Annotated in this window: 110 protein-coding genes and 2 riboswitches (2 of these 112 running past the window's edge); of the genes, 18 read left to right on the top strand and 92 right to left on the bottom strand. The window is 40.2% G+C overall.

The features are described from left to right. Positions 1–604 carry the 5' portion of a type I methionyl aminopeptidase gene (gene map / locus BANVL01_RS07620; RefSeq protein WP_066083640.1) on the bottom strand. The gene continues 146 nt to the left of window position 1, outside the view, so 604 of the gene's 750 nt are visible here — the first part of the coding sequence; the start codon lies at positions 602–604; its stop codon lies off the left edge, out of view. A gap of 289 nt (positions 605–893) precedes the next feature. Here map and BANVL01_RS07615 point away from each other — a divergent pair, with 289 nt between their 5' ends. Then, on the top strand, positions 894–1,223 hold the full coding sequence (locus BANVL01_RS07615) for a helix-turn-helix domain-containing protein (RefSeq protein ID WP_066083638.1): 330 nt from the start codon (positions 894–896) through the stop codon (positions 1,221–1,223). A 63-nt stretch (positions 1,224–1,286) separates the two neighbouring features. Here the strand turns inward: BANVL01_RS07615 and BANVL01_RS26625 are convergent, their stop codons facing one another. Beyond that, positions 1,287–1,436, bottom strand: a complete 150-nt coding sequence (locus BANVL01_RS26625) for an anti-repressor SinI family protein (RefSeq protein ID WP_082804901.1) — start codon at positions 1,434–1,436, stop codon at positions 1,287–1,289. A 30-nt stretch (positions 1,437–1,466) separates the two neighbouring features. Next, positions 1,467–1,558: riboswitch (cyclic di-GMP riboswitch) on the bottom strand. 255 nt (positions 1,559–1,813) lie between these two features. After that, positions 1,814–2,791, bottom strand: coding sequence for a carbohydrate kinase family protein (locus BANVL01_RS07610; RefSeq protein WP_066083636.1), 978 nt, complete (start codon positions 2,789–2,791; stop codon positions 1,814–1,816). A 511-nt stretch (positions 2,792–3,302) separates the two neighbouring features. On the opposite strand from BANVL01_RS07610, the gene BANVL01_RS07605 reads away from it, so the two are divergent. After that, complete coding sequence (locus BANVL01_RS07605; protein WP_066083634.1) at positions 3,303–3,503, top strand: hypothetical protein; 201 nt, start codon at positions 3,303–3,305, stop codon at positions 3,501–3,503. Positions 3,504–3,543: 40 nt separating this feature from the next. Here the strand turns inward: BANVL01_RS07605 and hutH are convergent, their stop codons facing one another. Both hutH and BANVL01_RS07595 read right to left on the bottom strand, forming a co-directional pair. Then, complete coding sequence (gene hutH, locus BANVL01_RS07600) at positions 3,544–5,067, bottom strand: histidine ammonia-lyase (protein WP_066083633.1); 1,524 nt, start codon at positions 5,065–5,067, stop codon at positions 3,544–3,546. A 566-nt stretch (positions 5,068–5,633) separates the two neighbouring features. Then, entirely contained in the window at positions 5,634–7,823 is a 2,190-nt protein-coding gene (locus tag BANVL01_RS07595; protein ID WP_066083631.1) for a DNA topoisomerase III, read from the bottom strand. Between the two features lie 127 nt (positions 7,824–7,950). Here BANVL01_RS07595 and BANVL01_RS07590 point away from each other — a divergent pair, with 127 nt between their 5' ends. The 4 genes from BANVL01_RS07590 to BANVL01_RS07575 all read left to right on the top strand — a co-directional run bounded on the left by BANVL01_RS07590 (position 7,951) and on the right by BANVL01_RS07575 (position 12,174). Further along, entirely contained in the window at positions 7,951–9,222 is a 1,272-nt protein-coding gene (locus tag BANVL01_RS07590) for an MDR family MFS transporter (RefSeq protein WP_066083630.1), read from the top strand. 383 nt (positions 9,223–9,605) lie between these two features. Next, positions 9,606–10,838, top strand: a complete 1,233-nt coding sequence (locus BANVL01_RS07585; RefSeq protein ID WP_066083628.1) for an aminopeptidase — start codon at positions 9,606–9,608, stop codon at positions 10,836–10,838. Positions 10,839–10,972: 134 nt separating this feature from the next. Beyond that, complete coding sequence (mscL, locus tag BANVL01_RS07580) at positions 10,973–11,362, top strand: large-conductance mechanosensitive channel protein MscL (RefSeq protein ID WP_066083626.1); 390 nt, start codon at positions 10,973–10,975, stop codon at positions 11,360–11,362. 173 nt (positions 11,363–11,535) lie between these two features. Continuing rightward, a complete protein-coding gene (locus BANVL01_RS07575) occupies positions 11,536–12,174 on the top strand; it encodes a Bax inhibitor-1/YccA family protein (protein ID WP_066083624.1) in 639 nt (212 codons plus the stop codon). Positions 12,175–12,277: 103 nt separating this feature from the next. On the opposite strand, the gene BANVL01_RS07570 is transcribed toward BANVL01_RS07575, so the two are convergent. From BANVL01_RS07570 to safA, 13 genes are all read right to left on the bottom strand, one after another. Next, on the bottom strand, positions 12,278–13,306 hold the full coding sequence (locus BANVL01_RS07570) for a serine hydrolase domain-containing protein (protein ID WP_066083623.1): 1,029 nt from the start codon (positions 13,304–13,306) through the stop codon (positions 12,278–12,280). A 155-nt stretch (positions 13,307–13,461) separates the two neighbouring features. Beyond that, positions 13,462–15,201 carry an aromatic amino acid hydroxylase gene (locus tag BANVL01_RS07565; protein ID WP_066083621.1) on the bottom strand — a complete coding sequence of 580 codons (1,740 nt, stop codon included), beginning with the start codon at positions 15,199–15,201 and terminating at the stop codon, positions 13,462–13,464. 39 nt (positions 15,202–15,240) lie between these two features. Then, the gene (locus tag BANVL01_RS07560; protein WP_066147766.1) at positions 15,241–15,765 is read right to left on the bottom strand and encodes an RNA polymerase sigma factor; all 525 of its coding nucleotides are present in this window, start codon (positions 15,763–15,765) and stop codon (positions 15,241–15,243) included. An 84-nt stretch (positions 15,766–15,849) separates the two neighbouring features. After that, positions 15,850–17,184 (bottom strand): polysaccharide biosynthesis protein, encoded by a 1,335-nt coding sequence (locus BANVL01_RS07555; RefSeq protein ID WP_066083619.1) that lies wholly within the window; start codon positions 17,182–17,184, stop codon positions 15,850–15,852. A gap of 146 nt (positions 17,185–17,330) precedes the next feature. Next, complete coding sequence (locus BANVL01_RS07550) at positions 17,331–19,097, bottom strand: FTR1 family iron permease (protein WP_066083617.1); 1,767 nt, start codon at positions 19,095–19,097, stop codon at positions 17,331–17,333. Positions 19,098–19,124: 27 nt separating this feature from the next. After that, a complete protein-coding gene (gene efeB, locus BANVL01_RS07545) occupies positions 19,125–20,417 on the bottom strand; it encodes an iron uptake transporter deferrochelatase/peroxidase subunit (protein WP_066083614.1) in 1,293 nt (430 codons plus the stop codon). Further along, positions 20,418–21,266 carry an iron uptake system protein EfeO gene (efeO, locus tag BANVL01_RS07540; protein ID WP_066083613.1) on the bottom strand — a complete coding sequence of 283 codons (849 nt, stop codon included), beginning with the start codon at positions 21,264–21,266 and terminating at the stop codon, positions 20,418–20,420. Positions 21,267–21,811: 545 nt separating this feature from the next. Then, a complete protein-coding gene (locus BANVL01_RS07535; protein ID WP_066083610.1) occupies positions 21,812–22,444 on the bottom strand; it encodes a response regulator transcription factor in 633 nt (210 codons plus the stop codon). Next, positions 22,437–23,483 (bottom strand): sensor histidine kinase, encoded by a 1,047-nt coding sequence (locus BANVL01_RS07530; protein ID WP_066083608.1) that lies wholly within the window; start codon positions 23,481–23,483, stop codon positions 22,437–22,439. Before BANVL01_RS07530 ends, BANVL01_RS07535 begins: the two co-directional genes overlap by 8 nt. Beyond that, positions 23,480–24,214: a cell wall-active antibiotics response protein LiaF gene (gene liaF / locus BANVL01_RS07525; protein ID WP_066083607.1), complete on the bottom strand. Its 735-nt coding sequence runs from the start codon at positions 24,212–24,214 to the stop codon at positions 23,480–23,482. The genes BANVL01_RS07530 and liaF overlap by 4 nt, the downstream gene beginning before the upstream one ends. Positions 24,215–24,374: 160 nt before the next feature. Continuing rightward, positions 24,375–25,019, bottom strand: coding sequence for a PspA/IM30 family protein (locus BANVL01_RS07520; RefSeq protein ID WP_066083605.1), 645 nt, complete (start codon positions 25,017–25,019; stop codon positions 24,375–24,377). A 20-nt stretch (positions 25,020–25,039) separates the two neighbouring features. Further along, positions 25,040–25,387 (bottom strand): lmo0954 family membrane protein, encoded by a 348-nt coding sequence (locus BANVL01_RS07515; protein WP_066083603.1) that lies wholly within the window; start codon positions 25,385–25,387, stop codon positions 25,040–25,042. A 237-nt stretch (positions 25,388–25,624) separates the two neighbouring features. After that, positions 25,625–26,239, bottom strand: a complete 615-nt coding sequence (safA, locus tag BANVL01_RS07510; protein ID WP_066083602.1) for a SafA/ExsA family spore coat assembly protein — start codon at positions 26,237–26,239, stop codon at positions 25,625–25,627. A gap of 107 nt (positions 26,240–26,346) precedes the next feature. On the opposite strand from safA, the gene BANVL01_RS07505 reads away from it, so the two are divergent. The 3 genes from BANVL01_RS07505 (at position 26,347) to BANVL01_RS07500 (ending at position 28,699) form a co-directional block, all read left to right on the top strand. Beyond that, positions 26,347–26,721 (top strand): DUF1360 domain-containing protein, encoded by a 375-nt coding sequence (locus BANVL01_RS07505; protein ID WP_066083600.1) that lies wholly within the window; start codon positions 26,347–26,349, stop codon positions 26,719–26,721. Positions 26,722–26,804: 83 nt separating this feature from the next. Then, entirely contained in the window at positions 26,805–26,951 is a 147-nt protein-coding gene (locus tag BANVL01_RS27195) for a hypothetical protein (RefSeq protein ID WP_156482211.1), read from the top strand. A 218-nt stretch (positions 26,952–27,169) separates the two neighbouring features. Continuing rightward, positions 27,170–28,699, top strand: a complete 1,530-nt coding sequence (locus BANVL01_RS07500) for an FAD-dependent oxidoreductase (RefSeq protein ID WP_066083599.1) — start codon at positions 27,170–27,172, stop codon at positions 28,697–28,699. A gap of 68 nt (positions 28,700–28,767) precedes the next feature. On the opposite strand, the gene ypzF is transcribed toward BANVL01_RS07500, so the two are convergent. The 6 genes from ypzF to BANVL01_RS07475 form a co-directional block, all read right to left on the bottom strand. After that, positions 28,768–28,902, bottom strand: coding sequence for a protein YpzF (gene ypzF / locus BANVL01_RS28550; protein ID WP_268874914.1), 135 nt, complete (start codon positions 28,900–28,902; stop codon positions 28,768–28,770). A 58-nt stretch (positions 28,903–28,960) separates the two neighbouring features. Continuing rightward, entirely contained in the window at positions 28,961–30,424 is a 1,464-nt protein-coding gene (locus BANVL01_RS07495) for an amidase family protein (protein WP_066083596.1), read from the bottom strand. Positions 30,425–30,524: 100 nt separating this feature from the next. Further along, positions 30,525–31,670 (bottom strand): DEAD/DEAH box helicase, encoded by a 1,146-nt coding sequence (locus BANVL01_RS07490; protein WP_066083594.1) that lies wholly within the window; start codon positions 31,668–31,670, stop codon positions 30,525–30,527. Between the two features lie 110 nt (positions 31,671–31,780). After that, the gene (locus BANVL01_RS07485) at positions 31,781–32,080 is read right to left on the bottom strand and encodes a DUF5658 family protein (protein WP_066083591.1); all 300 of its coding nucleotides are present in this window, start codon (positions 32,078–32,080) and stop codon (positions 31,781–31,783) included. A 423-nt stretch (positions 32,081–32,503) separates the two neighbouring features. Further along, on the bottom strand, positions 32,504–32,971 hold the full coding sequence (locus BANVL01_RS07480; protein ID WP_066096180.1) for a flavodoxin: 468 nt from the start codon (positions 32,969–32,971) through the stop codon (positions 32,504–32,506). A 108-nt stretch (positions 32,972–33,079) separates the two neighbouring features. Beyond that, on the bottom strand, positions 33,080–33,328 hold the full coding sequence (locus tag BANVL01_RS07475) for a DUF2249 domain-containing protein (protein WP_066083589.1): 249 nt from the start codon (positions 33,326–33,328) through the stop codon (positions 33,080–33,082). Positions 33,329–33,600: 272 nt separating this feature from the next. On the opposite strand from BANVL01_RS07475, the gene BANVL01_RS07470 reads away from it, so the two are divergent. Beyond that, complete coding sequence (locus BANVL01_RS07470; protein WP_066083587.1) at positions 33,601–33,831, top strand: hypothetical protein; 231 nt, start codon at positions 33,601–33,603, stop codon at positions 33,829–33,831. Positions 33,832–33,967: 136 nt separating this feature from the next. Here BANVL01_RS07470 and kynB read toward each other — a convergent pair whose 3' ends face one another. The 9 genes from kynB to BANVL01_RS07425 form a co-directional block, all read right to left on the bottom strand. Then, on the bottom strand, positions 33,968–34,591 hold the full coding sequence (gene kynB / locus BANVL01_RS07465; protein ID WP_066083585.1) for an arylformamidase: 624 nt from the start codon (positions 34,589–34,591) through the stop codon (positions 33,968–33,970). 86 nt (positions 34,592–34,677) lie between these two features. Then, a complete protein-coding gene (locus BANVL01_RS07460; protein WP_066083584.1) occupies positions 34,678–35,643 on the bottom strand; it encodes an ABC transporter ATP-binding protein in 966 nt (321 codons plus the stop codon). Then, positions 35,640–36,620, bottom strand: coding sequence for an ABC transporter ATP-binding protein (locus BANVL01_RS07455; protein ID WP_066083582.1), 981 nt, complete (start codon positions 36,618–36,620; stop codon positions 35,640–35,642). The genes BANVL01_RS07460 and BANVL01_RS07455 overlap by 4 nt, the downstream gene beginning before the upstream one ends. A gap of 9 nt (positions 36,621–36,629) precedes the next feature. Further along, the gene (opp4C, locus tag BANVL01_RS07450) at positions 36,630–37,550 is read right to left on the bottom strand and encodes an oligopeptide ABC transporter permease (protein WP_066083580.1); all 921 of its coding nucleotides are present in this window, start codon (positions 37,548–37,550) and stop codon (positions 36,630–36,632) included. A 13-nt stretch (positions 37,551–37,563) separates the two neighbouring features. Further along, a complete protein-coding gene (locus tag BANVL01_RS07445) occupies positions 37,564–38,520 on the bottom strand; it encodes an ABC transporter permease (RefSeq protein WP_066083579.1) in 957 nt (318 codons plus the stop codon). Between the two features lie 58 nt (positions 38,521–38,578). Continuing rightward, positions 38,579–40,258 carry an ABC transporter substrate-binding protein gene (locus tag BANVL01_RS07440; RefSeq protein ID WP_066096177.1) on the bottom strand — a complete coding sequence of 560 codons (1,680 nt, stop codon included), beginning with the start codon at positions 40,256–40,258 and terminating at the stop codon, positions 38,579–38,581. Positions 40,259–40,553: 295 nt separating this feature from the next. Next, positions 40,554–40,919, bottom strand: a complete 366-nt coding sequence (locus BANVL01_RS07435; RefSeq protein ID WP_066083577.1) for an SCP2 sterol-binding domain-containing protein — start codon at positions 40,917–40,919, stop codon at positions 40,554–40,556. Positions 40,920–41,065: 146 nt separating this feature from the next. Then, positions 41,066–42,082, bottom strand: a complete 1,017-nt coding sequence (locus BANVL01_RS07430) for a 4Fe-4S binding protein (RefSeq protein WP_066083575.1) — start codon at positions 42,080–42,082, stop codon at positions 41,066–41,068. 134 nt (positions 42,083–42,216) lie between these two features. Further along, positions 42,217–43,203 (bottom strand): Gfo/Idh/MocA family protein, encoded by a 987-nt coding sequence (locus BANVL01_RS07425; protein WP_066083572.1) that lies wholly within the window; start codon positions 43,201–43,203, stop codon positions 42,217–42,219. Positions 43,204–43,831: 628 nt separating this feature from the next. Between BANVL01_RS07425 and BANVL01_RS07420 the strand changes: the two genes are divergently transcribed. Further along, a complete protein-coding gene (locus tag BANVL01_RS07420; RefSeq protein ID WP_066083570.1) occupies positions 43,832–45,487 on the top strand; it encodes a glutamine--tRNA ligase/YqeY domain fusion protein in 1,656 nt (551 codons plus the stop codon). Between the two features lie 49 nt (positions 45,488–45,536). Here BANVL01_RS07420 and BANVL01_RS07415 read toward each other — a convergent pair whose 3' ends face one another. The 25 genes from BANVL01_RS07415 to BANVL01_RS07300 all read right to left on the bottom strand — a co-directional run bounded on the left by BANVL01_RS07415 (position 45,537) and on the right by BANVL01_RS07300 (position 68,396). Further along, the gene (locus BANVL01_RS07415; RefSeq protein ID WP_066083565.1) at positions 45,537–46,604 is read right to left on the bottom strand and encodes a PAS domain-containing sensor histidine kinase; all 1,068 of its coding nucleotides are present in this window, start codon (positions 46,602–46,604) and stop codon (positions 45,537–45,539) included. A gap of 24 nt (positions 46,605–46,628) precedes the next feature. Further along, entirely contained in the window at positions 46,629–47,075 is a 447-nt protein-coding gene (locus BANVL01_RS07410) for a GAF domain-containing protein (RefSeq protein WP_066083563.1), read from the bottom strand. A gap of 15 nt (positions 47,076–47,090) precedes the next feature. Next, complete coding sequence (locus tag BANVL01_RS07405) at positions 47,091–47,744, bottom strand: response regulator (protein WP_066083560.1); 654 nt, start codon at positions 47,742–47,744, stop codon at positions 47,091–47,093. 13 nt (positions 47,745–47,757) lie between these two features. Next, positions 47,758–48,414, bottom strand: a complete 657-nt coding sequence (locus BANVL01_RS07400; protein WP_066083556.1) for a sensor histidine kinase — start codon at positions 48,412–48,414, stop codon at positions 47,758–47,760. A gap of 37 nt (positions 48,415–48,451) precedes the next feature. After that, positions 48,452–48,733 carry a hypothetical protein gene (locus BANVL01_RS07395; protein WP_066083554.1) on the bottom strand — a complete coding sequence of 94 codons (282 nt, stop codon included), beginning with the start codon at positions 48,731–48,733 and terminating at the stop codon, positions 48,452–48,454. Further along, positions 48,720–49,031, bottom strand: coding sequence for a hypothetical protein (locus BANVL01_RS07390; RefSeq protein WP_066083552.1), 312 nt, complete (start codon positions 49,029–49,031; stop codon positions 48,720–48,722). Before BANVL01_RS07390 ends, BANVL01_RS07395 begins: the two co-directional genes overlap by 14 nt. Further along, positions 49,024–49,215, bottom strand: a complete 192-nt coding sequence (locus tag BANVL01_RS07385; protein WP_066083550.1) for a hypothetical protein — start codon at positions 49,213–49,215, stop codon at positions 49,024–49,026. The genes BANVL01_RS07390 and BANVL01_RS07385 overlap by 8 nt, the downstream gene beginning before the upstream one ends. Then, positions 49,205–49,729 carry a Rieske (2Fe-2S) protein gene (locus tag BANVL01_RS07380; RefSeq protein ID WP_066083546.1) on the bottom strand — a complete coding sequence of 175 codons (525 nt, stop codon included), beginning with the start codon at positions 49,727–49,729 and terminating at the stop codon, positions 49,205–49,207. The genes BANVL01_RS07385 and BANVL01_RS07380 overlap by 11 nt, the downstream gene beginning before the upstream one ends. Positions 49,730–49,740: 11 nt before the next feature. Beyond that, on the bottom strand, positions 49,741–50,301 hold the full coding sequence (locus BANVL01_RS07375) for a 4Fe-4S dicluster domain-containing protein (RefSeq protein WP_024026506.1): 561 nt from the start codon (positions 50,299–50,301) through the stop codon (positions 49,741–49,743). After that, entirely contained in the window at positions 50,302–52,491 is a 2,190-nt protein-coding gene (locus BANVL01_RS07370) for a molybdopterin oxidoreductase family protein (RefSeq protein WP_172800852.1), read from the bottom strand. Beyond that, on the bottom strand, positions 52,478–53,560 hold the full coding sequence (locus BANVL01_RS07365) for a hypothetical protein (protein ID WP_066083544.1): 1,083 nt from the start codon (positions 53,558–53,560) through the stop codon (positions 52,478–52,480). The genes BANVL01_RS07370 and BANVL01_RS07365 overlap by 14 nt, the downstream gene beginning before the upstream one ends. Positions 53,561–53,801: 241 nt before the next feature. Next, a complete protein-coding gene (locus BANVL01_RS07360; RefSeq protein ID WP_235845500.1) occupies positions 53,802–54,956 on the bottom strand; it encodes a hypothetical protein in 1,155 nt (384 codons plus the stop codon). A 168-nt stretch (positions 54,957–55,124) separates the two neighbouring features. Further along, positions 55,125–56,288 (bottom strand): HD-GYP domain-containing protein, encoded by a 1,164-nt coding sequence (locus BANVL01_RS07355; protein WP_066083541.1) that lies wholly within the window; start codon positions 56,286–56,288, stop codon positions 55,125–55,127. Between the two features lie 217 nt (positions 56,289–56,505). Further along, complete coding sequence (locus BANVL01_RS07350) at positions 56,506–57,750, bottom strand: ATP-binding protein (protein ID WP_066083540.1); 1,245 nt, start codon at positions 57,748–57,750, stop codon at positions 56,506–56,508. 232 nt (positions 57,751–57,982) lie between these two features. Beyond that, on the bottom strand, positions 57,983–58,801 hold the full coding sequence (locus tag BANVL01_RS07345) for a DODA-type extradiol aromatic ring-opening family dioxygenase (RefSeq protein ID WP_066083538.1): 819 nt from the start codon (positions 58,799–58,801) through the stop codon (positions 57,983–57,985). Between the two features lie 473 nt (positions 58,802–59,274). Next, positions 59,275–60,036 (bottom strand): C39 family peptidase, encoded by a 762-nt coding sequence (locus tag BANVL01_RS07340; protein ID WP_066083536.1) that lies wholly within the window; start codon positions 60,034–60,036, stop codon positions 59,275–59,277. A gap of 190 nt (positions 60,037–60,226) precedes the next feature. After that, positions 60,227–60,694, bottom strand: a complete 468-nt coding sequence (locus BANVL01_RS07335) for a threonine/serine exporter family protein (protein ID WP_235845499.1) — start codon at positions 60,692–60,694, stop codon at positions 60,227–60,229. Further along, positions 60,691–61,452 carry a threonine/serine exporter family protein gene (locus tag BANVL01_RS07330; protein WP_066083534.1) on the bottom strand — a complete coding sequence of 254 codons (762 nt, stop codon included), beginning with the start codon at positions 61,450–61,452 and terminating at the stop codon, positions 60,691–60,693. The genes BANVL01_RS07335 and BANVL01_RS07330 overlap by 4 nt, the downstream gene beginning before the upstream one ends. Before the next feature lie 149 nt (positions 61,453–61,601). After that, on the bottom strand, positions 61,602–61,940 hold the full coding sequence (locus BANVL01_RS07325) for a YrdB family protein (protein WP_066083532.1): 339 nt from the start codon (positions 61,938–61,940) through the stop codon (positions 61,602–61,604). Between the two features lie 43 nt (positions 61,941–61,983). After that, the gene (locus tag BANVL01_RS07320; protein WP_066083530.1) at positions 61,984–63,714 is read right to left on the bottom strand and encodes an MFS transporter; all 1,731 of its coding nucleotides are present in this window, start codon (positions 63,712–63,714) and stop codon (positions 61,984–61,986) included. A gap of 4 nt (positions 63,715–63,718) precedes the next feature. Beyond that, a complete protein-coding gene (locus BANVL01_RS07315) occupies positions 63,719–64,243 on the bottom strand; it encodes a PadR family transcriptional regulator (protein ID WP_066083526.1) in 525 nt (174 codons plus the stop codon). Between the two features lie 110 nt (positions 64,244–64,353). Beyond that, positions 64,354–64,491: a hypothetical protein gene (locus tag BANVL01_RS27680; RefSeq protein ID WP_156487424.1), complete on the bottom strand. Its 138-nt coding sequence runs from the start codon at positions 64,489–64,491 to the stop codon at positions 64,354–64,356. A 214-nt stretch (positions 64,492–64,705) separates the two neighbouring features. Continuing rightward, positions 64,706–65,710: an ABC transporter permease gene (locus BANVL01_RS07310; RefSeq protein ID WP_156482208.1), complete on the bottom strand. Its 1,005-nt coding sequence runs from the start codon at positions 65,708–65,710 to the stop codon at positions 64,706–64,708. A 1-nt stretch (position 65,711) separates the two neighbouring features. After that, entirely contained in the window at positions 65,712–67,196 is a 1,485-nt protein-coding gene (locus BANVL01_RS07305; RefSeq protein WP_066096166.1) for a sugar ABC transporter ATP-binding protein, read from the bottom strand. An 84-nt stretch (positions 67,197–67,280) separates the two neighbouring features. Next, positions 67,281–68,396: a sugar ABC transporter substrate-binding protein gene (locus BANVL01_RS07300; RefSeq protein ID WP_066083524.1), complete on the bottom strand. Its 1,116-nt coding sequence runs from the start codon at positions 68,394–68,396 to the stop codon at positions 67,281–67,283. A gap of 127 nt (positions 68,397–68,523) precedes the next feature. After that, positions 68,524–68,632, bottom strand: a riboswitch (SAM riboswitch). Between the two features lie 261 nt (positions 68,633–68,893). On the opposite strand from BANVL01_RS07300, the gene BANVL01_RS07295 reads away from it, so the two are divergent. Beyond that, entirely contained in the window at positions 68,894–70,069 is a 1,176-nt protein-coding gene (locus BANVL01_RS07295) for an MFS transporter (RefSeq protein ID WP_066096163.1), read from the top strand. Positions 70,070–70,281: 212 nt separating this feature from the next. Here the strand turns inward: BANVL01_RS07295 and BANVL01_RS07290 are convergent, their stop codons facing one another. The 3 genes from BANVL01_RS07290 to recQ all read right to left on the bottom strand — a co-directional run bounded on the left by BANVL01_RS07290 (position 70,282) and on the right by recQ (position 74,936). After that, positions 70,282–71,916, bottom strand: a complete 1,635-nt coding sequence (locus BANVL01_RS07290) for a hypothetical protein (RefSeq protein WP_066083523.1) — start codon at positions 71,914–71,916, stop codon at positions 70,282–70,284. 4 nt (positions 71,917–71,920) lie between these two features. Then, entirely contained in the window at positions 71,921–72,706 is a 786-nt protein-coding gene (locus tag BANVL01_RS07285; RefSeq protein WP_172800893.1) for an ABC transporter ATP-binding protein, read from the bottom strand. 103 nt (positions 72,707–72,809) lie between these two features. Then, positions 72,810–74,936, bottom strand: coding sequence for a DNA helicase RecQ (gene recQ, locus BANVL01_RS07280; RefSeq protein ID WP_066083522.1), 2,127 nt, complete (start codon positions 74,934–74,936; stop codon positions 72,810–72,812). 153 nt (positions 74,937–75,089) lie between these two features. On the opposite strand from recQ, the gene BANVL01_RS07275 reads away from it, so the two are divergent. Continuing rightward, positions 75,090–75,980 carry a TraB/GumN family protein gene (locus BANVL01_RS07275; protein WP_066083520.1) on the top strand — a complete coding sequence of 297 codons (891 nt, stop codon included), beginning with the start codon at positions 75,090–75,092 and terminating at the stop codon, positions 75,978–75,980. A gap of 31 nt (positions 75,981–76,011) precedes the next feature. On the opposite strand, the gene BANVL01_RS07270 is transcribed toward BANVL01_RS07275, so the two are convergent. The 9 genes from BANVL01_RS07270 to BANVL01_RS07230 all read right to left on the bottom strand — a co-directional run bounded on the left by BANVL01_RS07270 (position 76,012) and on the right by BANVL01_RS07230 (position 85,770). Further along, the gene (locus BANVL01_RS07270; protein WP_066083518.1) at positions 76,012–76,929 is read right to left on the bottom strand and encodes a DMT family transporter; all 918 of its coding nucleotides are present in this window, start codon (positions 76,927–76,929) and stop codon (positions 76,012–76,014) included. Continuing rightward, complete coding sequence (locus BANVL01_RS07265; RefSeq protein ID WP_066083517.1) at positions 76,916–77,317, bottom strand: MerR family transcriptional regulator; 402 nt, start codon at positions 77,315–77,317, stop codon at positions 76,916–76,918. Before BANVL01_RS07265 ends, BANVL01_RS07270 begins: the two co-directional genes overlap by 14 nt. A gap of 113 nt (positions 77,318–77,430) precedes the next feature. Further along, positions 77,431–79,164, bottom strand: coding sequence for a sigma 54-interacting transcriptional regulator (locus BANVL01_RS07260; protein WP_066083515.1), 1,734 nt, complete (start codon positions 79,162–79,164; stop codon positions 77,431–77,433). 40 nt (positions 79,165–79,204) lie between these two features. After that, positions 79,205–80,167: an ABC transporter ATP-binding protein gene (locus BANVL01_RS07255; protein ID WP_066083514.1), complete on the bottom strand. Its 963-nt coding sequence runs from the start codon at positions 80,165–80,167 to the stop codon at positions 79,205–79,207. 4 nt (positions 80,168–80,171) lie between these two features. Continuing rightward, positions 80,172–81,161, bottom strand: coding sequence for an ABC transporter ATP-binding protein (locus BANVL01_RS07250; protein ID WP_066083512.1), 990 nt, complete (start codon positions 81,159–81,161; stop codon positions 80,172–80,174). 21 nt (positions 81,162–81,182) lie between these two features. Continuing rightward, positions 81,183–82,079 carry an ABC transporter permease subunit gene (locus BANVL01_RS07245; RefSeq protein ID WP_066096157.1) on the bottom strand — a complete coding sequence of 299 codons (897 nt, stop codon included), beginning with the start codon at positions 82,077–82,079 and terminating at the stop codon, positions 81,183–81,185. A gap of 35 nt (positions 82,080–82,114) precedes the next feature. Further along, positions 82,115–83,035, bottom strand: coding sequence for a glutathione ABC transporter permease GsiC (gene gsiC, locus BANVL01_RS07240; RefSeq protein WP_066083510.1), 921 nt, complete (start codon positions 83,033–83,035; stop codon positions 82,115–82,117). Positions 83,036–83,095: 60 nt separating this feature from the next. Next, a complete protein-coding gene (locus BANVL01_RS07235) occupies positions 83,096–84,718 on the bottom strand; it encodes a glutathione ABC transporter substrate-binding protein (RefSeq protein WP_235845498.1) in 1,623 nt (540 codons plus the stop codon). A gap of 26 nt (positions 84,719–84,744) precedes the next feature. Then, on the bottom strand, positions 84,745–85,770 hold the full coding sequence (locus BANVL01_RS07230; protein ID WP_066083509.1) for an asparaginase: 1,026 nt from the start codon (positions 85,768–85,770) through the stop codon (positions 84,745–84,747). A 211-nt stretch (positions 85,771–85,981) separates the two neighbouring features. On the opposite strand from BANVL01_RS07230, the gene BANVL01_RS07225 reads away from it, so the two are divergent. Next, positions 85,982–87,133, top strand: coding sequence for a M20 peptidase aminoacylase family protein (locus tag BANVL01_RS07225; RefSeq protein ID WP_066083507.1), 1,152 nt, complete (start codon positions 85,982–85,984; stop codon positions 87,131–87,133). Positions 87,134–87,218: 85 nt separating this feature from the next. Here BANVL01_RS07225 and BANVL01_RS07220 read toward each other — a convergent pair whose 3' ends face one another. The 6 genes from BANVL01_RS07220 to BANVL01_RS07195 form a co-directional block, all read right to left on the bottom strand. Continuing rightward, positions 87,219–88,319, bottom strand: coding sequence for a CaiB/BaiF CoA transferase family protein (locus BANVL01_RS07220; RefSeq protein WP_066083505.1), 1,101 nt, complete (start codon positions 88,317–88,319; stop codon positions 87,219–87,221). A gap of 15 nt (positions 88,320–88,334) precedes the next feature. Then, positions 88,335–89,909 carry a fatty acid--CoA ligase gene (locus tag BANVL01_RS07215; RefSeq protein ID WP_066083503.1) on the bottom strand — a complete coding sequence of 525 codons (1,575 nt, stop codon included), beginning with the start codon at positions 89,907–89,909 and terminating at the stop codon, positions 88,335–88,337. A 344-nt stretch (positions 89,910–90,253) separates the two neighbouring features. Next, positions 90,254–91,411 (bottom strand): thiolase family protein, encoded by a 1,158-nt coding sequence (locus BANVL01_RS07210; protein WP_066083500.1) that lies wholly within the window; start codon positions 91,409–91,411, stop codon positions 90,254–90,256. Positions 91,412–91,429: 18 nt separating this feature from the next. Further along, positions 91,430–92,575, bottom strand: coding sequence for an acyl-CoA dehydrogenase family protein (locus BANVL01_RS07205; RefSeq protein WP_066083498.1), 1,146 nt, complete (start codon positions 92,573–92,575; stop codon positions 91,430–91,432). A 321-nt stretch (positions 92,576–92,896) separates the two neighbouring features. Beyond that, complete coding sequence (locus BANVL01_RS07200) at positions 92,897–94,420, bottom strand: long-chain-fatty-acid--CoA ligase (RefSeq protein WP_066083497.1); 1,524 nt, start codon at positions 94,418–94,420, stop codon at positions 92,897–92,899. Between the two features lie 185 nt (positions 94,421–94,605). Continuing rightward, a complete protein-coding gene (locus BANVL01_RS07195) occupies positions 94,606–96,348 on the bottom strand; it encodes a sigma-54-dependent Fis family transcriptional regulator (RefSeq protein ID WP_066083496.1) in 1,743 nt (580 codons plus the stop codon). 577 nt (positions 96,349–96,925) lie between these two features. On the opposite strand from BANVL01_RS07195, the gene BANVL01_RS07185 reads away from it, so the two are divergent. Both BANVL01_RS07185 and BANVL01_RS07180 read left to right on the top strand, forming a co-directional pair. Beyond that, entirely contained in the window at positions 96,926–98,266 is a 1,341-nt protein-coding gene (locus BANVL01_RS07185) for an SGNH/GDSL hydrolase family protein (RefSeq protein WP_066083492.1), read from the top strand. Positions 98,267–98,471: 205 nt separating this feature from the next. Next, a complete protein-coding gene (locus BANVL01_RS07180; protein WP_066083490.1) occupies positions 98,472–98,678 on the top strand; it encodes a zinc ribbon domain-containing protein in 207 nt (68 codons plus the stop codon). A gap of 264 nt (positions 98,679–98,942) precedes the next feature. On the opposite strand, the gene BANVL01_RS07175 is transcribed toward BANVL01_RS07180, so the two are convergent. From BANVL01_RS07175 to BANVL01_RS07165, 3 genes are all read right to left on the bottom strand, one after another. Continuing rightward, positions 98,943–99,635, bottom strand: a complete 693-nt coding sequence (locus BANVL01_RS07175) for a Type 1 glutamine amidotransferase-like domain-containing protein (RefSeq protein WP_066083488.1) — start codon at positions 99,633–99,635, stop codon at positions 98,943–98,945. 71 nt (positions 99,636–99,706) lie between these two features. Beyond that, entirely contained in the window at positions 99,707–100,426 is a 720-nt protein-coding gene (locus BANVL01_RS07170; RefSeq protein ID WP_066083486.1) for a nucleotidyltransferase domain-containing protein, read from the bottom strand. 287 nt (positions 100,427–100,713) lie between these two features. Beyond that, positions 100,714–101,283, bottom strand: coding sequence for a nucleotidyltransferase family protein (locus tag BANVL01_RS07165; RefSeq protein ID WP_066083484.1), 570 nt, complete (start codon positions 101,281–101,283; stop codon positions 100,714–100,716). 245 nt (positions 101,284–101,528) lie between these two features. Here BANVL01_RS07165 and BANVL01_RS07160 point away from each other — a divergent pair, with 245 nt between their 5' ends. Further along, a complete protein-coding gene (locus BANVL01_RS07160) occupies positions 101,529–102,521 on the top strand; it encodes a Gfo/Idh/MocA family protein (protein WP_066083482.1) in 993 nt (330 codons plus the stop codon). A gap of 603 nt (positions 102,522–103,124) precedes the next feature. On the opposite strand, the gene BANVL01_RS07155 is transcribed toward BANVL01_RS07160, so the two are convergent. After that, positions 103,125–103,892 carry a 3-hydroxyacyl-CoA dehydrogenase gene (locus BANVL01_RS07155; RefSeq protein WP_066083480.1) on the bottom strand — a complete coding sequence of 256 codons (768 nt, stop codon included), beginning with the start codon at positions 103,890–103,892 and terminating at the stop codon, positions 103,125–103,127. Positions 103,893–104,079: 187 nt separating this feature from the next. After that, positions 104,080–105,291, bottom strand: coding sequence for an MFS transporter (locus BANVL01_RS07150; RefSeq protein ID WP_082804900.1), 1,212 nt, complete (start codon positions 105,289–105,291; stop codon positions 104,080–104,082). Positions 105,292–105,481: 190 nt separating this feature from the next. On the opposite strand from BANVL01_RS07150, the gene BANVL01_RS07145 reads away from it, so the two are divergent. After that, a complete protein-coding gene (locus tag BANVL01_RS07145) occupies positions 105,482–106,444 on the top strand; it encodes a D-2-hydroxyacid dehydrogenase (protein ID WP_066083478.1) in 963 nt (320 codons plus the stop codon). Positions 106,445–106,485: 41 nt separating this feature from the next. Here BANVL01_RS07145 and BANVL01_RS07140 read toward each other — a convergent pair whose 3' ends face one another. The 11 genes from BANVL01_RS07140 to BANVL01_RS07085 form a co-directional block, all read right to left on the bottom strand. Next, positions 106,486–107,178 (bottom strand): ABC transporter permease, encoded by a 693-nt coding sequence (locus BANVL01_RS07140; RefSeq protein ID WP_082804899.1) that lies wholly within the window; start codon positions 107,176–107,178, stop codon positions 106,486–106,488. After that, positions 107,171–108,094 carry an ABC transporter ATP-binding protein gene (locus BANVL01_RS07135; RefSeq protein ID WP_066083473.1) on the bottom strand — a complete coding sequence of 308 codons (924 nt, stop codon included), beginning with the start codon at positions 108,092–108,094 and terminating at the stop codon, positions 107,171–107,173. The genes BANVL01_RS07140 and BANVL01_RS07135 overlap by 8 nt, the downstream gene beginning before the upstream one ends. 131 nt (positions 108,095–108,225) lie before the next feature. Continuing rightward, positions 108,226–109,161, bottom strand: coding sequence for a sensor histidine kinase (locus BANVL01_RS07130; RefSeq protein WP_066083471.1), 936 nt, complete (start codon positions 109,159–109,161; stop codon positions 108,226–108,228). Beyond that, a complete protein-coding gene (locus tag BANVL01_RS07125) occupies positions 109,161–109,862 on the bottom strand; it encodes a response regulator transcription factor (protein ID WP_066096147.1) in 702 nt (233 codons plus the stop codon). Before BANVL01_RS07125 ends, BANVL01_RS07130 begins: the two co-directional genes overlap by 1 nt. 299 nt (positions 109,863–110,161) lie before the next feature. Next, entirely contained in the window at positions 110,162–110,392 is a 231-nt protein-coding gene (locus tag BANVL01_RS07120; RefSeq protein WP_066083469.1) for a hypothetical protein, read from the bottom strand. 148 nt (positions 110,393–110,540) lie between these two features. Beyond that, positions 110,541–110,957: a hypothetical protein gene (locus BANVL01_RS07115; protein WP_066083467.1), complete on the bottom strand. Its 417-nt coding sequence runs from the start codon at positions 110,955–110,957 to the stop codon at positions 110,541–110,543. A gap of 813 nt (positions 110,958–111,770) precedes the next feature. After that, entirely contained in the window at positions 111,771–113,000 is a 1,230-nt protein-coding gene (locus tag BANVL01_RS07105) for an RtcB family protein (protein ID WP_066083462.1), read from the bottom strand. Between the two features lie 230 nt (positions 113,001–113,230). Beyond that, complete coding sequence (locus BANVL01_RS07100) at positions 113,231–113,680, bottom strand: hypothetical protein (protein WP_066083460.1); 450 nt, start codon at positions 113,678–113,680, stop codon at positions 113,231–113,233. Between the two features lie 96 nt (positions 113,681–113,776). After that, positions 113,777–114,346, bottom strand: a complete 570-nt coding sequence (locus BANVL01_RS07095) for a histidine phosphatase family protein (protein WP_066083457.1) — start codon at positions 114,344–114,346, stop codon at positions 113,777–113,779. A gap of 38 nt (positions 114,347–114,384) precedes the next feature. Next, on the bottom strand, positions 114,385–114,789 hold the full coding sequence (locus BANVL01_RS07090; RefSeq protein ID WP_066083455.1) for an NUDIX hydrolase: 405 nt from the start codon (positions 114,787–114,789) through the stop codon (positions 114,385–114,387). Between the two features lie 146 nt (positions 114,790–114,935). Continuing rightward, on the bottom strand, positions 114,936–115,343 hold the 3' portion of the coding sequence (locus BANVL01_RS07085) for an NUDIX hydrolase (protein ID WP_066096144.1). It continues 63 nt past the right edge of the window; the window shows 408 of its 471 coding nt (coding positions 64–471); its start codon lies beyond the right edge, outside the window — the gene reads right to left on this strand; the stop codon is at positions 114,936–114,938.

Genomic DNA, 115,343 nt, shown 5'->3' with positions numbered 1-115,343 from the left:
GTTCAATCGTAAAAACCATTCCTTCCTTAATTCTTGCCCCTTTACCAGGCAGCCCATAATGCGGAACATCCGGTTTCTCGTGAATTACGGCGCCAATCCCATGGCCGATAAAGTCTCTTACAACTGATAGTCCTTCACTTTCAACATATTTTTGAATCGCATGGCCAATATCACCTATGCGATTTCCCACTACCGCTTGTTCAATTCCCTTGTAAAGTGCTTCCTTTGTCACTTTTAATAAATGGTCTGTTTCCTCTGAGACCTTGCCAACCGGATATGACCAAGCAGAATCAGCTAAGGCTCCATTGTATTTGACCACCATATCAATCGTTACAATGTCGCCCTCTTTTAACGGCTCCTTCCTCGGAAAGCCATGGCAAATTTCATCATTAATGCTTGCACACGTTGCATACTCGTAGCCTCTATAGCCTTTCTGCTCCGGCGTTGCTCCTTTTTGTTTTAGAAATTCATCAACAAACTCTTCAATCTCCCACGTTGTAACACCTGGTTTAATTAATTTTGCAATTTCTTTATGACAGGCTGCCAGAATTTCTCCTGCCTTTTGCATGGCTTCAATTTCTCGTTGTGATTTAAGAACAATCATGTTATTCCCTGCCTTTTTGAATTATTTTTATGTATGGTGAACAATATTGTTCATCTTAGAACATTTCCCATATAAAACTTTAGGACACCTATGGCAACACTTTTAATAGTAACTCTAACCCATGATTTTTTCAAAAATTCTATCCTGCTTGAAAAGCTCTGGAACAATATTTTTCAATGTTCAACATTTTGTAATATTCCGTCGTTCATTATATGGTACTTTCTCATTCTTTTTGGTAGAATTAATATAACAACAATAACAATAATAATAATTAGGTGTGTGAGAATCAATGATTGGTGACCGCGTAAAAAAATTCCGCTCAGAAAAGAAAATGTCACTATCCGAACTTGCTGAACAGGCGGGCGTTGCTAAATCTTATTTAAGTTCACTTGAGAGAAACCTGCAAAAGAATCCTTCGATTCAATTTCTTGAAAAAATTGCAGCAGTCTTAAATCTTCCCGTTGAACATTTAATCCATGAACAAATTGATAAGGACCAATTAGACAGCGATTGGATGAACCTAGTCAAAGAGGCCATGAATTCTGGTGTTTCAAAAGAACAATTTCGTGATTACCTTGAATTTAATAAATGGCGGATTAAGCAAAATAATGACCAATAGTACACAAGAAAAAAAGCATTCTACAATTATTTTGCAGGATGCTTTTCTTTTTTATGTAATTGCTCAGTTGTTATTCGTGATTAGCTTTAATCCTCCCTGTTGATTAAAGAAGTCACGAACCTCTTCTATGGATAGTCCAAGTTCCTTCGCTTCTAATATAAGGGTCATCCATTCCTGATCGATAACATCAACCTCTTTTTCTGTAATTACCAATATCCTCACCCCTAAAATACCATTCGTATTTCAGGCATCCCGGCCATCATAGCAAGCGTATTGCCCGCCTTAGATCCTTGGCTTTGCGTCCCTGCTTTTCAACAGGTTTGCCTTTTTCTGATCCTATTCTCCCCAGTGCATCCCCGATTACCTATCTCCCAAACAAATAACTAGGTCTTTATTCACAATCGTAATTGTTATCTTCATTATATCTAGTTCTTTTCTAATGGGGTGTTATATTTTGTCATTTTCATTGAATTTTCACACTTCTTTTTACTACAAATTATGGCAAGTTTCGACAAAAATACCCTTTTCTTTTAAAATTTATGTAAAAAAAAGGAGGTGAATTTTAGGACAAATTCCCTCCGCTTTTCTTATCACCGATGGCTTAGCCCCTTGCTGAAGTATTTCTGAAATGTTTCAAGTAATTTTTGCTGGTTCAAATCGGGGTGGACTGTTTCGCTCGTTTGGACTGTAATCATTGAACAAGAAACGCCAATTTTGCAGGAGTCTTCCGTGTTAAGACCTTTTAAATAGCCAAATAGGATTCCGGAAATAAGAGCATCCCCTGCTCCTGTTACATCTACAATCGGAACACTTGGAGGTACGATTGCTCCTGCTTCACCATTGTTTGTAAAATAAATTAAGCCTTTTTCTTTCCTAGTAATAACTACTTTCTCGACACCACTTTTTAAAATTATTTCTGCTGCACGATAGAAGTCGCCTTCAGAGATAATTTCTAATTTTGAAAGAGCTTCTGCTTCTTTTTGATTGGCAATCAGCCAGGTTACACCATCCAAGGAGACCGGCAATTTAGCAGTTTTAGCTGCTGACACTGTGGCAATACATATAGGTATTCCTACTTCGTTACTGCAATTAATCACTTCATTGATTACTTCAGCGGGAAAATTCGTATCTAATAGAATCATTTTTGCGTTTTGAATATGGGGCCAATTTTTTTCAAAAAAGGAGTCTTCAACCTCATCATAAATAGCCATGTCTGCAAAGGCGACGGCCATTTCACCCTCTTCATCTAGCACTGCTGTATAAGTTCCCGTGGATTCCCCATCGATTATTTCTGTTAGATTTATATCTGCGAAATGATTTGTGTTTTGCAACAGCCATTCCCCATCAGCATCGGATCCAATAAATGCTAATAAGGAAGCATTAAGGCCTAGGCGCCCAGAGTTTTCCGCGACATTACGTGCAACACCGCCTCTGGATTTCGTGCTAATCGCAGGATTCGAAGTCCCATACTCTAATTGTTTCAGTGCTTGTATTTTCCGATCCACATTGGCACCGCCAATACAAAGAACTTTCTTTTCTTCCAAAATTATTGCATTCTGTTTAATCATTGTCAGTACTCACTCCTCTATAACCTTATTGAGTTATGTCAGAAACGCAATAATATACTCTACTTATAACTATTAGATACAAATCCTTGAAATCCTCTTGTATATTAATGGAAAATAAGGGGATGAAAGTCGATAAAACCGCTAGGTATGCAGTAGTCGAACTTATTTTCATTGTTTATGACAAAAAAATTTGTTTAAAATGTGACAATTAGAATATAATGTAAACAACATGTAAATATACCTAATATTCAGAATAATCGAGGTGAAGCAATGCTATGACACTTATCCATGTGTTAAACTTTTCAATCCCGATTGCGTTTATTGTATTTGCTGGTTTTCTGCTTGATCGAATGTGTAAACCTGATAAACCAATTAAAAAAGCTGGTGAAGACTGAATCTTTTTTAAATAGTCTTTTTCACACAGCTTTTTCTTTTTGGAGGTCTAAACAAAAAGTAATTTTTTCACGTCTCTTAGGGAACGCTATTTGGGTAGATGAAAGGAGTGCTTAATATGTCACGTGGAGAACATTTTGAACACAAAAAGAAAAACCATCCTGGTAATTTCCCTAAGGACAGTCTAACGGAGAAACATGTAAAGGAAGCAATTGGGGATGAAGAATTCATTGTAACCCAGGAAGCTTTTAAAAATAGAGTCGAAGAAGAGGATGCGCGGGGAGATACCGCCCGCTTGCTGCCGGATCAAACAGAGTAAAGGCGTGTTATTATCACGCCTTTTTTGTGTCAAAGGATTCTTAGTATTGACCTTCTATACTTAAACTTCTAATAAATTGCGAAAACTCAATGGTCTTTAACCACTCTGCCGCTTTTTCTATATCTTTCGAGAATACACGGTCTTTTTTAATCGAAGGAACCTGCTCGCGTCCTTTTTCATAGAACAGCTTCGTATGGCTGGCCATTTTTTCGACACCGCGGATTTCCACTGCCTGCATCGCACAAATCAACTCAATCGCCAGCACTCTTCTGGCATTCTGGATAATTTGATAAGCATGTCTTGAGGCAATCGTTCCCATGCTGACATGATCCTCTTGATTGGCCGAAGACGGAATCGAGTCAACGCTGGCTGGATGTGCCAGTGTTTTATTTTCCGATACAAGAGCAGCTGCTGCATATTGCATAATCATTGCCCCGGATTGCAGGCCTGGTTCCGGACTTAGGAATGGTGGCAGGTCATTTAACTGCGGATTCACCAATCGCTCAATCCGTCTTTCTGATATATTCGCCAGCTCCGCGACTGCAATTTTCATAAAGTCCATTGCGAAGGCAATCGGCTGACCATGAAAATTTCCCCCGGAAATGACTTTGTCACCATCATCAAAAATTAATGGATTGTCAGTAGCAGCGTTTATTTCAATTTCTAGTTTTTCTTTTACATAATCAAGAACCTGCCAAGAAGCCCCATGAACTTGTGGGATACAGCGGAGCGAATAGGCATCCTGAACCCTAAGTTCCCCTTGCTGTGTTGTTAACAAACTATCGCTTAAATACTGACGGATTCTTGCCGCGGTATCAATCTGCTGTTTATAGCCTCTTGCAATATGCACTTCTTCTGCAAAAGCGTCAATAATCCCATTTAATCCCTCCATCGTCATCGATGCGATAAGTTCACTCTCGTGCGCCAATTGTTCTGCTTCAAGGTAGCCGACAACCCCCATTGCCGTCATTGCTTGGGTACCATTAATGAGTGCCAGACCTTCCTTTGCCTCCAATGTTACCGGTAAAATCCCCTCTTGCTTTAATGCGTCAATTGACTCCATCCGCTGTCCTTTGTAAAATACTTCACCTTCGCCGATTAAAACTAAAGCTAAGTGGGATAGCGGTGCCAAATCCCCGCTCGCCCCGAGTGAGCCTTGCTGTGGAATAACAGGGATTATCTCGTGATTTACTAAGTCCAATAGTTTTTCAATAACAAGCGGTCTTATCCCGGAAAAGCCTTTTAACAAGGCGTTGGCACGAAGGAGGACCATTGCTTTTGCCACATTCTCAGGAAACGGGTCGCCAACTCCGCAAGCATGGGAACGAATTAAGTTAAGCTGCAGGTCCTGCACATGATTCTTATCAATGAGAACATCACTAAATTTTCCAAAGCCCGTGGTAATTCCGTAAACTACTTTTGATTCTGAAACAATTCTTTCGACTGCTTCGCGGCTCTTTGCAACAGCTTCCATGCTTCTTTCGGATGCGCTGACCTTTTGACTGTGATATAAAACAGCTTTTATTTGCTCTAAAGTTAAACTTTCACCTGTAAGTGTAATCATTTCTATCCCGCTCCTCTACCACTTTATCACAATAAAGAAAGAGGCTGGAGTCCATATCAGATTAGATTTGGAGTCCAGCCTCTTTTATAAAAATTACCGCATATTGATCTGTCTTTTGGAGATGCCTCATTGGTTATCATTCCAATCGATTAACTTTCATTCTAATAATTATTGTATGGGAAGAAAAGCGTAGCTGTCAATTAAATTTTCTGAATTTTAACGCGATAATACTTTAGCAGGATAGTTTGTAAAAGGAAATTGGTGCGTTTGTAATTGAATTTCTGAGGTTATACAAAATTGAGGGATGATTCTACAAATTCTAGGGCTGATTCTACAAATTTAAGTGCTCTTTCTACAATTTTCTGCACTTATTCTACAAATTTAAATACTCATTCTACAAATTCAAGCTTCCTCGCTAAATAGTGTTTGTTTTAAGCTTCCTAGTCCTGACTTCTTTGTGAATACCGGGCTCTTAAGTTGAAGAAACAAAAAAAGGACTGTATCAAGTCCTTTTCTTTGAGAAAACATTAATTTTTTAAACTAACCAAACCCTTTTTTATGAAGATTTACTTCAATTTTAGCTTTTTTAAAGCATCTGCCAAAGCAGTATTAATTGGCTCTTCTTCCTTGTTTTGGTTTTTCAAATATTTTTGTACAGTCCGTTTATCCACTTTACCGCCAGATTCTTTTTGGCGGCGTGCTTGGAAAGCGGACAGTTTTTCACGATGTCCACATTTACATACAAAGACTTGACCTTCACCTTCACCACGTAACTCAAGTTGTTTATGACATTTTGGGCAGCGTGCGTTTGTGACGCGGGAAACATTTTTACGATGTCCACATTCCCGATCTTGGCACACGAGCATTTTGCCCTTTTTACCATTCACTTCAAGCATTGGTTTACCACAGTCTGGACAATTTTTTGTAGAAATATTGTCGTGCTTGTATTTTTTATCACTTGCTTTAATTTCAGCAACAATTTCTTTTGTGTAGTTTTTCATTTCGCTGATAAACACTTCTTTTTTCAACTTGCCATGTGCAATTTGATCTAGCTTTTGTTCCCACTCAGCTGTTAGAGTTGGAGATTTAAGCTCCTCCGGCACTAAATCCAGCAATTGACGACCTTTAGAAGTCATATGAATGTCTTTGCCACGATGCTCGATTAAGAATGAATTGAATAGCTTATCAATGATATCCGCGCGTGTAGCAACAGTACCAAGCCCACCCGTGGATTTTAAGGTGTCAGCCAATTGTTTATTTTTCGTATCCATATACTTCGTTGGATTTTCCATTGCCGACAGTAATGTCGCCTCATTAAAGCGGGCAGGCGGCTTCGTTTGACCTGATGTTTGGGCAATTAGTTTTACGTTTAGGGTGTCGCCTTTTTCAATCCGAGGTAAAATCTGTTCTTTCAGATCATCACCTTCATCGTCTTCGTCGAGTCGATTATTGTAAACTTCTTTCCAACCAAGTGATAAAATAGTTTTTCCTCTAGCAACGAAGTTTTCCTCGTCGATTTTTGCACGAAGCGTTAATTGCTCGTACTCAAATGCCGGGAATAATACGGCTAAGAAGCGTTTAACAACCAAGTCATAAATTTTCCGCTCTTTATCTGTAAAGGCTGAAAAGTTCACAAATCCTTCTGTAGGAATAATCGCATGGTGATCGGATACCTTGCTGTCATCAACAAAAGCTTTAGATGCCTTAATTGGCTTTTTTAAGATTTTGCTTGTTAATAAGCGGTATTCACCTATTCCACACGCCTTCAGACGCTCGGGTATGGTTGGAACAATATCTGATGAGATAAACCTCGAGTCCGTCCTTGGGTACGTTAAAACTTTATGCTGCTCATACAGCTTTTGCATAATGTTTAACGTTTCCTTTGCAGAGTAACCAAAGATTTTGTTCGCATCGCGCTGTAGTTCTGTTAAATCATATAGACCTGGAGAAAAAGACTTCTTAGGTTTCTTTTCAATTTCCGTTACCCTGGCATTTTGCTTGCCCAGTTTTTTTACAATTGCATCAAGTTTCTCTTTGTCAAAGCTGCGGCTGTTGCCTTTTACATCCTGCCATGTCAGCTTTAATTGGTCAGCTGTTTGGGCTTCAATGCCGTAATAGGTTTGTGCTTTGAAGTTTCTAATTTCGTCCTCACGAGCTGCAATCATCGCAACAGTAGGTGTTTGAACACGGCCGCAGTTTAGCTGTGCGTTGAACCTAGTTGTTAATGCGCGTGTTGCATTAAGACCGATATACCAGTCAGCTTCTGAACGTGCGACAGCTGATGCATATAAATTTTCATACGATGCGCCTGGCTTCAAGTTTGCAAAGCCGTCTTTAATCGCTTTATCCGTAACAGATGAGATCCATAGACGTTTAATTGGTTTATTGACTTTTGCTTTATCAATAATCCAACGTGCGACTAATTCTCCCTCTCTCCCTGCGTCTGTAGCCACGATTATTTCATTGACATCATTTCTAATCAGTTGACTTTTAACAGCATTAAACTGTTTTCCAGTCTGCTTAATGACGGTCAATTTTAAACGCTCCGGCAGCATAGGCAAATCTTCTAAATTCCAAGTTTTATATTTCACATCATAACTTTCTGGGTCAGCGAGTGTAACTAGGTGTCCTAGAGCCCACGTAACGATATATTTATTTCCTTCAAGATACCCATTTCCTTTTTTATTACAATTAAGCACATGCGCAATATCACGTGCCACAGAAGGTTTTTCAGCAATGACAATACTTTTTACCATAGTTAAACATCCTTTCGAATTTCCATAAGTTAAATATAGCATACGTGCCTGCTTTTTTTCTTGTACTAATTTCTGGCTGGATAGTATGATAAAAAGGCATGAAAATAGAGAAACGGGGATTTTTTACATGAGGATAAGGGATTGGGATTCTAATTTAAAGGTTCGCTTGTTTGGGGAAGCATTGATGAACATTACCTTTTGGATGTTCTTTCCATTCTTAACGATTTATTTTGCGGAAGAGTTCGGTAAAAATAAAGCAGGTTTATTATTAGTTTTTTCACAGGTTTTTTCCGTGATTGCTAACTTAATGGGTGGATATTGTGCCGACCGTTTTGGGAGAAAACGAATGATGGTTCTTTCTGCCATCGGGCAAGGACTTTCTTTCTTAGCCTTTGCCATCGCCAGTTCACCATGGCTTCAATCCCCTTGGATGGGCTTTGTTTCGTTTGCATTTGCCGGTGTGTTCGGTTCTTTTTACTGGCCTGCGAGCCAAGCGATGGTAGCCGATGTCGTGGCCGAAAAGGACCGAAGCAATGTATTTGCCATTTTTTATACGTCCATTAATATTGCGGTGGTAGTCGGTCCAATATTGGGAGCTATTTTTTATGTTCAATATCGCTTTCAGCTGTTGCTTGTAGCAGGAGCAGTGTGTATGTTCCTGGGGCTAATCCTGGCGAAATGGACGAGGGAAACCGCACCGATTCAAAAAAAAGTCGCTATTTCCAGCGATGGGAAATGGTACTACTTTTTACTTAACCAACTGCGGGATTATCGGCTCATTATTAAGGATAAAACCTTTCTATTATTTATCCTGGCGGGGGTTTTAGCCGGACAGACATTTATGCAATTGGACTTATTAATTCCAGTGTATATTAAAGATTTCGTAAAAAATCAAACTCTCTTTTCCATTGGCAATTGGTCGTTCGCTGTGAAAGGTGAGCAGGCGTTTGGAATTGTCCTGGCTGAAAATGGCTTCCTTGTTGCCCTTTTTACTGTTTTTGTAACGAAGTGGATGGGAAAATATTATGAGAGAAACGTGTTTGTCCTCTCCTCGGTCGTTTATGCGATTTCGATTGTTCTTTTCAGTCAAACGCATTGGATTTGGGGATTAATTTTTGCAATGGCTGTTTTCACGTTTGCTGAATTAATGGGGGCGGGGATACAGCAAAGCTTCGTTTCCAGGCTTGCTCCTGAGCATATGAGGGGACAATATTTTGCCGCCGCAAGCTTGCGCTACACACTTGGCCGCACAATTGCACCGCTTTCCATCCCGATGACGGTTTGGATTGGCTATGGCTGGACATTTTTCGTCCTCTCCATCCTTGCCCTGGTCAGTGCGGGCTTGTATTGGGTGATGTTTTATTCATTTGAAAAACAAAAAGTAGGAACGCACATGTAAAAAAGCACTTATGTGCTTTTTTATTTTTACCCGTTTCTAATATATTTCTAACGTTCATAAATTTGCCTAAAAATTGTACTTAATTGTTCACATTTACCTCTTTTAATATTATAATTAACATGTATACGGTTTCTATTTTAAGGACGGTGGAATTAATGGAATTATCACAGTTCATGGCTCCAACTTCATTGTCAGGCATTATTACCTTTTTAGTCCTATTTTCAGCAGGTGTTTATTTTAATATAAAAGTATATGGAAGCAAGCTGCGGTAGAGATGAAAATCTTTACTTTTTTTTTGGGTTTTTAGACTAGAAACTCGCGGTTTCTTTTTCCAATTAAAAACGCTACAATATAGGAAGATTCTGAAAAAGGAGATTATACATATGACTGAATTTCAAAAAAACCTTGAGAAATATGCTGAGCTGGCCGTTAAGGTAGGCGTTAATGTTCAGCCAGGTCAAACGTTGGCCGTCAATGCCTCCATCGATGCTGCTGAATTTGTCCGTTTAATTGTAAAAAAGGCCTATGAAACTGGGGCGAGGAATGTCGTTGTCAACTGGAACGATGATACTGTTACAAGAACAAAATATGATTTAGCACCAGATGAGGCTTTCCAAGAGTACCCAGTTTGGCGTGCAAAAGAAATAGAAGAGCTCGCTGACAAAGGAGCAGCCTTTATGTCAGTCGTATCTTCGAGCCCTGATTTATTAAAAGGCGTCGATCCTGAACGTATTTCAAACTTCAATAAAGCCGCTGGCACGGCGTTAAAAAATTACCGAAAAGCAATGATGTCAGACAAAGTCAGCTGGACCGTCATTGCCGCAGCATCACCGGCATGGGCCGCTAAAGTATTCCCGGATGAACCTGCTGAAACCCAAGTAAGCAAGCTTTGGGATGCGATTATCAAAGCTACTCGTGTCGACGTTGAAAATCCAGTAGAGGCATGGAAAGAACACGACGAAACCCTCCATGCTAAGGTTGACTATTTAAATGAAAAACGATATCAGAAGCTTCATTATACAGCACCTGGCACTGACTTAACGATTGAGCTTCCGGAAAAACATCTTTGGGTTGGGGCCGGCAGCGTAAATGAAAAAGGTTTTGAATTTATGGCCAACATGCCAACTGAAGAAGTCTTCACCGTTCCATTGAAAACAGGTGTAAACGGTACGGTAGCAAGTACAAAGCCGTTAAGTTATGGCGGCAATATCATTGACCGCTTTTCGATTACCTTTGAAAATGGAAAAATTGTTGGCGTAAAAGCAGAGGAAGGCGAAGAGATTTTGAAGCGGCTTGTGGACACGGACGAAGGCTCACATTATCTTGGTGAAGTCGCGCTTGTCCCTTACGACTCACCTATTTCACAGTCCAATGTTCTTTTCTTCAATACCTTGTTTGATGAAAACGCCTCTAACCATTTAGCAATCGGAAGTGCCTATTCCTTCTGTATTGAGGGCGGGAAGACAATGTCAGCTGAAGAATTGGAGAAAAATGGCCTTAACGAAAGTCTCACCCACGTCGATTTCATGATTGGATCAGCGGAAATGGACATCGACGGAATTACTACTGATGGGAAAACTGAACCGGTATTTAGAGCAGGTAATTGGGCGTTTTAGTTTACAGCCTAATAAAAGAGCAGGAATTCTGCTCTTTTTTCTATTGTTGGAAAAACATAGCGCTTGTATTTTTATCTAGGTTAAGGCTACAATATACTTTTAAAAAAATAAGAACAATTCTGGAGGAACCCTTCATGTGGAATGAATTTAAACAGTTTGCCATGAAAGGCAATGTCATCGATTTAGCGGTCGGGGTCATCATCGGTGGAGCGTTTGGCAAAATCGTTTCTTCCCTTGTCGCCGATGTTATTATGCCGTTAGTTGGAATGATTATCGGGGTCGTAGATTTTAGTGATCTAGCCTATGGAAAATTAAAATATGGCCAATTTATTCAAACGGTTGTTGATTTCTTAATTATTTCTTTCTCCATTTTTCTTTTTATAAAATTTCTTAATCGTTTTAAAAAGAAAGAGGAACCAGCTCCGGTCGCTGCGAAAGTGGATCGAAGTGAAGAACTTTTAGCCGAAATTCGTGATTTATTAAAAGAAGATAGAGATATTTTAAGAAAAAATGAAACATCTTGACCATTTTATCGTATAACTTAAATAAGAAAAGCGAAAGCGCCTTGGTCAGCCCCGACAAGCGCTGGAGGGCCTGACGGTGAAGTCGTTCTTTGACTTCATTGGCAGGACCGAAGCGACTCGAGGGGCTAGGCGCTGTAGCTAGACAATAAGAAATATTTTTTGAGGTGAATAAATTGTATACACAAACAACATCGACTCAATTTTTACCTTCTGTTTTACGGACGTTTGCTCTTTCCCTAGCGATTGCCTTCTTAGGCACAATGGCAGGTGTATTTGTTCCACCAGCTTTATTTATACCATTAGCTATCCTAGAATTTGTCATGCTGCTAACTGCTTTTTTCTTTAGACGTAAAAAAGCAATGTCCTATACATTCCTTTACATTTTCACGTTTATCTCTGGGATTACCTTGTATCCCCTTGTTTCTTATTACTTAGCTACTGCAGGTGCCAACATAGTGGTCATGGCCTTTGCCAGTACGACGGTTGTCTTTACGGGTATTGCCATTTACGCAACAAAATCAAAACATAACTTCTCGTTTTTAGGTGGATTCCTGCTTGCAGCACTGCTTGCCTTAGTGGCAATTTCGATTTTCAACATGTTCTCTCCACTAGGTTCCACAGCCATGCTTGCTTACTCCTTTATCGGTGTATTAGTTTTTAGCGGCTATGTTCTTTTCGATTTTAGCCGAATGAAACACTATGGAGTTAGAGCAGAAGATGTGCCATTAATGGCATTAAACTTATATTTAGATTTTATTAATCTATTCATCAGCATCCTGCGTATTTTAGGGATTCTAAATAGCAGAGATTAATTAATAAATAGGAGCTTGAATATTTCTTAAGACATTCCCTTTAGAATCACAAAAATTGAATTAGCAACACATATAGGGTATAGAATCGCATTGGTTCTATACCTTATTCATCTTTTGATTTCTGTAGACTTTCTAATAAAGAAAATCCTATATTTTCATCGTCATTCATACCTAATCTATAATTAGCCAAAACTACGGAGGCGACTTTTTTTTCTTTATCAATTCCTAAAAATGAACTAAAGCATCCTGTACCACCGCTATGCAAAATAACATTATTGTTTTTCTTTAAAAGCAACCATCCAAGACCCATATCATACTTCTTTTTTCCATTTCCATGTTTTTTATGACAAAGAGACAAATATGGTTTATCTTCGTAAATATTTTTTTTTGCATATTTAAGTAAATCATCAGCAGTTGAACTTATTGCACCCGCAGGTGATATAAGATTTTCTTTGTTCCATTTCCAGTTTCCGCAATCATTATTTTTTCTGTCATAACCATGTAAGTTATTAGTTGATGTTCCTAAATAAGTATCTTTTAATTCCAATTCATTTTGCAGAAAGTCATTCATCGTGTCCCAATATCCCCTGTCTGATACAATTCCCAACCCATACCCAATAAGTGCTATACCAAAATTTGAATATTTCCATGAATAATCCACATCTTTTAATTTATTTTTTTCCATAAGTATTTTCATTTTGTTTAAATCCATATTTAACGGATTTTTCTTACTCAAATCACCACCGCCTCTTATCAAACCTAAAATTAGGTTGAAATATTCCCGTTTATTTAATGGCAGTCTTGCTGAATATCCAGAAGAGTGAGTAGCAAGGCGGAGCAATGTAGGGTAATACTCGTCTTCCCTAAGTTCTTCAATATATTTTTGTATTGGATCGTTAATTGACAACTTGTTTTCAAATACATATTTTGATAGCAAAGATAGAGTAAAGGTCTTTGTAATAGAGCCAATTTCATAATGATATTTTTTTGATGAATCAAGTTCGCTGTTTTCATTATAAATTTTGATTACAGAATGATTGCCTGTTAAATAGCCAACAGTTAACTTTAAATGTTTTTTTCCTTTAGAGGTCTTTTTAATTAATCGTAATGTTTCATCACTGATTTCAAACATAATTATTCTCTCCCTTTGATAATATAGCAAATGGAAAAAGCATGTATCATTCCATAAGTGAATGATCATGCTTTTTCTTGTGTTAATTGATACGTTTTTTTACATTATGTGATTCAAAAAAGAACGTCTTGAAAATTCCCCAAGCTCCTTTATTTTTAGCTGTAATAAAATAAGGTTAATCCGCGCTGAATCATTTGTTGGACTGAAGGGTCCCAGTCCATGTTCTCGAGCTTTTCTACTAACTGAGTAATAGAAGGATGACTTGGATTATGCTTTTGATAAATTTCTAGCAGTTCCAGCCGCAATAGCCATTCGCGTTGATATTTGTCCTCGAGGACGGCGAAAGTTCTATCAACCTGGGATAAACTTTGTTCATTCCAATTCGATCCCTCACGTATGTTGCGTACTTCTTCATACAACTTCTCTAATTCATTCCAACTTCGTTGAACCGCACTTTCTTCAATTTCTTCAGCAGGCTCGAACTGATAATATGCGTCAGGATCTGCCGCGCCTGCGAATACAGATGGAATGCCGGCACCAACAGCCATATCAAACGTCCCCCAATCAGGTTCAAAAAGCACTTGATCCTTATAGGTCACTGTACAATCCTTAAATGAAATTAAGATTGGCTTCGCTGCTGAGGACAAAATGCTAGTGACTGTGCCCTCAACCATGACACCGCTTTCAAAATGAAGCAATGCTGCCTTTCCTTTGCTAATTCCTAAATCTCTTAATTGATCCTCCGTGCAATCTTCAAGTGCAATACCAGCCTCTAAACGGCCAATCGGTGTTCCAAAGCCTTTACGATGGGTTTCGATGCCATGCCCCGTCAATTGCTTATTCTCGAAAGATAATGCGGTCGGTCCTTTTGTCCGCAAATAAACAGCTTCCCCGTCATCATCCTTCAAAATTGTCGCTACCGTGCCAGTTACCTGCAAGCCAGAAGAAAAAGAAATCGTAGCGACACTATCGGACTGCAGTGCTTTCTCCAGACTTTCTGTTCCACCTTTGCGAAATGCCATCGTGGCGGCAAATTGATCAATAGCCGAAACTAGCTCATCAAAGGTTTTACAAACAAATAATTGCGGCTGTGGTTTGGTGACATCATATGGGGTCCTCACGCACTCTTCTACGGTAAATGGAATTTTTCGGACATCGTCCGCTAAACAGCTTTGGCTCTCGCCTACCGATGAAAGTAAACCCGCCCCGTAAATTTTCGGATCGCTGAGCTCGCCAATTAAGCCGTATTCCACTGTCCACCAAAACAGCCGTGATACTTGATCAGCTTCAGATAAACCTTTTACCTTTGCGCGTGCCACGGCTACCAGACGTTCTGCCTCTTTCACCTGCTCTTCGGTAGAATGAGGATCCTCAGCGACTATCGTTAAATGGCGAACCGCTTTAAATACCCCTAGCTTTTCTTTACTAGAAATAGCTTTGGAACCCATTTCACCAATTTTTTGTACAAACGCACGGTAGGATTCATCTAATAAAATCGGAGCGTGACCGGCTGCTTCATGAATCATATCCGGTGCCGGTGTATAGGCAATGTTTTCTATCTTTCGTATTTCTGTCGCAATCGGTAAAATGCCATTTGCCAAAAAGCCATAAAAAGCGGAGCCGGGAATTAATCCATCGATTGTCACAGCCCCCCAGCCCACTTTTGCCAGACTCGTATTCATGTCATCTACCTTTGGGATTGATTCCGTTTTGATGCCCGAATCCTTTAACCCATTTACATAATAGGGATGAGCAATCCCCTTTAAAAAATAATGATTTTGCTTCATTACAAATCGCCAAACCGCATGATCAATCGGAGAATAGCTATCATAATATTGTTTAGAAATAAATTGCTTTAGTTGCACAGGAATCTTTTTTGTATCCTTGTCAATCATCGTAAACCTTCCCCTTTGCAAAGAATATTTTGGAAACCATTAAGCAAGTGACAGCATTTTCGGCCGCAGCCGGTCCTTCGCCCTCTTCATTCTTGTCTTTACAGTCGACATGGGCAGATTGCTTTTCCTGGCTATCTCTACTAAAGTTAAATCTTGATAGTAATAAAGATAAATAGGATTGCGATAAATTTCGGGCAATAGGTTGATCTTTTCAGCCATTTGTTCCGCTGAAAATTTATGTAAGACTTCCTCTTCCGGAATAAACGCAGGTTCGAATGTAACGGAATAGGAATATACTTCTTCCCTCCAAAAATGCTTTGACTTATTTTCTTTCCGCCAATAATCACGGCACTTATTAATTGCGATGGTAAAAAGCCAGCTTTTGTATTTACTTTTCTCCTTAATCGAGGGGTAGGCCAAATAGGCAGAAAGTAAAACCTCCTGATAAAGATCCTCGGCAAGTTCTTTATGTTTTACTAACGAAAAAATATAGTTAAAAATGGCTTTTCCATGTCCCTTTACTAATTCTTCAAAAGATTGTGAAAATCCTTCCAGCATTTTCATCCTACCTTTCCTTCTGTAAAATGTTGTTCATTTTATTAGACGGAAAGGACCTTGCTTACCCCTACACATGAATAGGAGAAATTTTTATCGATTCGCTGCCTTTTGAACCAATCCTTTCATAAATATCGAAACACCAATCTTCTTACAAATCGTTAAATAATGCATTAGCGCTAATAAAACAGACCCTGTATTCATCCCAATAATAACCCCATCCATTCTCCAGTCCAATGATGAACCAAGCCAGAGAATAAGTGCAAAGGAAATGACAGTCGACCAAACGATATGAATAAACGCCTCTTTTATCATGTCGAGACCAATCATGAAGGCTTGCAACGGCATGATAAAGAAATGAAATAAGAAAAACGGCCATAGCAATTGTAGAAACACAGCAGATGTTGCCGATTTAAAGAACAAGGACGTTAATTCTGGAGCAAAAAAATAGAAAAGGGTCACAGCTGCGACTCCGTATACTAACGTGAGTTTCATAACCTGTTGAAGCATTTTTTGCAAGGTTGGGTAATCCTTTTGAGAATGAGTCTTCGAAACGGCCGGTATGAGGACAATCAATAACGAATGGGCAATAAACGCCGGGAAGAATCCAATGGACATGGCCACCCCCATCAGCATCCCAAATTGCTCTGTAGCCAATATATCGGTCATGCCTGAGCGTACCAATGCCGCCTTAATGATAAAGGGCTGAATCGCACCCGTGAAGGCTGAAAATAAACGCAAGCCTGTTGTTGGAATCGAAACTGCCATTAAATTTTTCCGAACCACTTTCCTGTTTAAATTGGAAAAAGGCTGCCGTTTAAGCTGTTGAAATTGTGCAATAAACAGGTAAATTAAATAAAGAAACACAATAATTTCACTGCCAATCAGTGTGCCAATAGCGACCAGCAGTGCTGCTTCTGGATCGAAAGCAAAGAAGCGAAACAAAACAAACAGACCTCCGAGTTGAATGATTTTCCTTAGAAAGTTGGAGACTGCGATTTTTCCCATTTGCTGCTTGCCCATGAAATAGCCTCTGGCAACAGAGGTGAACGAAATGACGGGGATGAGAATCATCACAAGCCATCTGACATAGGGGTGATAGGTATTAAATACCGGAATAAACGGCAGAATCGCCGCCGTCACTAAAAAGAGAATACTGGTAAAGATAATGGTAATCGTAAGCGCGTGATAAAGAATATTTCGATGGAACCGTTCCTCCCGTTCGGCAACGAATTTAGAAATTGACACCTGCAGCTCAAAGCTCGATAGCAGGACAATCAAAAATATGGTAGGCAGAATCGACATATACAACCCTAACCCGTGTGATCCCAACTCACGGGCAAGAATCATATTCACCAAGACTTCAATGCCTTCTCCTAAAAAAGCAGATGCCGCTAAGAAAAATAGCCCTCTGTAATAAATAGCCACTTTCAAATTCCCTCTTTCCTATCTCACTTTTATAAACTTATGAGACAAGTACACTGAATAGTAGGGAATTTTTTCTTCCATGCAAAAAAGGGCAATTTATATGCCCTTTTTAAACATTATATTAATGGGTTATTTACCATCATTTTTTAAACATTTGTCGTAATGATTGATTTACTATCATTTTTTTTAACCAAGAAGGTCATGAACATAATCACGGCCAATAAGAGGATTTGTGTTATTGTTGTTTCCCAAGTCGGGTACAGTCCTAACCAATCAATAAATGGCAATCTTTCTACCGTTGTCGTCGAAACTACCTTGGAAATCTGCAAGGCATGAATGCTGATGCCAAGAATTTTAAATGCCAAGAAATAAATAAGAATCGTTGCCGCTTTAAAAAATAAGCGAATTGGAATTTTTACACTGTAATTAATAATAGCAAAGCCAACGATGGCTAAAATGACTACCGCTAGAATCACTCCTGTGACAAGCTGCGCCAAGTCAATATAAGGGGTAATCCCAGCATAGAAAATAATCGTCTCTGCCCCTTCGCGAAAGACCGAAAGAAAACTAATAAATGTAAACGAAATAAGGCTTCCTTTTGCAATGGCTTGCTGCATTTGCTGATTAATATATTTATTCCACTGACCGATACTCGACTTATTATGTAGCCAAGCCCCGATCGTCAACATCATCACAACTGCGACAACACCGGTTAGCCCCTCAATATATTCCCGGCTTGAAGCGGCAATAATTTGTGAAAAAACAATGTTGATGATAATCGCCAGAATCGCACTAGCGAAAATACCCGCGGCAACACCGGACCAGACCCACTTTTGTTTGGAGGATTGACCCATCTTTTTCAAAAAGGCCAATAATGTTGCCACAATTAATAAAGCCTCTAAACCTTCACGTAACAAAATCAGGGCAGCATCCCAAATAGAATAATTCGTTTTGCTCATTAATGGAGCTAACCGTGTATTTAATTCACTCACGATTTTGGAGGCCTTTTCACCATTCACCACTTTTGAATTAAGGATACTAATCGCAGTAGGAATTTTCGTTTCTATATCACTGTATAAATTACCATCCCTTGTCTGAACGTCACCCTCCACCATCGGCCAAATGGTCAGGGTTTCATTTAAATTAGCGCTTGCATCTTTGTAATCATTTTGTGCAATCTGTTTTTCCGCTTTCGATAATAACGTGGAGAAATCTGAAAGCGTATAATTTCCCTCAAACTGTTTCGAGCCATTTCCAGCTAAGTAGTTTTCCACCTCGCTTGTCAATTGGTCAATATTCGTTTGTGCCTTTTTCCAATCGGCAGGTTCCTGTGTGATGGCAATTCGAATAAGGGCCATGTATTTTTCAATGTTCCCGTAGGAGGCTATACTCTCATCATGTACAGCTATTTCTGAAGCCGTCCACTGGTTCAGCAGCGCTTGATACTTTGCTGTTATCCCAGTTAGATTCTCATCCAGGATGGCGCCTTTAAGATTATTTATCAGTGGCAGCACCTGTTTTACTTGCTCTTTTCCTTTTACCTTATCCTTAGGATTCTGTTCTTGATCATACAGAACAACAGCACTCGATAAAGATGAAAGGCTTTCTGACAGCGGCATTGTTTCTTCCTTACTATCAGCTAGTAATCTTTGAACCTTTTTTAGCTCTTGGTCTACCTTTTTTGCCTGTTTACTATCATCACGCTTCATTGCTTCCCATTCATTTGCAAACAGTTCCATATTTTTCGTAACGGCCGTAAGATCCCCGTCCTTTGCTTTCATTAAGCTATCGCCAATCAGCACAAAAAGCTCATCATGATTACCGGCCGCTTCGACTGGATGGCTCGTTTGAATAGAAACAAAAAGGATGATGAATAAAAGTGTAGCTTTCCATATCGTCGTAAATCGTTGCATTACTCTCTCTCCTTACAAAGGAAAACATTAGCTAAAAATTGTCTCCCCTAGATAACCGCCCTGTTTGACTCCAGGCAAACAAGCAAAAATGGCACTGCCACGGTGGGAAATATATTCGTTCAATTTATCCATTGTTGCTAAACGCTCTTGTATAGGTATGAATTGTTTACTTGGTTGACGCTGGAAACATAAGAATAGCAGACCTGCATCAAAGCTCCCTGTCTTAGCATCCATACCATCTGAGTAGGAGTACGCTCGGCGAAGGATTGGCTGTGACCCATCCCCATGTGATAGCCTTGTGTGTGAATCAACCGGTATGTGAAATTCTCCCTGATCATTCTTCTGCGCCAAGTTTAGTGATTCAAATTCATCTTTTTGTCCAAGTGGTGCTCCACTGTCACGAAAGCGACCAAACGTTTTCTCCTGCTCTTTTAATGTAGTCCGATCCCACACTTCTATAAACATTTGAATGCGGCGGACAACGAGATAACTGCCATTTACGAGCCAATTCGGACCATCTCCAGGTTGAACCCATACATGTTCATTCAACTGCTTTTCGCTTTTTACATCTGGATTGATCGTCCCGTCCTTAAAGCCAAATAAATTCCTCGGTGTTTCTTGGCCTGGGTCAGCTTGCTTCGTGCGTTGAAAGCCCGTCTGTGCCCAGCGTAATATCGCTTTACCCCGTGCAATCCGAATCAAGTTCCTTACAGCGTGGAAGGCCACCTGCAAATCATCAGCACAAGCTTGGATACAAAGGTCACCGCCAGTCCATGCCTCTTCCAACGCATCCAGCGGGAATTTGGGGAGATCGACTAATTCTTTGGGCTGCTTTTGTTTTAATCCAAATCGGTCCTGATTGTCTCTCACAAATAGACTTGGTCCGACTCCAAAGGTGATGGTTAAATTTGAAGCTGATAACCCTTCTGCTTCCCCAGTATCCTTTGGCGGAAGAAATTCATTACTTGAAAGATCTCCGACTGGCTTCCCCTCTGACAATAAAGCAGCTGCTGTCGTCCAATCCTTGAATAACTTAACCAATTCTTCTTTATTCGCAGTGGTTACATCTAAGGAAACGAAATACACATGGTTTTGTGTTTTTGTGATGATTCCTCCCTGGTGATTACCGTAAAACGGGATGATTTCCTTTTTATCTGTGCTGCTCGCTTTCCCTTCTTTTATCGTGAGCAAGCCACCTAGTCCTGTTGCACCAAGGATGACTCCAACACCACCCACACCCGCTGTTTTAAGCATATCTCTTCGTGAAATCTTTGTTTGATTGTGTACAGATTCATCTTGACTGTTTGTATTCTTTGTCAATTAAGACGCCTCCGTAACAATTCCTATTTGTGATAGCGGTTCCGCAAGTGCATCAACGGCCTGACTTAGTTCTTTCACTTGTGCCTCTGTCAATTCTGTATAAAGCTTATAGCCATTACCATTTTTTTGTTGGTTCAGTAAACGATAGACCTCATCAAAACGAGTCTGAATTTCGTTTGAAAGTTCTTTATCTTTTTTCTTTAATGCCGGATTGAGGAGATGATAAATCTTTTCCGCTCCTTGTACATTCGCCGCAAAATCATATAAATCGGTATGGGAATAACGATCCTCTTCCCCTGTTACCTTTGAGGTTGATACTTCATTTAACAAGTCGACAGCCCCTGTAATTAATATATCTGGTGTGACTTCAACGGTTTCTACCTTAGCACGGAGCAGGTTCACATCTTTCATTAGCTGCTCTGCGAACTGTTCATAGCCTTTTGTTGTGTTTTCCATCCATAATCCTTTTTCAATTCGGTGGTAACCGGTCCATTCTGCCTCCGGGACATCGCCTTCACGTGCATCGATTTTTGGGTCAAGGTCGCCAAACACTTCAGCAATCGGTTCAGCGCGTTCATAATACATCCGCGCTGGCCCATAAAGTTCCTTTGCTTTAACTAATTCACCGTTTTTGACTGCAGTTGTAAAAGCTTCCGTTGCCTTAACAAAATCTTCAATTTCCCCTATGGCATACTTACGGTATTCATCAGTTACTCCCTTTAGAGCTTCTGATGCCGTATTCTTTGTTTCTTTCACCTTATCAGTGGATGTAGATTTGTCCATAGTTGCACACCCAAATAGCAGACTGCTAGATAGCAATAATATTCCTGACACTTTTAATAATTTCATATGTAATAAGTCCCCCCCAATTCCGTTAATAATGATAATCATTTTCATTAACTATAATAATAACAGTAATTGAGAAGTATTTTCAATTGTTTTTTTATTATTGATTATGCAAAAGGTGGGGAGTGAATATCCAAAATGGGGATTTTTTGACCGCGGCTGCTCTTTTTTTCCTTCCACGGGCACAATGAACCCGTCACAGTGCCCGTCTCCTTCTTTTTATTACTCCCATGGGCACTCTAAACCCATCACAGTGCCCGTCACCCTCTTTTTTAAGCTCCCACGGGCACTATGAACCTATCACAGTGCCCGTCCCCTTCTTTTTATTGCTTCCGTGGGCACTCTAAACCCATCACGGTGCCCGTCTCCCACTTTTTTAAGCTCCCACGGGCACTCTGGATCCACCACAGTGCCGGCCCTCTCCTTTTTTCCGCTTCCATCGGCACTCTGATTCCGCTAAACGGTGCCCATTCCCTCGAAAATATTAAATATAGTAATATATGCACCACGAAAAAAAGGCTATTTCCAGATAGCCTTGGTTTTCGGGTTTATTTTATTAATGAATGCTTAAACGCATAGATGACTGCCTGGGTGCGGTCTTGGACGCTTAATTTGCTTAAAATATTGCTAACATGGGTTTTGACGGTCTTCAGGGCGATAAATAATTCATCGGCAATGTCCTGATTGGCTTTGCCTTCTGCCATCAGCAGTAATATTTCCAATTCTCGGCTGGTGAGGTCTTCGTGTGGCAGGTGTGTGTTCTTTTGGCGCATTTTCACCATCATTTTCCCAGTTACTTCCGGTTCAAGTACCGACTGCCCATGATAGGTTGCCCGCACGGCATTTGCGATTTCGCCTGCCTTCGAGGTCTTCAGCATATAGCTGGTTGCTCCGGCTTCAAGTGCAGGGTAGACCTTTTCATCATCCAAAAAGCTTGTCACGATAATCACCTTTGCTTCAGGCCAATGTTCAATAATTTGTCTAGTAGCTTCTATCCCGTCCATTTCTTTCATCACTAAATCCATTAAGATGATATCAGGGCGGAGTTCAAGTACCAGTTCTACCCCTTTTTTCCCATCGGCCGCTTCCCCTACAACCTCAATATCCGGCTGTGCCGATAAATAAGAGGAAACTCCAATTCTCACCATTTCATGGTCATCAACAAAAACGACTCTAATCATTCACACCACCTCCATTAATCATCACCGGAACCTTCACTTCCAGCCTTGTTCCTTTATTTTTCACACTAATCACCTTTAACGTGCCGCCGACTTCAACGGCTCGCTCATGCATGTTTTGCATTCCGTAAGACCCTGCTTTCATTTCGTTTACTTCAAAACCAATTCCGTCATCAACAATCCTTAAGATAACAAGGTCATCCCGTTTAATCATCAGAACCTCAAGCTTGTTTGCTTTCGAATGCCTAAGGGTGTTTGATACAGATTCTTGAAGGATACGGAAAAGATGATCCTCTACACCTTTGTCTAATGGAAAAGCTTCCACTTTCCAGTTAATATCCATAGTTACCTTTTGAGATAATTCGATTAACAGCTCTTCAATTCCTTCTTGGAGCGTTTTATTCTTTAATGCCACAGGACGCAAGTGTAAAAGCAGGGCACGCATCTCGAGTTGCGATTGGTGAATCATTTCTTCCACAAGTTTCAATTGTTTCGCTTCGCGGGTCTCTTCTGTCTGCACCTTTGTTTCATTAATGGCCGACATCATCATCGATGCGGCAAACAATTGCTGGCTGACGGAATCATGCAATTCACGGGCTAGACGGTTCCGTTCTTGTTCAATGATCTCCTGAATTCTTGCTTCCTGGTCTTCTACTTTTTCGGTCGCTAATCGCTGCGAAAGTTTAGCCTGTTCTGTCATTTGTTTGCCGATTTTCTCAATCCGCTCAGCAATGGATTGCATTTCCGTGATGGGAGGCTTCCCTTTCTCCTCCATCTGTCTGCCTTCCTCCAAATGGTGCAGGGAGTGTTCAATCGCAAGAAACTGCTTTCGCCAAAAAAGGCCTGAAGCTCCGCCTAGCAGAATCCCAACGGCAATACTAAAGGCAGGAACAAAAATAACAATAGGAATATCCATAAAGTGACGATCCCATAATTCGGACCATCCTATCGGGAAAACAAGAAAGAAAACAGCCCCGACAATGATGGCGATAAGGAAGGAGAATCCGACACTCCAGACAATTTGGCGCTGGGTTGTACTCATATCCGGCTCACCTCTAAATTCCCAACAACGAGCGTGGTAACTATTTTTACCTTGTGCTCCGACTTTTCATAGCCCGGTGTTTTAAGCTGAAAAACTTGATTGAAAATTTTCGAGTGATGATTCCCGAATACCGTTGCCGACCCTGCCACACATGAATGGTGGATACTAACATCAATTTCATAGGGTACAAGGATTTGAATATTCCCAATGATATTGCGAATAAATATGACCGTTTCTCCTTTTGGAAGCATTGTGTAACTAAGGTCGATAGTGGTATCGCCAATGCCTGTCTGGATGTTTACATCATTCCACTCATAAACACCAAAAGGAGTTTTTTGCTGCCCAAAAAAGATATTTTCAAACAGCGGCTTCGATCTAACCATTGTTTCCTCTTGCTGAGGTTGTTCATCTTTTATGATATCTGGTGTAATTTTGTTAGGATTCTTTTTAGAATTTAAAAATTGAATAAAAAAGTGCAGTAAAATCGCTAACAATAAAAACTTGAACGTCATCATATTGACGATACTTAGGACAAAGAAGATAATACCACCGATAAAAAGGAATTTTCCCAGCTTTTTTCCGGCTTTTTTACGGCCTAGATAGATCATCCCGCCAGAAATGAAAAGGGAGAAAATAAGTCCTCTGTTGAAAAATAAAATCTCCAATAGCAGGATCACAATGCCGATTAAGACGAGCCATCCAATATAATCATTTTTTGCATTTTTAAACATTGGCTCAACCTCCCTTTTTTCTTATTTGCGAAAATGACAGTTTTATTTGCGAATTAGGCCGGTTTATTTGCGAATCGAGCCATGTTATTTGCGAATCCGTTTTTTTATATGGGTAAAAGGCGCAGAGACTCTACGCCTTTTTAGAATACCATATTTGTTCTTAAATGGACTTGCTTTCTTCCAATTTCGCTTCTTTTTCTAGTTGAGCAATTCTTGCATCGATTGTATTCCGGTAAAAGGAACTGTTCACTTGATGCTCTAGGCGGTCTAAATAGTTTTCAATGTCTTTAAACTTCGAGTAAGATTTATCCGAGTACGTATTGGAATCAAGCACCTGGTTGATTCGGACGTTGGCGCGTGTTACATTTTCGCGGCCCATTAATTCCATTCGGCGAAGATTCATATCCTTTAGCTTGTGCTTCATTTCTTCATATTTTCGCTCTAAATCACCAAGCTGGCCTTTGACCTGTTCAAGTGAAGCACTGAGACGCTGGGCGCGGTCTGCATATTGCTGATGTTCAGCAGCAGCAAATTGATACAGCTCTGTTTCCCCTGCTTTCGAAGCAATTTCCGCTTGGTATTTTCTTTTTTCTGCTAACTCGGCTGCCTGATGAAATTCTCTCGTAAACTCATCCTTCAACGTATATTGACGTTCTAACAGCTTTCTAACCTTTTCTGTTTCCTGCTCACACTGGCGAAGATATTGATTGAGCAAGACAATTGGGTTTTGTTTTTCTTTTTGATCAAGAACCTCGTGTAAATCCGCAGTAATGGTGTTTTTAATTCTCGTAAATAAGTTTGTCATGATTATTCTCTCCTTTATGCTTAATAATGTTTGATGTCATTCCATTGTTTTTCAAAATTGGCAAATGGGTCAGAGTCCTCTTTGATCTTCGTTTGCTTGTTCTCGTTCCATTTTTTATAAACGAGGTAAAGCACGTATGCTGCTGCGACACCAATGATGGCTGGTGCATTGTGGATAGAGGCCATCAGGACGATGAAGCCGATGATTCCTAGACCAATCTTTGCCCCAGTTGATTCAGTCTTTAAAAATTGCTTGAAGATGAAGTATAGAACAACCACGCTTACGGCTAACCCCACCATCGGACCAATTGTTGAAAGCAAGATGAGAGCGGCAATCCCGCCCGCTACCAGTAAACCAAATTTTTTCATTTGTCATTCACTCCTTTCTTTTCTTGGCCTGATAGGAAAGTAAAACTTTCCTATCAGGCATAAGAGCAACTAAGCCTCTGTCTTCGCCCTTACGGGCTCGCCAATCGGCAAGTTGTTCTGTAATTTCATCTTACCTTTTTCCAATGCTTTTCATAATTGCGCTAGAGCTTGATTTTTATATCGGTCCAGAGACGTAGAAAGGGTCAGCCTCCTAATGGAAACTGACCCGTTGTAACATCATTTTGATATAAACATCTGTACCCAGTAGTATCTTTGGGAGCCGCCTTTTGCATAACCGACACCAATGTAGGTAGACTGAGAACTTAAAATATTGGCGCGATGACCGGAACTATTCATCCAAGCCTGAACAACCGATGCTGCTGTCGTTTGACCGGCGGCAATATTTTCTGCTGCTGAACGATAGGTAATCCCAAAATTCTTCATCATATCAAAGGGACTGCCGTAGGTTGGGCTCGTATGACTAAAATAGTTCTTGTCGCGCATATCCATTGCCTTATAGCGCGCCACCCTTGAGAGTTCCCAATCTGCCTTCAATGGCTTGAGACCATTCTTCGCCCGTTCTTGGTTGGTTAACTGAATGACTTGACTTTCAATTGATTTAACACCGCCTAAATCGGGGATGTTTACCTTTTGACCCGGGTAGATCAAATTAGGATTTTTAAATTGCGGGTTTGCTTGAATAATCTCCGTAATTCCGACCTGATACCTGACAGCAATTTTCCAAAGTGAGTCCCCCGGCTGAACGATGTATATTTGCTGGGCAAACGAGACGCTTGGAATGCAGAAAAGAGATAGTAAAAACAGAAAACTAAGCCAAAAAGATTTTTTCATTATTTCGCCTCCTCCGAATATATATTTTTGATTTCAGGCTCAAAATATACAAGGAACTGAAAAATATATTTAGCTGGCCATTATCGGAGCTTTCGGAGGAGCAAAATGTGAGCAATATTTCATGGATGACCTATATTATGTTAATTTTAGCAAGCTACCGTTTAACCCATTTAATTGTTTTTGATAAAATAACCGAATTTATCCGCAAGCCGTTTGTGAAAAAAGTAAAGGTAGTAACGGATACTGGCACTGAAACAAAGGAAGTCCCGACATCGATGTTTGGTTATCTCTTGAAATGTTATTGGTGTGCCGGTATTTGGAGTGCCGTTTTACTTGGGGGAGCCTATTTACTTTTCCCGAGGGTTACTTTTATATTTATTTTAATTTTTTCAATTGCGGGTGGTCAGTCAATCATTGAAACCTTTGTCGGCGTCAATATTAAAAAGGTGGATTATTATTCGGAACTAAAGAAAAAAGATTGACAAAACCCGATAATAAAGCAAGATACGTCCCTTCTCTGCATATATCTTTAGAAGAGCTTAAGCAGGAAGAAGGGGGAACTTGAATGACTGCTTTATGGTTGACTACAACCATCGGTTTTGTCCTTTGCCTTGGTTTAGTGGGCGGAATGGTCTTTCATTTTTTAGGCAGAGCTCTTAATTCAGAAGATGCTGTTCGAATTGACAAAATAGACAGCGATGAAGAAGATTAAAATTTTTCTAACAAAAAAGGATGAACCCATAATAATCAGGGTTCATCCTTTTTTTGCCGATCGGAAAGTATAACTTTCCGATCAGGCATAAGTGCAACTACACCTCTGTCATCGCCTAACGGCTCGCCAATCGGAGAGTTTTCTTTAACTTTTTCACATTATTTTCTCATTTTAGGAAAAATTAAACATGAGTTCATTATGAAGCTGGAGGAGTATGTATGAGTTCTTCTGAAAAAATCCCACAATTCCCAAAAACATATTGGCGTGAAATCGAATTGCCTTCTTTTCGGAAATTAACTGAAGATTTAACAGTGGAAGTAGCCATTGTTGGCGCCGGAATAACTGGTATTACTGCTGCCTATTTACTTTCAAAAGAAGGAAAAAAGGTTGCATTACTTGATGCGGGCAGCGTTTTAAATGGGACTACCGGACATACAACGGCAAAAGTAACGGCGCAGCATGGCTTAGTTTATGATGAATTTATCAATCATTTTGGTGAAGAAAAGGCTCGTCTCTATTTCGAATCCCATATGAATGCCATCCAATTCGTCGAAAGTAATGTAAAGGAAAAAGGAATTGATTGTGATTTCAGCAATGAAGACGCCTATATGTATGCAACGACCGAGGAATATGCTGAAAAGCTTAAAACGGAATGGGAAGCCTATAAAACGCTTGGAATCGATGGTGCCATAAAGGATACCATCCCGTTTAATATCCCTGTTACAGCTGCCTTACTAATGCGGAATCAAGGCCAGTTTCATCCACTTAAATTTTTGAAGTTTCTTTTGGATGAGGCTGTTAAGAGTGGCTGCGCTGTATTTGAAAATACAGTGGCGAACGACATTGAGGACGATAAGACCCAGCCAAAGGTGGTGACAAAGTCCGGTCAAAAAGTCACCTGTAATCAGGTGATTATCGCCTCACACTTTCCATTTTACGATTTACCTGGCCTTTATTTTGCAAGGATGCATGTGGATAGATCTTACGCAATCGGAATAAAAACGGATAAAGACTATCCTGGAGGCATGTATATCAGCGCTGATAGCCCAACTCGTTCAATTCGCTATACACCGATTGACGGCGAAAAGTTGATTATCATTGGCGGAGAAAATCACAAAACGGGACAAGGCATTGATACAATGAAGCATTATGAAGCACTCGAAGACTTTGCGGAGGATGTTTTTGGCATAAAGGAATACGAATACCGCTGGTCGGCGCAGGATTTAGTTACCCTTGATAAGCTTCCCTATATCGGTTCAATAACGGCAGAGCGTGAGCATATTTTGTTGGCAACGGGCTATAAAAAGTGGGGCATGACCACAGGCATCCTTGCCGGACACTTATTGACCGATTATGTCCTCGGCCGGGATAACCCTTACAAGGAGCTATATTCACCATCTCGATTTCAGGCTGATCCGGATTTAAAAAGCGTGGTAACAACCAATGCCGATGTCGCTAAGCACCTCATTAAAGGGAAACTTGAGTATACTGACAAGGCCGCGGAGGATTTGCAGGTTGGCGAAGGTTCAGTTGTCATGTTTAACGGAAAAAGAGCAGGTGCTTACAAGGATGAAAATGGTAAGCTATATGTTGTCGACACCACTTGTCAGCATCTTGGCTGTGAATGTGAATGGAATCGGGCTGAAAAAACATGGGATTGCCCATGCCATGGTTCTCGGTATGCCTATTCCGGTGACGTCATCGAAGGGCCAACAAAAAAACCGCTGCCATTGCTTTCCGAAGAGTAGGGTTGCCAGTGGTATATATGGATTTAACACAATGAAACGCCTCCCAACTCGCAGGAGGCGTTTCATTGTTATTTACTGTTTGGCCGGTTTCGTTTTAGATCTTCCCCAGTTGTAAATTCGACCAGCTCAGAACTTGTTTTCATTGGCTTTTTCGTGTTGTTGTTACGCTGGGCATTGGCATTGCCTAGTTTCGTTCTTCCCATAGCTCCCCATCTCCTTTCCTAAGAAATTCATTGATAGTATGCTTGAATTCAGGCCAGCCTATTCGAGGACGGGGGCTTTCCGAAAGGCTGTCATTTGCTCAAACGCATAGGCCGTTTGAATTAACAGCGGTTCACTAAATGCAGTTCCAGCGAAGGTAATTCCAACTGGCTCCCCTCCCGCGGTGAAACCTGCAGGGACAGCTACTGTCGGATAGCCTGCTTTAGCACTGATATGCGAGCCTTCATCACTAGGAAAAACAATCACATCCAGATTATATTTTTCTAGAGCAAAATCGATCCCTTGCTCGGTTGCATGATAGAGATCAAATTCCAATGCTTTCATATAGGCTGCTTCAGTTAATGCTCCGCTCGTCTTTTCTGATCTAAGGAGCACTGCCTGCCCGTACTTTAGCATTTTTTCTTCATCCCTATTATTAAACTCAATCAAATCCGCTAAAGTTCTTACAGGTATAGACGAGTGCAATTGACTTAAATAGGCATTTAAGTCTGGTTTAAATTCATACGTTAGAACATCATATTTCCAGGCTGCCTTAGCCGAAGGGATAACAATATTTTCGATAACTTCGGCACCTGAGGTTTTTAATACTTCCAATGCCGCAGCCACCACTGTTTGTTTTTCCTTACTTAATAGCTCGATAAATCCTTCTGCAGCGATTCCGATTCGTTTTCCTTTAAGACCATCTTTTAAAAGAAATTCAGTAAAGTCGAATCCATCGAACGGATTTGTATTGGTGATAGGGTCGCGCCTGTCTTTTCCACACAGAACATTCAAAAGTATTGCGGCATCTTCAACGGTTCTAGTCATCGGCCCTGCGGTATCCTGAGTATGGGCGATCGGAATGATTCCTCGTCTACTAATCAGGCCCACTGTTGGCTTGATTCCGACCAACGAATTCTGGCAGGATGGATTTAATATCGATCCAGATGTTTCCGTTCCAACTGCGGCTGCTGCAAAATTAGCGGCAATCGCAGCGGCGGAGCCTGAGCTTGAGCCGCCGACATCAAACGTACCAGGTCCATACGGATTTAATACCTGTCCGCCGCGTGAACTATAGCCGCTTTTCATTCCAATGGCCATGAAATTTGCCCACTCGGTCATATTTGTTTTTCCCAGAATAACAGCCCCAGCCTTGCGTAATTGCTCGGCTACAAACGAATCCTGGAGCGCAATTGAATCTTTTAAGGCAAGGGAGCCGGCACTTGTATGCATTTTGTCACGGGTATCAATATTATCTTTTATTAAAATTGGAATCCCGTGGACCCGACTTCGTGGTCCTGATTCTTTCCGTTCAGCATCAAGTGCCTCAGCAATCTGCAGAGCGTCCGGATTCACTTCTAGGACGGAATGAAGACCGCTGTCGTAGGCGGAAATTCTATGTAGATACATCAGGACCAGTTCTTTCGCGGTAAGTTCCCCGCGCTCCATTTTTTCTTGAAGCCCGCTGATTGTTGCTTCCTCAAGCCACTCATCATGCCATTTTTTTAATTTTGGATTTTCCATTGTTTCCCCTCCATTTCTTACTTAACTATTCAAGGAAAACGGGAGAAATCCTTTTTATTCATGAAAAAAGGCCGTGGAAATATCTCCACAGCTCTCAGTGTTATCGTCGCAGATTTTTACTTCTTTGTTGTTCATCCGCAATTTTCCCTTGATAAAAAACTCTTTTATGAAGCGGGATCTTTAACTCGCGGCAATAGGTCTTCAGTTCTCTTTCTTCCCTTTCGGTCACAAGCGAGATGACGATTCCATCTGCCCCCATCCGTCCTGTTCTGCCGGCACGGTGGACATATTGCGAAATATCCTTCGGAAGATCAATCTGAACCACATGGGTGACCCCTTGAATATCAAGTCCTCTGGCGGCGACATCTGTAGCAATAAGCATGTTCATTTTTCCCTCACGGAAAGCCTTTAATGCAGCCTGACGCTCTAACTTTTTCATATCGCTATGGAGGATTCCTGTCGAAAGCTCTTTAAAACGAAACTTTTCTTTAAAAACTTCGATTTCACCAATATCATTAATAAAGGCAAGCGATTTACTATCATCTAGACGGGTAATTTTTTCTAAAAGCTTGATTTTATCTCTTGGTTCGCACAGGAAATAGATATGTTCTACATCTCCGGAAGAGGCTGCCTCATCCCTTTCAATGCGGATAATCTCTGGAGACTTTGTGATGGCGATTGCTTGCTGCTCAATCCCTGGTTTCATTGTTGCCGAAAATAACACGACTTGACGGTCATTCATCGTAGATTTTACAATGCTTTGGACCGTGTTAAGGTGTTCAGAAATCAGGAGCTGGTCTCCCTCATCCAAAACAATCATTTTTACTTCGTGCATTTTTACCTTTTTCTGTTTGATTAACTCAATCAGCCTGCCCGGTGTAGCAAAAATGACCTGGGGACGTTTTTTTAATTTTTCCAACTGCCGTTTGACGTTGGCGCCGCCAATAATCGAAGTGCCTCTGATGCTGCTTCCCTCTGACCATTTTTGGAATTCTTGATACACCTGCATGATTAGCTCTTGTGAAGAGGCGAGGACCACTGCTTGTAAGGATGGCAGATTGGCATCGATCGAATTTAACAATGGAAGTAAATAAGCGAGCGTCTTTCCGGTGCCTGTCGGTGACTCGGCAATCAGGTCTTTTCCGTCAAGAATCATCGGGACTGCAGCTGCTTGAATCGAAGTAGGCTGCTCGAATCCTGACTTTTGCCATGCTTCCTGTAAAAAAGGCTTTAAATTATCTAACATAATGTACTCCTTTATGTATAGTCATTTTACTTATTATTTGTATATTCATATCTTATTGATACTAACTTAATAACCGTGGAGTGTCTAGTTATCAACGAAAGATTGGTGGATCATGATGAGGTATTTAAATAGAGAACCATCCAGACCATATGATACACTAGGACAGAGAAATAAAGGACACAGGTAGAAATCAAAAGCGCTCTAATCCACCCTTTTAATGGTCGAAGGTAAAATAAACCTAGCAGCGTTAGCGGTAAAATGATTTTTATCAGGTAGAAATAGGACCAGCTTTTAGCAATGAAAAACTTCATTACTGGGTTCCCCTCCTCTACAAAACCTGAAACAATCCCAAGATGGGTCATGACCGCATCCACCACCCCGGCAATAAGCAGGAATAAACAAAGTCTCATCGTTCAACCTCCATTAGAATTATCAGTATCCATTATTTCTATCCTAAAGCACATTTATTCGTTCATTATTGAGAACACTAAGAGTATATAAAGGCTGACTTTGAGAATAGTTCATTGTTTTATTATATATATATTTTACATTAAAATGCATATATTTGTTCTTAATTGAGGTGTTTTTTCATAAAAAAAACTGCCCATTACGAGCAGCTCTTGTTAATCAAAGGTTCGTAACGCTAATTTATAAAGGTTGCAATTTATTTCCTCTGATTGAATGATATTTTCATTAAAATTAATTTGTATTTTTCCACTTCCAGATAGGATCTTTACTTTTTCAACCCCGTTATACTTTTGCATCCTGCGTTTGATTTTTCCGATACAACCCGGCAGGCAACCTCGTTTAAGGCTAATTCCATCACGCTCATATTACAAAATTCCCCTCTCAGTTAGAAATGATTTTTCCACAAAAGTTTGACCGAAGCTGATACATTGTTCTATTTCGGCTTCTGTTGGAGCCAGATCAATTTTTAATCCGGCCAGAACGACTTCTGCACCTAATTCCGCTAATTTCTCAGTTAAAATATCTACAGCACCGCCGCGATGTTCATAAGATGAGTCACAGGATCCGAAGGCCGCAGCCGTTTTTCCTGTTAAATTCAATCGGCCCATTTCATCATAGAAATCGAGATATTCATCCGGTAAATCTCCATCCCCCCACGTATAAGCTCCTAAAATAATCCCATCATATTCCTGAAGGTCAAGCACATCTACCTCAAGGATATCCTTAATCGCGACAGTAGCACCGGCTGCTTGGATGCCGTCTCCGATGAAGCTGGCCAGCTCTTCCGTATTGCCCGTCATGCTTGCATATACAATTAAACAAGTAGCATTCATCAGCAAATCACCTCTTGTTTTTCTTTCATCATAATGGGAATCGTCCTCAAAAACCTTGACCTGCATCAAGAAATAAAAAAACCCGCCGATTGGCGAGCTGTTTATAAATTAAAGTTCATTTAGTTTTACTGCCATAAGCCGAAAATGCATTGGTTCTAGTTCGTTAACAACGACATTCATTCCGAGTGCTTGTAAATTGGCGATAAGCGGCTCTCCTCGATGCGGCAAATGGAGTTCAAAAATGGTGCCAACAGGTGCTGCTTTTATAAAATTTAATATTTCCCGGCGCGGATGCTCACCCTTCGCAACAAGCTCACGGATATCCATGACGGCTTTTTTATCAACAATCTCAAACATAATTACAGAACCCCTTTGATTAGAATTTACGCTCATTTTAACACCTTTTTCTCCGAAAAGAATTGATTTATATCAAGTCAGCTGTTTAGATACAATCCCCGTAAAAGCGGCGCCAACCGTTGGCTTTCCTGGCTTTACATTAAAAGACCGGTAATATTTTTGAAAAATAAATTTCGAAAGATTTGTGAACATTAATGTCAAAATGATTTTAGCTTGCGGAAATGGTGATAAAATGAACAAAAATAAGATAACAATATAACGGGGTTGAAAATATGTTTAAGAAGATTTCTCTTATCGCTTCGCTGTTGTTTTTTCTACTAGGGACGAATGTTTTCGCAACTGAACAGTCAGATAAGGGGATAAACAATGCATCCTCGCTAACAAAAAAGGCCGTCCCGGAAGAGCCCTCATTTAAAGCTTTTGTTGTTCCAGGTACAGTTGGTTTATTGATAGTCGTCGGCTTCGGAAGCTATTGGCTAATTTACAGAAGAAAACGAGCCTAACCCCTGGCATTTATTTACCTTGTTTAGCCTGCTGATTATCCCAGCGGGCTATTTTGCCTCTAAATTTATAAAGGTGTCAGGCACCATTTTACTTTATTTGTAAAATGGTGCCTGACACCCATTTTTTTCACCATTTCTACCACTGACGGAGGATGGCGCGGACGGGGCTGCCGTCTCCATCGACTAGTGGGAGGGGCAAGGCGATTAGTTCGTATTCTCCTGGGGCAATCTCATCTAGGATTAGTGATTCTAATATGTGTATCCCGTTTGCATTCAAACTGTGATGGGCAGGGAGCTCTTTGCTGTCAATCGGGTCAACGGAAGGAACATCTAATCCGATTAATCGGATGCCCTTCTTAGCTAAATATGGAGCTAGTTCTGGTTCAATATGAGGAATTTTCTCTGGAAAGACGGTACCGTTTTTCCAAGCAAGCGTTCGAAACAAAACTCTTGTGACCCCATCCAAGTCAATATCTTTTAACTCCTTTACGCCGATGCTTTCTATTTCCGGCGGCAAATCAATAACTCTTGCCGGGCCGATGTAAAGATTAAGGTCCAGCTCATAGATTCTTTTTCCGCCGTTATCAAAGTGAAATGGGGCGTCAACATGTGTGCCCGTGTGGGTACTTAATTCCAGTCTGCCTACATTAACCGAGCCGCTTTCCTCCATTGGCCATGAGACCTCGTATTGAAAAGCGGTATCTCCCGGCCAAACGGGCATCCCATTGACCAGCTTTCTTGAGATATCGAAAATCCTCATTTTTTTCACTCCCCTTCCAATCCTATTGAACTTCTCCACATATTATTTCATATTGTCCTTATCCTTTTCCATTATTTATTTTGAAACTATACATAATGACAGGCAACAAAATGACCACCGCCCGCGTCACGGTAATCAGGCGCTTTTTCGGCACAAAGGTCTGTAGCCATCGGACATCTGGTCCGGAACTTACAGCCTGAAGGCGGATTGATTGGGCTTGGAATATCACCTGTTAATATAATTCGTTCTCTTTTAGCCGTTGGATCTGGAATCGGAATTGCTGAAAGAAGCGCTTTTGTATATGGGTGCAAGGGATGATCAAATAACTCTTCCTTTGGAGCTAATTCCACGATATTCCCCAAATACATAATCGCAATTTTCGTGCAAAGGTGCTCGACAACACTTAAGTCATGCGAAATAAACAAATAGGATAATCCGTTTTCCCGCTGCAGGTCACTAAATAGATTAATAATTTGTGCCTGTATCGATACATCAAGAGCGGCTACAGGTTCATCCATAACGATAAACTCCGGATTAAGAGCCATTGCACGGGCAATGACGATCCGCTGGCGCTGGCCTCCGGAAAATTCATGCGGATAGCGGTCAATATGAAACGGGGACAGACCGCATTTTTCCATTACCTCTAGCACCCGCTCACGGACTTCCTTTTTAGAAACAAGACCGTGTTCTACCATCGCTTCGCCGATTGCATCACCAACCCTCAGTCGTGGATTTAACGAACTAAATGGATCTTGAAAAACAAGCTGCGTTTGGACACGAAGCTGACGAAGTTCCTTTTTGGACAATGAAAAGACGTCTTTTCCCTTAAACTTCACATCACCGTCTGTCTTCTCATGGAGGCGTAAGATTGTTTTACCAATCGTCGATTTGCCGCTGCCTGATTCACCGACAAGCCCAAATACTTCGCCCTTTTCAATTGTAAAACTAACCCCGTCAACTGCTTTAACAGAATCGCCAAATTTCTTAAACATTCCTTTAGAGGCAGAATAATATTTTTTTAGATTTTGAACTTCTAAAAGTGCTTCGCTCATTGATTTTCACCGTCCTCGTATAACCAGCATGCTGTTTTTTGTCCTTTAGCCATTTCCGTTAAAACAGGCTGCTTCACCCGGCAAATATCCATTGCATGCTCACAGCGGTCTGCGAAATAACAAGCCTCGCTCAAATCTACTAAATTAGGAACCTGTCCAGCGATTGTATAGAGCCGGTCCTTACGCTCACCAATAACTGGTTTAGCCTTTAACAACCCTTTTGTATACGGATGCTGCGGATTCTTAAACAGCTCAAGTACCGGACCTTCTTCGACCACTTTCCCCGCATACATGACGACCACGTAATCAGCCATTTCAGCTACGACACCGAGATCATGTGTGATCAGCAACATGGAAGTGTTAAATTCCTTTTTGATATCACGTAACAGATCCAAAATTTGTGCCTGAATGGTCACATCAAGAGCAGTTGTCGGCTCATCGGCAATGATGAGCTTCGGATTACAGCTAAGGGCAATCGCAATCATAATCCGTTGCAGCATCCCGCCGCTTAATTCATGGGGATAAAGATTGACAATTTTTTCAGCATTAGGAATTCCCAGCATCGTAATCAGTTCCATTGCCTTTTTATAAGCAGCCTTTTTACTCAATAATAAATGCTCTTGTATGGGTTCAATCATTTGTTCTCCAATGGTAAACACCGGATTTAAAGAAGTCATTGGCTCTTGAAAGATCATGCCAATCTCATTACCCCTTAATCGGCGGATATCCTTTTTAGATAAATCCAACAGATTTTTTCCGGCAAAGTTAATTTCGCCGCCTTCCACCTTGCCGTTTTCCGGAATTAACTGCATTAAAGATAAAGCAGTAATACTTTTTCCACAGCCAGACTCGCCGACAATACAAACAGTTTCCCCTTCACGGATTGCAAAGCTGACGTCATTTACTGCCTTAACGACGCCGCTTTCCGTGTAAAAGTTTGTCTGCAGGTGATTTACTTGGAGCAGCATCTCATTCATTCGATATCCCTACCTTCTCATTTTCGGATCAAGCGCGTCCCTCAGTCCGTCTCCTAGTAAATTAATCGAAACAACCGTTAGAAAAATAGCTGTTCCCGGTGGAATCCACAGCCATGGCCGTTTCCTAAAATCCATGAAGTTATTGGCCGCATCCATCATATTCCCCCATGATGGTGTTGGCGGAACTACGCCAAGCCCGAGAAAGCTAAGGGCGGACTCGCTCAAAATGGAGCCCGCAACGTTCAAGGTTGCCACAACCAAGAGAAGCGGAACCGTGTTTGGAATTAGATGATGTAAAATTTTCCGGCGATCACTTAAACCAAGCACTTCTGTTGCCTGCATAAAAGGCTGTTCTTTCAATGATAAAATCTGGCCTCGAACTAACCGTGCAAGTCCCGGCCAGCCAACAAAGCTAAGCATAATCATAATAATATAAAGACGGTATTCAGCCGGAACTTTCCATTCTGATAAAATGGCTGCTAATATCAAGAGCAGCGGCAAGCCAGGAATGGACATAAGAATATCAGCTATCCGCATAATGACCATATCAACAACACCACGGTAAAAACCTGAAATCGCCCCTAACAAGGAACCGATCATAACCGATAATACCATTGCGGCAATCCCGATGGTTAACGAGATTTGCCCCGCCATCATGAGTCGAGTTAGTACATCCCGCCCGTAATTATCTGTCCCAAGCCAATGCGCTGCACTTGGAGGCTGATTCATATTCGCTACATTCGTCCTGTCGAGAATGTACGGGGAAAAATACGGCCCGATGAAGCTAAGCAAAAACATAAATAGTAAAAAGAACAAGCTGATCATCGCTAATTTATTCTTTTTTAAGCGGCGAAAGGTTTGCTTCCAGATCGAAGGTGATTTCACAACTGTCTTCACCTGTTTATTTACAATCGGATTTGGAGTGTCCATTCTGCTTCCCTCCTTATTTCAATCTAATTCTTGGATCTACAGCAGCGTAGGTTACATCCGCTAAAAAGTTCCCGATAATCGTGAGACACGACAAAAACATCGTAAAGGCCATTAAGACAGGATAGTCCCGGAAACTAACTGATTCCAGCTGAATTCGGCCGACACCAGGCCAATTAAAGATTTGCTCCATAATAATCGCCCCGGAAAACAGACCTGGCAATTCAAAGGCAAGCAGCGTGATTGCTGGTAGAATCGCATTCTTCAATGCATGTTTAAAAATAACCACACGTTCCTTCAAGCCTTTCGCTCGTGCCGTTCGAATATAGTCCTGGCGAATAACCTCGAGCATCCCTGTTCGAAAATAACGCGTTAATGAGCCAATGCTAAGCAGGGTTAATATGGTCACTGGCAGAATCATATGCTTGCCTACTTCAAGAAGATGGGCCAGCCCCGTACTATCACTTCCCGTATCGATCATCCCTCCGATTGGCAGGATCTGCAGGTCCACACCGAACCATTTGATAAAAAGTAAACTAATAAAAAACGACGGGAATGACATAGCTGCAAACACAAAAAATGTCACGAAACCATCAAACCAAGAGTACTGCTTGATGGCAGAGATAACACCCGATACTAGAGCAATGGACCACGTTAAAAACAGAGCCAAAATCGCAACAAAAAAGGAATTCCAGACATACTTATTTAATAGCGATAACACGTTTTCCTGATGCTTTAATGAGTAGCCAAAATCACCGTGCAAAGCATTTCCAAGCCATTTAAAGTACCTTTGTAACACTGGTTGGTCTAACCCATAAAGGGCCTTTAATTCTTGCGCTCTTTGCGGTGTTAAAGATATGTTTGAATCAATATAATCCCCTGGCAGCATCGCAAACAAGAAGAAAATGATAAATGAGGTCCCGAATAAAATGACAATCATTTGTAAAAATCGTTGTAATACATACTGTTTCATATACTCTCCACCTCCACAGAACAAAGTGCCTAGCTTCATCCGCTAGGCACTTTATTGGTTACTTTTTAATCGAAATGTTTGGCAAGCTAGCGCTAATGCCTGTAAAGTTGTCAGGATGTAAGCCTTCGATTTGGCCGCTGATTGCTTTTGCACTTTGACGATAGTGAATCAGAATGACAGGTGGGTCATCATTTAATTCTTTATAGAGATCATGGTAAATAACTTTACGTTTTTCAAGATCCAGCGTATTTAACCCCTTTTTAATTAATTCATCTACTTTAGGGTTAGAATAGCCTGCCGCATTATTTGCGTTACCTGTTGCAAACTCCTCAACCGGGTCACTTGGATCTAAAATTTGTGAAGTGGACACGGCTGCAAAATCATAATCCTTTGTGCCTAATTTGGCAACAATCGCATTAAAGTCCATAATTTCTGGTTCAAATTTTATTCCGATATCCTGATAGTTTTCTTTTGCAATCGGGATGATTGGATCATCAGCCGTCCTCGTTAAGTAACGAATCACGAATTTTTTGCCATCCTTTTCACGAATACCGTCAGAACCAACCTTCCAGCCGGCTTGATCAAGTAATTCCTTCGCTTTTTTAGCATTAAATTCATACTTGTTAATACCTTCATCATTATAGGCCCATGAAACTTTAGAAACTGGGACATTCGCAACAGATCCATAGCCTTTAAATTTCACATCAACAATTTTTTGGCGGTCCAATCCATAGACTAGAGCTTGCCTTACTGTTTTATCCTTGAACTGTGGACGTGAATTGTTGACATAAATAAAACCATAGTCATTAACCGGACCAACTTCAAGATTCGCAAATCCTAAACTTTTCAATTGTTCTACTGTATCATCATCTGCAGAGAAACCGGCATAATCAAGTTCACCTGTTTCAAACAATTGAAGAGAAGTTGAAGTATCAATTACTTTAAAGATTAAATTCTTCGTTTTTGGCGTGCCAGCATAGTAATGTTCATTGGCAACATAACGAATTTCTTGGCCTGGCACATACTTAACAAATTTGTATGGCCCAGCACCAAGCGGCTTCGGATAAAGTTCTTTTAAATAATCCAGTTTACCAAATTGATAGTCTTTTCCATAATAAGCTTTCGATAATACCTGTCCGCCTAAAATCAGAAGAGATTTTGCATTCACTTCTTCAGTTGTAATAGTAATTGTCTCTTTATCTACTACTTTAATTCCTTCAATCGATTTCGCTTTGCCTTCTTTATATTCCTTACCGCCTTTAATAGCAGTAAGTGAAATATCTTGTTCCCCAGCATAAGCCGGGTCATGTAATAACGTTAAGGTAAATGCGACATCATCAGCTGTTAATGGCGAACCATCACTGAATTTCAAGCCTTTTCTCAAATGGAATGTATATGTAAGCTTATCATCTGAGACATCCCATTTCTCTGCTAAAATCCCCACAGGTTTCCCAGTAGGATCTAAGTTTACCAACGGCGCAAACATTGGGTCGGTGGCGTTTCCATCCCAGCCATTTTCATAGAAATACGGCAAAAACACTCCACCTGGAGCGGATATGCCCGCGATGAATGTATCTTTTCTTGCCTTTGTTTTATTTGGAAGTGCATCCAAGTTTGTTGCTTTGTATTCTTTTACTTCAGTGCTCGTTGCACTGGAGCTTTCCGTGTTCCCTTTCTTTTCCGGTGCTGATGATTCTTTTTGGCTTGAACTATCCAATGCACAAGCAGATAGAATCATAGAAAGGATGATGACACTAAATAAACCTTTCAAACTCTTTTTCACTTTATTCCCCCCCAGTTTACTTGGTTTTATATTTAAAATGTAAAACCAACCGCTTGACCATCAGCAAATTTTCAAAAGCCGACAAATCCGATTGGTTTTGTTAACTCAAATTAAAGATTACTTTTTAAAAACAAAATTGTCAATTATTATTTTACTATTTCATTTTAAATCCCCAAAAATAGTTCATTATCTCCAGGTATTTAAAAAATAAAAATAGCACACTCGTATGAATGTGCTATTTTTATAAAGATTAGAATGGTTCTTTTATATTATATTTCCGAAGAATCGTTTCGATTTTCATTCCCTTGCCAATATCGCCTTTTGCTTTTACCTTCCCTGTCAATAACGCCATCGTGCCGCTTTGCTTTCCTAGGAGGAATTTTTTAAAGTTATCATAGGATAATGCCATTGTTACGCTTGGAGTTGCTTCTACTCCTTCTTTAATCGTCAGCTTTCCATCATGGAAAAAATGCTGATAGGTTGCTTCTGCCTCACCGTGAATGTCATATTGAACAATTGCTTCGAAGCCTTGAATCGGTCCTGGATTCTCATTAAAAATTTCTTCAATTCTTACCATCAGCTCTGCTAAAGAATAGTCATCAACTTTTTTCGCCACGTGTCAATTCCCCCTCAAAGGTAAAAATACCAAAATATTCCCTATATAATCATAATACTAAGACCTATCTATCGCGACAATGGATATTTTTTGAACGTTCATAAAATATAGCAGTCCAACAAGGCTGCTATTTTAATTATGAGGTTCTAATGACCGATATAGCGTGCATCTGGAATCAATTCTTTCCATTCTGTATAAGAAACGATTGTATCCCAGTGACCGGTTATTTTTGCAATCCCGATGATCACGAAGAACAGAACGAAGAAGGCAACTGGAATAAACCATTTGTTTACCTTTTTATTTGCCACCGTCATATTAAGTGTATCCTTCACTGGGCAGGCTTCCACACAGGACATACAGGCGGAACAATTAAGTGAATTTACTTTTTCAATCTTATGAACTTGTAATCTTTGAGGACAAACCTTTGTGCACATTTCGCAGTTTGTACAGGTGTCTTCATTCCGTTGTATTTTTGTAATTCTAAAGATGGAACCAAGACCAATCAATGCACCGTACGGGCAGAGGAACCGGCACCAAAAGTTTCTGAAGAATAACGAGAGAATAAAGACGACAATGACAAATTTCAAAGTAAATCCGCCAATATTAAGGAATAACAATAGCATTTTTACGTCGGAAACCTTATTATACGGATCCAAAAGAAAACTTTTGGCGCTGAAGGTATCCATTTGTATAACCATTGCCACAAAGAATAACAGCAGAACATATTTTATTGGCGTTAAAAACCAAACTAGCCATTGCGGCATATCAAAGTTCCTTCTAAAAATTTTCCTGCCAATCCACGCGATTAGTTCATTCGCCGTACCAACAGGACAAATCCAGCTGCAGAATGACTTCCGAAAAATAATGCCTGCGCCGACAAAAAATGCGAGCAGGGTGAGACCTGCCGGGTGGATTACATCGAAGTCACCACTTGTCAGCCAAACCTTAAGGGCAACCAAGGCGCTGATTGGCAAAAACCCTTCCACTGCAGACGGCCTTTCAACAAAAGGTGTTTTACCGAGTGTTTCAAAATGCTGATAAAATTGATAAAACTGCAAGCCAACATATAGTAAAAACAATAAAAACACGGCCTGAACAGCATATCTAGTGATTTGAACCGGCTTGCGCTTCAATTGTTTCCTGTACCACGCTTTTGACTTCATCACGATTCCTCCATTCTTCCTTACTATAAATATAAGGAAGCTAAAAAACAGGGGATGTGATAAAAGTCATTGCTTAGATTCAATTCAAAAAAATGTCATATTGGCGACTTAAATCTGTCAAATCTTTTTTATTATTATTTATCTGATGCAAAAATAATGTTATTCTGCTTTCTAGCCTCTTCAGTAATGCGAAGGACAATTTGGCTCCATTTTTTTAAGCGCTCGTATTCCTGAACATTTTTCATTTCAATGATTTTGGCGAAATTGATACATTCATAAACCATGTCTTGTTCTACCTGCTCGACACTCAAGATTTGACTTTCTTTCGTATGGCTGTCTATGAATTTTATTTCTGAAATAGGGGCTGCATCCTCAAGGACAAATGTCCCGGCCTCGCCGTGTATTTCACATGGAAGTTCGGAATGAGCTATCTTTGAACAAAGAATGGTACAGACGAATTCTTCATATTCCAACACAAGTGTGCCGCTGCCATCCACACCGCTTGTTAAAATCACAGGATGATAGGTAACCTTCTTCGGCTCACCAAACAAGCCAACAGCCAAATACAGCGGATAGACGCCTAAATCAACAAGTGCCCCTCCTGAGTATTTGGCAGAGAAGATATTCGGCTCCTCCCCTTGTAAAAATAAATCATAACGGGAGGAATATTGAATATACGGCAGCACCGTGCTTCTCAATTTGCCTGCTAAATGGAGCTTTTCCTTTAATATATTGAAATTAGGTGAATGGATATTGCGAATCGCTTCAAATAAATAGACGCCATTCTCCTCCGCTGTCCGGTAAGCTTCTGTTAATTCAGCTGTATTTGAAAAAATTGGTTTTTCACAGATGACATGTTTTTTATTTTTCAAAAAGGTTAGTGCTTGTTCGAAATGAACAGAGTTGGGCGAAGCAATATAGACTGCCTCGAAGTCCGGGCTTTTCGCCATTTTCTCTAAGTCAGTCCAAAAATAAGGAGCGTTATATGTATTTGCATTCCGTTTCGCCTTCTCCTCTGTGCGGGAATAAACTCCGGTTAACTGCAGCTGTTTGCTTGCGATTGCTGCCTTAATAAAGCTTTCTGAAATCCAACTTGTTCCAACTGTCGCAAATTTAAGCATTGAACTTCCCCTCCTATTTATATTTACATCCCATTTTACCTATATGGATCGGAACATGCCAATTATAGGTGACCTATTTTCTCGGAATCCAGAATAATTTCCAGTTATTTACCGGCAAATGTCGATAATTCTTTGATATATGTAGTTAAAGTCTGAATTTATGTAGATAAACTCTAAAATTGTGTAGATAAATAACTGGATAACGAAGGAAATCCCAATAATCGCCAACGAATGTCGATAATTTTTAAATATATGTAGTTAAAGTCTGAATTTGTGTAGATAAACTCTAAAATTGTGTAGATAGATAACTGGATAACGAAAGGGATTCCATTAATTACCATCTAATGGTGTAGTAATTTCCTAAAAATAGGTAGTAAATCTCAAATAATATATCGTGAGAACCGACTTTAGTCTGTATTCCCCCAAAAATATGTACTTAGTCCCTTCACCAGTCTCTCTATCCTCATATACTTATAAAAAATTCCTCTAAAATTGCTGTGTTTCCTGATGAATTGTTGGGAACAATGGAAAAAAATCAATATTTATGGTATTTATAAATAGTAGGATAAGTTGAAAGGCGAAGATCCGGCAACGCCAGGAGCTAGTCAAATGAAAGAGGTTGAAAAGTGTGGACAATCAAACATCAAACTTTATTAAAGATATTATGATAAAAGATTTAGAATCAGGCAAGCATCAGAAAATCGTGACACGCTTTCCGCCAGAGCCAAATGGTTATTTACATATTGGCCACGCTAAATCGATTATCATCAACTTTGGCTTGGCAGATGAATTTAAGGGGCAAACCAATTTACGCTTTGACGATACCAATCCTTTAAAGGAAGATATCGAATATGTTAATTCGATTAAGGAAGATGTCAAATGGCTTGGATTCGAATGGGATAACTTATTATTTGCCTCCGATTATTTTGAAGAAATGTACAAAAGAGCTGTACTGTTAATTAATAAAGGACTTGCCTTTGTTGATGACCTTTCGGCTGATGAAATTCGTGAATACCGCGGCACGCTGACAGCGCCTGGCAAGAATAGCCCTTACCGTGAGCGTACCATCGAAGAAAACCTTGATTTATTTGCACGGATGCGTGCCGGTGAATTCGACAATGGTCAAAAGGTACTCCGGGCAAAAATTGATATGTCCTCGCCAAATATTAATTTGCGTGACCCTGTTATTTACCGGATATCCCATGCCACACATCATAACACCGGCGATAAGTGGTGCATTTATCCAATGTATGCCTTTGCCCATCCGCTTGAAGATGCGATTGAAGGTGTCACACATTCCATCTGTACCATTGAATTCGAGGATCAGCGTCCTCTTTATAATTGGGTGGTGGAACAATGTGAAATGGAGAACACGCCGCAGCAAATTGAGTTTGGCCGCTTGAATGTGACGAATACAGTTATGAGTAAACGGAAGCTTAAGCAGCTCGTCGAGGAAGGGTTCGTGGATGGCTGGGATGACCCGCGGATGCCGACGATTTCTGGGATGAGAAGAAAAGGGTTTACCCCTGAATCGATTCGTACCTTTGTAAGCGAAACGGCTATTTCAAAGAACAACAGTATGGTTGATTCACAAATGCTTGAACACTTTGTCCGTGAGGATTTAAAATTGAAAGCGCCGCGGACCATGGGTGTGATTAATCCCTTAAAAGTGGTCATTACGAATTATCCGGAAGGCCAAATCGAATTGCTGGATGCGGAAATAAATCCGGAAAACCCCGAAATGGGTTCACGGAAAATTCCGTTCTCTCGCGAAATCTATATCGAACAGGACGATTTCATGGAAGAACCGCCAAAGAAATATTTCCGTCTGTTCCCTGGAAATGAAGTCCGCCTAAAGAACGCCTATTTCATTAAATGTGAAGAAATCGTCAAGGATGCGAGCGGTAAAGTTGTTGAGTTACGCTGCACTTACGATCCTGAAACCAAGAGTGGTACTGGCTTCACAGGAAGGAAAGTAAAAGGAACGATTCATTGGGTAGAAGCAGCCCATGCCGTTCCAGCTGAATTCCGTCTTTACGAACCGCTTATTTTGGACGCGGAAGAGAACGCTAGTGACGAGGGGAAAACATTCCTTGATAACGTTAATCCTCATTCACTTGAAGTCTTACAGGGCTTTGTCGAGCCAAACATGAAAGAAAGCCGGCCGCAGGAAAAATTCCAATTCTTTAGACACGGTTATTTCAACGTCGACCCGAAAGATACAACAGTCGACAAGCTGGTCTTTAACAGAATCGTTTCATTGAAGAGCTCATTTAAAATATAAAAATAGAGGGTGTCTGGCACCGTAATAGTGCCTGACACCCTCTATTTTTTTAATCGTCTTCAGCTGTGGAAATCGGTACTTCTAAAATGATTTTCGTTCCCATTCCCGGTGTTGAGTAGATTGAAAATCCGCCATCAACGGAACGGGCGCGTTCATCCATGCTGAACAGTCCGACTCCTGGAGTTTGTTTTCTGATGTCAAAGCCGTTTCCCTTATCTTCAATCATTACTCGCACAACATCATCCATTTCTCTGATGGTAACCATGGCCTCTGTAACAGCTGCATATTTGCGAATATTCGTTAACGCCTCCTGAATTATCCGGTAAATGGTCAATTCGATACTAATATCAAGGCGCTGGTTTAAGACGCAATCAAAGTATACATCGATATTGTAATGCTCTGAATAACGTGCTAAAAAGGAACGAATGGCTGGAACTAAACCAAGGTCATCCAAGACCGATGGCCGTAATTCCCATGAGATTTCTCGAATCTCCTCGATTAATTGGGTTGCTTCTTTCTGCATCTGCTGTAGTAACGGATGATCCATCTCTGAAAGCAAACGATTGATGGTTATCAAATGGCTATAAAGATTTTGACCAATTCCATCATGGAGGTTGCGTGACAAGCGCTTTCGTTCCTCTTCCTGCACACCGATGATGGAAGACATCATTTTTTTTAATTCCTGTTCGACACGCTTTCTCTCGGTAATTTCATAGCGAATGGCCAGATACTGATAAGGCTTCCCCTTTTCGTTTAAAAACGGAACAATCGTGGTATCCATCCAATAGAGCGAACCGTCCTTGGCCCTGTTGCGGATTTCACCCTTCCAAACCTCGCCTGAGCCAATTTTCCGCCACATTTCTTTAAAAAAGTCTTTAGAATGATATCCAGAATTGACAATCCGATGATCGTGGCCCAGCAATTCTTCCTGCGAGTATTTAGAGATACGACAAAATTGATCATTTACATATGTAATAATCCCCCGGGAATCTGTGAAGACGACAATCGAAGATTCATCGAGAGCAAACTTAATATCCACTAATTCCTGCATCGACTTTTTTAATTCAAGTTCAAGGTCTGCCAGCTCGTTCAAAGGCCCGCGGATTTCCTTGTCCATTTCCATCCCCCCTGCCCCGAATCGTTATAAATGCTCATTTAATAACTGCTCCAATGTTTCGGCTGCGTCCTTTACAAGTTGCTGAACATGCTCTGGAAAAGTAAAGCTTTCTCTTTTGCCAATAAGCAATACTCCTTTTGGAACAGCATTAAAAAATAATGGGACCGCATAGCAGGATGCAAGTTTTTCAGCAAGCATTATCGGATAGTCTGTCACTTTTCCAAAAATATCATTTGGAAAGTCGGCCAACATCATCGCACTTCCACTTGAAATAATTTTTCCAGCGATTCCTTTTCCGAAACGGACAGTTATTCTCTCGTATTTATCATTTAAATTTCCGGCGGCATAGTGCCACCTGACATCAGGGCCAACAGTATTTTGGATGGCAAGCCCGACAAAATCACAACCTGCCTCCTCCATTAGCCTGTCGCACACTTCAAGAACCGGTCGCAATTCCCTTATCTCTGTCATCTCAGATGATTTCCCTTAAATGTCATAACCTAATAACCCCTTTTTAACGGCATATTCCACGAGCTCAGGCCGGGTTTTCATTTGTAATTTTTCCATCAAGTTCCCTTTATGGGTCTCGACTGTTTTCACACTAATGACAAGCTGCTCCGCAATTTCTTTGTTGGCGTAACCTTTTGCGATAAGGGTTAAGACTTCCTTTTCCCGTTCAGATAATAGATTGTACGTATCATTGCCATCCTGCTTCACACCGGACAAATATTCCTCCATTAAACGCTTCTGTGCAGAGGGATGAAGATAGGCATCACCGGCAGCAACCGATTCAATCGCAGACATTAATTCATCGTGCGGGGCGCTCTTTAGAATACAGCCGGATGCCCCTCCTTGAATCGACCGGAAGAGGTATTCCTCATCATCGTGCATGGTTAGAATCAGGATATTAATCTCAGGCATCAGCTTTTTCAATTCTGTTGTCGCCGACAAGCCGTCTTTACCATGGGGCATACTTAAATCCATAACCACGACATTCGGCTTTAATTTTAACGCTTTCTTGATACCTTCATTTCCTTCTGAGGCTTCCCCGATTACTTCTATTTCAGGGTTTGTATTTAACAGCATTTTCAAGCCGCTTCTCACAACAGCATGATCATCAACCAAGAGGATTTTTATCATTCTTAACTCTCCTTTAATCCTTTAACGGCAGGGATAGTTCAATAGATGTTCCTTCTCCTATTTTAGAGGATATCGTGCACTGTCCGCCAGTTAGAAGCATTCTCTCTTTCATTGCGGCAATTCCCGATGATTGATTGTTGCCTCCATGTTCCGCTTGATGAAATCCTTTACCAAAATCATTAATCGTAACTTTCAGCTCATCCTCAGTCCAAATAACATTTATTTTCACATTGGACGTGTCAGCATACTTCACTATATTTGTTAGTGCCTCTTGACAAACCCGAAACACCGCAATCCTGCTTTTCTCCGGGAGCCACTTTTGCGTGCCCGCAGTGTCTAAATCAACAAGAATTCCAAATGTCGAAGTATACAGCTTAATATAGCTTTTCATGGCCGGCAATAAACCAAGAGTTGTTAGGACAGGAGGATACAATTCGACAGAGAGCAGCCTAATTTCTTGAATCGTTTTTTCGATTAACTGCGACATTTCACGGAGATGATTTTTCATATGAGGCTCTTTTGTCCCTGAGTCAATAAATTGTAAGCCTGTTAAAATACTATAAAGATTTTGACCGACACCCTCGTGAAGTTCGATGGAAATCCGCTTGATTTCTTCTTCCTGTGACTGGATAATGTAAGAGCTAATCTGCTGCTTTGGTTTTAACTCCATTAACAATTCTCCTTTTTAAAAAAAGCCAGGCTCTTAATTAAAAGACCTGAACTTTTTTTACTGTATAGGTTAAGCCGCTTTCTGGGTCGAAAGCTGACCATTGTTCATCCGACTCACTTACGCTACTGGAAAGCGGAACGGCAAGAAAATAAAAATCATCAAAATAGAAACGAATATGGGTGTTGTCGGGACAAAGCTGGACTTTTTTCACTGTTTTCTTCACTGCTGGCGCCTGGTCACCACCATCTTCATCATGAATGATAATTTCTACCGGCCCACCAACAAAACGTTTCACAGCTTCTAGCTTAATGTGTTCCACAGCTATTGCATCCTTTCACGACAGGATAGATAAACATTTTGTAGCCTTGCAGATACTCCCAAAACTTCTCTTCTGCATGCTCTTCAAGAAACTGAATCGTTTCTTCTTCAGAAGTCCAATCGCTCATTCCTTTAACTTCTGCAACAACCATTTCAGCACCATCTAGTGATTTCTCTTCAAGAAACCAGTTCAAGCGTTTTTTTGCAAAAGTGCTTTTTAACAATTCATCGATTTCCACTGTGAAACCGCCTGATTCAGGGCGGACAAAACATAAATCAATATATGTCTCACTAGTCATGGACATTCACACCTTTTTTATAGATAAGGAATGCGACTGGAAATAAAATCACGTTGATGACAGCTGCAATGATGGTATTGGTATAGTTTTCATAAAAATATTGATGGACCATATATTGAGTGAAAATAATGTTTAACATTAACACAGCTAGAAGAAGGGCGACTGGCAGGTAACTACGCTTCATAACGTTTCACCCCCACGGCATATACAGCGCCGTTTTCAACTTTTACATGGATTTCAGGGAGTGGCCGTCTAGGAGGGCCAGCCGTTGGCGCACCTGTTTCCACATCGAATTTTCCGTGGTGGCAAGGGCACAGCATTTCCTGCTCATCCTTTTTCCAAAAAACCGGGCAGCGCAGATGAGTACAGGCATTTTGGTAGGCAACGTATTTATTTTCCGAAAGGCGGATTAAAATCGCACTATCATGCTCGCCTGGGAAGGCAAAGTCAACGGCATCACCAATCGGCAATGAGTTAACATCGGTAATTTTGTGTTTCGGATATTTTTTGTCGCCAAGTCCATTTAATTCTTTTGCTGCTAATACACCCCATGGAAGGGAGGAAACAGCGAACACTCCTGCTGCCCCCACCAATGTTTTCATAAATCCGCGGCGGTCGAGCTTTCTTTCATTATTGCGGTTGATGTTATGTGTATAGTTATCTTCAGTGAACGGGATTTTATTATTTTTATCGCTCATGTTAATCCCTCCTAGAACAATTTAGTGACGCCCTGAAGAATACCAGGGAGATTCACTTTTACGTTTGTTTCGCCTTCCAAGTAAGGCATGCTTGTGACCCATTTACCATTATCTAAATTAAATTGCTTTTGTTTCGCTTCAATTTCTTCATCGGTTAACCATTGTAATGTGTTTGTTGGACATACACTAGCACACATCGGCGGAATGCCATCCTTTGACCGGTCGATACATAAATCACACTTATACATGAGATTTTGTTCTGTATCAAACTTTGGTATACCATACGGGCAGGCAATCGTACAGTTTTGGCAGCCAATACATTTTTCTACAAGAGCGGAAAGTACAGCTCCAGTTTCGTGTATTTGGATTGCCTGAGCCGGACAGCTTCTCGCACATGCCGGATTCACGCAGTGAAGGCACATAAGAGGCATTGTTTGACGGTTAACAAGCGGGTTCACGTCGTAAACATAGTTACGGTTCCGTTCCTCATGCCCTCCGCACTGTGTACAAGCCGCTAAACAAGAGCGGCACCCTATACAGTTTTCAAGTTCTAAATATAGCCTCTTTTTCATTTACTGCACCTTCTTTATTTTCAGTTTTTCGATTTGTGCGGCACAAGCTTTGAACTCCGGCATCCGTGATATTGGATCAAGTGCACCAATTGTTAATAGATTAATAGATTTTTCATGGCCCCAGTGATACGGAACAAACACGGTATCCTTCCGAATGGCCTCTGTGATTTTCACTTTATAGGTTGTTTCTCCTCTACGTGTATAGAGACGGACAAGTTCTTCGTGATCAATATTATATTTTGCTGCTGTTTCTGGATGTACTTCTACAAATGGTTCAGGACACATATCACGAAGGAATTGAATTCTTCTCGTCTGATTCCCTGATAAATAATGGTAGACAACACGTCCTGTTGTTAATCGCAATGGGTATTCTTCATCCGGTTCTTCTGCGGAAGGTCTGTAAGGCAATGCAAAAATTTTAGCTCTTCCATCTGGATGATTAAACTTTTTATCTAAAAATAACCGTGGTGTTCCAGGATCATTTTCATCTTTACATGGCCAGAACACGCCGTCTTGCTTGTCAATCTTTTCCCATGTAACGCCATAGTAATCAGCTGTTCCACCTTTAGAAGCGACACGAAGTTCATTAAATATGTCTTCAGACGTTTTTAAGTGAGAAAAATATTTACCACGGCCCATTCGCTCAGTAAGTTCTACTTGAATTTTCCAGTCTGGCTTTGATTCGCCTACCGGCATTTGCGCTTGATTAATCTTGATAATCCGTCCTTCAACATTTGTAGTTGTTCCCGCGTCCTCTGCCCAAGTTGTTGTAGGCAGAACGACATCTGCAAATTCAGCAGATTCTGAAAGATAAAAATCAACACATACCATAAAGTCTAGGTTTTTCAACTGCTCCCGAACATAATTTTGATCTGGTGCAGAAACGGCAGGATTTGAACATAATAGGTATAACGCACGAATGGTCTTTTGTTCCATCAAGCCAAACATTTCAAATGCGGATACACCCTCTTTTGGCATTTCTTCCGGTTCAATACCCCACACCTTTGAAACATATTTGACGTGATCAGGGTTAGCAATTTTTCGATAGCCAGGCAGTGCATCGGCTTTTTGCCCATGTTCACGTCCACCTTGGCCATTTCCTTGTCCTGTTATGGTTGCAACACCTGATTTCGCACGGCCAATTTTCCCGGTTACAAGGGCCATATTCGTATAGCCAGAAACGTTATCTACCCCTTTGATTTGTTGCTCAATCCCTCTGGCAAACATGACAATCGCATTTGGAGCTTTACCGTAAATTTCAGCCGCGCGAATAATTTTCTCTGGTGCCACACCTGTTATCGCGCTTGTATATTCCGGTGTGAATTGTTTAACAAGTTCTTTTGTGTCTTCAAAGCCATTTGTATGATTTTTGATAAATTCTTCGTCAATATGGCCATTTTCGATTAATAAATTGACAATCCCATTGGCTAGTGCAAGGTCTGTACCAGGTCTTAAATCAAGATGAAGATCTGCTCTTCTAGCAACCGGTGTTTCTCGTGGATCTGCAACAATGACATAGCCGCCCCGTTCTTGAATTGCCCAAACCCGGAACATCATCGTAGGATGACATTCGGCGGTATTACTGCCGGCTAGAAATATACAATCGGTATCCTGTACATCAGTCCATGGAATGGTTGAACCTCTATCAATACCTAATGAGCGATTTAAACCACCAGCTGCACTAGCCATACAGAATCGGCCATTATAATCAATATAGCGCGTTTGAAGTCCGACACGAGCAAATTTCCCTGTTAAATAACACTTTTCATTTGTCATGGAAACACCGCTATACACAGAGAGTGAATCTTTTCCATAATTCTCTTGCAGCTCGGTGAATTTTTTCACAATAAGATCGTATGCCTCATCCCAGCTTGCTTCACGGAAGCCATTTTTCGTCCCTTTTAATGATTGATCATCACGAATTAATGGTCTTAATAAACGGTCTTTATTGTTTACTTGCTGGTAAGCGGTAACCCCTTTCGGGCACATCTTTCCTAAAGTTACCGGCCAATCATATCGAGGCTCAACCCCAACGATCTTGTTTGTTTTTGTATTTACCCTTAAGTTCATCCCACACTGCATCGCGCAATAGCTGCAATGTGTCTTGACTAATGTTTCATTTGGATGGTTTAAGTTGTCGATTTCTTTAAAATATTGATCTCGTTCATTTCTAAAATTATCCATTTGCATTCTGATTTGCCTCCTTGACCTTCACTTGATGCGTTGCGAAACCTGAGAATTTCGCAATTCGATATTTCCTGCGGCATGGCAGGCATAGTTCTGCAAGATTAAAGCCGTCATTCATATTGAAATCAATTTCATTTACGTCTAACACTTGAATGACATCGTTTGATTGTTCAACAGAAACAAATTGATCGCCACATACTTTACACTCTTTCATATGTTGTTCGCTATAATGTTCACGGTAGTTTCTTGCAAATACGCTCAGTGGCCGGAAAGGAATATGAGCAAGCTTTCCAAATGGCAGATAGATTAACGTCACAATCACTGAGAATTGATGGATTAGTGACATTTGCGGCTGCATCCAGCCATGTAAAACTACATTTTGGAACGTCAGTAAAAGTCCAGTAATCGAAATGAAGAGCAATAGGTAAAGTGGTAAGAAATCGTACATAAACTTTTGCTCTGCTCTTGCCTGCATATTTTTCAAGCGGCGGTATAGCGCCATACATACACCGGCGGTAACCATGATGGCTGCAATGTTCAAGGCATTGTAAGATAACCAAGCGATGATTCCATCAGCTTTTACGTTCATGATGTTCATTCCAAATAACACAATCGTATAATAGCCATTGTCTTCCATCGTAAAATACATCCAGCTAAACACGAGAGGGAAGGTTACTAGGAAAGCGAGGACGCAGCCCCAGCCGATTAGGATATGCTGCACCCAGCGATAAACACCGCGATTGCGGATGAAATCATAAATCGCTAAATGATTGACAGCCGTTTTTGGTGTGCTTTTTCTAAACAGCAGCTTTAAGCCTTTTTTAATAAAAAGTTTGGTTGGCGGCCTTTCGCCCCAAGCAATAAAGCGATAGAAGAATCCGCCGATAAACACGATGGTTCCAACCATATATCCGTAAAGATTTAAATCGACATGTGTGAACATTCTTGTACCAATAAAAGTTAAGATCAATAGACCAGCAATCGTTAGAAACATTGATTTCGCAAAATGGGATGCAAAGGCATCATTGACCGAGCTTCCCGGTTTTTTAGTTATTGAAGTATTCGCCTGCATTTCATGTCCTCCTTATATAGTAAACTCGCCGACTGGCAAGCCCGTTAGGGCGAAGACAGAGGCGTAGTTGCACTTATGCCTGATAGGAAGTTTTACTTCCTATCGGCTAAAAAAATAACACTTCCGTTTTCTTACCCTTATTGTAAGAAAAACAGAAGTGCTATCTATATAGGGGAACTCCCCCATCATCGGGGGAAAAAACCCTTAGATATTCATTTTTAGACAAAGTTCTGTCACAAAGCTATCTTCGGACATATTTTTTCCGCCACGAGTAGAGCAAGAGCAACATTCCAATTAGAATTTGCAAGGAGAAGAGCATAGCGTCCCAAAAAGGAAGGGAATCCAGACCTAATAAAAAGCCTGGCAAAACCTTTTTTAAAGCAAACAATAATTGCGGGATATAATAGATTGCAAACAATGAAACAGTCAAAGCTACACCGATAAAATAGAAAATCGAATAGACGAAGACGGTAGTTTTTTCACCAGCGAAAACAACTTCCTCTGTTACTTTTGAATTTAGAAACGGTAGTTTTTTTCTAATCGCTTGCTGTGCGTTTTCCATCAAGTTATAACAGCCAGATACATTTTCAAATAGGTAATATAAATCTGTCTTCATATAAACGCAGCATTGGTACACCATGCGAATAAATGTATCTAAGACCACCACATGAATGATACTCAAGAAAATCCCTGACCCGTTTGCGAAGATAAGCTGACTGATTAATGCGAGCGAAAGGATCACTGTATCAAAACAAAGCCCGGCTAAAAATAGTACATTCCGATCCTTTGAAGACAGTTTCCATATTGATGACATATCGGTTTCAAGGACGACAAGAAATAAACGGTGGCCGACTTCTAATTTAGTAGGGAGATTTTGTGCTCTCATCGCTAAAATGTGGCCAAATTCATGGATTAAGACAAGAATAAAAGTTAATACCATCCATGCTGGGATATTGAGAACCATTAAATCAAAGATAAACAAATCCTTATAGTGTGGAAATAATGATGGCTTTGCGATGAAAAGGAAGGCATTACCGATGAATAACACCGCATACAGAAAAAGGGAGAACTTATTAAAAAAGAATTTTCCGATTTGTGGTGAAAGCCACAAAAAGCCGAGACTCTCCTTTTTCGTATCTCTTTTTTCGAGCTTCACACCATCCAATTCAGAAACAAGTTCCATCTTTATAAGCTGTTCAACAAAATCGATAAGGTTAACTTCTTCATTGGGATATTTTTCTTTTAGAAGTAGTTCAATCTCCCCTAAAGTTTCGCCATTGTTAATTAATTCAATAGCATCAATGCAAACCTCAGGCATTTCATAAAATTCACTAGAGGTTTTATCCTCGACTATATAGTGTTTTTTGTCTTTGTGAATATCGAGTGGAACTAACAATAGACGTGAATTGTGTGTGAGGTTCATTTTAGCTCCCTTTTACTTTACCTTTAATGTATACAAAATAAAGATGCTAGCCCTTAGCTAGCATCCCATTCGCTTATGGTTTTATTCCTGCAAAAGGACACCACCAACATGTAGTTTTGATCTTCTTTAACTTACGAATTTTCATAATTCCACCTCCTTGGGTAATTCCCATTGTTTTGTCCATGGATATTTTTCATGAAATTTGACCCATTCAGGGAAAACTTTAATAAATACTTCCACTAAATCCGGATCAAATTGGGAACCCTTACCTTCAATAATACGTTTATTAGCCTCTTCAACTGGCATTGCAGCTCGATATGATCTTGAAGAAGTCATTGCATCAAACGCATCGGCAATAGATGTCACTCTCGCAAGCAGTGGAATTTCTTCTTCTTTTAACTGATCGGGATAACCCATACCATCCCAACGTTCATGATGAGAGCGAATGACACAAATACAATCCTTAATTCCTTCGACATTCTTAACAGCATCAGCTCCGACACCGGGGTGGGATTTAATAATTTCAAATTCTTCTTTTGTCAGTTTCCCAGGTTTCATTAATATTGAATCAGGGATATGAACCTTCCCAATATCATGTAATAAACAGGCGTAATAAAATGATTTTTGTTCCTCTTTTGTAAACTTACCGATTTCTTGTGCTAATAATAAAGCATAGCTGGCGACCCGTTCACTATGTCCCCTTGTATATGGGTCTTTAAGTTCTAATGTTGCAATAACGCCTTTTACAATTCCCTCTAATTGTTTATCATACGAGATACTAATTGCTTTAACATATCTTTGAAATCTAGCCAATAAAAAGAAGGACATAATAGATAAAATAATGATTAATATCAAAGGGATTATTACATATGAAGTATTCAAAATAATGCCGGTAAAAATATACTTTATAGCAATACCCAAGCTAACTAACCAAAAATATCTTGAATTTAGAAAAAGAGGTAATGATAATATTAAATAAACTTCAATAACATTACCACTTATGTAAGAATCCCCTCTTCCATAATAAGTTAAAATATCAACAATAAAAGTTGTTAATACATAACTAATAAATAAAACATACTTAATCATATATTGCTTTTCAAGTTTATTTAAATAAAAAGCAACTGGAAACAAAAATGCAACTATAGTATATGTGAAATACCAATAATTACTTGGGAATCCACTTTCCTTATGAGATATATATACTGGTAAAAGGTAATAGTAAAAAAAATCATATCCTATCAAAATAATATAGAAAAATAATAGAAACCATTTGACGGTTCGCTTTTCTTCGTGTGGTATCATATAACCCTCCAAAACTACAGTTGCCTTATATCTACTTTGTGTCGGAAATTAAGGTTTGAGTAATTTTATCACAATTTTGAATATTTCGTAATAAGCATATCAGTTATTGCTTACAAAATCTATTAAAATTCCGTATTCTTCTCCATTATATATCATTCATTGTACCCATGATAGATATTATCTTGAAGAATTTTGTATAAATATAGAACTATTTTTTTCAATAATTTCCCTGCTTTATAGGCAAAGTTACATTAACCTGCGTACCTTTGCCAAGAGTGCTTTCTATTTTCAACTTACCATGATGATCTTGAATAATTTGATTCGTCACCATTAGACCTAATCCAGTACCATCTTTTTTCGTTGTATAAAATGGTTCTCCTAGGTTAAGAATGTCTTCATCCTCAATTCCGCACCCTTCATCTTGGATTTCGATGAGCATTTTTTTCTGCTCATGCACCTTTACATGAACCCTTATCTCACCCCCATTAGACATGGATTCAATCGCATTCTTGATTAAATTAATAAACACTTGCTTTAGTTGTTTCTCATCACAATCGATAGGCGGCAGCGGTCCGGCTATTAACGTTACCACCGTTACTCCTTGTCTTTCAGCCTGTTGCTGCGTAATCGACAACGTATAAGCAATAATTTCTTCAATACTATCCTTTTCAAATTTGATTTCCTTCGGTTTCCCAAGGTACATCAGATCGTCAACGATGGAATTAATCCGGTCAATTTCCTGAATCATAATTGGATAATACTCGTTACTATTTGGATCCCGTTCTTGCTGCAGCTGTGTAAAACCTTTTAATGATGACAAAGGGTTACGTATTTCATGACCAATTGCTGCAGCCATTTGACCGATGACGGCCAGTTTCTCTTTTTGACGAAGATCTTCATGAACTTCAGTTAAAGAATTAATGTACGAATAAAATCTTATTAGGATAATAAAAGCGATTGCAGCGATAACGGCAATAACAAATGCAGGAGGTAACACCTCCGGATTTTGTAGAACTATTCCTATAAAGAGATACTTTCCAATAATCCCTAGTGAAGCAGCCCAAAAATATTTTCTGTTTACGAATATTGGCGAAAAAAATATAAATAATATCTCAACAACATTTCCCGACGCAAATTTAAGTGAGGTTCCAAAATACCTAATAAAATTATCAATGAGATCTATAAAGATATAGCTGATTAAAATTATGTATTTAACATGATAGGGTTTACCCTTTCTTATTAAGTATACGGAAACAGGCAGTAATCCAAAGACTAAGATATAAATCCAGTTCCCTAGTCCTTCCTCACGAAATTCTTTCTCACCAAATTTTGAAAAATTGGGCAAAATATAATACCATAAAAAATCAAAGCTAATAAAAAAGACATAAAACAACCACAAAAAAAGTTTAATCGCCTTTTTCTCTTCAAATATCAATTTATGACTATTGTTGCTTTCTTTCATGTTAGTAGCTCCCTTGGCCGAGTTTTCGCGACAAGTTTTCTGAAAATATTAAAAAGTATTTTCTCCTACTATCTTATCATCTTTTCTCATAAATAATGACAAAAAAGAAAGAAAAAAATGTGATTTTCGACATAATTCGATAAAAAAACCCAAAAAAGCTAACCACTTATCAAAATGGTTAGCTTAACATATCAATAATTCTTCTTTTCTACCTTCTTTTCTCCAGAAAAATTTATCTTCCCTTGGAATAATAAGCCGCGCAAATTAAGCCAAAGTAGGTTGGTGCTTCGTAGGACAGAAACTCTACATAGCGTTCTTCAACAGGAATCGCCCCGGCAAGGATTAACGTCTGCCAGATTCCATCCGGCTTTGCTGCCTCAATGAAACCTTCTTCAAATTCCGCCACTTTCTCTAATTGATTGGTTTTGATTAATTCCACCACTTGTTCATCGAAAGGCTTGGCCGCCGGGTCAAATCCGTAGGGACCATCCTTGTCATGGGCATGGGCCCAATCACAGCTGGCAATGAGACCAACACGTTTTTGTGATTGTTGGACAGCTTTTCGGAGTGCCTTCCCAAATTCCAAATGCTGGCCAAAAGAAAGTTCTCTTGTCGGGTTAATGACAACAATGGGCACATCCGGCATAAACCTTAGTGGAACAATTACGCCCCAATCGAGCGGCAGGCAAGAGATTGGACCTGCCGCAGTTCCAAAATTAATCGTGCCGGATGGAATCCCTTCCTCCTGTGCACATTTGTTAATCATCCTAGCCAGTTCTCTGTCTACTCGTCTTTCCATAGCATACGTCGACTGATTTTCTTCAACGATCCCAGCCATTCTTTCTGAATCCGTAATTGCAAATTGACCATGGATTCTTGTTCCATGTGGAGTAAGAATGATGATGCAATCCGGATTCGCCTCGGACATTAGAGTCGTTAACTTTTCCATACTTCCCCGTGTCACGGACATTCTTTCAGGGTATACACCTTGTAGCTCTGGAATTATTTCTCCGCCATGCGGCGTAATACAAGCAAATGCAAATGGGTTCATATACAGTTCCACCTTTTCTCTTTTATACAAGGTAATTTGCGGTGCATGTTAAAAAATCCTGCTTTTTACAAAATAGAGAAAAAAAGTTGACAATATAACAAGTATCCTGTAATATTAGTATTTGTGCTTAACAAATAGTAACTTGTAATTAATGAGATAACGCAATGTAAGAATTTTTTCTGGCATTCTGCTTATGTTTAAATAAAAACTTATTCACACTGGATCGGCTTCGGAGCCGTTAGGATGTAAGAGAGGTAGGGCTTACGTCGTTTAGGTATAAAACCATCAGGTGGAAGAATAACCGCGGCAAACTTGTTTTTATAACAATTACAATATATAAGTTTTTACCTTGCGATGGCTGATTATCAAACAACCATTCACAAGTTACGATATGGATTCTTAAAAATTGAATCAGAAGCGAAGAAGGCAGAGGGATAAATCATTCCTCTGCCTTCGCCCATTTCAGGTCATTTTTATTTTTTTATCACAATTGCTTGTTTGCCCATTTGCTCCCAGGCTTTGATAAAACTGTCCTTGTTTAATTTCCTATTTTTCTCCCCATAAGGATCGTTTATGTAAATATAGTTTTCATCGTAGCCGGTAATGGCGACACTATGTTCACTAAATGTAATATCAATTTTCCCCTGTGGTGTATCCCATGTTTGAAAGACAGAGACAGGTGCGAAGCTGGACGTTGTAATAATCCACACTGGAAGCCCTTGGCCCACTTCATTTAATAAATCGTCGAACGGTTGATTCGTTAAATTGACCGCTCTATCCCCGACATATTTCTGGGCCAGTTCTAATATTGGGCCATTGTATACACCCAACCCCGGTCCACGGGCCATATCCCCGACAAAACCAGCATTTGGATTCCCCTTTTTGCCATTACTATAATTTAACGGGACTGTTTTTATTTTTTCAGCTAATTCATTTTTTGTTACGTTTACCCCATGATAGTTAAGAATCATCGCCAGGCTGGTAACCTCGCACCCATTGTAGAGCAGGGGTTTATCCATTTGATTGAATAATGGAACATCAAGAAGGATACTATCTGGTAAACTTGGAACCTCTTTTTGGAAAATGTTTACTTCACGCATCTTTAATTGAGCAGCCTCTTTCACACGGGCGATTGCCGATTGGTTGGATCTAGACTTGGATTTCACAGCAAATATCGTCTTTGTACTAATAAATGATATGACAAGGATAATGATGACGATTAGCAATTTTTTCATAGCAGATTATACCATTCCTCATAAGATAATTTACCAAAAAACTATGACTATCGTAATGTACTACTATATAACCATACCAAAAAATACTAAAAGGATAAAGGAAAAATATTTCCAAGTAAATTCTACTCGTACATTCTTAGGATTTTATTAAGAAGAAACCCCTTTAGCGTTGCTGCTAAAAGGGAATTAGTCATATCCGCGCTTTTTTTCGAGAAAGCTTCCGAATCATTTGATTGATTACTTCCGAAAAAACTAGCCCGAAGGCAATTGATCCGGCAATCATAAGCACTTTTGCCGCTAGGCCAATCGCCGTATTATAATCGTTCTCAACAAAATTCCTCATGGCATCATAAGCAAGGCCGCCCGGCACTAACGGAATAATGCCGGCTACACTAAAAATAATTACAGGTGTTTTATAAAACTTTGCTAATTCCTGACTGAGGACCGCGATAAAGACAGTGGCTGCCAATGTGGCTAGCACTGCATTTTTTGTATAGCCTTCAAGTAGATAATAAATTAGCCAGCCGCCCATGCCAATCAGCCCACATTTCACCAAGGTTTCTTTCGGTGCATTAAAAACAATCCCAAAGGATCCTGTAGCAATAAAACTTGTGATTAACTGTGCAAGAATCGCCACAATTTCTAACCTCACCCTCATGAAAATGAATAGACAACAGCAATTCCTGCCCCAATAGCAAAGGCCGTCAGGAAAGCCTCAGCTCCTTTTGACAACCCTGAGACTAAATGTCCAGCCATTAAATCCCTGATGGCGTTCGTCACTAAAAGACCAGGTACCAACGTCATCACCGAACCAATGATAATTTTATCTAATTGGTGGCCTACACCCATTTTCACAAAAATAAGCGACAGCAAACCAATGACGAAGGATGCCAAAAATTCCGAGAAAAACTTGATCGGGATAAAGCGGTGGAAGCAGACAAAGCTAAGATATCCTAATCCCCCGGAAATCATCGCGGGAATAAAGTCATTCCAGCCGCCTTTAAACATAATCATAAAACAGCCGCTGGCTAAAGTTGCGGCGGCCACTTGAGTACTAAGGGGAAAGGAAATGTCCATCGAATCAATCTCATTCAATTGCTCCAATGCCTGTTCGCGATTAATTGTACCGCTGCTGATATTTCGCGAAATACTATTAACCAAAGCCACCTTTTTCAAATCCGTAGAGCGCTCCGAAATTCGAATCAGCTTAGTCTTTGTCGGCTCTGAACTTTCCGCTGAAAAAATAATTCCGGTTGGGGTTACATAACTATGTGTTTTTACAATCCCAAAAGAGGAGGCAATCCGCATCATCGTATCCTCCACCCGATAGGTCTCCGCGCCGCTCTGGAGCATAATTTTCCCCGCAAGCAGACAGACCTCCATGATATCGTATGTTTGTTCAACTTGGTTTCCCATTCTATCTCACCACATTATTCCTGCATTTGCTTCTTAGTTTAAATCAAAACAAGGGTTTGAAGCAATGCACAAGATGTAATCTTGCGCAAAGAATCATTTAAACTAAAGACAAACACTTTCATCATTTAGATGCATTCGGTTCTTTTGTTTTATTGATGCCAAATTTTCATTAAAATAATATTTATTATTACAATCACTCCGTAAATATAGGCTAGCGATTGTTTTTCGATAAAAAACAAGGCTGCAACTGGTAAACCAAATATAACAATTTCCAATAAAAGAAAAGGGAGTCCACTTAGCACGTACGTTGCCTTTGGAGCACCGAACATCCCCCAAATGACAGCTACTAGCAGTGGGGCTCCGATTCCTACTATTATTTTCATGAAGGTTCCCTGTGATACCCGAAATCCCCAATACCCTAAAATGACCAAAACTAAGATTTCTAAAAGAAAACGCACTCCCAGGTTAATTATCTTTAATCCTTCCATTCGTCCACACCCTTTTTTATATAACTAGGCCTTTCTTATTTATTCATTCAGCAGCAGGAGTATTCACAAAAGCAGTAGTTGACTTCTTTTTTCTTTCGATAAATACGAATCCTGCTAAGCAGCAAAGTAATACAAATGGAATGCTCGTTTTATAAAGGTCAGCAAAACTAGAAGCAATTGTTTCTTTCGCAAAAGTGGATACCTGATTCGAATAGTTTTTTACAAGCTTTCCTTTTTCGGCGATATCCTTATCCACCTGCATTGCTACCTTGTGGTAAATCAATTCCTTGGCTGAAGTTCTTTGTTCTTCTGGAATAGTGGCAAGTGCTTTTTGGACGTTGATGTCGATGATTTGTTGTCTTTCCGCTGCCGTCATTAAGGACGGATTGTTTTTTTCTGTATGCGAGCTGGTGTTGATTGACTTTTCCGTTTCGCTCAAGATTTTCTCTTTTGCTGATTGTGGTACGTCGAGCTTTTCAAGCTGTTGGGCTGCGAAATGAACAACATCCTGCTTTTTACCTTGAATATTATTCGTTAGTCCTGCCACAAAAATGGCGACGGCTAACACTACTCCTAATTGCCTCAGCATCGAAAAAACACCCTGGGAGGCTGTCAGCATTTCTCCTTCGAAAGAGGATGTACTGGCAATCGTCGCCGAGGAAATGACAAAGCTAAATCCCAAGCCAAGCAAGCTGCACAACAGGACAATTTCTTTTGATGTGCTGTGAATAGTTAAATTGTGCAACAAATAATACGCGCATCCCATAATTCCAAAACCAAGAATGACTGGGATGGTATATCCGATCTTTTTCGTTAGTAAACCAGCGATGTTGGAAAAAACAAAGATGGCGGCAGACACGGGTGTGACGAGTAGTGCGGCTTGAAGTTCCGTCTTGTGCTGGAAGTTTGTTAAAAACTGAGGTAGTAGGACCATTACACCGATGAGGAAGATAAAACCTGTTGTCACTGTTACAACTGACCCTGTGAACAAGCGGTCTTTAAAGAGATTTAGATTTACCATTGGAGCCTTTGATTTTTTCTCTGCAAAAATAAATAGCAGGATGGACGCGGCAGTCACAAGATAACAGAAAATCGCTTGAGTACTATTCCAGCCCCATGTATTTCCCTTAATTAACACAAGATTTAACGGGAAAATGGCTGAAACAGAGAAGAGTAATCCAAACCAATCTATTTTTGATTTTACACGAGTTTCTTTCTTTAGTGTTAGTAAAAAAAAGGCAATGACAATGGCCAGTATACAGATTGGAACATTCACATAAAATACCCAATGCCAGCTTAACCTTTCCGTTATGAGTCCCCCCACCGTCGGCCCCATTGCTGTGGCTAAACCCTGTGTTGCCCCCAGTAATGTTAGTGGGAGTATTCTTTTTTCAATGGGCATGGCAGTTATACCGATCACCATACTACACGGAATTAAGATGGCGGCACCAATGCTTTGAATGAACCTTGCAGTAATTAAGAAGTCACCGCTACTCGCAAGTCCGCAAAGGGCCGACCCCAATCCAAAAATAAGCAGCCCGACAAGATAAAATTTATTTCTGCCAAACATCTCCGCAAACCTTGCCATCGGAATTGCTAATACGGCAATCGTCATTGTGTATACATTTAACATCCATGAGCTCGTTTCCAATGTCGTATGCAGGCTGTTCTGAATTGCCGGAAGCGTAATGTTCATAATTGTTGAGTCAAGCATACAAACAAATACCCCTAAGCACATAAGCAAAACAATCTTCATTCCGCCAGTTTCCTTCATCCTATTACTCCCCTTGTTGTTGATTCAATTTTTTTAGTTCTTCGGCAACCATCCCCAAAGTCATCTTAGCCTGGCGAATTCCAAATTCTAATGTAAATCTTTTGTGCTGTTCCATATCTGGGTACATCTCGGCAATTCTATTTAAGTTATCAAGCATCGCCTGGCTCTTTTCACGTTCTTCCTCTAACCACCGCTGGATTTTTTCTTTTGTGGTAAACCGTCCGAAAAAGATGCGGATGAGGATATCCGATCTTGTAATCGTTGGATTGATTGGACTGTTTAGGTAATGTTGAAACTGTTCTTTTCCACTTTCGGTAATCACGAATAAATTCTTGTTCGGCTTACCATCCTGCTGAATGACTCGTTTTTCAACTAGACCTTCCTTCTCCATTTTTCTTAATGCCGGATAAATCGCTCCAAATGATGCGTCGAAAAAGTAGGACACGGAGTTTTCCATCATTTGTTTGATATCGTAGCCACTCATTGGCTCCTCATAAATAAATCCAAGAATTACGTCTTGTATATTCATATTGCTTTCACCTCATATTATTTATGTTTATATTATCATTGTTAATATATTTAATGTCAATATAAAAATTGGATATTTTTTCAATTTTTTTTAAATAAAATAATCACCAGCTACACACTTTTTTGATTCGCTGATAAAATCACGATTTCCGCTGATAAATGAGGAAATTCGCTGATAAACAGGCTGGATTCGCCGATAAACAGTTGAAATCCGCTGATAAAACACAGCAAGCTTACTTTAGGATCCAATTCCGAGGATATTTTTAATAATTTCTCATTAAAACTCCAACGTTAGAAGTTTATTTGCGAATAATAGCAGTTTATTTGCGAATCCTACTTGTTTATTTGCGAAAATATAGGTTTTATTTGCGATTCGTGACAGTTTATTTGCGAATTGACCATTGACCCTTCGAACAGTAAAATTGCTACAAAAAAAATAAACCTATCCACAATGTGAATAGGTTTATTTTTGCTTATAATAGGTAATCGCCAGTGCAAAGGCCAAAACTGCCCCCTTAACAATATCCATTGCATAATACGGTACCGACATCATCACGAGGCCGTTTTGCAATATTCCAATCAAGACCGCCCCGACAAACGTTCCAATGGCATTGGCCTTCCCGGCTCCAAGAACTGAAAAGCCGATAAAGGCGGCGGCTACTGAATCCATTAAGTAGGGCGCCCCAGAATTTATTTCTGAAGTCATAACACGAGATGCAAGCACAATCCCGCCAATCGCCGCAAACAGGGCCGATAGCAAGTAGGCTGCTACTTTATATTTATTCACAGGGATCCCTGAAAGTCTTGCCGCTTCTTTATTCCCACCAATGACATACATATAGCGGCCATGCTTTGTATAGGTCAAAAAGATGTGCACAAGTATGACGGTCACAGCCATGATGATAATAATCCATGGAACCTCACCGATTTTTGCAAAAAATGGACTAATTAAACCTGTCGCCATTGAGCCATCCGGCATCACCATATTTTGCGAAACCGTTGCTCCCTTTGTATAGGTTAGTGCTGTCCCTTGGATAATAAACATCGTCGCCAACGTCATTAGCATATCAGGGATTCTTAACTTCACAATCATGAACGAGTTTAATGCCCCAACAACCAATGACGCGGCAATCGCAGAAATAATCGCCACCAGTGTATTTTGTGAAAACCATACAAACATTGAAATGACAACCGCATTAGAAAGCGATGCCACCGAACCGACCGATAAATCGAAACCATTTACCGACAACGAAATCGTAATTCCAATCGCAATAATCGTCACAATTGATATAGAACGTAAAATATTGATAACATTGCTGCCTTGAATAAATGTAGGATTGGCTGCTGAAAAAATAATGATAAGTGCAAGAATCGTAATGATGGTCCCGTATTTATATAAAAATTGAAATAGCTCAAAAGCTTTTTTCACTGGGGCATCCTGATTCTTCGCTGAAATCTTTGCTTCCATTTTACCTGCCCCCTGTTGAATACAATAAAAGTTCCTCTTCGCTGGTTGCTGTTGTTTCCAGTTCTTTTACCGACCTACCATCATATAAAACATAGACCCGGTCTGTAATCCCGATAATCTCCGAAAGCTCGGATGAAGCATAGATAATCGCTTTGCCCCGGCTGGCTAATTCAGCAATTAATTCGAAGATATCCTTCTTTGCCCCTACATCGACGCCTTTAGTTGGTTCGTCAAAAATGTAAACATCCGCATCAGCCACGAGCCATTTTCCAATTGCGACCTTTTGCTGATTTCCACCAGACAGATTTTGAAGCTTCGTTTCCTCAGATGGCGTTTTGATTCCGAGGCGGCTAATCAGTTGCTTGGCTGTCTCTTTTTCTCTTTTTCTATCTAAAAAGCTAAATACCTTTGAAAAGCTCCCTAGGTTCGCAGCTGTCAAATTAGCTTCAACCGATTCAAGAACAAGAATTCCTTCCTTTCTCCGTTCCTCGGGTACCAGAGCAAACCCCTTCTTTACTGCCTCATAGGGACTCTTTATTTTTACTTTGGACCCGTGAAGAAGGACCTCCCCGCCAGTTGGTTTCTCGGATCCAAATAACGCTTTGCATAATTCCGTTTTCCCAGCGCCAACAAGCCCGGCGATGCCCACGATTTCCCCTGATTTAACGTGAAAATGCAGGTCTTTAATTTTTCCTCTATCAGAAATTCCCTTCACTTCTAGGATGGTGTTTCCAATGGCCGTATTCCTTTCTGGAAACTGCTCTTCCAGCTTTTGACCAAGCATATGCTCAACCACTTTATTAGAGGTTGTGGCGGCAACCTGCTCTTTTACAACAAATTCACCATTACGCATTACCGTCACTTCATCACAGATTTCAAATATTTCCGGCAGGCGGTGTGAGATAAAAATAATCCCGACATCTTGTTTTACTAGTTCACGAGTAATCCTGAAAAGCTCGCTCGTTTCGGTATGGCTCAATGGTGCAGTCGGTTCATCCAAAATGAGAAACTTGCACCGATTGGAAACAGCTCTTGCGATTAAAATCATTTGTTTTTCAGCAAGTGACAACTCGCTCACCAGCGTCTTCGTTGAAAGTCTAATATTCATACTGGACAATAATTGCGCCGCTTTTTGATGAAGCTCGTTCCATCTCATCCATTGTCGTTTTCCCATGTTATGAACGGTGTCCAGCAGCATAATATTTTCAGCAACGGTTAAATACGGAATTAGGGCCGTATCTACCTCCTGGTAAACTATTTGAATCCCAACATCCTGTGAATCTCGCGGGGAGCGGATCTTTAGTATTTGCCCATCCATAAATATCTCACCGGTATAGTGGTCATAGGCTCCGGAAAGAACCTTCATTAATGTTGATTTTCCCGCACCATTTGCCCCTATTAAGGCATGAATTTTCCCCGTTTCCATCGAAAAATTGACATGGTTTAACGCCTTCACGCCTGGAAATTCAATTGAGATGTTTTTCATTGCCAATGTTGAACTCGTCAAAATGCCACCCCCTATCAAAACGACACTCTCTGAATCGATAGAAAAAGAGAGTGCCAGCCTAAATTACTTTTTAAAATGCTTCTTCAACGTTTTCATCCAATCTTCTTCAAATGCCGTGGACTGGCCCCAGCTTGGGATGATTTTTGAAAGATTAACCATGTTGACTGGATCCTTGGAGTCCTGAAGATTTTTTTGGGAAACAAGTGATGCTTCTAAGTCATAGGTCTTTGGTGTTTCTTCGCCAGCCAGTTTTTTCGCAAGTAATCTCATATCGACAGCGCCAATTAATTTAGGATCGACAGCCGCTGTATACTTCCAGGCACTGCCTTTTCTTTGGATTTCCTGCAAGTCGGCATTGGAAACATCAATCCCATAGATTTTCACTTCTTCACGGCCTGCTTCTTTAAGCGCACGTGCGGCACCAATCGCAAAGGCATCCCACGTTGCAAAGATAGCGTCTAGTTTGCCCTTAGGGTATTTGTTCAACATCGCTGCAACAGCATTTTGCGTTTGCACACTTGTGTCCACTGCTGCTATGCCAAAGCGTTCCACTTCTTTAAGCCCAGGGTTTTTCGCAAGTACATCCTGATAAACTTTGTTCCGACGAACCATTGGCGGGAAGCCGTCTACCCATAGATAAGCAATATTAGCTTTCCCCTTCGTATCCTTTACGAGCTGGTCAAGTGCTAAGGTTGCTAATGCTTCATCATCCTGAGAGGTAAGCGTCACGCCTTCCACATTCGCCAAGTTCGGATTCGAATCAAAGGCAACCACACTTTTTCCTTTTTCTACGATTTTCTTAACATCGTTTACAGTGGCATCGTCGTCACCATGTGAAATGATAAAGCCATCATAATTCTGATCTAATGCTTGATTGATGGCATCATGAAATTTCGCGGTGTCTCCATTTGCAGTAAACACATCTACTTTTACCCCTAATGCTTCCCCTTCTTCTTTTGCCCCGGCTAAGAATTGGGCTGTATGGTCGTCACCGCCAATTTTACGAATGACTTTGATTTTTAACTGGTCACCTTTAGTAAATTGTTCCGGTACCCCCTCAAGGGAAACCTTTTTATTACCACTTGCTTGTTTTGATTCTCCACCTGAAGCACAGCCTGTGAGTAATAGTGTTGCCGCAACTGCTGATACGAGTGTACTTTTTAAGATATTTCTTGTCATTCTTATAGCTCCTCCTTTTTTTCTTACCAGTAAACCATTAATCCAATTGGAAAAGTACGCTTTTTATGTAAAATAAAAAACCTCTCCAGAAAAGAGAGGTTTCATCACAAATAGACGGATTATTCCTCTCTTATCTCTCAAAACAATTGCTTGTTTTGCAGGATTTAGCACCAATTCCTTGTCGGAACGGTTGCTGGGCGTCATCGGGCCAGTCCCTCTGCCACTCTTGATAAGAGAACATATTATTCATTTAAAGTATTAAACTTAATTTAAACTCCTATTAACAAGTTGTCAATAGTGTTTTGAATATTTTTAATAAAGTGATATCCAAAACCCCTACATTTAGGGAAAAATAACACAAGTTTCAATTTAAGTGCTATCTCTTTATAATCATTTGAAATTTCGGTATGATAATATTTAGTAAACCGAAATAAATTTTAGAAAGAAGTGTTAATTACTTGAACCAGCAAGAAAGTGTAAAACGTAATTTACTGATCATGTGGTTTGCCAACTTCTTTGTAGCCGGAAGTATGACGATGGTTATGCCGTTTATTTCGTTATACATCGAGTCGTTTGGAGACTTTACTGAAAAGTATGTCCAGCATTGGTCAGGATTAACGTTTGCGATTACATTTGTTTCGGCCTTCCTTTTCTCGCCTATTTGGGGAAGAATTGGCGACCGCTATGGAAGGAAAAAGATTCTTATCTTTTCCGGATTAGGGATGGCGTTATCGATTTTTCTAATTGGCTATGTCCATTCTGTTTGGCAGCTATTTATGCTGCGATTCTTCATGGGATTCTTTTCGGGATTTATCCCGATGTCACAAGCTTTTATCTCAACACAAACACCGAAACAGATTGCCGGACGTGTCCTTGGAACATTGCAAACCGGGAGCATCACAGGTTCGTTGTTAGGGCCAATGTTAGGCGGAATATTGGCAGATTCCCTTGGCTATTCGACCACCTTTAGGTGGACCTCCATTTCCATATTCATCTCGGCCCTCCTTGTCATTGCCACAAAAGAATTTCTTCTTGAAGCGAAAAAGGGTACAAAAACCCATTATTCAAGCAAGGAAGTATTGAAGCATATTACGCGCAACCCCGTGTTATTGACCGTACTGCTAATCTCTGCTCTTGTCCAGATTGCACATTTTAGCATCCAGCCGATTTTGTCCTTATTTGTTAGTGATCTGCACGGACCAGCAAATATCGCATTTTATTCGGGGATTGCCTTTTCCGCCGCAGGTCTTGGAAATTTAATGATGTCGAGGAATTGGGGGAAAATTGCTGATAAGTATGGCTATATTAAAATATTGGTCATTCTTCTCTTTTTGGCGGGAATTGTCTACCTGCCAGGAGCAGCCGTTACAAGTCTCTGGCAGCTTGTCATCATCCGTTTTGCTCTCGGTGTCACGATTGGCGGCATTATTCCGGTACGGATTGCCTATATTCGCCAGGAAGCGCCGATTGCGATGCAAGGGGAGGTACTTGGTTACAATACAAGTCTTAGGTTCCTTGGGAATATCATCGGGCCGTTATTAGGTGGATTCGTATCCGGTTCCTTTGGATTTTCCGCGGTATTTATCAGTACAAGTGCCTTATTGGTTATCAGCGGTTTTATTTTACTTGTATCCATGCAGCGAAATCCAAAGCTAGTGAAGCATACAGCATAACAGCAACGGATCATTCTTATCCTGTCCGAATAAGCTTCTGATTCAGACATATGCAAATCAGCCGTTTTTGCAGGTTAATGAAAAAAAGAACAGGGCAGCTAAATGCAGATGTGGCCCTGTTCTCTTTTATCGACAAATTACCGGGGAAATAACACCAATATCAGTGTCGCGTCGACAAAATTACGAATATTCAAATAATATAGCTATTACTATTAAAAATTCCAAATCGTCTTATAGGCCTGTTTCCAAGCAAAAATGGTGATTACCACGAGCAGGATAAAATAAATCACCACTCCAAATGGGATAAAAGTAACGGCGAAATGGATACCAATAAAAACAGCAATTAAAAGTAACGCCAGCATAATCTTTGCTCCCCCGCTCTGCTGGGCATCTTCAAACGATTCCGAAAAAGGCAGCGTACCTTTAAGATAGTTCGAGCAAATTACCGTGTATAATACGGAGGTCACGAACACCACCAAAAGGTCAGGGATGACTTTTATCCCGAAGATTCCGATAAAAATGATCGATAGGATCAAATAGACTGGAAGAAAAAGATTGACAATGAACACCTTCAAAGCCGCACTGTATAAGGGTGCTAAACTCTGTATTGGCGCGGTTTTGTAAATCCAGGCCCCTTTATATTTCCCCGAGTATTTCAGCATCGTAACTGCATTTGGAATCATTAAACAAGACATATAAATTCCTAAATACCATTTGCTCGATACGAGGTGAGCATAGGAATTCATTTGAATTTCGTTAAACATAAAAATAAATGGGAAAACGAGCGATAGCCCTAAAGCGGGATAAACCTTTAAGCGAAATTCTCGTTCGTTCCGCATCATATTATCGGAGAATCGAAACAATACCTTTTCCTCGTTACTTTGGCAAATAACACCGGTCAGCCACTGCTTCCACCTGCGTTCCTTCCGTTTGCTTTCCCCGCTATTATTTGTTAACTTTTGCAGGTTCCTTTCAAATGAAGGCATCATTCGGTTATAAACGACAATCGCGAAGACTGGCACAACCAAAGCTAATAGTGAAAAGATAACTAGATATCCGTTGGAATGGCTCCCTAAGAACAACTCGAAAGGTGCCCCAAACCAAATCGGTGGAATGATGAATTGCCACCAGCTTGGCGAAAAGGTAATTTTCATATCGACAAAACTAAAGGCCCTTGCCAAAATCTGATAACCGACAGCAATCGAAACCGATAACCCAATTTGGACGTAGTTGATGATATCCTTTAGTTTTTCACCGTCAAAGAAACGCAGGATGAAAAAGTAAATAATCGCCGTTAATACGACAATAAATAAATTGACTAAAATCAGCCCGATTAGTGATAGGAGCAAAAACAGGATTCCATACTTAAATGTCCCGGCCACAATCGGGGCTCCCGCGATAGCCGCCGTCAGAAAGAATAGATAAATACTAATATGAACCGTTTTTGCAGCACTGATCGTTTTTCGCCCAACGGGTTTTGTCTGCAGAATTCCTTTGTCCTTGATATCGAGAAGAACATTGGAAAAGTCAGAGATCATCGAGGTCATCACCAGAAACATGACGATTCCGAAAAGAATACTCATTTGATAGAGATAATTCTGTCCAAAAATCACAATAGGAATTAGAAAGAGGCTTAATAATACATACATCCCTAACGATTTGATAAAGCCGTTTTCTTCCGGCTTTTTCTTTTTCTTTGCCTGCTGGTTGAAGATGGTGGGGGTCCTTCGCCCATCCATCGTTAATTTGACTGCTAAAATTTTTCTCATCACTGGATAATCAATCCCAAAGCTCTCAAAAATCCGCCGGAACCAATCTAAAAATTTGAGCGTTTGAAAGTTTTTCATCGAATTATACCTCTTGGACGATGGCTACAAATTCCTCCGCCAGCGCCTTATATTCATTAAAACCAGTCAGCTGATTAAAGATTTGCTCCAAGGTCCCTTCCTTGTTTTGCGCCTTCAACTCGTTGAAGCTGCCATCGGCAACAATTTTGCCATCATTGATTAGGATAATCCGATTACTGATTTTCTCAACAACGTCCATGATATGTGACGAGTAGAAAATCGTTTTTCCCTGCGCCGCCAGGACAGCGAGGATTTCTTTAAAGACCATGACACTGTTGGCATCAAGGCCGCTTAACGGCTCATCCAAAAATAACAGGTCCGGGTTATGTAGTAAACTGGAGATAATCAATACCTTTTGCCGCATTCCTTTGGAATAGGAGGCAATTCTTGAATGATACACCTCTTCCAAGCCGAAGACTTTCATCAGCCGATGTGCTTTTTCATCCGCCGCTTGAAAATCCATTCCGTATAGTTCCCCGACAAAGGTTAGATATTCCCTGGCGGTGAGATTATCATAGAGTTCAGCAATTTCCGGAACATAGCCAATCTTCCTTTTATAGCCGATATTCTTATCCGTTACTTCCTCGCCAAAAATCTCCACCTTCCCGGAAAAGTCACCCTCGAGCCCAAGCAATATCTTGATTGTCGTGCTTTTTCCAACGCCATTCGGTCCTATATAGCCGATTATTTGCCCGCGATGGACCGTTAAATCAATCCCCTTTAATACCTCTTTTGTCCCATAATTTTTCTTTAAATCTCGTAAACATAATACTATTTCTCCGATGACCATCACCTTCTATCACGTTTGATACTTTCATATTACCATGGTCTGCCTTTATTTCTAGTAAAAGTATGGCTGGCGAATGGGTTTTCCCTCTGCGCCAGCCAGCCGATTATTTATTTTTACTCAAATAATACACATATGCTTTTATCATAAAATAACTAACTTTCTCTGGAAGTAGTTCCTTAATTGGTTTTAGACGATTTCGACCAGCCTCTTCAACTGCCTTTTCCAATAGTGGGATATATTCACTTGGAATCAGCTTGATGAAGTCGACAGCTAATCCTTGCTGAGCACATTGAAGCAGATGGCTCTCTACCGTACTAATCACAAGTGCCCGCTTTTCCGCAATCTCTTTTATGGACAGACCATTTTGGTGCAGCCCAAGTGTTTCTAAATGGGAATCTCCTACAGCTTTGGCTGACCTTTTCGGCACTGTTGACTCCGCTTGGATTTCACTTTGGTAATCTGGGTGAGTTTCTAAAAAACCACGAATCGCTTGAATAAATTCAAGTCCATATTTTTGCAGCTTAAGTTCCCCGACACCACTGACCTGTAAAAACTCTTCGTTCGTTTTCGGCTGCTTGGCACACATGTCCTTAAGTGCGGCATCAGAAAAAATGACAAATGGCGGTACTTTTTCTGTCTCGGCAATACTTTTTCGGACCTCTCTAAGCTCTTCAAACAATGGGTCATTTTTCGAAACTTCTTTCACCTTAACGGCTTCTCGGCGATAAACCGGCTCATGTCCTAAAAGAATATCTTTCCCTTTCGGAGAAACATAGATGGTCGGAAATTGCCCCTGTTCAATCGCAATCAGCTCCTGCGAAATCAAGAATTCAATAAAATCACTAACCTCTTTCGCCCCTTGGTCCTTCAAGATTCCATAGGTGGTGAGCCGATTAAAGCCCATTTCGGTTACTTTTTTATTTTTTGATCCCGTTAACACTTGTGCGGTAATGTTTTTGCCAAAGCGCTGCCCCATCCGAATCACGCAGGACATCACCATTTGCGCTTCCTTTGTAACATCGATGCTTGTCCGGGAATCTAAGCAGTTGCCGCACCTGTTGCATGTATCCGTTTCTATTTCACCAAAATATTTTAAAATGAATTCCTGGAGGCAGCTCTCCGTGTGACAGTAATCAACCATCTGCTGCAGCTTTTCTAATTCTTGTGTGATTCGGCCCCGATCACTCGATTGGTCAATTAAAAAGCGCTGCACCTGCACATCCTGCGGGGAATAAAGCAGGATACATTCACTCTCTAGCCCGTCACGGCCGGCACGGCCTGCTTCCTGGTAATAACTCTCCATGTTTTTCGGCATCTGAAAATGAAGTACATAGCGGATATTCGACTTATCAATCCCCATTCCGAAGGCAGAGGTCGCAACCATGACTGATGCTTTATCTTCTAAAAATCGTTCCTGTTCACGGGCACGGTCCACGTCGCCCATCCCTGCATGGTACCTGGCAACATTGATGTTTTCTTTCCGCAGCCGTTCATAAAGCTGGTCCACATTTTTCCTTGTTGCCGCATAAATAATCCCAGCTTCTTTTTCGTTCTTTTTTAGATAGGCTTGGAGATACTTCACCCGGTCCTGTCCTTTTATAACTGAAAAAGAAAGATTTTCTCGTTCAAACCCGGTAATGATCGTATTATTTTCATCAATATTTAGCAGATGGCAAATATCTGCGCGGACTCTTGGGGTTGCAGTTGCTGTTAGGGCGAGCACATTCGGCCGCTCAGGTAGATTATTAATCATTTGCTGGATATGGCGGTAGCTTGGGCGGAAATCATGGCCCCACTGTGAAATACAATGGGCTTCGTCAACGGCAACCAAGGGAATTTCCATCCCATTAAGATCCTCCAGAAACTCGTACGATTCCAATCGCTCCGGCGCAATGTAGAGTAATTTATATTTGCCCTGCTTTGCCGCTCGAATCCGTTCGTTTGCCTCTTTAAAACTGAGGGAACTATTAATAAATGTCGCCGGAATACCGACTTGAATGAGGGCATCTACCTGGTCCTTCATTAAGGAGATCAGCGGGGAGATGACAATTGTGGTGCCTGGCAGAATGAGGGCAGGAATTTGATAGCAAATCGATTTTCCGCCGCCGGTCGGCATGACACAAATCGTGTTTTCTCCGGTTAATACTGAGCGGATTGCCTGCTCCTGGCCTTTCCGGAAGGCGTTGTAGCCAAAATGGGATTCTAGTAATGGGAGTGCTTTTTCAAACAAGATGGTTTCTCCTTTCAATTTGGGGATAATCTATGTAATGGTGCAAGGGTGCCATATCCTATTATAACTCTATTTTTTAGGCTTTGTTAAAGATTAATGTGGTATATTTACCCTTGAATATGTATATTTCTGTTACGAGGAGGAACCCAACTGTTGAAACATTTATTTAGCAGGAAAGTGCCGATTTTCTTGTGTCTACTTTTAACAAGCTGCTCTACAACTGCTGCTAGTCAAACAAGAAATGAAGCGGAGATTGATGTGAAGTGGCCGATTTATAAAATTGAAAAAAATAATCACTACATGTATCTGTTTGGTACCATACATATAGGTAAAAAAGAGATGTATCCCTTTCCAAAAAAAATTGAACAAGCTCTCAATGAATCAAAATTTCTCGTTACGGAAACAGATGCCATCGACCTAATGAATGGTGATTATCAAGACATGTGTTTTTTAAAAGAGGATAAAAGCCTAAGTGATTATTTATCAACGGATGCCCAAGAGTATTTGGAAAAGCGAGCTAAAGAATATGGGCTCGATTATCACTCTCTTCAGCAATATCGATTATGGTATGTGATGAGTTTATTTTTAGACGCTGGAACGGATGATTTGACATCGGATTATGGCGTTGATCAAAAGATAATGGAATTGGCGGATTCCTATCATCTTATAAACAAATTTCTTGAAACACCAAAATATCAAATTGAAGCAATGCAAAAAGTATATTCTGAAAATGAAGCTGAAAAAGTCATTAAACAAATTCCATCATTAACAGAATCTAAAAAGCAGTTGGCGCAATTATTTACTGACTATATTCAAGGAAAATTAGTAGACATTGAAGAGCAGCTTGCAGATGAATTTGATAAAAAGCAAAATAAAATACTTGTTGAGGATCGGAATAAAATCTGGGTGGAAAAATTTGAATCGTATATACGAAGTGGCGAGATTTACTTTGTGGCTGTCGGATATGGGCACTTAGAGGGTGAAAATGGAGTCCTCGCCTATTTTAGGGAAAATGGATATGAAGTAAAGAAACTTATTAATTAGTAATGGGAAACGCTTGAGGCCAAACATAACCTCAAGCGTTTTTACTTGTAGATTTCATTACCAGTTGAAATTTAAGAAAACCTGAAGATGTTAAAACACCCAAAATAACCATTGTTGTTCCAAGCACTTGAACAATTGATACTTGCGTTCCCGTTATGATTGAAAGGATCATGGTAACCACCGGAACGAGGTTAAAGAAGATCGAGGTTTTAGCCGCTCCAATCATCTCCATTGCTCTATTCCACCACAGATAACCTAACACACTCGTAAAAATAGCCATAAATAAAATGGCACCCCAGGCAGATATCGTAACATCTGCTAGCGGTTGAGTACTTGGTGAAAATAGCGCTAAAAGAACGAGACAAGCTGCACCGACAATCATTGTATAGGTGGTGGTCTCCATAGAGGAACTGGTTTTTAAATATTTCCGCCCCAATACCCCATATAACGCCCAGCACACATTCCCTAATAAAATCAGCATGTCACCCTTTGATATTGAGAGCGTACGAATAACCCCCCATGAGCCATGAGTTAAAACCAATATCACTCCAATGAGTGCAAAAATAATTCCTGCAGTTTGTCTTTTAGTTATCGGAGTTTTTAGCAGAAAATAAGCCAAAATCGTCGTAACTAAGGGGTTAGTCGCCATAATTAATGCCCCATTTAATGGAGAAGTATGTTGCATTCCAAAAAAGAATAAAGCATTGAAGCCGAAAATCCCGATAAGACCTAATAATGTGTATATGGCAGCGTATTTTCGAATGACGGTCCATTTTAGTTTCCTTTGAAGCAAAAGGATGAAAAGCATCACAATGGCAGCAATGCCAAACCTCCAGCCTGCCGCACTGGCTGCTGAGAAATAATGAACAGCGTACTTTGCAAGGTTAAATGTGGCACCTGTAACAATGGCAAAACCTAGCAACATCGCCAACATTTTACCGTTCATCATAATGTCCCCCTTCTAACATTTCCTGATAGGTTTCCAGCTTTTCTTCTGTTAGCCGGATGACCATCCCGATTTCTTTCTTTTGCTGTTCCAAAGTGAGTAAATGCTTTTGGAGAATGTTCATTCGTTTTTGTACCTTCGGAGTTCTTTCTTGTTCGGAATCCTCACTTTCTAAAAGGCATCCATCCAACAAGAACTCTTGGATATCCTCTAAAGACATTCCCGTATTTTTTAACACTTTCATAAACTTCAGCAAGCGAATATCGCCTGCTGTATATTGCCGTTTTCCGCCAAGTTTCTTTGGTGACGACAATAGGCCAATTTTTTCGTAGTATCGTAACGTATGAGCAGAAAATCCTGTTTCCTTGGCAACCTCTGAAATACTAAACATTAACAACCACACCTCCTAATCACATGCTACAACTTAGAGTTAGCTCTAAGTCAAGAAGAATAATTGATGAAACAGAAAAAGAGGCGCATTAGCCTCTTCGATTTGTTTCTTATTTATCTTTTTGAATTTTCTAGAATAGAATTGGAAATAAATCGAAGAAATTCCTCTCCATTTTGTGAAATGGTTGATCCTGCCCTTCCCTGTCGAACAATTAATAAATCTAGTTCCTGAAGGACTTCCATTCTCATCCGTAATTGCTGTTCAGTGAGCTTTATCCCATTTTCCTCTAGATGCTTTTTAAGCGTCAACCGCCCATATGAGGTCCGTTTCCTTTTTCCACATTCAAATATCCTAAGGATCTCAACACTCTCCTCCAAAAAGCCATGAGCTTCAATTTTTCTTATTGCCTCATTTGGATTGATTTCTGGCTGTGGTAAAGAGGCGAAGTTACTCTCCTCTATTCGTATCCGTAAAGGCAATAATTCTACCTCTATCGTTTGTTCTCCTAAGAAAGATAGATAAGTAATGGTATTATACAGTTCTGTCACATTCCCTGGCCATTCATAATTCAGTAATTGATTCATTACGTCCTGATTCAAAATAATATCTGTTTTTTTCAGTCTTCCTTTTATATCCTCGATTAACGCAACAAAATCTTCTCTACGATCCTTTAAGGATGGGACCTTTAATGACAACGACGTAAGCGCTTCATAAAAAGAACAATTAAACTCTCCACTCGCAGTTTGCCATATCAATCCTTGTTTACTGCATGAAATCAATCTTGCCTGAAAAGGAATGGTCTTGGTACCACCAACACGCTGAAATTTTTTTTCCTTTATTGCTCGAAAAATTCTGTTTTGAAGTGGGATTAGCAATTCATCCACATCTTCCAAATATACGGTCCCATTTTCAGCAATTTCAAATGCACCAATAGAAATCATATGGTTCTCTTCTGATCCAAACAATTCTCTTTCCAACATGTCGGTGGATTTAGATTTACAATTAATCGAAATAAAAGGATTGCCAGATTGGTTGGAATGATGATGAATGGCCTGGGCGAGCATGCTTTTCCCAGTCCCATCTTCGCCGTATAGATGGACTGGGAGTGGTGTTTTGGCAAATTCCTTTCCAAGCTGAACGACTTTCTGCATCGACTCACTCACTGCTATAACATCTTGAAATGAATAGCTGGCAACATTGCGAATATCCTTTATTTGATTTGATTGTATACTTCCTTTTCCCTCATCAAATTCCGGTGAAAGAGATACTAGAGTTTTAAAATATCTTTTTACTATTTGTGTTTGATTATTCTTAAATCCAAGAGCGGCTGCTATTTCGTAAAATGTCTCGATATCTAAAAGTCTTGAACCGATATTAATCACATCTATTAAACCCGTAGGTAAGAAGTCCAATTCTCCTGGTGTTAAAATGTAATCTATCGAATCCGGGATTGATTCATCTGGGTTGTATGGATAGTACTCATGCTCAAAAATAGTTTCTCTTAACGAAGCAACAGTCTCTTCGATATTTGTCTTCGTATCATTAACAACAAGAATCTTTTGACCCGGGGGGAGATTAATTAATTCCCTTGCATTGGCAAAGTTAACATCCCTCTTCGCAATAATACACGGGCATTCAGCAGGAATTAGCTGGCTGACTAATCCCTTTATCATATGATGGGAAAGAACAACGATATCATCGTCCTGAACCATATTGGCCCGTAATTCTTTTAGCGCAGTTGGTCTAATCATAATCTCATGGCCGAGCACGTCTTTCATTTGTTTCGTTATTTCTTCTAAGTAGTTCTCTTGTATTGCGATAATGTGAATAGCTCGATTAGATTTCACCAGTACAACCCCCGAATACCTTCAAAGTATTTCTATTATACTAGTATAAATGGCATGATACAAAATGCCTATCAGAAATTTCTTTGAGCTGCGGAACCACTTTTTTACACTCTTCCATTGCAAATGGACATCTTGTATGAAAAGTGCAGCCACTTGGTGGATTGGAGGGACTTGGAATATCCCCTGTTAAAATAATCCGCTCCCTTTTCAAGCGAGGATTTGGTACCGGAACCGCAGAAAGCAATGCTTTTGTATAGGGGTGTAAAGGTTCTTTATATAAGTTATCCTTATCGGCCAATTCGACAATCTTTCCAAGGTACATGACACCAACACGGTCACTTATATGTTCAACCACGCTTAAATCGTGTGCAATAAATAAATAGGTTAAATTAAATTCTTCTTGAAGATCCTTTAAAAGGTTTAAAATTTGCGATTGAATGGATACATCTAACGCTGAAACAGGTTCATCTGCAACAATTAGTTTTGGGTTAACGGCAAGTGCGCGGGCAATCCCAATTCTCTGTCTTTGGCCGCCACTAAATTCATGGGGAAATCGGTCCGCATGATAGGCGTTTAATCCAACTACCTCTAATAAATGTTGGACACGTTCTTCTCTTTTTTCTTTTGGATAGCCATGAACGATGAGAGGTTCGGCAATAATGTCGCTTACCTTCATCCTTGGATTTAATGACGCATATGGATCCTGGAACACCATTTGAAATTCTTTTCTGATATCCCGGATTTGATTATCGTTTAAACTACTGATTTCATTTCCTTCAAATAAAATTTGGCCTTCTGTCGGATCAAGCAATCTCATCAGCATTCTTCCGGTAGTCGACTTTCCACAGCCGCTTTCACCAACAAGGCCAAGCGTTTCACCTTTTTTAATCGTAAAGGAGACATCATCTACTGCCTTGACAAAGAACTTCTTCCCGCCAAATAACCCTTTGTTCTTCGGGAAGTATTTTTTCAAGTTTTTCACTTCAACTAATGGAGCTTCCATAGGCTTATACCTCCAATACTTCGCTATTCTGATAGAGCCAGCATCTGCATGTATGTTCTTTATCTATCAGCAGTAAATCTGGATCCTGCTGTCTGCATATATCCATAACCTTTGGGCAGCGGGGTGCAAATTTGCATCCTTCAGGCATATTGCTTGGTGTAGGAACATTCCCTGGAATCGAATCCAATCTGTCGACCTTTTGACCAAGCTTTGGAACGGAATACAGTAACCCTTCTGTATACGGATGTTTTGGATTTTCAAAGATGGTAAAAACATCCGCTTCTTCTACCACTTTGCCTGCATACATCACGACAACCCGATCACACATTTCAGCAACTACCCCTAAATCATGAGTAATCAGCATAATGGCCGTATCGCCTTCTTTACTTAATTTCCTCATTAAATCCAAAATTTGAGCTTGAATGGTCACATCTAGCGCAGTAGTCGGCTCGTCAGCGATCAAAAGCTTTGGTTTACAAGCCATTGCCATTGCAATCATGACCCGCTGCCGCATACCTCCGGATAACTGATAGGGAAATTCATCAACGATTTCCTCTGCTCTTGGAATCCCGACCAGCTTTAACATATTGATGGCGTGTTCTCTTGCTTGTCTTTTGTCATATTTCAAATGAAGTTGGACCGCTTCTGCTATTTGCCTGCCTATTTTATAGACAGGGTTTAACGACGTCATTGGTTCTTGGAAAATCATCGCAATTTCATTGCCTCTGATTAAACGCATTTCTTTTTCAGAAATGGCTTCCAGGTTCTTTCCTTCGAATTCAATCGTTCCGCCTACTATCTTTCCGGGGGTATCCTTTAACAGGCGCATTACTGATAATGAGGTAACACTTTTACCACACCCTGATTCGCCAACGACGCCAACCGTTTCCCCTTTATTGACCGTTATCGTTACACCATCAACGGCTTTCACCACTCCGCTGTCGCTCGTAAAGTGTGTTTGCAGATTCTTTATTTCAAGTATTTTTTCAGCCATCACCGTACCCCTTTCTGATGGTTAATCTTTAATTTTTGGATCTAACGCATCCCTTAGCCCATCACCAAACAGGTTAAACGCCAGCACGGTTAGAAAGATTGCAAGTCCCGGAAAAAATGTCACATGTGGAGCATTATTTAAATAATCCCTTCCGCCGCTTAGCATCGCTCCCCACTCAGGTGATGGCGGCTGCGCTCCAAGACCAAGAAAACTTAACGATGCGGCTGTTAAGATTGCCGTGCCAAGACGCATCGTAAAATTTACGATAATACTTGAGAGAGTTCCAGGGAAAATATGCTTCCAAATGATTCTTCGCGGTTTTGCACCAATTGATCTCGTCGCTTCCACATAAACAGTTGCTTTCACCTGTAATGTACTGCTTCTTACAATCCTTGCAAAAATAGGAACACTAAAAATGGAAATAGCAATAACGACGTTCCCTAAACCAGGTCCAAGAATGGCAATGATTCCGATCGCCAATAAAATCCCAGGAAAAGCAAAGAGAATATCGCAGAATCGCATAATTAAATTATCAATCCATTTGCCATAGTATCCGCTGATAAGTCCTAGGATTGTTCCTCCAACCGACCCTAAAAATACAGATAATAAACTAACAAAAAGTGATAGTCTTGTTCCAATGAGAATGCGGCTAAAGATATCCCGCCCATACGCGTCTGTACCAGCCCAGTGTGCTGCTGACGGCCCCTCAAGAATGTGGTCATAATCAAATTCAGCCGCACCAAAAGGCGCGATAAAGGGGCCAATAATTCCTAATATAAACAGGATTACAACAAAAAAACCGGCGGCTAACGCCATTTTTTGCTTTTTAAACTTCCGCCAAAATTCTTGTTTTGGTGTACTCTTTGTACCGTTAACTGCTTGAGGAAGCGGTTGTCGAATCACTTCTCCTACTTTCATTTCCGCCATTAATCATTCCTCCTTTTTCTCACCCATTATTCGTAACGGATTTGCGGATTTAAAACCCCGTATAATAGATCGACAAATAAATTTATTAAAATGAATTCTAAAGCAAACAAGAGCATTTCTGCCTGGATAACTGGGTAATCGCGGAAGGAAACAGAATCGATCAGCAATCTCCCTAAACCTGGCCAGCTAAACACAGTTTCAATGACGATTGATCCGCCAAGCAGAAATCCAAACTGTAACCCTGCCATGGTGACAACGGGAATCATGGAATTTTTTAACGCATGTCCCCAAACAACTTTATTTTCTTTTAATCCTTTTGCACGTCCTGTACGAATATAGTCTTCTTTCATGACTTCCATTAATGAAGACCGGGAAAACCGTGCGATAACGGCTGCAACCCCCGCCCCAAGTGTGATGGAAGGTAAGATATAACTCTTCCATGAATCCATCCCGCCAGTTGGCAGCCAGCCCAAGTTCACGGCAAATAATTGAATTAACATAAGGCCGAGCCAAAAGGATGGAAGGGAGATTCCTGATACAGCCCCGAACATTCCGAGATAATCCTGCCATTTGTTTCTCTTCGTTGCAGAAAATACGCCCACCACAAGGCCAAATAAAACAGCCCAAATCATACTCCAAAAAGTTAACCAAAAAGTAGGCATAAAGCGCGCAGCAATTTCATCAAAAACAGGACGTTTTGTCTTTAACGATAAACCAAAGTCCCCTTGAACAATATTTTTTACGAATTCTGCATATTGGGTATACAATGGCTTATCTAAGCCGAGCTCTCTCTGAACGGCTTGGACATCTGCTAAACTGGCATCCTGTCCCGCTACTAATCTAGCAGGATCTCCTGGAATCATATGGACAAACAGAAAAATAAAAATGGAAACAAAGAATAAAATAGGTATGATTCCAATTAATCTTTTTAAAAAGTATTTTAACAATTGGATTCCTCCTTTGCAGATAATAGATGAGCGCTATATGACTATAGCGCTCAACCTTACTTATTGTTTGATTTCGATATTTTCAACACTTAATGCACCATCTGGCAGCAAGTTAATGCCTTCCAGGTAGTTTTTCTTTCCTGCCATCGTGTCATCAACGGATAAGAACGCCCATGGAGCATCCTTCCAAATCGCCGTTTGAGCCTTTTCATATGCTGCTTTTCGCTTATCGGAATCTGCAGTTGCAAGAGCATCTTTAATCGCTTGGTTTACTTCATCATTGTTATAATAAGCAGTGTTATAGGATTTCGGCGGGAATGCATCTTTACCGCCTACAAGCGGTCGAATACCCCAATCCGCATCACCTGTGGATGGTGACCAGCCGCCATAATACAATTCAATCTCCGCTGCATTAGGATCTTGAACAGACCAAATTTTGTCTGCCATTGTTCCAGATTCCATTGGGACGATTTCAACCTTTACGCCAATTTGAGCAAGCTGCTGCTGAATAAATTCCATTCCTTTAATCGTTTGCGAGCTGTTGCTGCCCCATAATTTTGCAGTAAAGCCTTTTTCAAAACCGGCATCCTTCAGTAATTCTTTAGCCTTTTCAAGATTGAATTTGTACTGATCTTGCTTTGAATAAAACTGAACGCTTGGAGCAATGACTGAGTCTAACGGTGTCGCAAAACCGTTCATAACAACTTTTACGAACGCATCCTTATTGATTGCATAGTTAATGGCTTGACGAACACGGACATCACTGTATGGTTTCTTTATTGTATTCATCGATAAATAACGGACAACAATTGATTGTTTGTTTTCAACCACAATACCGTTTTTACCGTTAAGGCTTTCTGCTTGCTCAGTTGGCACTGGATAGATAAAATCAGCCTCTCCTGTTTGAAGCATCGCTACACGCGCACCATTTTCAGGTGTTGGTTTGAATGTAATCGAATCAACCTTCGGATAGTCTTTTTTCCAGTATTGATCATTCTTCACAACTTTTAAGTGATCGCTTTGATCCCAGTCTGCAAATTTAAATGGTCCTGTTCCGACTGGGTGCTGGGAGACATCCTTGCCATAGGTTTCTAACGCTTTCGGACTAATCATCATTGCCGCAGGATGGGCAAAGGTATTAATCATCGCACCAAATGGTTCGCTTAAAACTACTTTAACAGTGCTCTCATCGACAACTTGAGTCTCTTTTACAAGGGCGAATAAGCTATGACGCTTTAGGTTAAGATCCGGATTTGCTAAGCGGTCAATATTTACTTTTACTGCTTCGGCATTAAATGGTGTTCCATCATGGAAAGTAATACCTTGACGAAGTTTAAAAGTAAATTCCGTCGCAGTATCATTAGCCGTAAAGCTTTCGGCAAGAACTGGTACAACCTTCATATCCTTGTCAAAACCAACCAATCCTTCAAGCATGGTTTTTTGAGCTGAATAAGAAAGCGTATCATTTGTGTCGTGTGGATCCATGCTAATAAAATTGTCCGCAACAGCAATTGTAACGTCTTTCCCTTCTTTTTTAGCCAACTCCTGTGTTTCCGCCGGTTTAATATTTTTCTTGCCATCTTTCGAATCACTTGAAGCCTTGTTTGAATTGCTGCACCCAATTAAGAACAAGCTGCACATCACAAATACGGCAAGTAACGTATGCAAAAAACGATTTTTCAATGTTCTTCCTCCTTTTATAGTAAAAATTATTCTTGATGTGCTCCTGCACGTTGAAGCTTGAAATCAGCTGCCAATTCCCCAATCACCTCATTACGAGCATTCCGTAATTTTGGACGAAAGTGACCCATGAGTTCTTCAATTTGTTGATCCGTTAAAAAATTCAGCTGTTTTAACACTTCCACCGCTGCCGGGTAAACCCCTCGACCATTTCCATCTTCAATTTTGATTGCAATCCCGATTCCAGTTTCAAGATCTCCAATACAGTAAACGCCTTCCGCTCCTGCTTTACCAATAAATCTCCCTTGGCCGACTCTCATAAAGTCTGTACAAAAGCGATCGGTGCCGCCAACCATTTCCGGCGCATTTACCATTGCTTTAGTAATTCGCTTGATTGCGTTACGACGTTTCTCGGAAAGTTCGTCAGGCTTGGCCATTTTTGCATAGCCATAAGCCAGTCGTTCAAGCGGCACCCCGTGAACTGGCACGCCGCATCCATCGATCCCAATTTCAATCTCCTCTTTTGGATAATCCGTCATTTCACTAACTGCGGCCAGAATCCGTTGTTGAACGGGATGATCCAAATCATAATAATTTCCAATTGGTTCATTCATATGTTTCGCTGTTGCCAGCATCCCTGTATGCTTCCCGGAACAGTTGTTATATAAAGGAGTTACGTCCTTCCCTTCCAAAATTAGCTGCTTATATGTATCTTGCCAACGAGGAATATGGGTGCCGCATTTTAAACAAGTATCCTCCATTCCCGACCTCGCAAGTATGGATAGGACACGATCAGTGTGCATATTCTCGCCATTATGTGAAGCACAACATAAGGAAAGATCAGCATCACTGAATTCATAATGGTAGGCAGCTCCTGTTTCCACTACTGGAATCGCTTGAATTGGTTTCATGGAGGAACGGGCAAAAACTTTAGCGTTAGGATTTCCTGCAAAGTATAGTAGCTGACCCTTTGAGTCTACGACTGCAACGTGCCCCTTATGGGAACTTTCTACTAGATTCCCCCTGGTCACATTTACTAACTTAGTAGCGTCCATTCTGTCACCCCTTATTTCTATTAATTTGAAAATTTTAATAATTTAAAATTATTATAAAACACTTTTTAACCTAAAACAACCTATTTAGTTTTAATTTTTAGATTATTTTGATATAATTTGTCAATAAACCATTTTGAAAAAGAATAGGATCCTATTTCCGGTGGCGATATTAACCTAATTCACCCAATTAATCAGTTCCAAGGAGGAAATCATGCAGACAGAGTTAGCTGAATTGAAATCAGAGCTTTTCCGTATTTTTAACCATTTACATACCAATCCCGAGATTAGCTGGAAGGAATATAACACGACAGATTATTTGAAGGGATTGATAGAAAACCTTGATCTTTCCATTACTTCTTTTGATGATTGTACCGGGCTAGTTACTGAAATTGGCTCGGGTGAAGCCTGTGTTGGGCTGCGAACAGATATCGACGCACTTTGGCAGGAGGTAGACGGTACGTTTCAAGCCAATCACTCCTGTGGCCATGATGCGCATATGACGATCGTTTTCGGGACATTACTTTTACTTAAAAAGATGAATTATCAACCACCTGGCAGGTTAAAATTCATTTTTCAACCAGCAGAGGAAAAAGGAACAGGGGCATTAAAGTTAATTGAAAAAGGAGTGGTCGATGATATTAACTATTTATATGGTGTTCATCTTCGCCCGAAGGAAGAGGTACCATTCGGAAAGGCTTCATCGGGAATTATTAACGGTGCAGCCAAATTTATTACTGGTGAAATCAATGGAACCGATGCCCACGGTGCCAGACCGCATCAAGGTCAAAATTCCATCGAGGTGGGGGCATCAATCGTTAATGAGCTCAGCAAAATCCATCTTAACCCGATGGTCCCTTATTCAGTTAAAATGACATCATTCCATGCAGGCGGAGACAGCAGCAATATTATCCCTGGGCGTGCAACATTCGCATTGGATCTTCGTGCGCAAAGTAACGATGTCATGAATCAATTATCCGAGCGGGTTGAAAAAATCATGGAATCTGTTTCTTCGCTTTACGGGGTAGAGATTGCACTTAAAGTGAATGCTGGAGTCGCCGCTGCCCAAATTAGTGCGGAGGCACAAGCAATTATGCAGGATGTCATTACGGAAACACTTGGACAGGAAAATCATGTCATGCCCTACAAGTCCAGCGGCGGCGAGGACTTTCATTTTTACACACTAAAGAGGCCAACTATTAAAGCAACGATGCTTGGGCTTGGTTGTGACTTAGTACCAGGTCTCCATCATCCTAAAATGACCTTTAATCATGATGCACTACTGACAGGGATCGAAATTTTGGCTAAGACGATTATTAAAACATTTAATACGCTTGAAAAAGGGGTTTCACCTAAGAGCTATTAGGGGATTACCCGCTCACCAGCTGGCGAGCTGCAAGGAAGAGGCAAAGATGAGGCCGCAAAATAAAAACAAGGGACAGCTTTTTAAATTAGAGGCTGTCCCTTGTTTTATTCAATAGTTCATCATTATTCTGGCCTTTATGAGGTGGAGGCATAATTATGGCATGTTCAATATCACTGTGCATTTTGACTTGATAATCTCCCCAGGAGGAGGCAAAAATAAGTTCCTTCTCTTTAAAATATGGATTGTCCTGAAGTTCTCCGATCTCAAGTACTGGTGCCATGCAGCAATCTACCTTTTGGGCGAACTCGATCCACTCATAGAAGGTTTTGCTTTTAAAGATGGCGGTAACTTCTTGATAGACAGGATTAGATTCATCCGTTTTGGAAAAATGGGCTCGGATCCAGTCCTCGTGTCCATGGGCCAGGCAGAAATTCTGCCAAAACTTTGGTTCCAGCGCTCCCAGGCTCATATAACGTTCGTCTATCGTTTCATATAATGCGTATGAAATTATGCTGCCATTAAGGGCATCAATCCCTGTCCCCTCGCCCGTTTCATTTTCGACCATGACGTGATTCCCTAGCAATGACACCAGTTGGTCGGTGATGGCAATAGAATGATAGCTTCCTTTTCCCGTCAACAATCTGGAGACTAGCCCTGCTAAAATCCGTTCATTTGCGGCATAACCGCCCAAATAATCAGCTAGCGTAATCGATGGATGGACAGGTCTCCCCTGGTTATCCTTTAACTGAGCCAAGACACCGCTTAATGCCATGTAATTGAGATCGTGATTGCCAAGCTTACTTAACAGTCCCTGCTGACCGTAGCCGGAGATAGAACAGTAGACGATATCAGGCTTCACCTTTTGCACCGCCTCATACCCGAGCCCGAGTTTCTCCATCACACCAGGTCTGAAGCTTTCAATCACAACATCGGCATGGGTAATTAATGTTAACGCCATTTCGACGCCGGATTCTTCCTTTAAATTAAGGGTAATGCTTTTTTTCTGGCGATTGTTGGCAAGAAAAACAAGTCCACTTCCCTGTTTAGAAATTCCGGTATATCGGGCAGGATCTCCTTCTGGCGGCTCCACCTTAATAATTTCTGCACCCAATTCTGCTAATCGCAACGTGGCAAAAGGGCCAGGAAGATAGTTCGTGAAATCGATGACTTTCACACCTTTTAACATCGTGATGATCCTTTCTTACGAATTCGTTGGACCAGGAGTGAAAAGCTCCTCCAGCTGTTTTCTAAGGACAAATTTCATGATTTTCCCGCTGGCGTTTCGCGGCAAGGCCTCACAGAAAACATATTTGCGCGGGCGTTTATAGTTTGCGAGACTATCACTATTTTTGCAGAATTCATCCAAATCCTCTTCGTTCACATTCGGATCTTTTTTCACAACAAAAGCCGTCACGGTTTCGCCCCAGCGGTCATCAGGCTGACCGACAATCGCAACATCAAGAACACCCGGATGTGCGTGCAAGATATCCTCGACTTCCCTTGGGTAGATATTCTCCCCGCCGCTGATAATCATATCGTCGACACGATCATTTACAAACAGGAAACCATCTTCATCAAGGTAACCAATGTCTCCGGAATGGTACCAGCCTTTATACAGCGCTTTTTCCGTTGCTTCTTCGCGATTGAAATAACCGATCATCATACACGGCCCTTGAACAATAATCTCACCAGTTTCCCCCACTGGAATGATATCTTCAGGTTCAGATGGCCCGTCTTCCCTTGTCCGGACTACACGGATATCGTGATTTAGCGCTGCCTGTCCCGCGGAACCTGCTTTTCTGAGCTGGTCGGTCTCCGATAGAAAGGTAATCGCTGGTCCCATTTCCGTCATCCCATATGCTTGAATTAAGGTAATCCCTAAGCGGTCATGGAGAGCATGCACCAGCGTGGGAGCCATTGGAGCTGCACCATATAAACCAAGCTTCAGACTTGATAGGTCATATTGGCTCAAATCTTCCTGAAGAAGCATGTTCCACATGGTTGGTGCGGCAAATAATTTCGTAATTTTTTCTTGTTCAATTAATCGAAGAATCGCTTTGGGATTGAATTGATGCAGGATGACATTTTTTGCACCAATATGCACCCTTGGCAGGAAGGCACAATGCAGTTCGGCACAGTGAAACATCGGTGCCGTCACGAGGCCGACGTCTTCCGCTTCAAGCTTCTGAGCTGCATTACAGAATACGCTTTGATCCACCATATTTCGGTGGCTGTGCATCACTCCTTTTGGCCTTCCAGTTGTGCCGCTTGTATAGATAAATGCGTAGATATCGTTCTCATTGATTTCAGCTTGAACATCTTTGGTGGAGGCGGAGGCGACTTTTTCTTGGTAGCTGGCGGCGTATTCCGGTTTTTCCTTATCAATGAACCAGAAAGAGATTTTGTCGAAGCGGTTTTCTATCGACCCGATGACTGGCTCCAATGCTTTTTCAAAAAGAACAACCCTTGGGGTGGCATCCGATAAGATATACGCCACTTCCTCAGGGGTGAGGCGGAAATTAATCGGGTTGAACACGGCACCGATTTTCGCGCAGGCAAAGAAGGCAGTCCCCAATTCTTCGGTATTAAACATAAAGGTAGAAACGCGGTCTCCCTTTTTGACACCTTCGTTTAGCAGGGCATTTGCGAGCCGGTTGACTTGATGGCTCCACTCTTTGTACGTATAGCGGACATTTTTCCTTACGTCATAGATGGCTTCCTTGTTTGGAAACTTTTTCACTGTTAAATCAAAGATTTTTCCGATTGTCGTCGTCATTTTAAACGCCTCCAATTTTTGATTTTAAGGCAATCGACACAAATGCGCCGATTGCCTTCATTAATTCTGAAGAGTGTTTTCTAGAAACATGATTTTTGCTTAAAATTTACTAAATTATTGAGAATTTGTTCCTTTCTATACAATTTAACCGGATTTTAACCACAATCCTGTCCAACTCCGATAGTTTTCAGGCAAATATTCCGGACTACCCGCGAATTTTTGTGTTTTACTCGCGAATTTGAATATTTTACTCGCGATTTTGGATACTTTACTCGCGAATTTGACCATTTTACTCGCGAATCCCTTTTAAACGTAAGCAACCAAACCTAATTGAGTAAATCTTATTATTCTAATCGCTCAATAATCGTAGCATTTGCCATGCCGTGGCCTTCGCACATCGTTTGCAAACCGTAGCGACCGCCGCTGCGCTCAAGTTCGTGCATCATGGTCACCATTAAACGAGCGCCGCTGCCGCCTAGTGGATGACCAAGGGCAATCGCACCACCATTTGGATTCAGCCTCGCCGGGTCTGCACCCGTTTCCTTCAGCCAGGCAAGCGGTACTGGCGCGAATGCCTCGTTTACTTCGAATACATCGATATCATCGATGGAGAGCCCTGATTTTTCTAATGCCTTTTGCGTGGCAGGTATCGGTCCTGTCAGCATCAAGGTTGGGTCGGAACCGACGACTACGCGGGTGTGAACACGGAAGCGCGGTTTAAGCCCGAGTACTTCCGCTTTCTCACGTGACATGAGTAATAACGCAGCCGCTCCGTCACTAATTTGGCTGGCGTTTCCAGCATGAATGACGCCATCTTCTTTAAAAGAAGTTCGCAAACCTGCCAATGCTTCCAACGATGTTCCTTTTCTTGGACCAGAATCTTCCTTAATAACCGTTGTAGTTCCGTCCGGAAGCGTTACTTCTAACGGAAAGATCTCTCTTGAAAAATAACCCTCTTCCTGAGCCTTTAATGCTTTTTGATGGCTTTCGAGAGAGAATTGGTCGAGCTGTTCGCGGGTAAAGCCGTAGTTTTCAGCAATCCGCTCAGCCGACAGCCCTTGATGAATCATTTCGTACTTCGACCTTAAATTCGGACTAAAAGGCTCCTCTACCCCTTTATAATTTAAACCCATTGGTACACGAGACATGCTTTCAACACCACCGGCAATAACTACCTCCATATCACCCGCAAGGATGGCCTGGGCAGCAAAATGTACAGCCTGCTGACTGGAACCGCATTGACGGTCAATCGTGGTGCCTGGCACCTCAATTGGAAATCCAGCGATTAATGTTGCTACCCGCGCGATATCACCTGCTTGTTCCCCCGCTTGAGTGACACACCCTAAAATAACATCCTCAACCACCGCCGGATCAATCCCCGCCCGGTTGACGAGTTCCTTTAAGGTCAGCCCAGCCAGGTCATCGGGACGAATATCCTTGAGCACGCCATTTCTTCTTCCAACAGGGGTACGGACACCCTCAACAATGAATACCTCACGCATCTTCATCATCCTCACTTTCTATAATCCTAGGTTTTTCGCAATAATTGTTTTCATAATTTCATTCGTGCCGGCGTAGATGCTCGAAACCGGAATGTCGCGGAACCTTCTGGCAATCTCGTATTCTTCCATATATCCATAACCGCCGTGGAGCTGCATGCATTCAGCCGCTATTTTCTTGGCAATATCGGTCAGCTTCCATTTTGCCATTGACACCTTTGTGACCACATTTTTTCCTTCGATATGTTCGGCAATCAACTGGTCCAAAAACACCCTGCCCATTTCAATATCGGTCGCCATTTCGACAATTTTAAATTGCGTATTTTGAAACTGGCTGACTTGTTTTCCGAATGCTTCCCGGCTCTTCACGTAATCCAGAGTCATTTTCAGCATCACTTCCGACGCCGTTTGCGCCCCAATCGCGACAAGAAGCCGTTCCTGTTGGAGTTTTTCCATTAAGTAAAGAAATCCATTGCCTTCATCGCCTAGGAGGTTTTCTTTCGGCACTCGGCAGTCTTCAAAAATCAATTCCGCAGTGTCCTGTGAGTGGAGTCCCACTTTGTTCAGTTTTCTGCCTCTAGAGAAACCGGAAGCATCTCGTTCGATGACAAGCAAGCTGACACCTTTGTGCTTCGGTACAGCTTGCAAGTCTGTCTTAACTGCAACAACTATCAAGTCGGATTGAATCCCGTTTGTGATGAACGTCTTTTGACCGTTGACAACATAATGGTCGCCGTCCAGCCTGGCGGTTGTTTTGATGCTGGCTAGGTCGGAACCAGTTCCGGGCTCTGTCATCGCAATCGCGGTAATGATTTCGCCGGTAACACACTTCGGCAGCCAGCGCTGCTTCTGTTCCTCGGTGCCATAGGAGGTGATATACGGAACCACAATATCATTGTGAAGTCCAATACCTATTAAACCAGAGCCTACTCGCTCCAGTTCCTCGTTAATAACAACGGCAAAGCCCCAATCAACCTCACTGCCACCATATTTTTCATCGATATCAGGGCATAGAAATCCCTGCTCGCCCATCTTTGTCCAAAAGGAACGGGGTATCATCCGATCCTCCTCCCACTGCTCATAAAAGGGATATGCTTCTTTTTCCAAAAACTTTCTTAGTGACTGACGAAAAATTTTATGATCTTCGTTTAAGTATGGATGGTTCATGTTAATTACCTCACTTACAACATATTTCTGGACATTTACTACCTATTTCCGATCACTTACGACATATTTCCGGACATTTATTACCTATTTTTCAATACTTACGACATTTCCTGGATATTAATTGGAAATCGACCCGAGTCTCGAGAACTTACGACATATTTCCGGTCACTTACGACATATTTCCGGACATTTATTACCTATTTTTCAATACTTACGACATTTCTTGGATATTTATTGGAAATCTACTCAAATCCCAGATACTTATTAAATATATATGGCCAATTACGACATATCTCGGAAACAAATTACCAAAAGACCAGGTCAATTTACCACTTCTCTCATTTTCTGCCGCAGCTGATATTTCAGTATTTTCCCAGATGCATTCCTAGGCAGCTGCTTCTCAATATAAATCCGCCTTGGCACTTTATATCCAGCCAATTTCTCCCGGCAGAAGCTGCGCAGTTCTGCCTCATCAATCACTGCACCTTCTTTCGGCACAATGATTGCACAAACGGCCTCGCCCCAGACTTCATCCGGCAGGCCGATAATTGCTGCTTCGAGGACCTCCGGATGCTCATACAGAACCCCTTCGACCTCAACGGAGTAAACATTTTCCCCACCTGAGATAATCATGTCCTTTTTCCGGTCAACTAAAGTGATGTAGCCTTCCTCGTCAAGCGTTGCCAAATCCCCTGTATAGAGCCAACCGCCTTTCAGAGTGCCCTTTGTTTCCTCCGGCTTTTTATAATACTCCTTCATCACCATCGGACTGCGGAGAATAAATTCACCAATCACACCGGGTAATACATCCTTGCCTTCTTCATTAACAACCCTAGTTTCCGTCATAAAGATTGGCTTTCCACCCTTACCGAGATGGAACTTATGTCCTTCTGGATCAAGGAGAATCCCGCCCGGTCCTGCTTCAGTCAAGCCGCATAGGTTATAAAATTGGTCTGTTTTAAAAATTTCCATGCTTTTTTTGACCAGTTCCGGTGCCATTGGGGCCGCACCATATCCGACTCTCTTAATGGAAGATAAGTCGTAATCGGCGGCATTTGGAACCTGAAGAAGAAAGGTATACATCGCCGGAACCGCGAAAAGATGGGTAATTTTATGTTCTTGAATTGCTTGCAGTGTTTTTACTGGATGAAAATCGCGATGAATAATATGGGTCGCCCCAAGAGCTACTCCGGAAATAAGGAATAGGTTCAATTGAGCTGAGTGGAATAGCGGTGCTAAATGAAGAATGCGCTCATGCTGCCCAATCCCCATATTGATGACAACGGAAATTCCGACTTTAAAAATTTGACTTTGATCAAAAAGGGCTCCCTTAGGGCGTCCTGTTGTGCCTGAAGTGTACAAAATCTCGACATCATCCTTTTCGGAAACCTCAACATCCGGTTCACTAGTCCTTTCTGATAAAACCTTTTCATAGGAATAAAAGCCCACCGTTTCCGGCTCACCAATCGTTATCACCTTACCTACCATCGTTCCTTGCTTCGCCGCAGCAATGGTTTGTTCGAATTCCTTGTCGCAGACCACAATTGCCGCATCCGATTGCTCTAAAATGTACTGAACCTCTGTAGCAGTTAATCGGAAGTTAACCGGAACGGCGACAGCACCAATTTTTGCAGCGGCAAAAAAGGTAAACACAAAGTGATCCGAATTCTTCATCATCAATGCCAGCTTGTCACCTTTTTTCACATCCAGCTCCAATAGGCCGTGTGCAAGCCGGTTCACTTCCTCATTGAATTCACGATACGTATAAGACCTTCCTTCACATTCAATTGCAAGTAATTGCGGGAACTTGCGGGCAGACTGCGACAAGAGACTTCCGATATTCATCTGGAGTTCCTCCCTTATTTTAAAAATGCTCTCCAACTTTTAGCATGCAAATTTTATGCCAATATTCAGAAAACTATACCCGCAGTCTTTAGCTCCTACAATTAACAGAGTGTGTTTTTCAATCGCACAGCCTAAAAGAAAAAGTGTCCAATAAATGGACACCTATTATGTTAGAAATATTTCTATTATCCTAGTTTGTATTTTTTTATTTTTTCATATAATCCCGAGCGGCTGATTCCAAGTAATCTAGCAGCTTGGACTTTATTTCCTTGTACCTGGACAAGCGCTTTTTTAATTGCCTCCAGCTCGGCATTTTCGACCATGGACACATTTAGAGTCGTTTCTTTAATCGGAACTTGCTTTAATAAATAATCCGGCAGGTCCTCGTATTTGATTTTTCCACTTTCGGAAAATGTCATCGCCCGTTCCATCACATTCCGTAATTCGCGGACATTTCCCGGCCAGTCGTAATCAAGGAGTGCTTCCCTGGCACGAGCCTCCATTCCGGAAATGCTTGTGCCTAAAATTTGATTAAATTCAATCATAAACTGCCCAAATAAATAATCAATATCATTCGGCCGATGGCGGAGTGGCGGGACATTTAATGAAATGACATTAAGGCGATAGTATAAATCCTCACGGAAAAGGCCTTCCTTGACCATTTCTTCCAGATTACGATTGGTTGCGGCAATAATTCTGACGTCAACCTTTATTTTTACTGTTCCGCCAACCCGATAGAATTCCCGCTCTTGAAGCACGCGCAGCAGCTTTGCCTGCAACCCTAGTGACATATCGCCAATTTCATCCAAGAAAAGCGTGCCTCCATTGGCCAAATCGAACTTCCCAAGCTTCCCTTTCGGTCGTGCCCCGGTAAATGCCCCGTTTTCATAACCAAAAAACTCAGATTCTAGCAAATCCTCAGGAATCGCCGCGCAGTTAACAACGATAAACTTGCCGGTACTTCTGGCGCTGCTATTATGAATCGCGTGGGCAAACAGCTCCTTACCAGTGCCGCTTTCACCGCGGATAAGCACCGTTGACCTGCCCTTAGCCGCTTTCGCCCCGCTTTTTTTCAACTTCTCCATCCAAGGGTCTACACTTAAGATATGATCCCAAGTAAATTTAGCCGTTTCCGCCTGCTGATATTGCTGATGATAAAAATTCGCTTTGTTTTCAGCCTTCTGCAGCTTTTTAAATAATTCGCTTACCTCATTTAATTGTCGGAAAACCACCTTGCCAATTGCCCCAATGACTTTGCCATCCTCTAGAATTGGAATACGATGAGCGATATATTTAATTCCGTTAATTTCTAAAAAACCACTAACCTCCGCTGCTTCCGATTCATAGACGTTTTCTAACTGAAGATGCGGCAATGCGTTTGCCGCTGGCTTGTTCAATACCTCCTCTATTGGAAGATTGAACAATTCCAGAAGCGGCGGGCTGACCATCGTGATGACCTTCCTTTCATCCGCCATGACAATTCCATCAAAAGCATGGTCAATTGCTGTTTCCAACGTCCGTTTTAATTTTGTGATCGTTTGCAGCTCTTGTGACGTTTGCAGCAGCGACATCACCATATCCGTTTTCGTCAGGATACCGACGACATGATTTTGGTCATCAACAACCACACCGGTTCCAACCTTACTATTCTTAACGATTTCCTCAATTTTCTCAAAAGGGGTATTTACACTTAGCTTTTCAACGTGTCTCTTTATGTAATTTTTAATAGGGGTCGTAAGTGGGGTTTCTTCTGTCACCATTTGATGCAAACTGCTGCGGGTAAAAACCCCGACCGGATACCTGCTTGAGTCGGTAACAGGCAGCAGGTTCCACTTCTTTCGGTACATAAGAGTAATCGCTTCTTTTAACGTGGTTTCCTCCGTAACAATAAAATCAATAGGTGTAATAATATCTTTAAATTGGAGCACATCATCACTCCTTACTGGTACGAGAGGACAGGCTCCTCGTCCCGATTATTTATAAATGATAGTTGTAAGAATAGATTGCAATCTTCCATAGGGGGACAAGGTGCCTGTCCCTACGATCTTTTCATTTGTTTAAACTTATTCCAAGAACGGTAGGTTAGGGTCACAAATAAAACTAAAATCCAAATGAAGAAGATAATTATAAAAAGTACATTTACTTTATGGTCGAGATGATTTGATTTAATAGTTAAAAATGAAGCAAAAATTTCTTTCCAGCTTTCAGGTAAGAGTATAATCCAAAATAAATAAAGCGATATAATTGCTAGCAAGGCTTTCTTCAACATTCGGCTCTAGCCCCTCGTTAAGAGTTTTTTGCATCAATATCTATATTCGGCATTTTTTTTATAATTCCTTTTTTCCGGGACGAAGGGACCTTGTCCCAATCTTAAAGCGGGATAAGGTACCCATCCCCTAGGTCTTTGTGCGTAATTTGTAGAATGATATTTATTGAGTATTCAGAATAAGTAGAATTATAATAGAATTTGGCAGGAAAATTTAATAGATTGTGAGGAGATTTCTTTTGAAGTTTAGACGTTTTTCGCTTTTATTTGTACTAATGTTGGCCCTGAACACCTTTTTCTCGTCGTTTGCGTTTGCTGAAAATAATGTAAAACCAAATCTTGTTGCCTTAGGAGATTCTATTACGTTTGGCTGGAATCTTGAAGACAATGGGAACAGTGAACCATCCCCAAAGGCCTTTCCTTATTTAATTGGAAATGGTAATTATGATGTCACAAAAAACATTAGCGGCGGCGGCTGGACCACAGCTAATTTATTGACAGAAATAAACAAACCTGAAAATCTGGAAGCTATTAAAAAGGCGGATGTTATTACACTAGATATTGGCAGTAATGACTTTTTACAGAATCCAGCTATAAAAGCGATTATTCAGAATCCAACAGTTCCTATTGATCCTCAAGCATTTGGTTTAGTAATTCAGCAAATTTCTAGTAATCTATTTACAAACTTGGGTTCTATCATCGGTATTATTAAAGCACAAAATAGTGATGCTCAACTAATCATATATAATATTTATAATCCCTTTTCGGATACCCTAGCCGCTCTTTATCCAATTGGGGAACAATTCCTACCAGCAGTTAACCCAGGATTCCAAGGTATTGCTGTTCAAACAAACTCGCTATTAGCTGATGCTTACACAGCATTTAAAGGTAAACAAGCTGAGTTAATCCTTCCGAATGGAGACGTTCATCCGAATGCGGAAGGACAGAAAGTCTTAGCTAGTTTAGCAACAAATTTATTAGCGGTACAAGTTCCTCAAGAAATTACTATTGATCTAACGCCATCAACAACCGAGGCAACAAAGGAACCTGTGACCATCACGGTTGCCACGAGTGCAAAAAAAGTACTAGCTATGCAATGGCTTGCAGGTGAAAAAACCATTGAAGATTTTGCAGGATCAGGAACCGATATCAACGACAATAAGTTCGAAGTAGCTGAAAATGGTACGTATTCTGTTTATGTTAGAGACAGTAAGGGTGCGAAGGCCGTTGAAATGATTACGATTGACAATATTCAAAACGATGAACAGCCTGGTGATAATCCAGGAGACGATGGTGATAACCCGACACCAGATCCGGGAGATGGCGGCACGGATAATCCTACACCAAATCCAGGAGACACTGGCAATGATAATCCTACACCGAATCCTGGAGATACCGGCAGCGATGACCCATCAAGCGGCGGGGGCGTTGACAAAGGATCATCTCCAGTAGAAGCAGGAAATCATTTACCAAGCACTGCCACCTCAATGTATAACTATTTAGCAATTGGACTAGCTTTCCTTTTAGCCGGTTTATTGGCAATGCGCCTTCAGCACAATAGAAGAAAAGAAAACATCTAACGTTTTGGGACGAGGGACAGGTTACAGGCTCCTCGTCCCATTAACTTTTTTATGTCCCTCTAATTTGCATCAGATATATCAAAAATTGTTATTGGTTGCTTTCGCTAAATCCATCAGTGGGACAAGAAGCGAACCCATGAATTTTGAAACTTTTAAACTCTTTATTCGTAAATAGAAAGTGGAATTCTAAAAAGGGAGTGAGTTTATGAGCGATAAAGGTTGTATCAAATGTGGGAGCAGGGATAATGGCACGAAAGATGTAGCGATGACAGGAACGGGTCTTTCAAAAATGTTTGATGTTCAAAATAACGCCTTCACGGTAATTTTTTGTAAGAAATGTGGGTATTCCGAGTTTTATAACAAGAAAACATCAACAGCTTCGAATATCGTTGATCTGTTCTTTGGCGGGTGATTGGTTCTAGTGCCCGGGGAATTCTCAAAAGGATTCCCCTTTTCATGAACACTAGGAATCTTCAAAAAATCATTCCTTATTTGTCATTTCCTTTAGTAATTTAACTATCGTTTCGTTTGTTTTATTAAGCTTTCGCAACTGGGATTCTATTGAAAAAGTCGTTATTGCTACAGCCACTCCTACGCATGTGCTTCTCTTGCTTCAAATAATGCTAGTTCTAAAAATGTCTATCAATTTCGAGGCTCATACGTTGACTCCTTTTTCCTACCCTAAAAATTCAGTTTTTAGTTCCTTCTCAATCACTTTTTTTTCAAAAGAAACATGATAGGCTTCTGCATTAGGCCTTGAACTAACGACACGAGTAATTTCTTGGTCAATAAAATGAACTGCAACTCCGTCATCTGCCGCGATACCAGGCTGGATTCTCCCATCCTGTACTAGCTTGTGATAAGTTGGTCTTCTGACGGATTCTCCGTCATAATGGGGACAATTACTTCCTTTCAAAAAACCTAAGGCTCTAATAGGCTCTAATTTATCACCGTAAGAGTCTGTTACACCTTCTTCAAACCAGCAAATTGAACCTGCACTAATCCCGGCTAAAACAACCCCTTGTTCCCATGCCTTTTTTAAAATTTTATCTAAACCCCATTCTTTCCAGAGAATTAATAAATTCTTTGTGTTTCCCCCGCCAACATATATAATATCCTTCGTTAAAATAAAATCCTCTAGATCTCTAGTTGGAGGGTTGAATAATGATAGATGCGAAGCTGAAGAATCTAGTTTTTCAAATGCTTGATAAAATCTCTTAATATAGTTTTCCGCATCTCCACTAGCTGTTGGCAAAAAGCAAATTGAAGGAACAGATTTGTCTGCTTGTTTCAAAACATAGATATCTAATAATGGGTTTTCCGGTTCCATTGAAAACCCGCCACCACCTAATGCGATGATTTGTCTCATATTTTCAGCCTCTCTTCATTCAAGGATAGTATTTGTAAAAAGGAATTATTGCTTAGATGCCGCGGAATTCATCACTTTTTCCCCAATAAGAATCCATGAAATAGCCTTCCGCCAAAGGGCTCCAAGACTTGATCAACTAATTCAATTACAGGTTTCTTTTCACCTGTTCTATAAAAATGATCAAAAACCTCTACAAAATGATTTGCGAAATCTTCTTCATAATTCCTTAATGCACGCACTATCCATTTCGATGCACCAATCCATTTTTGGTTTGTTCTTAAAACAAATTCGCTTACCAACTCAGCTAAAGTACTTGCTATAAATATTTCTTCTGCCCTATTTGAACAACCGATAAAATCATCTAGCGCATCTGTAATAAAATATCGTTTTGTTTTTATTGTTTCAGCTGACCATTCTGCCGGTCCATTAGCTAATAATTCATTAGCCTCTTTTTTAATTGAATCCATCATTCCGACATCTCTTAAGATAATTCCTTCTGAAATCATTCTCGGTAACGAGGGTCTCGCTCTTTCAACATCATTTTTGAAAAAATGCTTATATGAACTTAAATTATGCACAAATACCTCAATGGCCCAGCCAAACTCAATTAAAGACTCTCTATAGGATGAACTAATAGTATGATTGAAAATAACAATATCAAGGTCAGATGTTTCTGTTGCTTCACCACGAACAACACTCCCAGCTAATAGGGCACCTTGGCAATAAGGAAAATACTTATGGATAAACTGATGTGCTGCTTCAATTGCACTTAACTTATTAATTTCTCCCATGATTATCACCTCTAGTTTCCAAAAGGTAAGCTTATTACATACTTCTGGTCACTTACGACATGTTTTAAGCTACTTACTACATCTTTTACGAATCTTACGACATATTTACAGCTTCTTACTACACCTTTTACAAAACTTACGACGTTTCTTGGGAATTATTTGAAAATTACTGTGAAAAGCTGATCCTTGCTACATAATAAAAGGAAAAAACTACAATGTTTGTAAGATTTCAGCTGCTATTTCATAAAATTCTTCTAAATTCAACTCTTTTAAAGTCATCATGTTTGTTAAAGAAGATGGCTCACCTTTACCTTATTCCAAATCGCCTTCCAATTCTTTTTCGTAATTCGCCCTTCATAAACCGCTGTGCGTTTTTTCGTTTCAGCAAAAAATGGACTTGGCTTCACTTCAAAATTGAGGACATCATGTATTCCACAGGGAGCCGCTAATACTACATTGTTGTTTTCATCTAGCTTTAGACCGAGTGCAGTAGCTGTTTCCGGGAATTTTGACATCGCGTCCACGGAGGAAGTATAGGGCGGAATATCATTTTTCACATGCATTCTTGCTTCGTTTTTTACCGACCAGGGAACATTCGGGTGAATAACTATTAATTTATCTTCAAGTTTCTTTTCTTCAGCCTCCTCGACATTTCGCTCGTCAAAATAGATTACATCAATATCTGGAATAGGTGTCCTTACTGTAAATCCGTGGAGCGTATCCCATATTTTCGAACGAACAAAGCCAGCACAAACCCACCAGTCCGGAAGATTAATAGATTGTGCTGAATATAAAATATCCATCATCCACTTATCTTCTTTGACGAGTTGGATGATATCAGTTTCTGTTTTTATCATTCTTTATTCTCCATTCTTTAACAATGGTGATCCTTAGGTTTCCCTTCGTAATTTATCTAATTTTTATTATATACCAATATGAAAAGATGGAAATTATCAAAAAAAAATTATCAGTACTTTTTTATAAGGTATTTCAGTCGTTCATAAATGCTCGCTCTATTGGACATATATTTCGAATTCATGGTATTTTTGATTTGATACAAAGAAGTATCCATTATACGATTAAAGACATAGGAGCGATGATAGTGAAAAAAGCCAATCTCTGTTTTATCGGTGCAGGATTTCATGCCTCAACAAACATTTACCCTTCAGTTATTGAAGCAGGGGCAAATATACAAGCGATTTCTACACGTAATATTGATCGTTCCAAAGCCGCTCTTCAACGCTTTGGAAGCAATGGGACACCTTACGATGACTATAAAAAGATGTTACAAAATGAAGATTGTGACGGAGTTGTTGTCATTGCTCAACCTGAAGACCATCCTTCTCTCGTGCTAGATTGTATCAAAGCTGGTAAAAATGTTTATGTGGATAAGCCTCTTGGGATGTGTGCTGAGCAAGCTGCAGAAATTGCTGATGCTGCTGAACAAGCTGGAGTAACATTAATGGTTGGATTTATGAAACGGTATGCTCCTTGCTATACAAAGTTAAAAGAACTAATTACGAGCAGTAAACTAGGTACTGCGCGTTCCTTTCAAGCAAGATTTGCGGTGGACAGCACACCTTTTTGCAAAAATGAAGAACAATTTATGAAGTTTGCCGCTATACATATGGTTGATCTTGTACGCTATTTATTTGGAGAAGTTGTACAAGTTACAGGTTTTAAAAATAGTGACAAGGAGTTTGTTTCTCATAGTATTTCGTTAAAGTTTGAAAATGGCGTCGTTGGCAGCCTTTATTTGGCAGGGATGACGGCTTGGTCGCGGGAAAGTGAAAATATGCTTGTGACATTTGATAATGGATTTGCCTTTGCTGACGAAATTAATACGCTTACAGTTCATGAGTCACAAACATTTGATGATCTACCATGGAAATCTCTTAAAGAGACAGACACTGTCTTTACACCATCTGCTACCCCGATGTCTGGAGCCTACAGAGACCTTTATTTACGAGGTTTCGTCGGAGAAATGACTCATTTTATTGACTGTTGTAAAACTGGTGAAACGCCAACATCAAATGGACGTGATAATGTTCAAACAATGGCACTCTGCGATCGTATTTTGTCTACGTTGCTGTAGGAATTCTGTGGAGGAACATCCAATCATATTTTTTCTTTATTTGATAGCGGTGCATCCTCTTCTTCAGTATGCTGCTCCCGCCAACCATAAAAGAGCGGACCCAGATGAGGAATCAGCATGGTTTGATAAATAGGCGGAGAAATTTCTCTTAATTAGGAATTAGTACTGAAAATAGCATAAATAGACGGAAGGATTCCGATTATTGACTCGAAAAACGTGAAAATGGGTAATTTTGCTTTGCTTAATCGGAAAAACTCCACTTATATCACCCAACCCAAGCTCTTTTCTGCGGACTAACGGAAAAATCTCCGCTTATTTTAAATATCACTGGTTACTCAATTAAGGATAAGACTTCACTTTAACATATTTATCCAAATATAATGTGTTGTATAAAATTGTAGGGGTACACCAGTCATTGTACCCCTACAATTTTGGGGTGCATTTTCCTATAAAAATTTTTATGTAATTTCGTCACAAATGGCTTTACCCCAATAAAAAATGAGTGTCAATTTCATTTGCAAATGGGCACTCATTTTAACTTACATTTTTAATATTTGTGATAGGAAATGGAACCCGTTACATGCACTTCCCCTCTCTACCGCATTATTTCGGCTGCATGCGAATCGCACCATCGAGCCTAATTGTTTCACCATTCAGCATTGGATTTTCAATAATGCTTTGGACTAGCTTTGCGTATTCGCTTGGATACCCAAGCCTGGAAGGGAACGGCACCATTTTTCCAAGTGAATCTCTGGCCTCCTGCGGCAATGTATCAAACATCGGCGTGTGGAAAAGTCCGGGGGCAATCGTCATCACCCGGATTCCATACCGGGCAAGCTCCCTTGCTATCGGCAACGTCATTCCGACAATTCCGCCTTTAGATGCACTATATGCCGCCTGGCCGATTTGTCCGTCGTAAGCTGCAACTGAAGCAGTATTAATAATGACACCTCTTTCGTTTTGCTCATTCACTTCATTGCTCGTCATTTTCTCCGCTGCTAAACGAATAACGTTGAAGGTTCCAATTAAATTCACATTGATCACTCTAGAAAAAAGCTCTAGATTATGTGCCCCATTTCGCCCGAGTACCTTCTCCGCTATTCCAATCCCAGCACAGTTCACAACCGTATTTACTCCCCCCATAAATTCTGTGGCTTTATTGATTGTTTCTTGAATATCCTCTTCCTTTGTTACATCTGCTTTTAAAAATAATACTGATTCTCCTAATTCAGTTTGAAGCTTTGCTCCCTTTTCTTCCGATTGATCAAAAATAACTGTTTTCCCGCCACTTCCAACAATGTTACGGACTGTTGCCTCGCCTAGTCCCGATGCTCCTCCCGTAACAATTGCACGGCATGCTTTAATTTGCATATAGGAAACCTCCTCAATAGAATTCTATTTTATTATTTTGCAAGTTTTATACCAGTTATAACGTTTCAAATGGACAAGGCGATTTGAGCAGGTGCTTCTTTTTATATGTATGTGGTTTGGACAGTTATAAAGCAAAAATGACCAGATATTGTACAGTGGAGAAAAAGAAAAGGCCAAGCCCCCAAATCTAAAATGAGGTCCTGACCTTCTTTTTCGTTATCACGCTTTCCTGTGCAGCTACACGTTTCTTTCTTTCCATTATGACAACTAAGACAATCGCGACAATGAGAAAAAGACTCGCAATCCTGAAGATAGTAGCTATATCAACAAATTGCGCCAGTCCACCAAAAATAATACCGCTAAGCCCAATGCCTAAATCAATAGACGAGAAGATCATCCCATTGGCCACACCGCGCCGATTTGTCGGTGTCATTAATAATGCCCATGATTGCAGTGTTGGGATCAAGCAGCCGAAGCCAGCCCCGAATAAGACACCGGCAATGGCAATAAACAGACTCGAATGTGCAAAGGAGAGTACCCACATTCCTACAAATGTCATAGCTGTACAGAATAATACGAGACCGAATGGCCCTTTCTCATCAAACCATTTCCCGGCGATTGGTCTCGCTAAAGTGGCCATGATTGCATTAAAAATATAGAATAAAAAGATTTGCTCAATTCCTCGTTCCTGACCAAAAATAACGATAAACGTAACAATCGCTCCATACCCAAGATTGATGATAATTGTAACAAAAGCCGGGAACCAGCTTGATTTTTCAACCAATGAGCCCATATAGGAAAATTTAAGATTTTCTTTTCGTGTATTTTTTACAGCTTCTGGAGTTTGATAGCGTACGGCTGTAAGCAAAATGACTGCGATGACCCCTAAAAATGCGGAAATGTATATAAGATTGGTGAAAGAAGTAATTTTATATAAAAAGATTCCTAGACTTGGGGCAATAATCATGCCGATGGTAATCGAAAGACCAAAGTACCCCATCCCTTCGCCAAGACGCGAATTAGGTATGACGTCAACGGCTGCTGTGCCATTAACCGTGGTTGACCAGCCCCAGACAAGGCCATGTACGAAGCGGAATAATAGAAAAATCACAACAACCTGAGAAATCGGATATAGAATCGTAATGAGTAAGAGCATGATTGCTCCCGTTATGACAAGCGACTTCCTCGGCTTGTATTCAAGCATAAAACCGATAAATGGCCGGCTGAGTACAGCTCCTATGGAAAACAATGCGGTCACTAAGCCAATTTCTAAACCTGATGCCCCAATCGATTTTATATATGGCGGCAGTGTTGGAATTAGCATTTGAAATGACATAAACACAAAAAGGTTTCCCACCATGAGCATGATAAACGACTTCGTCCACAAACGCTCTTTCAATAAATCCCCTCCTATTTTAGTCCAATAAAAAAGAATCTTCGTCGTGAAGATCCGTTTCAAATTAATTTACTTTTTATCACTAAATAATAACACAGAAGCCGGAAAAAGGTAAATCAGAAGGTTTTACCAAAAAAGTTTTAATTTTTGTTATCATTAATGTGTGTAAATATCGTTTGAACGGAGGAATCGTATGAAAAAAAGGAAAATAGTCATCACCCAAAAATTAGATCAAAGTCATATCGAGCAATTAAAGAAAGTCATTCCTGATTGGGAATTGATTGTTGGCAAAGATCAAGAAATCTGGCAGGAGCATGCAAAGGATGCTGAAATTATTGCTGGCTGGAAAAAGGGGCTGGAAGAATATTGCCTCGATCCGCAGGCAAAGCTTAAATGGCTGCAAACATGGAGTGCTGGTGTCGATAAATTACCGCTTGAGAAGTTGGAAGCGAGAAATATCACCCTAACAAGTGCCAACGGTGTTCATGCTTATCCCATTTCCGAAACCATTTTCGCATTAATGCTTGGCTTAACGAGAAAAATTCATACATATGTTAGAAATCAACATTCGAAAACATGGCATCATGCCCATATGGAACTAGAAATGCATGAAAAAACGGTCGGGATTATCGGCGTTGGCGCAATTGGAAAAGAAACAGCCAAACTTGCCAAAGCATTTGGGATGACTGTTTTGGGTGTAAGAAACTCGGGCAAACCGGTTGAATATGTCGATGAAATGTACACGCCAGACCAATTGCATCTTCTGCTGCCAAAGTGTGATTATGTGGTTGTTACGTTACCACATACGAAAGCAACCCATCGATTATTTGGTGCAGAACAATTTTCACAAATGAAGTCTACTGCCTTTTTCATTAATATCGGTCGTGGTGAGATTGTAGTAGAAGATGATCTCGTCCAGGCATTAAAGGAAGGAACCATTTCCGGAGCGGGGCTGGATGTATTTGAAACAGAACCATTAAGTAAAGAAAGTCCGTTATGGGAAATGGAAAACGTCATTATTACCCCGCACACTTCGGGTTCAACTGAACATTATAATCAGCGTGTAGTTGAAAATATCTTGATTCCAAATTTAAAAAACTATCTTGAAGGGGCAACTCCGTCCATAAATCTGGTGAATTATGTAAAAGGCTACTAAAATTAGAAAGGGCTGTTCCAACGGACAGCCCTTTTTTCAAATTAGTTTACATCCACTTTTTCAATATTCCTAAAGGAGAAATAGGCGATTAAGCAGCCGATAACGGCAAGGGAGATTGGGATTGCAATAAAGGCAAAAAGATTAACGCCACCTGTAGAAGATGATGTAAGTGATACCAAAATGATGGCGGAAACAATAGTGGTAGGAACCGACTTCTTCCGCATTCCAAAATACAATGGAATTAATGCCATGCCAGCTGATGCAATTGCTTCAAGGGTCATGCTAAGCAAGCCGTCCTTTAAAACCTCGGCCGTTAACTCCTTCGGAACAAAGTGTAAATAGGAATCCACTAAATAAAACACACTGCCAATCAAAAGATTGGAAAGAAAGATGGTTAAAAAGGTAAAGCTTGCAACAATTATTAACTTCGAAACTATAATCTTTTTGCGATTAATTGGATACATGAACATCAGCGTAATCGAATTGCTTTTATACTCATCAATGATCAGTCTGGAAATCAGCACTGCTGCAAAGATGATAAATGTCGGCCGGATGATACTTCCAAACGCCGCAAATGCCATTTCATAGCTTCCATAGGCGATTGTACCTTCACTTTTTTCCGCAAAATAAATCAAGCAGAGTAAACCCATGATAACTAAGTTTGCAATGCCAACACCTTTTAAATAGGAAAATAGTTTAAATTTCTTTATTTCCAGACTGATTAATTTACGCACTGATTCCGCCCCCATTGATTAATGTTAAGAAATAATCTTCTAGTGAATGATTCTTTTTATTGATTTCCTCAATCATGACCCCATTTAGAATGAGAGTCTTAGATATTTCTGATTGTGATGCTCCTGTATCATAGATTCTGAAGCGCGATGCGTCGACCACTTTAAAATTCGTGAGATGGAGAATTTCATCAAGCACATAAAAGGCCTTCTTCACATCGTCAACAGCAAGTTCAATATACTCCTTATTTTGTTCATGAATTTCATCCATCGAAACCTCTTTAATTAATTTTCCGTCACTGATTACCCCTATTGTATCGGCGATTTGTTCCATTTCACCAAGGATATGGGACGAAATCAGCATGGTTATTCCATATTCACGGCAGAGCATATGGAATAATTCGCGCAGTTCTTTAATCCCTACTGGATCAAGGCCATTAATTGGTTCATCAAGAATTAATAGTTCTGGCTTAGTAATGATGGAGCGGGCAATCCCAAGACGCTGCTTCATTCCGAGTGAAAAATCTTTTACTGACTTATCCTCGATATTTTTTAATTTGACTAAATCTAGGGCTGCATCAATCGCCTTTTTGTCATAATAGCCCATATACTCACAGTGCAGCTCCAGATTTTCGCGTGCCGTTAGCCGGTCATAGAAAACAGGATATTCGATGATGCTCCCCATCCGCTTTAACACTTCATAGGAGGTATTCGTCAGTTTTTCACCAAAGATCTCAATTTCACCGCTCGTAGGCTTCACAAGATTTGTCAGCATCTTCATGATTGTTGTTTTACCGGCACCGTTTGGCCCAAGAAACCCGTATATTTCACCCTTTTTGACCTTCATATTGACATTCGAAACAACTTCCTTACCCTTATAGGTTTTCGTCAGTTGATTTGTTTTGATAATGTAGCTCATCAATTTTCAGCTCCTCTTCGTTCTTAACTACTTTTTATTCTAGTCATTAGAGTTTTCTTTTTTATTACTCAAATCTTACAAAAATCTTAAGAAAGAAAGGATGTCTCTGAAGCGAGGCACCCTTAGCTGTTTTAATATGTAATTCGCTTTAATTGAACGGTAAAAGTGGTTTTTTCATAGGGCTTGCTGGTTAGAAAAATTTGTCCGTCCATTTTTTCCACAAGTCGTTTGGTAATGGTAAGGCCGAGACCGCTTCCTTGATAGGATTTGTTTCGTGAATCCTCTAATGTGTACATTCGTTCAAACACTAAATCCTTGTGAAGCTCGCTAATTCCCTTGCCTTTATCCCACACGTCAATGTAAACATATTGTTCATCACTTTTAAGCGTAAAACCAAGTACTTTCCCATCACCGCCATATTGAATCGCATTTGAAAGCAAATTATTTAAGACCCTGTTGAGTTCTTCCTCATTCCCAAGAGCATAAAGAATGTTTTCCGGCAGCTCAATCGCAACATCAAAGCCCTTTGTCGTCAAAACTTCATAAAAGTTTAAAATATTCTTCTGGCACACTTCATTTACGTTCACCCTTGTGAGCGGCAGATTTTTATCCCCAGATTCCAGTTTAGCTAAATCAAAGAACTTGTTAATTAAATCTAAAACTTCGACCGCTTTTGCGTGAACTGTATGCAGGAGCTCCTCGGTTTCTTCTTGATTTCTATTCGGGTCATTCAACATAATCTCCATATACCCGAGCACCACTGTCAACGGCGTTTTTAAATCATGCGAGATATTGGAAAGCATTTTCCGCATCGACATCTCCGTTTTATTGTAGTTGGCTACCATTTTTTGATTATGTTCTAAAAGGCGGTTGATTTCGATTAATATCTGTTTTAGATCCTGATTATCCGTATGCAAAAGCAGCTTTTCATCCGTCTTGCTATCAATAATCCGCTTAAGTTTTTTATGTATGTATGTGAAATTTTCTTTATCATTGGTTCTCGTTTTATATTGGAAAAAATTAAGAGCTGCTAAGACGATGATGACTATAGATAAAAAAATGATCATTATGAAAACTCCCCAAGCTTATAGCCGATGCCCCATAATGTTTTGATATACTGCGGTTTGGACGGGTCATCCTCAATTTTCTCCCTTAGCCTTCTCATATGAACATTTATTACATTTTCATCACCGTAATACTCGTCTTCCCATACTAATCTATAAATTTGTGCCTTCGTATAGACACGGCTGGGATGTGAGATAAATAATTTGAGAATATGAAACTCCTTTGCGGTCAGCTTGATTTCTTTACCGTTTTTTTGTAAGGAGAAATTTTCGAGATCAAGTTCCAACTCCCCGACCTCCAGCAGCTTTTTTTCTTGCTTTTGTTCTGTACGGGAATAATGAGTTGCCCTTCTGATTGCGGCTTTCACCCTAGCCGTTAGCTCAATCATCGAAAACGGCTTGGCGATATAATCATCCGCACCAAAACCCAAACCTAATGCTTTATCTAAGTCCCCGTCTTTAGCCGACATGATCAGTACAGGTATCATGCTCTTCTCACGGATTATTTTCAAAAATTCCATTCCATCAAGCTTCGGCAGCATTAAATCAAGGAGAATCAAATCAAATGAGTCGTTTGCAAACACCTCAAGCGCCTCTTCCCCGTCAAACGCTGGCACTACCTCGAAGCCTTCTTTGGCAAATTGGCCTTTGACCATATCACTGATCGACACATCGTCTTCCACTAATAAAATTTTATGTTTCACCTTATCCCCCACCCCGTTCATTCCTATATAGTTATTTTCCATGTTCTCTCCGAAAAATCCTTTTTTCGTTAAAAAAAGAGAGACTAAATTTATTAACGGGTTCCGTTTCCTATCGCATAACGTAAATTTACAGGTAAATATGTATAGTAAAATGTATATCAATTTGCATAGTATTTTGTGGTGCTTTTTGTTTATAAAAAATAGCCCAGTTCTTATGAACTTGGGCTACACACTGTATTAATTTCGAATGCATATCGAACTAAAGCCCCCGTTTGTTTAAGTACATTTGAAACCAACAGTTATCCAAAGTGATTATGAAACCACCAAACAATAAGAATCATACTCACTATTCCCCAAGCTGTGGTACTCACTATCCACCAAATTATGGATTTAGCTTTTGTTGAACTTTCCTCAACTTCCATATTTGCTGTTATAAAAGCGAGCTTACTTTCCATACCTTTTTTCATAGAAGTGAGAACAACAAATCCGATTATTATGAAACCAATAGTTATCCAGAGTAATAAGTCCACCTTTTATACCTCCCTTTTTTTGTGAATTACTTTCCTTTCAATCTTCTTTATTCAATTATCCTGCATCTTTAGCTCAATAAGGAATTTAACATAAAGGTGCCTTAATTCTTCTTGAATCAATACCCCCATTAGTAGAATAAGACCTTACCTACAAACCATTTCTTGACTTTTTACGAAAATAGACTATGAGAAGAGAGAGAAGAACGGGGGCAGATAAAAACATAAAGTATGTGTTTAAATTAAAATATTGCTGGTTAACGTGTATAGACATAAAAGAAGTGATGCTCTCGATATACTGCCAGTCTATAAATCCAAAATCTTCTTTGTACGTTTCTGCCAAAACAATTTTATATTTTAGAAAGGCACTCCTTTGATAAAAAATTGAAATCACCAAGTGAATAAAGGTAACTATAATACCAACAGATAATACAACAGGCTTGATAGCATTATCATTTAAAATTTTAGTCCATAAATACACTAAACAGCAAAACATAATTACAATAACACCTAATAATAAAATTGCTGGGTTCCCATTCCCTGATGTTTGACCAGGTTCTGGATTCATTAAATTACATATCCAAAATATCGGTATCAGAATTACATTTATTCCTATTACAAAAATTATTTTTTTTTAATAAAAACACCCCCATTCCCCATTATTATACATAATAATCAATCTATTCCCAATATTTTTTGTGATTTCTATTGAACTAACCGTTAGCGTGAGTACATTTTTTCACAAACTTTATTTTATCTTAACATAAATTTCCAACTATATTTAAACTTAACATCCAATCTTATCATTTTTTGTAAGACGATTTGTATATCAAAATGTGAGTTAAATTGCAGGGGTACAACAGCCATTGTACCCTTACAAATTGAGGTACATTTACCTATACAAAATTCCAGGGTAATTTCCGTACAATCGCTTTACATCAATAAAAAACGAGTGACAAATTAGCATACAATTTGGCACTCATTTTAAGTCACATTTTTAATGTTTGCGATAGGTAACGGAACCCGTTATAAATTTATAGTCCCCTTTAAGAAATACTATGATTAATCTTTGAAAAATGCTGTATTTCGTCTTTTCGTAGTTGTTAATTGTTTTTTATTATTTTCATAACCTTCTCAGATGAGTAGACTGAAAGGGGAATAACGATCACTACTAATATAAAAATAGCTAATACTTCAGATAATTGATTAACTGGTGTATAAAAAAACTCAACTATATAACTGAGAATTTTAAAGAAAAGGTAGAAAAAAACGATAGATAAAAAATAGAAAATAATATTGCTGCTAATTCTAGTTTTGTTCATTTTGGGTACCCTCTCCACAGGATATATTAATGGAATCAGCAAATAATTAGCATAGTCACCTATGATTTTTTATATCTGATTGGGTCGAATTTTTCACTCGCTTTAAAGTTGTAAACCGGTTTAATAAAGCCAGCTATCTCAACTGTCTCTTCAACTTTTTCTAAAATCTCATTCATCGGTTTGTATGCCATTGGAGCTTCATCGAGGGTTTCATCTGAAACAGATGTGGTCCAAATGCCTTTCATTGTATTGTGAAAATCGTCCATGTTTAAGGTTTTCATCGCTTTTGTCCGGCTCAAGACACGACCAGCCCCATGCGGTGCCGAATAATTCCACTCCTCGTTGCCTTTGCCGACTGCTAAAATGGATCCGTCTCGCATGTTCATTGGGATAATCAGACGCTCTCCTTTTTGCGCGGAAACCGCACCTTTTCGTAAAATTAGGTTGTCTGTATCAATGTAATTGTGTACCGTGTCAAATCGATCAACTTCTTCAAACCCCATATTATCGGTAATCGCCCTGGCTATTTCTTCGCGATTCGCTTTCGCAAAGCTTTGGGCTAATTTCATATCATGAATGTAATTTTCAAAATCCTCGTCTTCCAAATAGGCTAAATCATTAGGAATAACAGGATTCATATCCTTGTAGCCTTGGATGGCTGCCTGGATTTCCTTTTGACGGCCTTCCGCCTTTAATTTTTCAATCATCCCGCCTAAGTCATGTTGACGATGCCTTGAAATGGCTACTTTTTGATAGTAGGTGGCAATCTTTGATCCAACATAACGGCTGCCGGTATGAATCGTCAAAAAGTGGTAGCCATCGGAATCGACTGAGACCTCGATAAAATGGTTGCCGCCGCCAAGCGTTCCTAAGCTATATAGACTTCTATTTTCACTTAAAATATGCTCCGCTTTAAATTCCTGAATGGCAGGAAAACCCGTGTTAATAAACCTGACCGTCTCATCTGAATGCAGCTCCTGCCCGCTTGGGACATAGATACGGATGACCTGATCCAGCTTATTAAAATCCACCTTTTTGTCCTCTAGCTTTACGGTTAACACGCCACAGCCGACATCGACGCCAACCAGGTTAGGGACAACTTTATCCTTTAACTGAATGGTGGTGCCAATCACACAGCCTTTCCCCGCATGATAATCTGGCATAATACTAATTTTTGTATCCTTTAAAAAAGGCTGATTACATAGCTCTTGAATCTGTTCAATCGCTGTTTCCTGTGGATAATTTGAAAATACCTTTGCTTCTGTTTGTGACCCCGTTACTTTAATCACTTGTTTTCCCTCCTTCAAAAGCAGATTACCAATAGGCTACCATTTACTGGAGATTCGGGCAACGTATTTTTAATTGTTAAAGGTGCCATTTCGAACTTACTGATTTAAAACAAAAAATCCAAGCCATCCGACTAATATAAAATTTGGAATGACCAACAAAATGGCTAACCAGATCCTTTTCTTTGCTATGAATTTCCCCGCCCCAAAATCATGCGAGATATAATAATTTTTTAATATTTAATCCAAACTTTCCAATCACTTTCATCTTCTAACGGAATAACTTTTTGATTCGCTTCTTTTTCTTTATCGTTTGAATCCCCTTTATGGTATCCTAGTTCGTAACGTAGCTCATCGTCTTTATAAATCGAATGGGTTTCATTAAGTTCATATAATGATTGATCCATTTTAATTATTTTCTCGACTTTCCAATGTCCTTTTTGATTTTGGATATCTGCAACCCAAATATCTTCGTTATTCATATACCCTGTAAACACCATTAAGACTAAACTATTGTTCACTTGAGACGATCCATAGATATGTACATTCCTGTTTTCTTCTTTTAAGTCGTACAAAGCGTCTTCAGGCGTATTTGGGGAAACTTTAGAAACTGAAATGCACCCACCTAGTAAAAAAACAAACAATAATATAACGCAAAATCTCAATTTCATATTTACGAACATATATAAATCCCCCAAGAAATCTGTCACTTTTTGTATTAGCGCAAGAAGCGATTGCACTTGTTGAAAAATAACACCATTAATGCTTAGGATGCTAGCTTATAAACAGCTAAGGTTCTTCCATTCTCTATTAACTTCCACCAGCTTTGTATTATGAAAAGTTAGTTTATATATATCAGGCATAGCAAGCTCTTGCCAGAAACGATAACCAAATTGCTTATCAAAATGATTCATAATTAAAACCATCAAATTACCATGTGTTCCTATGACAATATTTTCACCTGCATACTTTTCTAAAACATTCATTGTAGCTTTGACTCCCCTTGCTTGAGCTTGAATGTTAGATTCTCCCCCTTCCCATGAAAAGCTGTCATCCTCCCATACTTTGGCAACCGCCGATTTAAAGTCCTCGAGAGGTTTATCGGACAATTTCCTTTCTTTAAAATCATGCACAATCTCAATATCTTTACCAATGAATTCAGCGACGCCTTGGACAGTTTGAATAGCTCGTTTGTATGGACTTGAAATGACTCTATTAATATTTTCATTTTTGAGTATTTGTGTAATTATTTCTGCATCTGCCAACCCTTGATCTGATAAAGGTCTTCCCATTTCATCAGGGGTATATGTGGAATGTGCGTGTCGAACGAAATACAAATTGGTCATCATCTACCGGCCTCCTTTTTCTTCCATTACTATCAGACTATTTAAAATTCTATATAAAAAGGATGAAGTTTTTCTGTTAAACAATACTCAATTCTTTGCCTGAAATTTTTCCAAGTGACCATTTCTAAAGCTTCAGTAATTGGGAAGAATCCAACCTCAAGACTTTCAAAGCTTGTTGTTGGCTCTCCTCCGACAGGAGTTCCCAAAAATAATGTGTTACATATACAGTCACTTACATTTTGAAACACTCCACAAAATTTTGTAACCTCAATATCGATACCTGATTCTTCTTTTGTTTCCCTTATGGCTGCATCCTTCAAAGATTCACCTTCTTCCACCTGACCGCCAGGCATTTCCCACCCTCTTCGTGGGCCTTTTATTAATAAAATCTCATTTTGGCTGTTCAGCACAATAGTTGCCGCTGAAACTATATGCTTTGGTGTCATCTTTCATAGCCTCCATTCTTACTTTGTCTTGCTTATATATTCGGTAATCTTGGGAAAATAACCTTTTATAATTTTTTCCAACAAAAAAGCGACCTTCATAATTTAAAAGCCGCGTCCGTTTGTTTACTTAGAATTCCGTTTATTATTCAATCTTTTTTGCCTGGTATTAACCGATCATTAAAAATGTTAATTGGATGAACCTTTTGATTTACTATTCTATCTATTATCTGCCTAATTACATTTGGGTCACGAAGTTGTTTATTATCAAAATTCATGAGTTCAGATACCTTTATCCACTTACTATCTATTATAACGTCCTCTTCAATCTCTAATGATCCGCCAATAATCTCACCGGTAAAATGAAATAAAATCACTTGATCATTTGAACTACTGATGAAGTTATATACACCAGTTGTACCAGTAAGTTTCACATCGAACCCTGTTTCTTCTTTTACTTCCCTGCAGGCTGCATCAAGGATGTCTTCTTTATACTCAATATGTCCGGATGGAAAATTCCACTTATTAATTGCAAATGGTTTATTTTCTTTAATAAT

This window comes from Neobacillus novalis NBRC 102450 (genome assembly GCF_001591805.1).
GTDB lineage: Bacteria > Bacillota > Bacilli > Bacillales > Cytobacillaceae > Neobacillus > Neobacillus novalis.
The sequence above is the reverse complement of the archived record's forward strand: the minus strand, read 5'-3'. Positions and strand labels throughout refer to the sequence as shown.

What these genes read in the sequence shown, in the direction of transcription:
- BANVL01_RS07615 (WP_066083638.1), top strand. Translation starts at nt 894, where the DNA reads ATGATTGGTGACCGCGTAAAAAAATTCCGCTCAGAAAAGAAAATGTCA.
- BANVL01_RS07610 (WP_066083636.1), bottom strand. Translation starts at nt 2,791, where the DNA reads ATGATTAAACAGAATGCAATAATTTTGGAAGAAAAGAAAGTTCTTTGT.
- BANVL01_RS07605 (WP_066083634.1), top strand. Translation starts at nt 3,303, where the DNA reads ATGTCACGTGGAGAACATTTTGAACACAAAAAGAAAAACCATCCTGGT.
- hutH (WP_066083633.1), bottom strand. Translation starts at nt 5,067, where the DNA reads ATGATTACACTTACAGGTGAAAGTTTAACTTTAGAGCAAATAAAAGCT.
- BANVL01_RS07595 (WP_066083631.1), bottom strand. Translation starts at nt 7,823, where the DNA reads ATGGTAAAAAGTATTGTCATTGCTGAAAAACCTTCTGTGGCACGTGAT.
- BANVL01_RS07590 (WP_066083630.1), top strand. Translation starts at nt 7,951, where the DNA reads ATGAGGATAAGGGATTGGGATTCTAATTTAAAGGTTCGCTTGTTTGGG.
- BANVL01_RS07585 (WP_066083628.1), top strand. Translation starts at nt 9,606, where the DNA reads ATGACTGAATTTCAAAAAAACCTTGAGAAATATGCTGAGCTGGCCGTT.
- mscL (WP_066083626.1), top strand. Translation starts at nt 10,973, where the DNA reads ATGTGGAATGAATTTAAACAGTTTGCCATGAAAGGCAATGTCATCGAT.
- BANVL01_RS07570 (WP_066083623.1), bottom strand. Translation starts at nt 13,306, where the DNA reads ATGTTTGAAATCAGTGATGAAACATTACGATTAATTAAAAAGACCTCT.
- BANVL01_RS07565 (WP_066083621.1), bottom strand. Translation starts at nt 15,201, where the DNA reads ATGATTGACAAGGATACAAAAAAGATTCCTGTGCAACTAAAGCAATTT.
- BANVL01_RS07560 (WP_066147766.1), bottom strand. Translation starts at nt 15,765, where the DNA reads ATGAAAATGCTGGAAGGATTTTCACAATCTTTTGAAGAATTAGTAAAG.
- BANVL01_RS07550 (WP_066083617.1), bottom strand. Translation starts at nt 19,097, where the DNA reads ATGCAACGATTTACGACGATATGGAAAGCTACACTTTTATTCATCATC.
- efeO (WP_066083613.1), bottom strand. Translation starts at nt 21,266, where the DNA reads ATGAAATTATTAAAAGTGTCAGGAATATTATTGCTATCTAGCAGTCTG.
- BANVL01_RS07535 (WP_066083610.1), bottom strand. Translation starts at nt 22,444, where the DNA reads ATGATTAGAGTCGTTTTTGTTGATGACCATGAAATGGTGAGAATTGGA.
- BANVL01_RS07530 (WP_066083608.1), bottom strand. Translation starts at nt 23,483, where the DNA reads ATGAGTACAACCCAGCGCCAAATTGTCTGGAGTGTCGGATTCTCCTTC.
- liaF (WP_066083607.1), bottom strand. Translation starts at nt 24,214, where the DNA reads ATGTTTAAAAATGCAAAAAATGATTATATTGGATGGCTCGTCTTAATC.
- BANVL01_RS07520 (WP_066083605.1), bottom strand. Translation starts at nt 25,019, where the DNA reads ATGACAAACTTATTTACGAGAATTAAAAACACCATTACTGCGGATTTA.
- BANVL01_RS07515 (WP_066083603.1), bottom strand. Translation starts at nt 25,387, where the DNA reads ATGAAAAAATTTGGTTTACTGGTAGCGGGCGGGATTGCCGCTCTCATC.
- safA (WP_066083602.1), bottom strand. Translation starts at nt 26,239, where the DNA reads ATGAAAAAATCTTTTTGGCTTAGTTTTCTGTTTTTACTATCTCTTTTC.
- BANVL01_RS27195 (WP_156482211.1), top strand. Translation starts at nt 26,805, where the DNA reads ATGACTGCTTTATGGTTGACTACAACCATCGGTTTTGTCCTTTGCCTT.
- BANVL01_RS07500 (WP_066083599.1), top strand. Translation starts at nt 27,170, where the DNA reads ATGAGTTCTTCTGAAAAAATCCCACAATTCCCAAAAACATATTGGCGT.
- ypzF (WP_268874914.1), bottom strand. Translation starts at nt 28,902, where the DNA reads ATGGGAAGAACGAAACTAGGCAATGCCAATGCCCAGCGTAACAACAAC.
- BANVL01_RS07495 (WP_066083596.1), bottom strand. Translation starts at nt 30,424, where the DNA reads ATGGAAAATCCAAAATTAAAAAAATGGCATGATGAGTGGCTTGAGGAA.
- BANVL01_RS07490 (WP_066083594.1), bottom strand. Translation starts at nt 31,670, where the DNA reads ATGTTAGATAATTTAAAGCCTTTTTTACAGGAAGCATGGCAAAAGTCA.
- BANVL01_RS07485 (WP_066083591.1), bottom strand. Translation starts at nt 32,080, where the DNA reads ATGAGACTTTGTTTATTCCTGCTTATTGCCGGGGTGGTGGATGCGGTC.
- BANVL01_RS07480 (WP_066096180.1), bottom strand. Translation starts at nt 32,971, where the DNA reads ATGAATGCTACTTGTTTAATTGTATATGCAAGCATGACGGGCAATACG.
- BANVL01_RS07475 (WP_066083589.1), bottom strand. Translation starts at nt 33,328, where the DNA reads ATGTTTGAGATTGTTGATAAAAAAGCCGTCATGGATATCCGTGAGCTT.
- BANVL01_RS07470 (WP_066083587.1), top strand. Translation starts at nt 33,601, where the DNA reads ATGTTTAAGAAGATTTCTCTTATCGCTTCGCTGTTGTTTTTTCTACTA.
- kynB (WP_066083585.1), bottom strand. Translation starts at nt 34,591, where the DNA reads ATGAGGATTTTCGATATCTCAAGAAAGCTGGTCAATGGGATGCCCGTT.
- BANVL01_RS07460 (WP_066083584.1), bottom strand. Translation starts at nt 35,643, where the DNA reads ATGAGCGAAGCACTTTTAGAAGTTCAAAATCTAAAAAAATATTATTCT.
- BANVL01_RS07455 (WP_066083582.1), bottom strand. Translation starts at nt 36,620, where the DNA reads ATGAATGAGATGCTGCTCCAAGTAAATCACCTGCAGACAAACTTTTAC.
- opp4C (WP_066083580.1), bottom strand. Translation starts at nt 37,550, where the DNA reads ATGGACACTCCAAATCCGATTGTAAATAAACAGGTGAAGACAGTTGTG.
- BANVL01_RS07445 (WP_066083579.1), bottom strand. Translation starts at nt 38,520, where the DNA reads ATGAAACAGTATGTATTACAACGATTTTTACAAATGATTGTCATTTTA.
- BANVL01_RS07440 (WP_066096177.1), bottom strand. Translation starts at nt 40,258, where the DNA reads ATGATTCTATCTGCTTGTGCATTGGATAGTTCAAGCCAAAAAGAATCA.
- BANVL01_RS07430 (WP_066083575.1), bottom strand. Translation starts at nt 42,082, where the DNA reads ATGAAGTCAAAAGCGTGGTACAGGAAACAATTGAAGCGCAAGCCGGTT.
- BANVL01_RS07425 (WP_066083572.1), bottom strand. Translation starts at nt 43,203, where the DNA reads ATGCTTAAATTTGCGACAGTTGGAACAAGTTGGATTTCAGAAAGCTTT.
- BANVL01_RS07415 (WP_066083565.1), bottom strand. Translation starts at nt 46,604, where the DNA reads ATGGACAAGGAAATCCGCGGGCCTTTGAACGAGCTGGCAGACCTTGAA.
- BANVL01_RS07410 (WP_066083563.1), bottom strand. Translation starts at nt 47,075, where the DNA reads ATGACAGAGATAAGGGAATTGCGACCGGTTCTTGAAGTGTGCGACAGG.
- BANVL01_RS07405 (WP_066083560.1), bottom strand. Translation starts at nt 47,744, where the DNA reads ATGATAAAAATCCTCTTGGTTGATGATCATGCTGTTGTGAGAAGCGGC.
- BANVL01_RS07400 (WP_066083556.1), bottom strand. Translation starts at nt 48,414, where the DNA reads ATGGAGTTAAAACCAAAGCAGCAGATTAGCTCTTACATTATCCAGTCA.
- BANVL01_RS07390 (WP_066083552.1), bottom strand. Translation starts at nt 49,031, where the DNA reads ATGACTAGTGAGACATATATTGATTTATGTTTTGTCCGCCCTGAATCA.
- BANVL01_RS07385 (WP_066083550.1), bottom strand. Translation starts at nt 49,215, where the DNA reads ATGAAGCGTAGTTACCTGCCAGTCGCCCTTCTTCTAGCTGTGTTAATG.
- BANVL01_RS07380 (WP_066083546.1), bottom strand. Translation starts at nt 49,729, where the DNA reads ATGAGCGATAAAAATAATAAAATCCCGTTCACTGAAGATAACTATACA.
- BANVL01_RS07375 (WP_024026506.1), bottom strand. Translation starts at nt 50,301, where the DNA reads ATGAAAAAGAGGCTATATTTAGAACTTGAAAACTGTATAGGGTGCCGC.
- BANVL01_RS07370 (WP_172800852.1), bottom strand. Translation starts at nt 52,491, where the DNA reads ATGCAAATGGATAATTTTAGAAATGAACGAGATCAATATTTTAAAGAA.
- BANVL01_RS07365 (WP_066083544.1), bottom strand. Translation starts at nt 53,560, where the DNA reads ATGCAGGCGAATACTTCAATAACTAAAAAACCGGGAAGCTCGGTCAAT.
- BANVL01_RS07355 (WP_066083541.1), bottom strand. Translation starts at nt 56,288, where the DNA reads ATGATACCACACGAAGAAAAGCGAACCGTCAAATGGTTTCTATTATTT.
- BANVL01_RS07350 (WP_066083540.1), bottom strand. Translation starts at nt 57,750, where the DNA reads ATGAAAGAAAGCAACAATAGTCATAAATTGATATTTGAAGAGAAAAAG.
- BANVL01_RS07345 (WP_066083538.1), bottom strand. Translation starts at nt 58,801, where the DNA reads ATGAACCCATTTGCATTTGCTTGTATTACGCCGCATGGCGGAGAAATA.
- BANVL01_RS07340 (WP_066083536.1), bottom strand. Translation starts at nt 60,036, where the DNA reads ATGAAAAAATTGCTAATCGTCATCATTATCCTTGTCATATCATTTATT.
- BANVL01_RS07335 (WP_235845499.1), bottom strand. Translation starts at nt 60,694, where the DNA reads ATGAGGGTGAGGTTAGAAATTGTGGCGATTCTTGCACAGTTAATCACA.
- BANVL01_RS07330 (WP_066083534.1), bottom strand. Translation starts at nt 61,452, where the DNA reads ATGGGAAACCAAGTTGAACAAACATACGATATCATGGAGGTCTGTCTG.
- BANVL01_RS07325 (WP_066083532.1), bottom strand. Translation starts at nt 61,940, where the DNA reads ATGGAAGGATTAAAGATAATTAACCTGGGAGTGCGTTTTCTTTTAGAA.
- BANVL01_RS07320 (WP_066083530.1), bottom strand. Translation starts at nt 63,714, where the DNA reads ATGAAGGAAACTGGCGGAATGAAGATTGTTTTGCTTATGTGCTTAGGG.
- BANVL01_RS07315 (WP_066083526.1), bottom strand. Translation starts at nt 64,243, where the DNA reads ATGAATATACAAGACGTAATTCTTGGATTTATTTATGAGGAGCCAATG.
- BANVL01_RS07310 (WP_156482208.1), bottom strand. Translation starts at nt 65,710, where the DNA reads ATGGAAGCAAAGATTTCAGCGAAGAATCAGGATGCCCCAGTGAAAAAA.
- BANVL01_RS07305 (WP_066096166.1), bottom strand. Translation starts at nt 67,196, where the DNA reads ATGAAAAACATCTCAATTGAATTTCCAGGCGTGAAGGCGTTAAACCAT.
- BANVL01_RS07300 (WP_066083524.1), bottom strand. Translation starts at nt 68,396, where the DNA reads ATGACAAGAAATATCTTAAAAAGTACACTCGTATCAGCAGTTGCGGCA.
- BANVL01_RS07295 (WP_066096163.1), top strand. Translation starts at nt 68,894, where the DNA reads ATGTGGTTTGCCAACTTCTTTGTAGCCGGAAGTATGACGATGGTTATG.
- BANVL01_RS07290 (WP_066083523.1), bottom strand. Translation starts at nt 71,916, where the DNA reads ATGAAAAACTTTCAAACGCTCAAATTTTTAGATTGGTTCCGGCGGATT.
- BANVL01_RS07285 (WP_172800893.1), bottom strand. Translation starts at nt 72,706, where the DNA reads ATGGTCATCGGAGAAATAGTATTATGTTTACGAGATTTAAAGAAAAAT.
- BANVL01_RS07270 (WP_066083518.1), bottom strand. Translation starts at nt 76,929, where the DNA reads ATGATGAACGGTAAAATGTTGGCGATGTTGCTAGGTTTTGCCATTGTT.
- BANVL01_RS07265 (WP_066083517.1), bottom strand. Translation starts at nt 77,317, where the DNA reads ATGTTTAGTATTTCAGAGGTTGCCAAGGAAACAGGATTTTCTGCTCAT.
- BANVL01_RS07255 (WP_066083514.1), bottom strand. Translation starts at nt 80,167, where the DNA reads ATGGAAGCTCCATTAGTTGAAGTGAAAAACTTGAAAAAATACTTCCCG.
- BANVL01_RS07250 (WP_066083512.1), bottom strand. Translation starts at nt 81,161, where the DNA reads ATGGCTGAAAAAATACTTGAAATAAAGAATCTGCAAACACACTTTACG.
- BANVL01_RS07245 (WP_066096157.1), bottom strand. Translation starts at nt 82,079, where the DNA reads ATGAAAGTAGGAGAAGTGATTCGACAACCGCTTCCTCAAGCAGTTAAC.
- BANVL01_RS07230 (WP_066083509.1), bottom strand. Translation starts at nt 85,770, where the DNA reads ATGGACGCTACTAAGTTAGTAAATGTGACCAGGGGGAATCTAGTAGAA.
- BANVL01_RS07225 (WP_066083507.1), top strand. Translation starts at nt 85,982, where the DNA reads ATGCAGACAGAGTTAGCTGAATTGAAATCAGAGCTTTTCCGTATTTTT.
- BANVL01_RS07220 (WP_066083505.1), bottom strand. Translation starts at nt 88,319, where the DNA reads ATGTTAAAAGGTGTGAAAGTCATCGATTTCACGAACTATCTTCCTGGC.
- BANVL01_RS07215 (WP_066083503.1), bottom strand. Translation starts at nt 89,909, where the DNA reads ATGACGACGACAATCGGAAAAATCTTTGATTTAACAGTGAAAAAGTTT.
- BANVL01_RS07210 (WP_066083500.1), bottom strand. Translation starts at nt 91,411, where the DNA reads ATGCGTGAGGTATTCATTGTTGAGGGTGTCCGTACCCCTGTTGGAAGA.
- BANVL01_RS07205 (WP_066083498.1), bottom strand. Translation starts at nt 92,575, where the DNA reads ATGAACCATCCATACTTAAACGAAGATCATAAAATTTTTCGTCAGTCA.
- BANVL01_RS07200 (WP_066083497.1), bottom strand. Translation starts at nt 94,420, where the DNA reads ATGAATATCGGAAGTCTCTTGTCGCAGTCTGCCCGCAAGTTCCCGCAA.
- BANVL01_RS07180 (WP_066083490.1), top strand. Translation starts at nt 98,472, where the DNA reads ATGAGCGATAAAGGTTGTATCAAATGTGGGAGCAGGGATAATGGCACG.
- BANVL01_RS07175 (WP_066083488.1), bottom strand. Translation starts at nt 99,635, where the DNA reads ATGAGACAAATCATCGCATTAGGTGGTGGCGGGTTTTCAATGGAACCG.
- BANVL01_RS07170 (WP_066083486.1), bottom strand. Translation starts at nt 100,426, where the DNA reads ATGGGAGAAATTAATAAGTTAAGTGCAATTGAAGCAGCACATCAGTTT.
- BANVL01_RS07165 (WP_066083484.1), bottom strand. Translation starts at nt 101,283, where the DNA reads ATGATAAAAACAGAAACTGATATCATCCAACTCGTCAAAGAAGATAAG.
- BANVL01_RS07155 (WP_066083480.1), bottom strand. Translation starts at nt 103,892, where the DNA reads ATGCAAATTAAAGCATGCCGTGCAATTGTTACGGGAGGAGCATCGGGA.
- BANVL01_RS07145 (WP_066083478.1), top strand. Translation starts at nt 105,482, where the DNA reads ATGAAAAAAAGGAAAATAGTCATCACCCAAAAATTAGATCAAAGTCAT.
- BANVL01_RS07135 (WP_066083473.1), bottom strand. Translation starts at nt 108,094, where the DNA reads ATGAGCTACATTATCAAAACAAATCAACTGACGAAAACCTATAAGGGT.
- BANVL01_RS07130 (WP_066083471.1), bottom strand. Translation starts at nt 109,161, where the DNA reads ATGATCATTTTTTTATCTATAGTCATCATCGTCTTAGCAGCTCTTAAT.
- BANVL01_RS07115 (WP_066083467.1), bottom strand. Translation starts at nt 110,957, where the DNA reads ATGAATCCAGAACCTGGTCAAACATCAGGGAATGGGAACCCAGCAATT.
- BANVL01_RS07100 (WP_066083460.1), bottom strand. Translation starts at nt 113,680, where the DNA reads ATGTTCGTAAATATGAAATTGAGATTTTGCGTTATATTATTGTTTGTT.
- BANVL01_RS07095 (WP_066083457.1), bottom strand. Translation starts at nt 114,346, where the DNA reads ATGATGACCAATTTGTATTTCGTTCGACACGCACATTCCACATATACC.
- BANVL01_RS07090 (WP_066083455.1), bottom strand. Translation starts at nt 114,789, where the DNA reads ATGACACCAAAGCATATAGTTTCAGCGGCAACTATTGTGCTGAACAGC.